This is a genomic window from Pantoea sp. SORGH_AS_0659 (genome assembly GCF_031453915.1).
GTDB lineage: Bacteria > Pseudomonadota > Gammaproteobacteria > Enterobacterales > Enterobacteriaceae > Pantoea > Pantoea leporis.
In genome coordinates this window covers 2,806,804-2,922,146 of record NZ_JAVJAK010000001.1, presented here as the reverse complement: position 1 = coordinate 2,922,146, position 115,343 = coordinate 2,806,804, and the positions used below count along the sequence as shown (strand labels likewise).

Genomic DNA, 115,343 nt, shown 5'->3' with positions numbered 1-115,343 from the left:
TGCTGCAAAACGTCATTGAAGGGCCGCACTATGTGCTGAAGCGCGACAAGAAAAGCTGCATCGCCCAGGCAGAGCAATTGCTGGATCGCGTTGGCTTACTCAATCGCAAAGATTTCTACCCGGCGCAGCTCTCGGGCGGCCAGCAGCAGCGCGTGGCGATTGCCCGCGCGCTGGCGATGGATCCGGAAGTGATGCTGTTTGATGAACCGACTTCGGCGCTCGATCCAGAACTGGTGGGCGAAGTGCTGAAAGTGATGCGCAGCCTGGCGGAAGAGGGGCGCACCATGCTGGTGGTGACGCACGAAATGGGCTTTGCGCGCAACGTCTCCAACCGCGTGGTGTTTATGCATCAGGGCACCATTGATTGTCAGGGCGCGCCGGAAGAGATGTTTGGCGCCCAGGGATCGCAGCGCTTTAAGCAGTTTATCTCCAGCCATCACGGCGCGGAGCAGCCAGCATGACCATTGTATGGGGCGACAGCCCATTAACCTGGCAAGAGCTGGTGCAGGTGGCGCGGCACAACGCGGAACTCAGTTTGAGCGTCAGCGCCTGGCAGCGCATTGCGCAGGGGCGCGCGATTGTCGATGAGATTGTCGCCAGCGGCCAGATCGCTTACGGCATCAATACCGGCCTCGGCGCGCTGTGCAACATCACGCTGCCGGAAGATCAGCTCAGCCAGCTGTCGCGCAATACGCTGCTAAGCCACGCCTGTGGCGTGGGGCCGCTACTGACGCGGGAGCAGGCGCGCGCCATTCTGTGCGCGGCGATTGCCAATTACAGCCACGGCAAATCGGGCGTGTCGGTAGCGCTGGTGCAGCATCTGCTGGCGCTGCTCAATCAGCAGATTACGCCGCAGGTGCCGTCGCAGGGTTCGGTCGGCTACCTCAGTCATATGGCGCATATCGGCCTGGCGCTGATTGGTGTCGGCGACGTGGAGTATCAAAACCAGATCATGCCCGCGGCGCAGGCGTTAACGCTGGCGGGATTACAGCCTTATCGTCCGGGGGCCAAAGAGGGTTTGAGCCTGGTCAACGGCACGCCGTGCATGACCGGCTTGTCCTGCCTGGCGCTGGATGATGCGGCGCGTTTGCTGGATTGGGCCGATGTCACCGGTGCGATGAGTTTTGAGGCGCTGCGTGGACAGCGGGTGGCCTTTGATGCCGAAGTGATCGCGCTGAAAGCCAGTCCGGGCATGCAGCTGAGCGGTCAGCGCTTACGCGCATTGCTGAGTGATAGCCCGCTGCTGACGACCAGCGTTGGCATTCGCACTCAGGATGCGCTCAGCCTGCGATCCATGCCGCATGTACATGGTGCCAGCCGCGATCAGTTCGATCACGCGGCGCGCCAGATTGAAACCGAACTCAATGCCTGCACCGATAATCCGCTGGTGCTCGGCACGGCGGATAACTGGCGCGTAGTGTCGCAGGCTAACCCGCACGGCGAATCGGTGGCGATGGCGGCGGATCTGCTGGCAATTGCCATGGCGGAAATCGGCAGCATCGCTGAGCGGCGGCTTGATCGTTTAGTCAATCCGCTGGTGAGCGGCTTACCGGCGTTTCTGGTTGCGCAGCCGGGCGTTAACTCCGGCATGATGATTGCGCAGTATGTGGCGGCGTCACTCTGTGCGGAGAATCGCCAGCTGGCGCAGCCGGCGGTGCTGGATAACTATGTGACCTCGGGTTTGCAGGAGGATCATCTCAGCCTCGGCACCGGCGCGGCGCTGAAGCTGCTGAAGCTGGTGGGCAACGTGTGGCAGATTCTGGCGATCGAGTATCTGCTGGCGGCGCAGGCGCTGGATTTCCACGGCGAAGAGCAGCTGGCGCAGGGAACGGCGCAGGCATTGCGACGCTTGCGCGCGGTGGTTGCCAACTGGCAGGAAGACCGGTGGCTGGCACCGGAGATCGCGCGGGCGGTAGAGGTGTTGAAGAGCGGTTTGTAACATGGTCGCCATTTACGGCGACCTGACCAAGGATCAGCGGCGAGCGTCCGGCCGTACCAAATCGAAACGCAGTTCTTCGCTGATGCCGTAATAGGCCGACGGGCCTCCGGCACGCAGGATCGGCTGCGCTTTGGCCGTTTGATAAATACCCTCTTCCAGCAGGGCTTCATCAATATGAATGGCGACCGCTTCGCCCAGCACCAGCCAGCTATCAATCGGCTGGCCCTGGGCATCCTGCAACTGAATCAACTGCGTCAACTTGCACTCAAAATTCACCGGGCTTTCCGCCACCATGCTGACATTGACGTGTGACGCTGCAAGCGGCGTTAATCCCGCCAGCGCAAACTCATCCTGTTCTGACGGCACCGATGCGGAGCTCTCATTCATCGCCTCGGCCAGCGGACGCGTGGCCAGATTCCAGACAAACTCTTTGGTCTCTGAGATATTTTGTACGCTGTCTTTCCAGCCGCTGCTGGCAAAACCAATAATCGGCGGATGATAGTTAAAGCAGTTAAAGAAGCTGTAGGGCGCTAAATTGCGTACGCCGCGGGCGCTTTGCGAGCTGACCCAACCGATTGGGCGAGGGCCGACGATGGCGTTCAACGGATCGTGCGGCAAACCGTGTCCAGCGCGGGGCTGATAAGAGTAACGCTGACGAGTCATAACCATCCTTATAAGAGAACCTGAGTGTGGTGCACTAATCTCATCTAATACGGTGAATTCGATTAAGCGCATTGTGCGATGCCGCTAGCCAGAGTATCTTACGCCCGCGCTATTTTCCGGAGAAACTATGAACAAGCCAGCCGCCACGTCACCTTTCCATCCGCGTAACCGCCACCAGGGCCGTTATGATTTTGCTGCTCTGACCGCAGCCCATCCGCCGCTGGCGGTGAAAGTGCGTCCCAACGGCTACGGCGAGTTGTCGGTGGATTTCGCCGATCCTGAAGCGGTGATGCTGCTGAATCAGGCGCTGCTGAAGCTGTTCTACAACCTCAACTGGCAGCTACCCGCAGGTTATCTGACGCCGCCGGTGCCGGGCCGTGCCGATTACGTGCATGCGCTGGCCGATCTGCTGGCGAGCGACAACGGTGGCGTGGTTCCACGCGATCTGGATGTAATGGATATCGGCTGCGGCGCGAACTGCATCTATCCGCTGATTGGCAACGCCGAATATGGCTGGCGCTTCACCGGCACCGATATCACCGCCGAAGCGATTACCGTGGCCGGGCAGATTGTGGCGAGTAATCCGGGCTTGCAGCGCGGCGTGCGTCTGCGTCGGCAAAAAGAGGCCTCGGCGATTTTCGCCGGCGTGGTGCATAAGAATGAACGCTATCATGCGGTGCTGTGCAATCCGCCTTTCCATTCATCTGCGGAAGAGGCGGCCAGCGTGGGTCAGCGCAAAACGCGCAACCTTGGCTTAGGCAAAAATGCGCCGCTCAATTTTGGTGGCCATCACAACGAATTGTGGTGTGACGGCGGCGAGCGCAAGTTCGTTGGTCAAATGATCGCTGAAAGCGTGACGCACTCAGACGCCATTATTTGGTTCACCTCGCTGGTCTCGCGCAAAGAGAATTTACCGGCGCTGCGCGACCAACTGCGCGATCTCGATGCTTATGAAGTGCGCATCATTGAAATGGCGCAAGGGCAGAAGCAGAGCCGCTTTATTGCCTGGACGTTCCAGCCGCCGGTGACGCGCGCCAAACGGCTGAAACGCTAACCTCATTGCGCCGGCGGCAACGCCGGTAAGCTGGCAGCGGAGGGAATATCGCTGCCGGTTTGCATCACTGCTACCGTTTGATGCGGCGCTTTAATGCCGGCCGCATCAAAATGCTTCTTCACCTTATCATCCAGCGCAAAACGTACCGTCCACTGCTTCAGCGGCTGGGTGGTGAATGACACGCGCACGGTAAAGGATTGGTTGGTTAATCCCACTAATCCGGCAAAACTCGGCTCGCCAATCACCATGCCGCGAATCTCCGGGTTCTCCAGCAGCTCTTTCACCGCGCCCTGCAGCGTTTGGTTAACGCGTTCGGTATCTTCACTGCGATCCACATCATAGTTCGCCACGAACGAGCCGATGCCACGCACAAAGTTGGCGAAGGTGGTGATCGATGACCACGGAATAATGTGATACGCGCCAGTATCCTGACGCACGCCCACCGAGCGAATCGACATGCGCTCTACGGTGCCGGTGATCGGGCCAATGGTGACTAAATCACCGGTGTTCATGCCGTTCTCAAACTGGATAAAAATGCCGGTGATGATGTCTTTCACCAGCGTTTGCGAACCGAATGATACCGCCAGACCGAGCGCACCGGCACCGGCTAGCAGCGGCGCAATATTCACGCCCACTTCCGACAGTAAAATCATAATGGTGATGGTGCTTATTACTACCGCCAGCGCGTTACGAAACAGCGTCAGCAGCGTGCGGGTGCGTGCGCTCGGCATGGGGCGGCCGTGCGAATCCGAGGCGAGGCGACTTTCGATCAGGCTTGCCAGCAGCGTCCAGCCGACTGCCGACAGCAGCACAATGATCACGATACGAATCAGCACATCCACCATTTTTTGGCCGGCGCCAAGCGTGAGCCAGTGCCAGAGATCAAACAGATTCCATGCGTTGAGTAGCAGCAACAGCGTGGCAAACACCGTGACCACGCGCGCCAGTTTCAGCAGCGCTTTCACCCAATCGTTCACGCGCTTTTGCAGCTCGGGATAGTTGCGGCGCATGTCGGGCGACAGCGTGACGGTTTTGCCAATCCAGCGCGTCAGCATGCCGGAAATCAGCGCGGCGATAACCACGATCGCCAGGCTGCGCACCGTGGCGGACATCATAAACTTCAGGCTGTCGCCGGGATTGAAGATCGAGAACAGGAACAGCGCGATAAAGTAGGCGCTGGCCAGCCAGTGCCACACCATGCCAAAGGCGCGGATGAACAGCGCAAAGAAGCTCAAGCTGCGATCGGCAAGACGCGACAGTTCATGATGGATGTTGCTTTTGTTGCGGAAAATCAGCCACAGCGCCCAGCCGGTCATGATCCCCATAATCAGCATGTTGACCAGCGCCGCCACCTGAATATTCACCTGATTGGAGACAATCGGCACCACCACCAGTAAACCGTAACCGATGATGCCGCTTAGCCAGCTCAGACGCGTGTTCCAGTAGCTGGCGCGCGCATCGGTTAAGTGGAAGAAGCGCAGCGTAGGGAAACGCGGGCAGAATATCAGCCGCAGCACCGCTTTAAAGAACTCAATCAGCGCGAAGGCGTTAAGGAAAAGGCCTTGCTGATAGGCGATGGTGCGGTTGTTGTTGTGATAGTTGTCGCTGATGATCTGACCGACAAACAGCGTCAGCGCTAGCAGCACAATATCGAGCACAAAGGCCATCAAGATAGTGGCGGGCAAGTGCAGCCACTTGGTGCGCTCAAGGTTTTGATCGCGTCCCCAGCGGCCCATGCGGCGCCACACCGGCCACATCAGGCGGCGTGTCAGCCAGTAAAATGCAAACACCGCGGCGGAGAGCGCAGCGAAGTATTTCAGCGCGTTGAAGAAGGTTTGCTGGTTAAAGGATTTGTGTGGCGCATTGGTGATGTTGTCATGCAGTTGCACAAACTGCGCGGCCACCGCGCCGCCATATTCACGCGTTACGCTGGTGACGCTCTCCAGTACCGTGAGATCGTCCTGATTGGCCTGCGGCGGCGCCAGCACCGGTTGATCGCTGGTGGATTGGCTGTTGGCAGCCTGACGTAACTGATCGATCAGTTCCTGGCGCGAGGCGTTGTTATCCAGAATATTCGCCAGCGCGGCATAGGCGGCTTTTTTCTCGTCTAAGCTGGGTTCGTCTTCGGCTTTATTATCCGCTGCCGGGGTTTGCGACTGCTGTGCTGCGACGGCCGCCTGCGGCAGATTAACGGCTTGCGCCGGGGGAATGAGAAACAGAGTGAAAAAACTGAAGAGTAACCACACGGCTGAACGCCATGGTGGGCTGGCAGACGACATCGCTTTTCTCCTTTAGCTTCGCGCAGCGGCACAAGAGAGAAGTATAGTCAGTGATGGAAGGTGAAGATTTTGAAAAGGAAAATTGAATCGTGGTACCTGCCGTAGTGGCGCGATAAATCGCGCCGCTACAAATGCTGCATGTAAAAAACCGCCGCCGAAAATGGGCGACGGTTTAATGGCAGAGCTTAGGATACGTGCTGCAGGAACTCGCGCAGACGGTCGCTCGGCGGGTTGGTGATCAGATCGTCCGGGTTACCATCTTCTGCGATGGTGCCTTTATCGATAAAGATCAGACGCGAAGCCACTTTTTGGGCGAAACCGACTTCGTGCGTCACGATGACCATCGTCATGCCTTCTTCCGCCAGATCCTGCATCACTTTCAGTACTTCGTGACGCAGCTCGGGATCCAGCGCTGAGGTTGGCTCATCAAACAGCATCATCTTCGGTTTCACCGCCAGCGCACGCGCAATCGCCACGCGCTGTTGCTGACCACCGGAAAGCTCAGACGGGAAGTGGTGTGCACGCTCGGCAAGGCCCACTTTACCCAGCAGCTCACGCGCCAGCTTATGCGCTTCCTCTTTCTTCGTACCACGCACGCGAATCGGACCAAAGGCGACGTTATCCAGCGCGCTCATCTGTGGGAACAGATGGAACTGCTGGAACACCATGCCCGCTTCCTGACGAATCAGTCGCTCATCCACTTTCGGATCATTGACCTTCATGCCATCGACAACCAGCTCGCCGGTGGTGATCTCTTCCAGCTTGTTGATGCAGCGCAGCAGCGTGGATTTACCGGAACCGGACGGTCCGATAATCACCACTACTTCGCCTTGATTAATCTTCAGGTTGATGTTGTGCAGAACCTGAGTCTGGCCGAAATTCTTCGAGACGTTTTTAAATTCAATCACAGAATTTTCATCCTTTTCTCAATACGGCGCAGCACAAAGCTCAACACCAACGTAATAACCAAATAGATAATGGCAACGGCGCTCCAGATCTCCAGCGCGCGGAAGTTACCGGCAATGATCTCCTGACCCTGACGCGTCAGTTCGGCCACGCCAATCACGATAAACAGCGACGTATCTTTGATGCTGACAATCCACTGATTACCCAGCGGTGGCAGCATACGGCGCAGGGCCAGCGGCATGATCACATAACGCAGGGTCTCGCGGCGCGACAGACCCAGTGCCAGACCCGCTTCACGGAAGCCTTTATTAATCGACAGTACCGCACCGCGCGTGATTTCCGCGATATAAGCGCCGGAGTTGATCATGATGGTGACCACCGCCGCGCTGAACGGATCGATACGCAGATCCGGGAAAGCCATCGGCAGGGCGAAGTAGATAAACATTACCTGAACCACGATTGGCGTACCGCGAATCAGTTCGATGAAGACTAAGGCGATGTTGTTGGTGATCCAGCCGCCGTAGGCGCGGGCAAAACCGGCAACTAAACCGATAATTAAACCGCCGACCAGGCCGAGGACCGAGATCAGCAGGGTCATTTTGGCGCCTTCGATTAAAATCGGCAGGGCAGGCCAAATGACGCTCCAGTCAAACTCCATGGTGTGACTCCAAAATCTGTTGCGTGGAAATGTAAAAAGCAGGGAGTGTCAGGCTCCCTGCTGGAAAAATCGGCGCAAGCCGCAATTATTTTGGTTCAGTACCGAACCATTTTTTATAGATGGTGTTGTAAGTGCCGTTGTCGCGCAGAGTTTTCAGGGCGCCGTTCACTTTTTCACGCAGGTCGTCGCTGCCTTTCGGGAACGCGATGCCATACTGCTGCGCTTCAATTGACTCGCCAACCGCTTTGAAGCGGCCTTTACCGGCGGTGTTGATGAAGTACAGGATGTTCGGCGTATCGTGCAGCACGGCGTCAGCACGGTTAGTGCCTAACTCCATGTACGCGTTGTCGATGTTAGGGAACTGGCGCAGGTCTTTAGACTTGATGTGCGCTTTAGCGTAATCCACCGAACCGGTGCCGCTCTTCACCGCCACCACTTTGCCGTTCAGATCGTCAATGCTTTTAACGTCTTTTTCATTCTCGCGCACCATCACCAGCAGGCCGCTTTTGTAGTAGCCGTCAGAGAACTCGATGGCTTTTTTACGTTCTTCGGTGATGGTGATACCCGCCAGCGCCAGGTCAATATTTTTGGTTTGCAGCGCAGGAATGATGCCGCTGAAATCCATTGGCTTGAAGGCGTAATCGAGTTTCAGTTCTTTCGCGATGGCATCCCACAGATCGATGTCAAAACCGACGTATTTATCGCCTTGTTTGAACTCAAAGGGAACAAATGCGGTGTCAGTTGCGACGATCAGTTTTTTGTCTGCTGCGGTGGAGGAAAGCGAGAAGGCCAGCGCCAGCGCGGCCACGGAGACTTTAATCAATGACTTCATCATTTTTTTCCTTATTACCCCTCAGGCCTGGTGGCCCGATGTACGGCCTATCATATGAAAAAATTATGCCAACTTTTCATTTTGCTCGAAATCAGTAGTTTTAAGCACTTGCTGACACGATTTTGCGCAGAGGAAAAGTTTTGCACCATATTGGTGCTTCATTTTGGTGCGTGGTGCTGTTGTGGTGCAGGCACAGTGTGCACCAAGGGCAGGGAGAGCGAAAGAAGGGATTAAGGAAATGTTAACAACGTCAAAAAAAGCACCACAATGTTACAGACGTAAAAAAAGGCGGGATAACCCGCCTTCGTTATAACACTGAAATTTATTCAATATTCGATTCGATAAACCACAGGAATTTATCCAGATCGCGCGATGCCGCAGTGAAGATATCAGCGGTATCTTCATCGCTGACTTCAGTGATAGCTTTACGCGTGTCGTTCGCCACAATCGCATAGCGATCGGCCAGCGCTTTCAGGTGATCCTGCACGCTATGAATGTTCAACGGATAGCTTTTCAGTGGTGTTTTATCGTTAACGATCTGAGTGGTACCCAGCGCCACGCCGCCTAACTGAACTACACGTTCAGCGATAGTGTCCTGGTGATCGGTAATGGCGGTACGAAAACCATCCAGCATCTCATGTACGCCAATAAAGTTGGCGCCACGCATGTTCCAGTGCGCCTGCTTGGTGATCAGCGACAGGTCAATAAACTCCACTACCAGACGGTTGAGCACCTCGATGGTCGCTTTTTTATCGCTGTCAGCGACGTCATTACGGGTGTAAATCAGATCAGACGATTTAGTTTTAACCAGTTTTGCGGTACTCATCATTAATGTCCTCTTATTGATGGTTGTCCTAATCAAGCACGGAAATAAGTATAGCAGCAGTTTTTTAACTTGCAGGGTTGATTAAATCAATGACAGGAATAGATAAACCTTAATATTGCTCAGGGATTGTGCATCTTGATGATTATTTCAGTTAAAACAGATGCTTGTGAGGCATGTTAATTATTTATTAAACGTGTTGCAAAATAATAACGGAAAAATCTTAATACCGCGTTAAAAATGATAATGAGAATGCTTCTATATTTAGCCTGCCGCGCAGCAGGCTGAATTATTGAATATTTATTGCGGATGCGTAATGTCGACTTCGCTTATTTTTGCGCTTTTTTGTTTCATGGTGAGCGTTGAACCGGCCGAGGCGATGATGATCGCCAGCAGCGCAATCCACTGCTTCAGCGTCAATAGCTCGCCCAGGAATAACATGCCTGATAACGCCGCCATCGCCGGTTCCAGACTCATTAAGGTACCAAAAATGCGTGCTGGCAGTCGTGTCAGCGCCATCATCTCTAAAGAATAGGGAATGGCGCTGGAGAGCAGGGCGATAAGCAGTGCCAGCGGCAATACTTCCCAATGCCAGATGCCCGGCGCGGCAAAGGTCAGGCCGAGCGGCACAAAAATCACCGAGGCAATCAGCGAACCCATCGCCACCGTCGCCGGACCATGCTCCGCGCCGGCACGCTGTCCTGCAAGGATATACACCGCCCAGCAGGCACCCGCACCTACCGCCAGCAACGCACCGAGTGGATCGATATGACTCATCCCTTCACCGATGGGCAACAGGAACCACAAACCCGCCACCGCCAGCAACACCCAAAGAAAATCAAGCGGACGACGCGCGCCGATCAACGCCAAAGTCAGCGGACCCAAAAACTCCAATCCGACGGCAACGCCCAGCGGCACGGTGCGAATCGCTAAATAGAAGAGATAGTTCATGCAGCCCAGCGCTAAACCGTACATCAGCAGCGGTTTGCGCTGCTCGCGCGTGAAGCGCAAACGCCAGGGTTTAAAGATAATGCAGAGAATCAGGGTGCCAAGACCAAGACGCAGCGCGGTAATGCCAGTGGCGCCAACGGTGGAAAACATCGATTTTGCCAGTGAAGCGCCGCCCTGTAGTGAGAGCATGGCAATCAGCAGCACAGCAACAGGGAACAACACTGGGGCCATATTTTTGGTCGTCAGAGGCGCAGACATCCTGTAATCCATTCCTTTTATTTATTAACAGCAGAGCAACAAGCGCTCAGTGTAATGGAATCTCAGGCAAATAAGGAGACGCGAATCGGGGAAATAAAACGCGCTGGCAGGTCAGAATTTGGCCATTTTTAGTGCCATTTCCGTAAAGAAACGTCAGGTTAGTTTAGGAATTTACTTAAAGGCATTTTTTGTGATCGTTATTTATGTTGCAGGAATATGATGCTTTTTATAAGTAAAATGAATGACATAGGAAACTTCATTAACTTTCTGTTACACCAAACAATCTGTTAGACAACAAAATGCGGGCAGAGTTTCTTGCTGTTTTTTGTTATATTTAGAGCGTTGTCAGGAGAGAAGTATATTCACATTTGAGGTGGTTATGAAAAAAATTGCATGTCTTTCAGCATTGGCTTGTGTACTTGCAGTTTCTGCAGGTTCTGCCATGGCACAAAGCACCGTTACCGGTGGTTACGCTCAGAGCGATTATCAAGGCGTTGCTAACAAAGCAAACGGCTTCAACCTGAAATATCGTTACGAAGACGGTACTAACCCACTGGGTTGGATCGGTTCTTTCACCTATACCGAAAAAGATCGTACTGATGCTGGCGCTTATAACAAAGCTCAGTACTACGGCATCACCGGTGGTCCTGCTTACCGTCTGAACGACTGGGCGAGCATCTACGGTGTTGTTGGTGTGGGTTACGGTAAATACCAGCAGAACGACAATTCAGTACGTTCTAAGTCTGATTCAAGCGACTACGGTTTCTCTTACGGTGCGGGCATGCAGTTCAACCCAATCGAAAACATCGCTGTTGACGTGGGTTACGAGCAGAGCCGTATCCGCAACGTTGACGTTGGCACCTGGATTGCTGGCGTAGGTTACAGCTTCTAAGTTCTTGCTTAGACCAGTTGCACAATAAACGGTCCTTCGGGACCGTTTTTTTATGGGCGCGATTAACGATTTACCTGCCGCCAGAAACACAAAGCCCGCTACATGAGCGGGCTTTATTGGAATTTGTATGCGTCGGGAACATTAGCCGCGCCAGATCAGTTTTGGGCACGGACGTTCAACCAGCTGTTTGCCGGTGAGCTTTTCAATCAGCATCAAGCGCAGCGCAAACGGCGAGCGGGTCAACAGGCACAGCAGCGATTTCAGCTCAAAAATCGGTTTGCTTTGTTCAGCCTGGAAACATTTGCCACAGTCGAGGCAGTTTTTCATGGTAGTCATGTTCACCTCCCGAGTGAATGACGACATTTCTTTGTAGCCTTTATAAGCTATTCGCTTACATTATCAACAAAGATAGCACTGGCTATACTCTTTAGCCAACACTATTTAGGAAAAATTTGTGCTTATTTGTGCCTGGTTTACAATGGGCGCAGCCAGCCCGCACCGCAGGTAAAGTGCGGCAGATAATAAAGAGGAAGTTAGATGAGTCGTCGTGCAAAAATCGCCACCAACATGCCCCAGGGCCCGCTAAAAGAGATAGAGGAGCATGTCGAAGGATTTCGTCAGGTGCGCGAGGCGCATCGTCGTGAGCTGATCGATGACTACGTTGAATTAATCTCTGATTTGATTCGTGAATTTGGCGAAGCGCGTCAGGTGGATATGGCTGCCCGTTTGGGCGTTTCCCAGCCGACCGTGGCGAAAATGTTAAAGCGTCTTGGCACCACCGGTTTGGTTGAGCAAGTGCCGTATCGCGGTGTATTCCTCACCGCCGAAGGCGAGAAGCTGGCTGAAGCGAGCCGCGTCCGCCATCATATTGTTGAAACTTTCCTGTTGGCGCTGGGCGTTAGCCCGGAAACCGCGCGCCGTGATTCAGAAGGCCTGGAGCATCACGTTAGTGATGAAACTTTGGCCGTGTTCCAGAAATTCTACGAGAATCGCTAACTACAAGGCCTTCCGCCATCATGCCCAATCTGCTTCGTTCTTTTATGCGCGATCGTATTTTGCATTTGTTGTTGCTGTTGGGTGTGATCATGTTGCCGCTGGCGAATTTCCGCTGGTCGCAACTGCCTTCCGCTGTGGACTGGCATACCATCATGACGCTCACCGGCTTACTGATGCTGACCAAAGGGCTGGAAAACAGCGGCTATTTTGATGTGCTCGGCGCACGTCTGATTCAGCGTTTCCAGCATGAACGCGCATTGGCGTTATTCATGGTGTGCGCCGCCGCGTTGCTCTCAACTTTTCTCACCAACGATGTTGCGCTGTTTATTCTGGTGCCGCTCACGCTGACGCTGCGTAAATTCTCGCGGCTGCCCATTTCGCGCCTGATCATTTTCGAAGCGTTGGCAGTGAACGCGGGTTCCTTACTGACGCCGGTTGGTAACCCGCAAAACATTCTGCTGTGGAGTCACGGCACGCTTAGCGTGCCCGGTTTCATTGCGCAGATGGCGCCGCTGGCGGCATTTTTACTGCTTTCGCTGATGGCGTTAACCTGGTGGAGTTTCCCGGCGCGCGCGATCCAAAAGCATGAGCAGAGTGAAACTCAGGCGTGGCGCAAACCGTTGTTCACGATTAGCGTGCTGCTGTATATCGTATTTATCGTCGCGCTCGAGCTGAAAATGACCGGCTGGGCGCTGCTGCTGGTGGCGGCCTGTTTCCTGATCATGGCGCGCAGCGTGTTGATCAGCATCGACTGGAGTTTGCTGCTGGTGTTCGTGGCGATGTTTATCGATGTCTTCCTGTTGATGCATTTGTCCTGGCTGCAGCCGCACTTTGCCGCTATTGGTCAGCTAGGCGAGGGCGGAATCTATTTGCTGGCGATTGGCTTGTCGCAATTCATTAGTAACGTTCCCGCCACCATTCTGCTTTTGCAGAAAGTGCCACCGTCGGAGGTGCTGGCGTGGGCGGTGAATATCGGCGGATTTGGCTTATTGCCGGGTTCGCTCGCCAACCTGATTGCCTTGCGGATGGCGCAGGACGCGCGCGTTTGGTGGCGTTTCCACTTGTTTTCTATCCCGATGCTGGCCTGGTCGATGTTAGGCGGATGGCTGCTGTTACACCTCATGCGTTAGCACCGTGCCAATGTCGGCTTATGTAAAGTTGCATTGGCATTTGTCAATTTCCCATCTAAGGTTATGTTGACCGTTTTTGCCCGGGAATCGGGACAACTGCCTACGATGAAAAATTATGGAAAACCAGAATCAACCGTCTGAACGCGATCAGCAGGATCCGCAAAAAACCGCCAATACCCATCAAGATAACAACGAACCAGAACGTAAACGTCCCGGAAAGAAGCCACTGATTTTTCTCGCCATTGTGGTGGTGATTATGATCGTGGTGGGATTATGGTTTTGGCTCACCACGCGCAATATCGAAAGCACGGATGATGCCTTTACCGAAGGCAATGCGGTGACCATCGCGCCGAAAGCGGCCGGATATGTGGTCAAGCTGCTGGTGCGCGATAACCAGCGCGTGAAGCAGGGCGATTTGCTGGTGGAGATCGATGCGCGCGACAGTGAAGCGCAGCGCGATCAGGCTAAAGCCCAGCTTGGTCTGGCCCAGGCGCAGCTGCATCAGGCGCAGGCGCAGTTAGCCTTGTCCCGCGTGCAGTATCCGGCACAGCGCGATCAAGCTCTCGCCGATCAGGCCAAAGCGCAGGCCAATTTGCTCAACGCCCAGGCCGATTATCGTCGCCAGCGCGGTGTTGATCCCCGTGCCACTTCACAGCGCAATATTGATACCGCCGCCGCGCAATTGCGTTCGGCTGAAGCGCAACTGCAAAGCGCTAAGGCGCAGGTTGAAGTGGCTTCTCAGGTGAAGCTGCAAATCCGCCAGCAGGAAACCAATGTGGAAGCGCGTGAGCAGCAGGTTGAGCAGGCGCAGGCGCAGCTCAACACCGCCGAATTGAATCTCTCTTATACCCAGGTTCGCGCACCTTACGATGGCTTTGTCACCAAGCGTAACGTGCAACTCGGCACACTGGTGCAGGCTGGCAGCGCGCTGTTCTCGCTGGTTTCGCCTGAAATCTGGATTAATGCCAATTTCAAAGAGTCACAGCTGGCGCGCATGAAGCCGGGTAATAAAGTGGAAATCAGTGTTGATGCCTGGCCGGATATGAAGCTGGAAGGGCATGTTGATAGCGTCCAGATGGGATCCGGTTCCCGCTTCTCCACCTTCCCGGCGGAAAACGCCACCGGCAACTACGTGAAAATCGTGCAGCGCGTGCCGGTGAAAATCGTTATCGATAAAGGATTGGATCCCAATCATCCGCTGCCGCTGGGCTTGTCGGTTGAGCCGAAGGTCACAGTGGAATGAGTGCGAGCGAAAGCTGGCGTCCGGCCAGCAATCCGTGGCTGGTCGCCATTACGGTGACGCTGGCGGTGTTTATGGAGATCCTCGACACCACCATCGTTAACGTCGCGCTGCCACACATTGCCGGTTCGCTCTCCTCCAGCTACGACGAATCGACCTGGGTTTTAACCTCTTATCTGGTGGCGAACGGCATCGTGTTGCCCATTTCGGCGTTCTTCAGCCGCCTGTTTGGCCGCAAGCAGTTCTTCCTGATTTGCATCGTGATGTTCACCATCTGCTCCTTCCTGTGCGGCATCGCGACGGAGCTGTGGCAGATCATTCTGTTCCGCATCCTGCAGGGCTTTTTTGGCGGCGGATTGCAGCCGGTACAGCAATCGGTGCTGCTCGATTACTTCAAAGCGGAAGATCGCGGCAAAGCCTTTGGTCTATCGTCGATTGCGATTATCGTCGCGCCGGTGATTGGTCCGACGCTCGGCGGCTGGATCACCGACAACTACAGCTGGCGCTGGGTGTTCTTCATTAATATTCCAGTCGGTATTTTGACGGTAATGGCAATTTACCAGCTGCTGGAAGATCCGCCGTGGGAGCGCAAGTGGGATAAAGGCCGCCTGAAGATCGACTACATTGGCATCAGCCTGATCACGCTGGGGCTTGGCTGTCTGCAGGTGTTCCTCGATCGTGGCGAAGATGAAGATTGGTTTGCCTCGCACTTCATTCGCCTGTTCGCCATGCTGGCGGTGATAGGCATTATCGGCGCCATTTATTGGCTGCTGTATGCCCGCAAACCGGTGGTCGATCTTAGCGTAATGAAGGATCGTAACTTCTGGGTGGCGGGCTTGCTGATGGCGGGCATGGCGATGATTTTGTACGGCAGTTCGGTGGTACTTCCCCAACTGGCGCAGCAGGATCTCGGTTACACCGCAACCTGGTCGGGGCTGGTGCTGTCGCCCGGCGCAATATTGATTGTGCTGACGATACCCATCGTGCTGAAGCTGATGCCGATTGTGCAAACGCGCTACATCATCGCGTTCGGCTTCACCTGCCTTGCCAGCGCCTTCTTCTATTCCACCCGGCTTACGCCCAACGTTGATTTCACCACGCTGGTGTTAATGCGCAGCGCGCAGTCGATTGGCCTTGGCTTCCTGTTTGTGCCGCTGACCACCATTGCGTTCATCACCGTGCCGCAGCGATTAAACGCCGATGCGTCGGCGCTGTTCACCATGTTCCGTAACGTCGCGGGTTCGATCGGAATTTCGCTGTCGACGGCGGGCATTACCGAACGCATGCAGACGCGATCGGCCACCATGGTGCACAACATGTCGCCGCTCAATGAGCCTTACAATCTCACGCTGCAGCATTGGGCTGATTCGATCCGTAATTTCACCACCGCAGTGGGCGATCCGCTGGTGCTGGCGAGCGGGCAGCTCTACCAGGAGATGATCGCGCAGGCCCGTATTCTGGCGTACATCGACGTATTTACGGGCCTGAGTATCGTGGCGTTGCTATTGATTCCATTTTGTTGGTTGCTTTCGCCGATCAAGAGCGAAGGCAGTGCAGGAGCACATTAAAATGAGTAAGTTTTCGCGCTCTACGCCGTCACTGACGTTGCTGGCGCTGTCACTGTTGCTGGCCGGATGTGCCGTAGGACCTGATTATCAGCCGCCGCAGGCGCACACGCCGGGCGGTTACCATGATTTGCCTTCACAGCAAGCGTCTAAGCCGCTGGCGGCAGCAACCAATCCGCTGTGGTGGAAAAGCTTTAACGATCCGCAGCTTGATAGCCTGATTGAGCGCGCTATTGCCGGCAACTTAACGCTGCAACAATCGGTGCTGCGTATTGCCGGGGCGCGTGAGCAGCTGGCGCAGGCGCGCGGTGGGTTATTCCCTTCGCTTAACGGCTCGGCAAAAGTGACCCGTCAGCAGCTCGGTTTAAAAGGCTTGCTGAAATCCAACGGCGTTTATGACCAGGTTGATAGCGATGTCGCCAGCCAGCTGAACGGTTTAGACCATTCTGTCACCCTTTATCAGGGCAGCTTTGACGCCAGCTGGGAGCTGGATCTGTGGGGCAAAGTACGCCGCCAGATGGAAGCTGCGGATGCGCAGCAGCAGGCGGCCATAGAACAACGCAACGATGCGCTGGTCTCGCTGGAAGCCGAAGTGGCGCGCGCCTATCTGCAATTGCGCGGTTCGCAGGCGGTGTTGGCGACCTTGCAGCAGCAAATTGAGGTCGCGCAGCAAACCTGGGAACTGACAAAAAGCCAGCAGCAAAACGGCTTAGCGCCGACCACGGATGTGGAAAATGCCCGCGCGCAATTAGCCTCGCTGAATGCGCAGCTGCCGCAATATCAGGCGCAGCAGTTGCAGGCAATGAACGGTTTGGCGGTGCTACTGGGTAAAACACCGGGCGCACTGGATAACGAACTGATGAACAAAAAACCGCTGCCTGATTTGCCGAAATTGGTGCCGGTGGGCATTCCGTCGACGCTGGCGCGGCGACGTCCGGATATTCGCCAGGCTGAAGCCACACTGCATGCGCAGACCGCGAATATTGGCGTATCCGTTGCCGAGCTGTTCCCCAGCTTGTCGCTCACCGGGCAACTGGGCGTGCGAAATACCGATGCCAGCTATCTGGATGACTGGAGCAGCCACTTCTTCAGCGTTGGTCCGTCGCTGTCGATTCCAATTTTTCAGGGCGGCCGTTTAGTGTCCAGCGTAAAATTGGCGCGCGCGCAGCAAGCCAGCGCGGCGCTTGATTATCGGCAAACGGTATTAACTGCGCTGCAGGATGTGGAGAACGCGTTGGTCAGTTATCGCGCCGATCAGCAGCAGGTTATAGCGCTGGATGAAACCACCGGCGCACTGCAACGTGCATTTGATTTGGCCAGCGACAGTTATCGTCAGGGTATTTCCACCTTCCTCGATGTATTAGATGCGCAGCGACAACTGGCGCAAGCTAAAGCGCAATCGACGCAGGCGCGGATGCAAAGTGCACTTGATTTAGTGGCGTTATATAAAGCGCTGGGCGGTGGCTGGGAACCTTATCAAAACGTCAATTTGCCGGACTATTCTGTGTTTGGTCCCGCAACGGAAGTGCATTAATTTCCCTTAGCAGCCGGTTAAACACCGGCTTTTTTTATCGGCACGATATGAAAAAATGAGATTCTTCTCTCATCCCGGGCAATATAATAATCCGTGATGAAAACAGGTTTTACGTTACACCATTAATCCTTGCTTACCATTATGCTCACTAATGCTGCAGCGCGTAATAGCCGCTAAATGATTGTTTATTACCTGGGAATATTGCTTTGAAATCGATTCCAGTTGCTACATATGGAACACATTACGCTTGTTAATTCAGGGTTAATTAAAGCGGTTATCCGCGTTTTAAACCCTAGCGTAAGAAATATGTAAGCAACTTCAGATTAATCCGGGCAATAAAATTAATTTATTTTTTTATTTGAATTAGGTAATCTTGCCACTACAGTTTATTTAACCCCCTTAAGCAAGGACATTGTGATGAGTGACGCATTTAAAGTTCTGAACAACATTCGCACATTACGTGCACAGGCTCGTGAACTGCCATTGAGCGATCTGGAAGAAATTCTGGAAAAATTAACGGTTGTCGTGACTGAACGTCGTGACGAAGTAAACGCTGAAGAAGCGCAGAACCGCGAAAAAGAAGAGAAGCTGTCTAAATATCGCGAAATGCTGCTGGCTGATGGTATTGACCCGAACGAATTACTGGGCGCTCTGGAAGTTGGTAAAAAACGCGCTAAGCGTGCACCACGCCCGGCAAAATATTCCTACACCGACGAAAACGGTGAAGTAAAATCGTGGACCGGTCAGGGCCGTACACCAGCAGCGATTAAAAAAGCGCTGGATTCAGGTAAAAGCCTCGACACTTTCCTGATCAAATAATCCGCACAATCCTTGTAAGTGGGAGCCGGGGGCAAATACCCCCGGCTTTTTTGTTGTTTTTATTTCTTTATGAGCAACAACACCTTTAGCCCAACGTAACGTCTGCCTCTGGCGCAGAGGTGGCGTCCGGGTGCCCGCTTCTGGCATAATGCCCGCTGTTTTTTCCTCCACTGCGTAACAAAGGTCAATGCCGTGTTAGTTTCCAGCAATATCACCATGCAGTTCGGCAGTAAGCCGCTGTTCGAAAATATCTCCGTTAAATTTGGCGGCGGTAATCGTTACGGTTTAATCGGTGCGAACGGCAGCGGTAAATCTACCTTTATGAAAATACTGGGCGGCGATTTGGCGCCAACGGGTGGAAATGTTTCCCTCGACCCAAATGAGCGTATCGGTAAGTTACGTCAGGACCAATTTGCCTTCGAGCAATATAGTGTGCTGGACACCGTGATCATGGGCCACAATGAATTGTGGGCAGTGAAGCAAGAGCGTGACCGTATATATGCATTGCCAGAAATGAGCGAAGAGGAAGGCTATAAAGTGGCCGACCTTGAAGTCGAATACGGCGAGATGGACGGTTACAGTTCAGAATCACGTGCCGGTGAATTATTACTGGGCGTTGGCATTCCTGTGGAGCAGCATTACGGTCCGATGAGCGAAATTGCGCCGGGCTGGAAATTGCGTGTCCTTTTAGCGCAGGCATTATTTGCCAATCCTGATATTTTGTTGCTCGATGAACCGACCAACAACCTGGATATCGATACCATTCGTTGGTTGGAGCAAGTGCTCAACGAACGTAACAGCACCATGATCATCATTTCGCATGACCGTCACTTCCTGAATATGGTGTGCACGCACATGGCGGATCTGGATTACGGCGAACTGCGCGTTTATCCGGGTAATTATGACGAATATATGACCGCGGCTACCCAGTCACGCGAACGTTTATTATCGGATAACGCCAAGAAGAAAGCGCAAATTGCCGATCTGCAATCGTTTGTTAGCCGTTTTAGCGCCAACGCCTCTAAATCGCGTCAGGCGACTTCGCGTGCTAAACAGATTGATAAAATTAAGCTGGAAGAAGTTAAAGCCTCCAGCCGTCAAAACCCGTTTATCCGTTTTGATCAGGATAAGAAGCTGTTCCGTAATGCGCTGGAAGTTGAAGCGCTGACCAAAGGTTTTGATAACGGTCCGCTGTTTAATAAACTCAACCTGATGTTAGAAGTCGGCGAGAAATTGGCGATTCTCGGTGCCAATGGTATCGGTAAAACTACGCTGTTGAAAACGCTGGTCGGTGAACATACGCCGGATAGCGGCACAGTGAAATGGTCTGAGAATGCGCGCATTGGTTATTACGGCCAGGATCACGCGGAAGACTTCGCTGACGATCTGACGGTATTCGACTGGATGAGCCAGTGGAAGCAGGAAGGCGATGACGAGCAGGCGGTGCGCAGTATTCTTGGTCGTCTGCTGTTTGGTCACGACGAGATCAACAAGCCCGCTAAGGTGCTGTCCGGTGGTGAGAAGGGTCGCATGCTGTTTGGCAAGCTGATGATGCAAAAGCCAAACATCCTGATCATGGATGAACCGACTAACCACCTGGATATGGAATCGATCGAGTCGCTCAACATGGCGCTGGAGATGTACGAAGGCACCCTGATTTTTGTCTCGCACGACCGTGAGTTTGTGAGCTCGCTGGCTACCCGCGTGATGGAGATGAAAGCCGATCGTATTATCGACTTCACGGGTAATTACGAAGATTACCTGCGCAGTCAGGGCATTGTTTAAGGTTTGTTAGGTTTCGGCGCCGATCAGGCGAAAATGCCGGGTCGCTGCGTAACGACGGTGTAAATACTTCCCCGTAACCTCGTCCGCCGCATCCCTGCGGCGGAGGCTTTACTCCGGACCCGGCATACACGCCTTTATGCACGTCAGCTGCCAGCGTTATACCTCGCGCAAGGTCGTCATTCATGGCGACCTTGTTCACCACATACTTCACAATGCGCATCCTGCGCCACCTTCATGCTGCGGAACTCCGCGCTCATCGCGTCGTACATCAATAAGCGTGCGCTAGCGGGGTGACCGAACGCCGTTAGCACTTTTAAGGTTTCCATCGCCTGCATAGCACCGACCACACCCACCAACGGCGCCATCACGCCAGCTTCCACGCAACTTAACACCTGATCGCCAAACAAGCGGCTGATGCAGCGATAACACGGCTCGCCGGGCTGCCAGGTAAACACGCTGAGCTGGCCTTCCATGCGAATCGCTGCGCCGGAAATCAGCGGCACCTTGTGCTGAAAACAGAGGCGGTTGATCTGCTCGCGGGTATCGACGTTATCGGTGCAATCCACCACCGCATCATGGCGCGCAATTAACGTGCTGAGCTGCGCGTCATCCAGCTGCGCATCAATCGGCTCCAACTGGCAATGCGGATTAATCTCTGCCAACTGCTGCTGCGCCGAGGCGACTTTCGCTACGCCAATTTTCGCATCACTGTGCAGGATCTGGCGCTGGAGATTACTGAGGCTAACGCTATCGAAATCGAGCAACGTGAGATGTCCCACACCCGCCGAGGCCAGATAGGGCGCCGCCGCACAGCCGAGTCCGCCGAGGCCGATCACCAACACCTGTGCCGCCTTTAGCTTTTCCTGGCCATCAAAATCAAAACCGCGCAGGACAATCTGACGGTTATAGCGCAGCATCTCTTTATCGCTCAACTCAACGCTCATTAGCCCTCCAGCAGGCTATTAAAGGCTTCGATCTCCACCCATTCGCCCGGTTCCACATCGCCGCGCTCGCGCTCCAGCACCACAAAGCAGTTGGCCAGCGCGAACGAGCTGAACACGTGCGAACCTTGCGCACCGGTGCTGCGCACTTCCAGCACGCCATCGTCACCGCGGCTGAGAATCGCACGTTGGAAGTCGAGACGACCCGGCGATTTCTTCAAACGCTGGGTGGCGCGCGCACGTTGGCGTAGCGGCATGATGCGCGTGGTTTGGCCGGTTAAGGTGGCCAGCAGCGGCTGAACTAATTGATAGAAGGTTACCGCCGCAGAAACCGGATTGCCCGGTAAACCGCAGAACCAGCTGTTGGCCAGGCGACCAAAAGCAAAGGGTTTGCCCGGTTTGATCGCCAGTTTCCAGAAGGTGATAGCGCCGAGCTCTTCCAGTATCGCACGGGTGAAATCGGCTTCGCCAACCGACACGCCGCCGGTGCTGATCACCACATCGGCCTGGCGATCGGCTTCGGTAAAGGCGGTACGCAGCGCCGCCTGATCGTCGGCAATCACGCCGAGATCGATCACTTCGCAGCCCAGCTTGTTAAGCATTAACGCCACGGTAAAGCGGTTGGTATCGTAAATCTGACCTTCCGCCAGCGGCTGGCCGACCGCCTGCAGTTCATCGCCGGTGGAGAAGATTGCCACGCGCAGTTTGCGCAGCACGCTGACTTCAGCAATCCCCAGCGACGCCAGCAGCGGCAGTTCGGCCGCACCAAGGCGCACTCCGGCGTCCAGCACCTGTTTGCCCGCCTGAATGTCTTCACCGATGCGACGAATATTTTGCGCAGCCTGCACCGGCGCGGTAATGACAATGCCGCCGTCGCGTTGCTCCGTTTGCTCCTGCATCACCACGGCATCACAACCGGCGGGAATTGGCGCGCCGGTCATGATGCGGATCACGCTGCCCGCGGGCCACGCACCGTTAAACGGCGCACCGGCGAAGGCTTTACCGGCCACCGGGAACACGCGATCGGGTGCGATGTCGGCCAGACGCAGCGCGTAACCATCCATCGCCGAGTTATCAAACGAGGGCACATCGAGCGGCGAGTTGATCGGCCTGGCGGTGATACGTCCGGCGGCCTCAAACAGCGAGACGTTGATCGAATCGCTAATCGGCGTCAGCTGTTGCAGCATCTTTTGCTGCGCGTCTTCGAGGGAGATTAATCCTGCGGTAAAAGGTTCCATGTCCATCTCTGCCTGGTTAATTTCAGATGCGGTCTATTATGGGTAATGCGTGGCCGTTAAGCGAGAGTGCACTTTACTCAATCAATGCACATTCCGTAGCGGCGCAATTTATTGCGCGATAAATCGCGCCGCTACGGAATGTGCGAATGGTAAAAATGGTTTTCCTGTTTTACAGGTGCGCATCCGCTAAGCACATCACAACCAAAAAAGTATAATCCACAATAAAAGGTTATGACCGCGCAGGCAGTTTCTGCTTTACAAGATGAGGGTGCCTTTCTATAGTCGAAAATTGCCAAAAAAAGATGAAAACCATTCTAAATCAGTGTTTTTGGTTCTGATTCCTTAACAGGGTACCGGTTATGGCTAAAGCAGTTATCGCAATTCACGGCGGTGCAGGCGCGATTACGCGTGCGGCAATGAGCGCCGAAAAAGAGCAGCACTATCGTCAGCAACTCACCGCAATCGTTACCGCAGGCCAGCAAATTCTTGCGGCGGGCGGCAGCGCGTTAGATGCCGTTACCGAAGCCGTACGCCTGCTGGAAGAGTGTCCGCTGTTTAACGCGGGCAAGGGCGCGGTGTTCACTCATCAGGGCACGCATGAACTCGATGCCAGCATTATGGATGGTCGCACGCTGGACGTCGGCGCGGTCGCGGGCGTCAGCCACATCCGCAATCCGATTCTGGCGGCGCGTAAGGTGCTGGAGAATAGCCCGCACGTACTGTTTATCGGTGCGGGCGCAGAAGCTTTCGCCGCTGAGCAAGGTTTAGCGCCGGTCGACGCCGATTTCTTCTCCACGCCGGAGCGCTGGGAGCAGCTGCAGCGCGCGCTGCACAGCCAGCAGATGGTGCTGGATCACGATGGCGAAGCAAACAGTCACAGCGACGATCCGCTGGACCCGGATCGCAAATTCGGCACCGTCGGTGCGGTCGCGCTCGATCTTCAGGGTAATCTGGCGGCCGCCACCTCAACCGGCGGCATGACCAACAAACAGGCCGGTCGCGTGGGCGATTCGCCTTTAGTCGGCGCAGGCTGCTACGCCAGCAACGACACCGTAGCGGTCTCCTGTACCGGTACCGGCGAAGTGTTTATCCGCACGCTCGCCGCTTACGACGTGGCGGCGCAGATGCATTACGCCGGACGCTCGCTGCAACAGGCCACCGCCAACGTCATTCATGACAAAGTGCAGGAGCTGGAAGGCAGCGGCGGGCTGATTGCCATTGACGCCGCAGGCAATGTGGCGCTGCCGTTTAACAGCGAAGGCATGTATCGCGGATTCGCCTATGTGAATGGCGATGTTGAGGTAGCGATTTACCGCGACAGCTAAGGAGCAGGCATGACGGACCAACAGCTGCAGTTTGCGCCGGAGCAGGTTCTGGCGGTGCGCGATCTTAACGTGCGCTTTGAGCATGAAGGGCGCATTACCGAAGCGGTACGCAACCTGTCGCTCGACCTGCATCGCGGTGAAACTCTGGCGCTGGTGGGCGAATCGGGCTCGGGCAAATCCGTCACCTCGCTGGCGCTGATGCGCTTGATTCAGCAGGCCGGCGGCGAAGTGAGCGGAGATATCCAGCTGCGGCGTCGCAATGGCGAGGTGCTGGATGTGATGCGCGCGTCGAACGGTCAGATGCGCAAAGTGCGCGGCGCCGATATGGCGATGATCTTTCAGGAGCCGATGACCTCGCTCAACCCGGTGTTTACCGTTGGCGAGCAGATTGCGGAATCCATCCGTCTGCATCAGGGAAAAAGTCACCAGCAGGCGCTGGCGGAAGCGCGGCGCATGCTCGATCTGGTGCGCATTCCCGAAGCGCAAAATGTGTTATCACGCTATCCGCATCAACTCTCGGGCGGCATGCGACAGCGCGTAATGATTGCCATGGCGCTGTCGTGCAAACCGGCGCTGCTGATTGCCGACGAACCTACCACCGCACTCGACGTCACTATTCAGGCGCAAATTCTGCAGTTGATCCGCGTGCTGCAAAAAGAGATGCAGATGGGGGTGATTTTCATCACCCATGATATGGGCGTAGTGGCGGAGATGGCCGATCGCGTGCAGGTGATGTATCGCGGCGATGTGGTAGAGCGCGCGTCGGTGCAGCAGCTGTTTGCCGACCCGCAGCAGCCCTATACCCGCGCGTTGCTGGCGGCGGTGCCCAAACTGGGGGCGATGCACGGCCAGCCGCTACCGGCTAAATTTCCCTTATTGCATAGCAACGGACGTGAAGAACTGGCCGCACCGCAGGACACGGTGCGTCACGATCGACCGCCGATTTTGCAGGTGCGCGATTTAGTCACGCGCTTTGATATTCGCGGCGGTTTACTCAATCGCGTTAAACGCCGCGTGCACGCGGTCGAGAAAGTCAGTTTCGATCTCCATGCCGGTGAAACGCTGGCGCTGGTGGGGGAATCCGGCTGCGGAAAATCCACTACCGGGCGTTCGCTGCTGCGGCTGGTAGCCAGCCAGGGCGGTACCATTACTTTTGACGGCCAACGCATCGATGCGCTGCAGGGCAATGCGCTGGCGTCGCTGCGTCGCGATATCCAGTTTATCTTCCAGGATCCTTACGCCTCGCTCGATCCGCGTTTGACCGTGGGTTTTTCGATCATGGAACCGCTGCTGGTGCACAAAACGCTGGATCGTCGTCAGGCAGAGAAGCGCGTTGCCTGGCTGCTGGAGCGTGTCGGCCTGCTGCCGGAACATGCGCAGCGTTATCCGCACGAATTTTCCGGCGGCCAGCGCCAGCGCATCTGCATTGCGCGCGCGCTGGCGCTCAATCCCAAAGTGGTGATCGCCGATGAATCGGTGTCGGCGCTGGATGTGTCGATTCAGGCGCAAATCATCAACCTGATGCTCGATTTACAGCGTGAATTTGGTATCGCTTTCTTATTTATCTCGCACGATATGGCGGTGGTGGAACGCATCAGCCATCGCGTGGCGGTGATGTATCTCGGACAAATTGTGGAAATGGGGCCGCGTCAGGCGGTATTTGAGCAGCCGCGCCATCCCTACACAAAAAAACTGATGGCCGCGGTGCCGGTGGCCGATCCGGCCCATCGGCATCGTGAGCGGGCGCTGATGGTGGATGAGATCCCCAGCCCGATTCGCCCGCTGGGCGATGAGCCAGAAGTGGCGCCTTTACTGGAAGTGGCACCGGGCCATTTTGTCGCCCGGCACGCAATTAGCGGCGCCTGAGCAGCAAACAACCGCACATCTTTGGATGTCGCGCATGACAGGGATTACAGGAGAACGATAACGATGCACCATATTATGCGAAAAGGGGTTATCACTGCCGGTTTGTTGAGTTCGGCGCTGGCGCTGCCCGCGTGGGCGGCGAAAGATGCGGTGATTGCGGTGGCCTCGACTTTTACCACGCTCGATCCGTATGACGCTAACGATACGCTGTCGCAGGCGGTGGCGAAGTCCTTCTATCAGGGCTTGTTCGGCTTCGATAAAGACATGAAGCTGACCAACGTGCTGGCGGAAAGTTATCAGGCGAGCAGCGACGGCCTGACCTACACCATTAAGCTGCGCGCCGGCGTGAAATTCCAGGATGGCACTGACTTTAATGCCGAAGCGGTGAAGGTGAACCTCGATCGCGCCAGCAATCCGGATAACCATCTCAAACGCTATAACCTGTTCAAATATATCGCCACCACCGAAGTGGTCGATCCGAGCACAGTGAAAATCACCCTGAAGCAGCCGTTCTCGGCCTTCATTAATAATCTCGCGCATCCGGCGGCGGTGATGATTTCCCCGACCGCGCTGAAGAAATATGGCAAAGAGATCGGCTTCCATCCGGTAGGAACCGGCCCGTTTGCCTTTGATACCTGGAACCAGACCGACTTCGTGAAAGTGAAAAAGTGGGACGGCTACTGGAAAAAAGGCTATCCGAAGCTGGATAGCATTACCTGGCGTCCGGTGGTGGATAACAACACCCGCGCGGCGATGCTGCAAACGGGCGAAGCGAGCTTTGCTTTCCCGGTGCCGTTCGAGCAGGCCAAACTGCTGGAAGGCAACAGCAAGCTCGATGTGGTCACCACGCCGTCAATCATGCAGCGCTACATCAGCCTCAACGTGACGCAAAAGCCGTTTGATAATCCGAAAGTGCGTGAAGCGCTGGAGTACGCCATCAACCGTCAGGCACTGGCAAAAGTCGCCTTTGCCGGTTACGCCACGCCAGCCACCGGCATCGTGCCGCCGAGCATCGACTTTGCGCAGAGCTATCCGGCAATCAAATATGATCCAGCCAAAGCGCGCGAACTGCTGAAAGAAGCGGGCTTCCCGAACGGTTTCGAAACCACGTTGTGGTCATCGCACAACCACAGTACCGCGCAGAAAGTGCTGCAATTCACCCAGCAGCAGCTGGCGCAGGTGGGCGTGAAGGTGAAAGTGACGGCGATGGATGCCGGTCAGCGTGCCGCTGAAGTAGAGAGCAAAGGGCAGAAAGAGAGCGGTGTACGCATGTTCTACACCGGCTGGTCCGCCTCGACCGGTGAAGCTGATTGGGCGCTGACGCCGCTGTTCGCCACCACTTCATGGCCGCCAGCCATCTTCAACACCGCCTTCTACAGCAATCCGCAGGTGGATAAAGATCTCGCCGATGCGCTGAAAACCACCGATCGCGACCAGAAAGCTAAGCTGTACAAAGACGCGCAGGATCGCATCTGGAACGATCATCCGTGGATCCCGCTGGTGGTGGAACAACTGCTGTCAGCCAACAATAAAAACCTCAGCGGTTTTTATGTCATGCCCGATACCTCATTCAATTTTGATGAGGCCGATCTGAAGTAACAGACGCGGCCAGCCTTAGCGGGCTGGCCGATGCTGCGCAGGACTTCGCATGCTCAACTATTTTCTCAAACGATTACTGGGACTGATTCCCACGCTGCTGATTGTGGCGGTGCTGGTGTTCCTCTTCGTCCATTTGCTGCCAGGCGATCCGGCGCGCCTGATTGCCGGCCCGGAAGCGGATGCCTCAGTGGTGGCGCTGGTGCGTCAGGATCTCGGCCTCGATCAGCCGCTGCTCAAGCAGTTCTGGCACTTTATGATCAATGCGGTGCAGGGCGATTTCGGCCATTCGCTGGTCTCGAAACGTCCGGTAATTGACGAAATTGCCGCGCGCTTTTTCCCGACGCTGTGGCTGACACTCAGCAGCATGGTGTGGGCGGTGATATTCGGTATGGCGATTGGCATCACCTCGGCGGTGTGGCGCAATCGCTGGCCGGATCGCATCGGCATGACGCTGGCGGTGTCAGGCATCTCGTTCCCGGCGTTTGCGCTCGGCATGCTGCTGATGCAGGTGTTTTCCGTCGAGCTCGGCTGGTTGCCGACCGTTGGCGCGGATAGCTGGAAACACTACATTTTGCCATCGATCACCTTGGGTGCTGCGGTGGCGGCGGTGATGGCACGCTTCACCCGCGCGTCGTTTGTGGAGGTGATGCAGGAAGATTACATGCGCACCGCGCGCGCCAAAGGGGTGCGCGAATCGCTGGTGGTGGTGAAACACGGCCTGCGCAACGCGATGATCCCGGTGGTCACCATGATGGGCCTGCAGTTTGGTTTCCTGCTCGGCGGCTCGATTGTGGTGGAAGTGGTGTTCAACTGGCCAGGCTTAGGCCGCTTGCTGGTGGATTCGGTCGAGATGCGCGATTACCCGGTGATTCAGGCCGAAGTGCTGCTGTTCTCGCTGGAGTTCATCCTGATTAACCTGATTGTCGATGTGCTGTACGCGGCAATCAACCCGGCAATTCGCTACAAGTAAGGAGTTGCAATTGAAGAACTGGCGACGAGCCGCGGCATTGAAAACCCTGCCGACTATCACGGAAAACCGGGTACGCACGCCGTGGCGCGAATTCTGGCGACGCTTTCGCCGTCAGCATGTGGCGCTGCTGGCCGGACTGTTTGTGCTGCTGCTGATCGTGGTGGCGTTTATCGCGCCGCTGATTGCGCCGTTTGATGCGGAAAACTATTTCGATTACGACCGGCTAAACGAAGGGCCGTCGCTGATGCACTGGTTTGGCGTTGACTCGTTGGGGCGCGATATCTTCAGCCGTGTGCTGGTGGGCACGCGTATCTCGCTGATCGCCGGTTTCTTCTCGGTGGCGATCGGCGCGCTGATCGGCACCGTTTTAGGTCTGCTGGCGGGCTATTACGAAGGCTGGTGGGATCGCATCACCATGCGTATCTGCGATGTGCTGTTCGCTTTCCCCGGCATTCTGCTGGCGATTGCGGTGGTGGCGATTATGGGCAGCGGCATGAGCAACGTGATTGTCGCGGTGGCGATCTTCAGCATTCCGGCGTTTGCCCGTTTGGTGCGCGGCAATACGCTGGTGCTGAAACATCAAACCTATATTGAGTCGGCACGCAGTATTGGCGCGTCGGACTGGACCATAATTATGCGTCACATCCTGCCCGGCACGGTGTCGTCGATTGTGGTCTATTTCACCATGCGTATCGGTACCTCGATTATCACGGCGGCGAGTTTGTCCTTTCTCGGCCTCGGCGCGCAGCCGCCCACGCCGGAGTGGGGCGCGATGCTCAATGAAGCGCGCGCCGATATGGTAATTGCGCCGCATGTCGCCATCTTCCCGAGCCTGGCGATTTTCCTCACCGTGTTGGCGTTTAACCTGCTGGGTGATGGTTTGCGTGATGCGCTGGATCCCAAATTGAAGACCTGATGGTGGGTCCGGTCGCCATTTATGGCGACCTCTTTAATAACCGCACTACTCCGGTCTTAGAACGTTTCCCAATTGTCATTACTGTGCGCGGCGGCAGGCTGCGCGCGGGTTGGTGTTATCACCGGTTTCACCACTTTCGCCACCGTTGCAGTCGCCTGGCGCGTGCCGGTTTTGAAGCGGGCCACCGCAGAAGAGAGGCTGCTGGCCTGCTGCTCCAGCGACGCTGAGGCGTTAGCCGATTCCTGCACCAGCGTGGCGTTCTGCTGCGTGACGCGATCCATCTCGTTCACCGCCTGACCAATCTGGTCGATGCCGCGGCTCTGCTCATCGGACGCTGAAGCAATCTCGCCCATGATATCGGTGACGCGGGTAACAGCGCTGACGATTTCCTGCATGGTTTCACCGGCGCTGCTCACCTGCTGCGAACCGGTGTTGACACGCTGCACGGAATTCTCAATCAGCAGTTTGATCTCTTTCGCCGCCTGAGCGCTGCGCTGTGCCAGATTGCGCACTTCACCCGCAACCACGGCAAAACCACGGCCCTGTTCACCGGCGCGCGCCGCTTCCACCGCCGCATTGAGCGCGAGGATATTGGTCTGGAAGGCGATGCCATCAATCACGCTGGTGATATCGGCGATTTTCTTCGAGCTGTCGGCGATATCGCGCATGGTTTTCACCACGCCATTCACCACATTGCCGCCTTTGTCGGCGGTTTCCGAGGCGGTTTTCGCCAGCTGCGTGGCCTGACGTGCGTTATCGGCGTTCTGTTTCACCGTGGCGGTCAGCTGTTCCATGCTGGCGGCGGTCTCTTCCAGCGATGCCGCTTGTTGCTCGGTGCGTGAAGAGAGATCGTTATTGCCGGTGGCAATCTCGCTGGCGCTGCCAAAAATCGCATCCGCGCTATCACGCACATTGTTAATGGTGCTGAGCAGCGACTGCTGCATATGGTTGAGGCTGGCGGCAATCGATGCCATTTCACTGCGGCCTTCCACCTGCAAACGGGCGGAGAGATCGCCGTCGGCGAAGCGCTCCATCTGCTGCTGTACCTGCTTCATCGGTGCCAGCAGGATGCGACGCACCAGAATCCACACCGCAGCCAGCAATAGCACCACAACTATCGCCATCACGGCGACCAACACCAGCATGTGCTGATAGTTATTATCATATTCCGCATTGCGCTCGGCCAGCAGCTGCACGTTTTGCTCGCGCCATTGCTTGTACGCGACTTCCAGATCGTCCTGCGCCTGCTGGGCGTCAAGGTTGCCATAGGCGGCGTAATCATTGGCTTTCAGGAACGCTGCCGACTGTTTCAGCAATTCTGCGAAGGCAGCAAATTTAGCGTCGACTACACTGGCTGAATCAGCGCTTTGTCCGGCAATGCGCGGCATGTTCTGGTAGAGGTCATAATGTTGCTTTGCTTCATCCAGTGATGCACCTGCGCTGATCAGCAGTTTGTTGATGGCGGCGACGGACGCTTCATCCGTTTGTTTTTTTAGGATACGAATGGCGACGCGGTTAATGATCACGCGCGTTTTCACCAGCGTTTGCCAACCGTCGGCCAGCTCACGCTGCTGATGTGACAGCTGATTACTGGTGGTGAAATTATGCTGTCCGGTAATCAGTGATGATAAAAACAGCGAGCCGGAAATCGCCTGCATCGCGGTGAAAACCACCAATATCATCATGATGGCTGTCACAATTTTCATTCGTTTAAACATAGGTGCGTCTCTGAGGAAGTAGGCTGATATCCAGGTTATCGGTATAAAAGCAAATCGCTTAAGTGCGAGCAGGAAATAATTACGTCACGGGACGATGAGAGGCGGGAAAAACAGATGAAAGCGTTTAACTACGAGCAGGATTTCAAGCACATCAATTTTCGCCAGCAGCCTGAGCTGTATCAGGTGGGGCGTGGCGAGCAGGGCGTGCTGATGGTCGAACCCTATAAAAGTGAGATTCTGCCGCACTGGCGTTTTCGCACCGTCGAGCTGGCAAAAGAATCTTCACAGCAGATTATGCAGCTATTTGAGGCATATCGCGCGCAGGACGATTTTGTCGGTATGGACATGGCGCGCAAATATATTCAGATGGGTTATACGCGTGCACGCCGCTACAGTAATCATCAGGGCGGGCGTAAATATGACGAGGCGGGCAACGAACTGCCGCGTACCACAGAAAAAGAGAAGGCCGCTGCGGCGGCCGTTTTCAAAGCGTGCTGGGATAAACTGCGCGCGGATACAGACTATCTGGCGCGCAAGCGTGCGCACCAGCAGAAGTATGGTTAAACGCGCGTGCCCCACAGATCGTATTCATCGGCGTGTTCCACTTTAACGCGGACCACGTCGCCGACTTTCACCTGACGATCGCCGTTCAGATAAACCGCGCCATCGATTTCCGGGGCGTCAGCCATGCTGCGTCCCACCGCACCTTCTTCGTCCACTTCATCAATCAGCACCAGCACTTCGCGGCCGATTTTCTCCTGCAGACGTTCGCTGGAGATCTTCTGCTGCAGCTGCATGAAGCGATCAAAACGATCCTGCTTCACGTCGTCCGGTACCTGATCCGGCAGCTGGTTAGCAGTTGCGCCATCTACCGGGCTGTACTGGAAGCAGCCAACGCGATCGAGGCGCGCTTCCCGCAGGAAGTAGAGCAGCATCTGGAAATCTTCTTCGGTTTCACCGGGGAAACCGACGATAAAGGTTGAACGCAGCGTCAGCTCCGGACAGATTTCACGCCAGCGCTTAATGCGCTCCAGCGTACGCTCTACCGCGCCGGGACGCTTCATCAGCTTGAGGATGCGCGGGCTGGCGTGCTGCAGCGGAATATCGAGGTACGGCAGAATCTTGCCTTCGGCCATCAGCGGGATCACATCATCCACATGCGGATAAGGATAAACGTAGTGCAGACGCACCCACACGCCGAGTTTGGCTAACTGCTCGCACAGGCTCACCATGCTGGTTTTCACCGGCGATCCGTTCCAGAAACCGGTGCGATGTTTAACATCCACGCCGTAAGCGGAGGTGTCTTGTGAGATTACCAGCAGCTCTTTCACGCCCGCTTCGACCAGACGTTTAGCTTCGTCGAGCACCGAACCGATTGGGCGGCTATCAAGATCGCCACGCATTGATGGAATGATGCAGAAGGTGCAGCGATGGTTGCAGCCTTCGGAAATTTTCAGGTAAGCGTAATGACGCGGCGTCAGTTTGACACCTTGCTCTGGCACTAAACTCAGGAACGGATTGTGTTCTGGTTTTGGCACATAAGTGTGCACGTGCGACAGCACCTGCTCGTAGCTGTGCGGGCCAGTGATCTCCAGCACCTTCGGATGCACTTCGCGGATCTGATCCACTTTGGCACCGAGGCAACCGGTGACGATCACTTTGCCGTTCTCGTTCAGCGCTTCACCAATCGCTTCCAGAGATTCCTGTACGGCGCTGTCAATAAATCCACAGGTGTTAACGATGACGATCTCCGCATCATCGTAGCGTGGCACCACGTCATAGCCTTCAGTACGCAGCTCCGTCAGGATGCGTTCAGAGTCGACAAGGTTTTTCGGACAGCCGAGGGAGACGAACCCCACGCGCGGTGGATTTTTGACATGGCTCATAAGGATAAAAATTCATCATAATTAGTGTGGATAGGGGGGCGATTGTACAGAGGTTGCCGGGGAAAATGTATAGGCTGTGTAAGAATCTCCTTATGGGGTAACTAATGCATGATGATTGTGCTTAACTCTGTTGGCGGTGCGGCTCACTCGCTGGCGCAATGGCCCTCTGTGGCGATCCGAGTTGTGTAAGCTGGCGCCTTTTGCTTAAATGTTGGGTCGGTGAAGGTAAGTTGTTATCTTCACTGAAAATTTCAAATCGCACTGATAGTGAATCCTCACTGCCAGGGCAGAAGTGGATAATGTGAGAGCAGACATATGCAAGAGATCGTCAAAGGTTTTCTGAATTTTCAACAGAATGTGTTCCCTGAAAGGAAGGATCTTTTCAAAAGTTTGGCATCCAACCAAAATCCCAAAGCCCTGTTTATCTCCTGCTCAGACAGCCGTCTGGTGCCAGAGCTGGTGACGCAGTCGGAGCCGGGTCAGCTGTTCGTGATCCGAAACGCCGGTAATATCGTGCCACCGTTTGGTCCAGAGCCGGGCGGCGTGTCCGCAACCATTGAGTACGCGGTTGTCGCTTTGGGCGTGACCGAAATTATTATTTGTGGTCACTCTAACTGCGGCGCCATGAACGCCATTGCTTCCAATGCCGATCTCGAAACCATGCCCGCGGTCGATCACTGGTTGCACTACGCCAACGCGGCGAAAGCGGTGGTGGAAGAGCGTAACTACGATTCCGTTGAGAAGCGTCTCAACGAAATGGTGAAAGAGAACGTGATTGCGCAGCTGAACAATATCAAAACACACCCTTCCGTAGCGGTAGCGCTGCGTAAAGGCAAAATTCGCCTGCATGGATGGGTTTATGATATTGAGAGTGGCGGAATCATTGCCCTGACCAAAGGCGGTGAATCCTTTATTTCGCTGTCGGAAAACCCGGAAACCTGCTTCGAGTAATTCCGCCTAACCACCTGCATTGCAGGTGGTTATCCTCGCAACAGTGCGCCAATCACACTCAACGATCTGCGTCCGGGCATCGACGAGATGGTACGCGATGCGCTGACCTTCCCCGCACAGTAAATTCTCGCCCGGCGGCGTGCCGGGCTTAATGTTTTGTAAATCCTGCACATCCTTTGTCACGCGCTGACTACGCTTTACGGCAGACTGCGATAAAGGAGAATGCCATGCGTTTACTGCCCGCCGCGCTGCTGTTTGGCGCTTTAAGCACGTCCTTACCGTTATTCGCTGCCGATGTGCAGGTTCAGGTGCTTCAGGACAAGCTCGACCATCCGTGGTCCGTGGCTTTTCTACCCGATAATCAAACGCTGTTAATCACTGAACGATCCGGCCAGCTGCGCAGCTGGCAGCCGGGTAAAGGCTTGTCGCCACCGATCGACGGGGTGCCGAAGGTGTGGGCGAATCGTCAGGGTGGCTTGCTGGATGTGGTGCTGGCACCGGACTTCGCCGAAAGCCGCCGCGTGTGGCTCAGCTACACCACCGCCGATGCCAACGGTCGGGCGGGTGGCGTGGTGGGTTATGGTCGCCTGAGCGATGACAACCGTCAGCTGAGTGACTTTAAAGTGGTGCTGGAGCAAACGCCGAAGCTGTCGGGCGGCGCCAATATCGGCACGCGACTGGCATTTGATCGCCAGGGCTTTCTCTATATCGCCTTCGGTGACAACTTCGCCAGCAGCAGCGCGCAACAGCTGGATAAGCTCTCCGGTAAAATCGTGCGTCTGACCAAAGACGGTGAAATCCCGCCGGACAATCCGTTTGTTGATCGTCAAGGCGCGCGCGCGGAAATCTGGTCCTACGGCATGCGCAATCCGCAAGGGCTGGCGCTCAATCCGTGGACGCAGCAAATGTGGGAAAGCGAACACGGCCCGCGCGGTGGTGATGAGGTCAACATCCCCGAGAAGGGCAAAAATTACGGCTGGCCGCTGGCGACGCATGGCATTGATTACAGCGGGCAGAAAGTGCCGGAAGCAAAGGGCAGTGAAGTGGAAGGCACTGAGCAACCGCTGCATTTCTGGAAAGTCTCGCCGGCCATCAGCGGCATGGCGTTCTACAACAGCGCGCGCTTCCCGCAGTGGAAAAATTCCCTGTTTATTGGTGCGCTGAAAGAGAAGAGTTTGATTCGCTTGCAGGTCAACGGCGAGAAAGTGGTGGAGGAGCAGAGATTGCTGGAAAATCGTGGTGAGCGTATTCGAGATGTGCGGCAAGGCCCGGATGGTTATCTGTACGTGCTAACCGATGAATCCAACGGCAAGCTGCTGAAAGTGGGGCTGCCAGACACAGCCAGCGCCCCACGCGGTTAAATTAGCGTGCCCAGTTACACACTTCCCATCCGCGCTGTTGTGCTTCCTGCAGCAGCAGCGGATTGGGATTGACCACCCACGCATGATCGGCATGTGCCAGCAGCGGTAAATCATTCATCGAATCGCTGTAAGCCCAGGTGCGTTCAAAGCGTTGATCTTGCTGTAACGCTTTCCAGTCACTGAGGCGTGTCACTTTACCTTCGCGATAGGTCATGGTGCCGTAGGTTTGTCCGCTGTAGCGTTCATCCACCACTTCCACGCCAATCGCTAGCGCGCCGTGTACACCAAGGCGTTCGGCGATGGGCACCGCAAGATGATCGCCGCTGGCGGTGATGATCATTACCGTGTCGCCGCGCTGCTGGTGCCACGCAATACGCTCGCGGGCGGCAGGGAACACGCGCGGCATGATGTCGCGATGGATAAAGCGGCGTACCCAGCCTTCAACGGTCATCGTAGCCATGCCGGCGAGTGGCGCCAGCGTGGTGTTCATATACTCTTCAATGGATAACGTACCGGTGTGATATTGCTCCATCAGGATTTTCTCCTGCTGGATGATCTCTTCGGGGGCAAAACCCTGTGAAACCAACCAGCGCAGCCAGAGGCTGGTGCTGTCTTCACAAATTAGGGTTTCGTCCAAATCGAAAATGGCTAAGTCCATCGCGGCTCTCCTCAGGCTGACTGAGTTCAGGTTAGCGGAAATTTGTGACTGGCTTAACCGTTCTGCGAAAAATCGGAATTACACGCAAAATTTTTCAATAGTCAGATGGGCAAAAGTGGCGGCGCTGCGCGGTTGGTGCCAGGGTTACTCTAATAAACTCTATAAAACTTTACGATTGAGCGGTTTTTTTCGCTGGCCTGAACCGTTAGCGTGGGGCAAGACATGTCTTGCCTGCAAGAAAACCGAGATTTAACAAGGACAATCTGGTCACGCTCATGAGAAAAAACACCTTCGCTTCTGTCTGGCGGCCGTTGGCTGCGTCTTCACTTCTTTTACTCTTTATCCCCGCAGCCACCCTGGCTGAACAGGCACCTGCGGCACCGCAAATTGACGCCAAAGCCTGGATTTTAATGGATTACAACAGCGGCAAAGTGTTGGCGGAATCCAATGCCGATCAACGCCTCGATCCCGCCAGTTTGACCAAAATGATGACCAGCTATGTGGTCGGCCAGGCGCTGAAATCGGGCAAGATTCACAACGATGACATGGTTACCATCGGCCAGGATGCGTGGGCAACCGGCAATCCCAAGCTGCGCGGCTCATCGCTGATGTTCCTTAAGCCCGGCGATCGCATTCCGGTCTCTGAGCTGAATAAAGGTGTGGTGATTCAATCTGGCAACGATGCCTGTATCGCGCTGGCTGATTATGTCGCGGGCAGCCAGGTTTCGTTTATCGGGTTGATGAACAACTACGTCAAAGCCTTTGGCCTGCAAAACACCCACTTTATGACGGTACACGGCCTGGACGCCGAAGGGCAGTACAGCACCGCGCGTGATATGGCGATTATCGGCCAACGCCTGATTAGCGATGTGCCGGAAGAGTATGCGATCAACAGTGAAAAAGAGTTCACCTTCAATAAGATTAAGCAGATGAACCGCAACCGTCTGCTGTGGAGCACCAATCTCAAGGTGGATGGCATTAAAACCGGTCACACCTCCGGCGCGGGTAACAATCTGGTGGCGTCGGCAACCGAAGGCGATATGCGGCTGATTTCCGTGGTGCTCGGTGCGGCGACCGATGCCACGCGTTTCCGCGAAAGTGAGAAGTTGCTGACGTGGGGCTTCCGCTTCTATGAAACCGTGACGCCGATTAAGGCCGATAAACCGTTTGCGCAGCAGCGCGTTTGGTTTGGCGATCGCAGTCAGGTCAATCTTGGCGTCGCAAAAGACGCCGCGATCACCGTGCCAAAAGGGCAGATGAAAAACCTCAAGGCCAGCTTTACCCTGAATTCACCGCAGCTGGAAGCGCCGCTGGAGAAGAATCAGGTGGTGGGCACTATCGATTTCCAGCTGGATGGCAAAACCATTGAGCAACGTCCGCTGGTGACGATGGAAGCGGTGCCGGAAGGTGGCTTTGTTGGTCGCATTTGGGATTTCATCATGATGAAATTCTACGGCTGGTTCGGGAAGTGGTTTAGTTGAGACAAAAACGGTGCGCTTGATGCGCACCGTTTTTTACAGGCTCGTCATTAATGGCGACCCCATCGCTTACTCACGAATCCACCCTTTCTTAATCGGCATGGCGAACAGCGCGCGATACACCTGATGCGTAAACGCCAGCATGCGTTCGCCATACAGCTGCCACGCCATGTGCGACGCCAGACAACCCAGCAAGCCAACCAGGAATCCGCCCAGCATATCCAGCGGCCAGTGCACGCCAAGATAGACGCGTGACCAGGCGATGGCGCTGCCTATCACCAGCAACACCACACCTGACCAAAGGCGATGCCAGAAGATAAATGCCAGCGCAAAGGTGAAAATGGTGGTGCCGTGATCGCTCGGATAGGAATCATCAGGTCGGTGTGACAGTAACTGATGGCCAAAACCAATAGCGAACGGACGCGGATGCGGCAGCAACTGGCCGACGCACCACGAAATGCTCAGCGCATACAGCAGCGCCATGCCGGTTTTTAGCACCAGCTCGCGTTGAGACTGCACCTGATCGCGCGGTCCCCACAGCCACAGCGCCACAATCAGCAGTGGTACGATGGCGATCACATCTTTGGCGATAAAAGTCGCCAGAGTGATCAGCCACTGCGGTGAATCCTCTGTAGCGTTAATCCATAAAAAGAGCGTGTGGTTCAATGCTTCCATCACCATTCCTTGTCCTCGTCTTGTTTACCCGAAAAACAGCAGAGCAAAATTGTCTGCAAAATAAAGCTGATAGCCTAGAAGCGTCCGAACCAGTAATAAATAGTCGCGCTCTTAATCTTATCGCGGGTTGTTGGAGTGTTTAACTTTGATGAAAGTTGCATGAAGATTTAAAAAATCGACATCAGAGTGGCAGGGTGGAATTTTTGTCTGAGAAGAACCTTAAGCGGCAGAATGGCAGCCATAAAAAAACCCGCAAGTCAGTGACCGGCGGGCTCCACAATTTGGGGATTTCAAAGAAAAGCAGTGGCACTTATTCAGACTGCGACCCCAGAAGAAAGTTCTGGACAGCGCAAAAATATTTTTATAAAGGCAAAAGCGGCCAGATTATCACGATCAGGGTACCGGCCAGCGTCAGCAAAACATTCGCGATCGCATACGTTCCTGCATAGCCCAAGGCTGGGATGCTGCTGCGCGCGGTATCGCTGATGATCTCCATCGCTGGCGCACAGGTGCGCGCGCCCATGATGGCACCAAACAGCAGCGCGCGGTTCATACGCAGCACGTAAGCGCCGAACAGATAGCAAATCACCACCGGCAGCAAACTCACCAGCAAGCCACTTAGCAGCATCAACGCGCCGGCGCTGCCGAATCCGTGCTGCAAGCCGCTGCCCGCGCTCAGACCAACCGCCCGCCATAAACACCATCAGGCCAAACTCTTTCACCATCGTTAGCGCACCCTGCGGGATGTAGCCAAATGTAGGATGGTTAGCGCGCATAAAGCCCAGCATGATGCCTGCGAACAACAATCCAGCGGCGTTACCGATGCCGAAGCTGAAATTGCTGAACTGGAAGGTGATCATCCCGACCATCAAGCCGACGATAAAGAAGGCGCAGAAGGCCAGCAGATCGGTGATTTGGCTGTGAATGGCGATAAAGCCAATGCGATCGGCCAGGCTTTTCACGCGACGCGCTTCGCCGCTTACCTGCAGCACATCGCCTTTGTTCAGCATAATGCTGTCATCGATCGGCATTTCGATTTGGCTGCGAATCACCCGGTTAAGGAAGCAGCCGTGATCGGTCAGTTTGAGATGACTCAGGCGCTTGTTCACCGCATTGTGATTTTTCACCACGATCTCTTCGGTGACGATGCGCATATCCAGCAAATCACGGTCGAACACCTCTTTGCCGTTACGGAAACTGGGATCAAGACGCGCGTGCGCATCGGGATAGCCCACCAGCGAGATATCGTCGCCCAGCTGCAGCATCGCGTCACCGTCCGGGCTGGCGAGAATACCGTTACGGCGCAAACGCTCGATGTAGCAGCCGGTCTGGCGATGAATGCCCAGCTCGCGCAGGTTTTTACCGCCGCTCCACTCCACCAGTTCCGGACCCACGCGATACGCGCGGATCACCGGTAGAAACACTTTGCGCTGGCTATCAGCGTCGAGGCCGCGCTCGCGCGCGATTTGCTGCGCGCAAGTCGGCAGATCCTGATGCTGCAGGCGCGGCAGATAGCGCGCGCCAAAAATCAGGCTGACTAAACCTACCAGATAGGTGAGGGCATATCCGAGGCTGAGGTTGTCCTGCATCAAGGTGAGCTGATGGCTGTCGCTGATGCTTTGCCGCAACGTATCGCCAGCACCCACCAGCACCGGCGTTGAGGTCATTGAACCGGCCAACATGCCCGCGGTTAAACCAATATCCCAGCCGAATACTTTGCCGAGCGTCAGGGCGATTAACAGCGCGCTGACCACCATGACAATCGCCAGAAAGAAGTAGTTTTTACCGTCGCGGAAAAATATCGAGAAAAAGTTAGGCCCGGCTTCCACGCCAACACAAAAAATAAACAACATAAAGCCAAGACTTAATGCGTCAGTATTAATGGCGAAATGCTGTTGACCTAAAATCAACGAAACCACCAGGACTCCAATGGAATTACCGAGTTGGACCGAACCGAGGCGTAATTTACCTAAGCAGAGTCCGAGGGCTAAAACGACAAATAATAACAGAACGTCATTTCCGCTTAACAATTCTGCGACGTTAATGTTCACGGTTTAACTTCTTCTTAACCTGTAACCAGTTGATGAGAGGGACTTTTTTCGCTATCTTGTGCCGAACGTTAAGGTTCTTGCAACAAAAGCGTTCAAGCCGAAATCTAAAGCGGCGTCATTCTAATCATAATTAACACCCTCAGCTATCGGCAGTTTTCATTCCTTTCGCCTCCAGCTGTTTCTTTTTATTTCCAGTCGTGCGCATCAGGGCAGTAAAAGTTTCATAATTGTTAACGTCAAAGTTGAGGATAATTATGTTGCAGCGCAATAATCGCTGGCCAGCATCCATTCTGGGCGTGATGCTTTATACGCTGGTGTTTATTTATGCACATCATTTCTGGGCCGCCGCCAGTGAACAAGCCGTTCGCGGACAGCCAGAATTACTGCTGTTTTTACTGCCGGGATGTTTGATGGCGCTACTGCAGCCGGAAAGTCCGCTTATCAGCACCTTGTGGGTCGCGCTAGGCGGTACGCTGCTGGGTATGATGTGGTTGATGCTGGCGGTGCCAATGACGCAAAGCGGCTTGTTGATTGTGGCCTGGAGTTTGAGTGCGCTGTTTTGGGCGGGCTGTGGTGCGCTGCTGGTGCGCTTGCTGCGGATTATGCTGGCGATGCGAGCCGAATAGCACCTGCAAAAACGGGCCCGCAGGCCCGTTCTCTTAGGCTTCGATACCCAGGTTTTCTTTGGTCCAGGCAGCGAATTCGGTGTAACCACCGATGTGCTGATCGTCGAGGAAAATCTGCGGCACGGTTGTCACCGGCTTGCCGGCACGGGCTTCCAGATCGGCTTTAGTAATGCCGGTGGCCTGAATATCCACGTACTGATAGTTAAAATCGTCGCGCTCGCTGGTCAGCTTAGCCGCCAACTCTTTCGCACGTACGCAGTAAGGGCAGCTAGAACGGCCAAAAATCACTGCAATCATTGCTTCTCTCCTTCCGCTGCTGTTTTGTGACTAGAATCACATCACAGCGTGAATAATGCGTCACATCATGCCCGCCCATCCTGCTTAAAGGAAGAAGAATATACCTGTTACTCTAATACTTACCGCCTATACATTGGGTAAAATGCGGCTAACGCTGAAAGAACAATCAAGGAACCATCGCATGCGTAATCTCGCCACATTACCCAAACCCGTGTTGCTACTCGAAGTGCTCGGCGTGCTTGCCGTGATTGGCGCCTTGTTGCTTACCAACGATTGGGTGAGCGCACCTGATTTCATCGCCAAAAAGCCGCTGGCGACGCTGCTGTTTTTTCTTGGTATCGCGCTGATGCTGCCTGCCGCATGGATGATGATGTGGCGCACGGCGAAGGCGATGGCCCCGCAATTGTTCAATCATTCCAACAAAAAGAAGTAACCACCGGAGAGAATTTATGACGCCGACTATCGATTTACTGTGCAGCCACCGTTCCATTCGCGCTTTTACCGAACAGGGCATTGACGAGGCGCAACGCAGCGCCATCATTGCAGCGGCACAAGCGGCTTCGACCTCCAGCTTTTTACAGTGCTCCTCAATTATTCGTATCACCGATCCCGCTAAGCGCGAGCAGCTGGTCCAGCTGACCGGCGGCCAGCCTTGGGTCAGCGCAGCGGCGGAGTTTTGGGTGTTCTGCGCGGATTTCAATCGTCATCAACAGATCTGCCCGGATGCGCAACTGGGGCGTGCTGAACAGCTGCTGCTCGGTTGCGTTGATACCGCGCTAATGGCGCAAAATGCCATGGTGGCGGCGGAATCGCTGGGCCTTGGCGGCGTATTTATTGGCGGGATTCGCAACAGCATCGCTGAAGTGACCGAGCTGCTTGAACTGCCGAAGTTTGTGCTGCCGCTGTTCGGCTTCTGCATCGGTCATCCGGCTGATACACCCGATGTTAAACCCCGCATGCCGCACGCGATGCTGGTACATGAAAACCGCTATCATGCAGTCGATAAAAATCTGTTGGCGCAATACGATGAGCAAATTACCGCCTATTATCAGCAGCGTGATAGCAACCAGCGTTCCGAAACCTGGAGTCAGCTGATTCAGCGTCTGATTATCAAAGAAACGCGTCCCTTCATACTGGATTACCTGCATCAGCAGGGCTGGGCGACGCGCTAAGCACAAGGAACTCTTTAATGAAAATGGCCATTCTCACTCGCGATGGATCGATCTATTCGTGTAAGCGTCTGCGCGACGCCGCGGAGGAGCGTGGCCATCAAGTGCAGATGATCGATCCGCTCTCCTGCTACATGAACATCAATTCCGATTCGCCCGCAGTGCACTACCGCGGCGAGGCGCTGGGGCATTTTGATGCGGTGATCCCGCGCATTGGCACCGCTACCACTTTTTATGGCACTGCGGTGCTGCGCCAGTTTGAGGTGCGCGGCAGCTACCCCCTCAATGAATCGGTGGCCATTACCCGCGCGCGCGACAAACTGCGTTCGCTGCAGCTGCTGGCGCGTGAGGGCATTGATATGCCGATCACCGGTTTTGCTTCTTCGCCGGATGATACTGATGATTTGATCGCGATGGTGGGCGGTGCGCCGCTGGTGGTGAAACTGGTGGAGGGCACACAGGGCATCGGTGTGGTGCTGGCGGAAACGCGGCAGGCAGCGGAGAGCGTGATTGACGCTTTTCGTGGCCTCAATGCCCATATTCTGGTGCAGGAGTTCATCAAGGAAGCGCAAGGACGCGATATTCGCTGCCTGGTGATTGGCAATGAAGTGGTGGCGGCGATTGAGCGCGAGGCGAAAGAGGGCGATTTTCGCTCCAATCTGCATCGCGGCGGCAAAGCGCGTGCGGTGGAGATCACTGAACAGGAGCGCAAAATCGCGGTGAAAGCCGCCTGCACGCTGGGGCTGGAAGTGGCCGGTGTGGATATCCTGCGCGCCCAACGTGGTCCGCTGGTTATGGAGGTAAACGCCTCACCGGGACTGGAAGGGATTGAGGGCGTTACCGGTTTAGATATCGCCACCATGATGATCACGTGGATTGAGCAGCACGCTTGCCCCGGCTATCGTCCTAAAACCGGCGGCTAACCGGCGCTTTTCAGCGGTTTTCGTGGCATCCAGATCGGTTTTTCCGTAAGCTAAGGCGCTTATTTCTTCACCCCACAGGATATTACGATGGATTCACTGGTCGTTCCGGACATTGACGTACTGCGTCGCTGGCTGGATCAACAAAATATCACCTGGTTCGAATGCGATGCCTGTCAGGCACTGCACCTGCCGCACATGCAGAATTTTGACGGGGTGTTTGATGCAAAAATTGACCTGGTGGATAACGTTATCCTCTTCTCCGCGCTGGCAGAAGTAAAACCTACGGCGCTGATTCCGCTGGTGGGCGATCTCTCGCAGATCAATGCCAGTTCGCTAACGATTAAAGCCTTTGTTGATATTCAGGACGACAATCTGCCGAAGCTGATTGTCTGCCAGTCGATCAGTACCAGCGCCGGATTAACCTTCGGGCAGTTCTCACACTTTATGAAGCAGAGTGAAGAGGGCGTTTCTATGGTAATCATGGAAGCCTTTGCTAACCACCTGCTGGTGGTTGAAGAAGAAGAGGAGCGACAGCCGAGCTCCAGCAGCCACGCGATGCTGCACTGAGTTCCCCGCCTCGCTAACTGCCGCTTTTTGCGGCAGTTTTCATTTTTGCCCCACCACTTTTTATTCTGCACTTTGCCCTTTATTGCCAGATATTAGTCGTGCTTTATGCCACTAGTGCCAAACCCCATAGCAGAAACATGCATAACTCATCGCAAAAAGGCGTTTTTTAAGCTGGGATCTGGTGAAGGTGGTGCGGGGGGGCTATTCTTGCGGGGCTGCTTGAGACGTGCAACCTCAGCGCAGGTATAGGTTTTTGCTATTAAACTCCCGCTGAATATTGATTCATTGTGTGCCTGTGATTTAACAGAAAACGCAACGTCCGGATCGCCGTGTATGCAGCGTTGTGATGACCCGCTCAGGAGGAAGTAAAACATGTTCAACCAACGTCAAAAATGGTTGTCAGGTGTGGTTGCTGGTGCATTGATGGCTGCGGCCGGCGGTGTGCAGGCCGAAGGCAGTACGGTACATGTGTATAACTGGTCCGATTATATCGCGGCGGATACCGTGCCGAACTTCGAAAAGCAGACCGGCGATAAAGTGGTGTATGACGTCTTTGATTCTAACGAAGTGTTGGAAGGCAAATTAATGGCGGGCAGTACCGGCTACGACGTGGTGGTGCCGTCGTCCAGCTTCCTCGCGCGTCAGCTGCAATCCGGCGTATTCCAGGAGCTGGATAAGAGCAAGCTGCCAAACTACAAAAACCTTGATCCCGAACTGATGAAGAAACTGGAGCAGCACGATCCGGGTAACAAATTTGCGATTCCTTATCTGTGGGGCACCACCGGCATCGGCTATAACGTCGATAAAGTGAAAGCCGCACTGGGCAAAGATGTGCCGCTGGATAGCTGGGATTTGGTGCTGAAACCGGAAAACCTGGAAAAACTGAAAGGCTGCGGGGTTTCCTTCCTTGATGCGCCGGAAGAGATTTTCGCTACTGTGCTGAACTACCTTGGCAAAGATCCCAACAGCTCTGACGCGAAAGATTACTCTGGCGCAGCCACTGATTTGCTGCTGAAACTGCGTCCGAACATCCGTTACTTCCACTCGTCGCAGTACATCAACGACCTGGCGAACGGCAACATCTGCGTGGCGATTGGCTGGTCAGGCGATATTCTGCAGGCGAAAGATCGTGCGGATAAAGCCAACAACGGCGTGCATGTCGGCTATATCGTGCCGAAGCAGGGCGCACTGGCATTCTTTGACATGTTCGCGATTCCAAAAGACGCGAAAAATGTGGAAGGCGCCTACCAATTCCTTAATTACATGATGGATCCCAAAGTCATCGCTGACGTTTCCAACAACATGAACTACGCCAACGGTAACAAAGCCTCGCTGCCGTTGATCAATGCGGACGTGCGCAACAATCCGGGCATTTTCCCAACGCCGGATGCCATGGCCAAACTGTTTGTGCTCAAGGTCCAGGATCCGAAACTGGATCGTGTGCGCACCCGTGCATGGACTAAAGTAAAAAGTGGTAAGTAATTCGTTCTGAACGATTATTGCCTGAAGACGACAGCAGAGGCGCAGTAATGGCCTCTGTTGTGCCATTTTTAGCGGCTGGCTGTGCCGCGCGATTTTAGCGCCGGAGAAATGTTAGTGAACGACGCGATTCCCCGCCCCCCAAATAAAACGGCTAAGGCGATGACGCCGCTGCTGGAAATTCGCAACCTGACTAAATCGTTTGACGGCCAGCACGCCGTGGATGATGTCAGTCTGACCATTTACAAAGGTGAGATTTTTGCGCTGCTGGGCGCATCCGGCTGTGGTAAATCGACCTTGCTGCGCATGCTGGCGGGATTCGAACCGCCCACCAGCGGCCAGATTGTGCTGGATGGCCAGGATCTCTCCCATGTTCCGCCGTATCAGCGCCCGATCAACATGATGTTCCAGTCCTACGCACTGTTCCCGCACATGACGGTGGAGCAGAACATCGCCTTTGGTCTGAAGCAGGACAAACTGCCGAAAGGCGAAATCAGCAGCCGCGTTGAAGAGATGCTGTCGCTGGTGCATATGCAGGAGTTCGCGAAGCGTAAGCCGCATCAGCTCTCTGGTGGTCAGCGTCAGCGGGTGGCGCTGGCGCGTAGCCTGGCGAAGCGGCCCAAACTGCTGCTGCTCGACGAGCCGATGGGCGCACTGGATAAAAAGCTGCGTGACCGCATGCAGCACGAGGTGGTCGATATTCTCGAGCGTGTCGGTGCCACCTGCGTGATGGTGACGCACGATCAGGAAGAAGCGATGACCATGGCGGGCCGCATCGCCATCATGAACCGCGGTAAATTCGTGCAGATTGGTGAGCCGGAAGAGATCTACGAGCATCCCACCAGCCGCTACAGCGCCGAGTTCATCGGTTCGGTGAACGTGTTCGAAGGCTTGCTGCGCGAACGCGGTGAAGACGCGCTGATCATTGATGCGCCGGGCCTGGTGCATCCGCTGAAAGTGCAGACCGATGTTTCTGTGGTCGATAACGTGCCGGTCCATGTGGCGCTGCGTCCGGAAAAAGTGATGCTGTGCGAAGAAGTGCCTGCCGATGGCTGTAACTTTGCCGTGGGTGAAGTGGTGCACATCGCCTATCTCGGCGACCTGTCGATTTATCACGTGCGTCTGCGCAGCGGCCAGATGATCAGCGCACAGTTGCAAAACGCCCATCGCTACCGCAAAGGCGCGCCAACGTGGGGCGATGAAGTGCGTCTCTGCTGGGACGCCGACAGCTGTGTGGTTCTGACGGTTTAAGGGGGCGATATGAGCCAGATTTCTCAACGCAGCGAGCCCGAAGTGGTGGGCACGCCGCTGCAGCGCTGGGCGACGCGCATCAAGATGCAGCACGGCCGCAAGCTGGTGATTGCCTTACCGTATCTGTGGCTGATCCTGCTGTTCCTGCTGCCGTTCCTGATCGTGCTGAAGATCAGCTTTGCCGATATTGCGCGCGCCATTCCGCCGTACACAGATTTGGTCACCTGGGCCGATGGTCAGCTCAATCTGGTACTGAATCTCGGTAATTACTTCACGCTGACTGACGATCCGCTGTATGCCGATGCGTACCTGACGTCGCTGAAAGTGGCGGGCATCTCTACCATTATCTGCCTGATGATCGGATATCCGCTGGCGTGGGCGGTGGCGCACAGCAAACCGTCAATGCGCACTATTTTGCTGCTGCTGGTGATCCTGCCATCGTGGACCTCGTTCCTGGTGCGCGTTTACGCGTGGATGGGCCTGCTCAACAACAACGGCATTCTCAACCGCTTCCTGATGTGGCTCGGCGTTATCGATCATCCGCTGGTGATCCTCTACACCAACACGGCGGTGTATATCGGGATCGTTTACTGCTATCTGCCGTTTATGGTGCTGCCAATTTATACCGCGCTGACGCGTATAGATTATTCGCTGGTGGAAGCCTCGCTGGATCTCGGTGCACGTCCGCTGAAGACCTTTTTCAGCGTGATTGTGCCGCTGACCAAAGGCGGGATTATTGCCGGCTCAATGCTGGTGTTTATTCCGGCGGTCGGCGAGTACGTGATCCCGGAACTGCTCGGCGGTCCGGACAGCATCATGATTGGGCGTATTTTGTGGCAGGAGTTCTTTAACAACCGTGACTGGCCGGTAGCGTCCGCGCTGGCGGTGATCATCCTGTTGATTCTGATATTGCCGATTATCTGGTTCCACAAGCATCAGAACCGTGAAGTGGGAGAGAAAGAATGAGCCAGTTACCGACTATTCGCTCTCCGTGGCGCACTGTGATTCTGCTGCTGTGCTTTATGTTCCTCTATGCGCCGATGCTGCTGCTGGTGGTTTATTCCTTCAATAGTTCGCCGCTGGTCACGGTATGGGAGAGCTTCTCGTTCCACTGGTACAACGTATTGTTCCAGGATCAGGCGATGCTGGATGCGGTGGGGCTCAGCCTGACCATCGCCGCGCTCTCAGCCACCATGGCGGTGGTGCTCGGCACCATGGCGGCGGTAGTGATTGTGCGCTTTGGCCGCTTCCGTGGACACAACGGCTTCGCCTTTATGCTGACGGCGCCGCTGGTGATGCCTGATGTGATCACCGGTTTGTCCCTGCTGCTGCTGTTTGTGGCGATGGGCAACACCCTTGGCTGGCCGAGCGATCGCGGCATGCTGACCATCTGGCTGGCGCACGTGACCTTCTGTACTGCTTACGTGGCGGTGGTGATCAATTCGCGTCTGCGCGAACTGGATCGCTCAATTGAAGAGGCGGCGATGGATCTCGGCGCAACGCCGGTGAAAGTGTTCTTTGTGATCACCGTACCGATGATCGCGCCCGCGATCGTTACCGGCTGGCTGCTGGCGTTTACCTTGTCGCTGGACGATTTAGTGATTGCCAGCTTCGTGACCGGCCCAGGCGCGACCACCTTGCCGATGGCGATTTTCGCTACCGTGCGTCGTGGCGTCAATCCGGAGATCAATGCTTTAGCCTCGCTGATTCTGTTTGTCGTCGGTTTAGTTGGTTTTATCGCCTGGCGCTTTATGGCGCACGAAGAAAAGCAGCGTTTACGCGATATTCAGAAAGCAAAACGTGGCTGAAAGCCGTAACATTTGTCACTATAAGAACGGGCTGATTTTATCGGCCCGTTTTATTATGGTTACGGAGCGACACCATGTCGGAAACCCTGAAACACGGTTCAATGATTAACGCTACACCGGTGCCCGTGATGGTGGCGGGCAGCGCTATCATCATTACGCGTTGCCTCAGCGTGTTGATGCTGGCCAACGAACTGGGTTACGACGAACTCGCCAACTTCGTGCATCGCAGCGCGCAAGCCTGGGATTCTACCCTGATTTTTATCGCCAGCCAGCTGATTTTCCTGTTTGAACTGCGCTGCGCCTTTATTCTGATGCGCGGCAACAATCGTGGGCGCTGGGGCTATGTCGCGACGCAAATCATTGTGCTGATCTACATGTTGATGGCATCGGTGGGCTGGATCTACCCGGAAATTTTTAGCATTCCCGGTGAGAGTAATGCGCAGATCATTCATCACACGCTGCTGCAAAAGCTCCCGGATGTGTTGGTATTAGGGCTGCTGTTTGTGCCGGCCAGCAGTCGCGCTTTTTTCCGGCGCCGGTGATACAATCGCCCCCCATTTTTTCTCCCGATTCTGACTACAGGCATTTGCATGCATTGCGCGCTTTATGATGCCGGTCGCTGTCGTTCGTGTCAGTGGCTGGAAAAACCCTATCCGCAACAGCTCAACGATAAGCAGTCGCTGCTTGAACAACTGCTGGCTGAAAAGCCGGTGGGCGAATGGCTGCCGCCGGTGCAATCCGCGCAGCAAGGGTTTCGCAATAAGGCCAAAATGGTAGTCAGCGGGAGCGTAGAGCGGCCGATTTTAGGCATGGTGGCGCGCGACGGTGAACCGGTCGATCTCTGCGCTTGCCCGCTCTATCCCGACAGCTTCAGTGCGGTGTTCGCGCAGCTCAAACCTTTTATCGCCCGCGCCGGTTTAACGCCCTACAACGTGGCGCGTAAACGCGGTGAGCTGAAATTTCTGCTGCTGACGGAGAGTACGCAGGGCGGCATGATGCTGCGTTTTGTGCTGCGTTCCACCAGCAAGCTGCAGCAGCTGCGCGACGCCTTGCCGTGGCTGCAACAGCAACTGCCGCAGCTGAAGGTGATTTCCGCCAATATTCAGCCGGTGCATGTGGCGATTCTTGAAGGCGACGAAGAGATTGCGCTGACGCCGGATCAGGCGCTAGCGGAGCGCTTTAATCAGGTTCCGCTCTATATTCGCCCGCAAAGCTTCTTTCAGACCAATCCACAGGTTGCAGCCAATCTCTATGCCACCGCGCGCGATTGGGTCGCGCAGTTGCCGGTGAGCAGCATGTGGGATCTGTTTTGTGGCGTCGGGGGATTTGGCCTGCACTGCGCAACGCCCGAAATGCAGCTGACCGGCATCGAAATCAATGCTGAAGCCATCGCCTGTGCGCAGCAGTCGGCGCAGCAGCTGGGATTAGAAAAAGTGAGTTTTGCCGCGCTGGATTCCACGCAGTTCGCCACTTCACGGGAAGCGGTGCCGCAGCTGGTATTAGTGAATCCGCCACGTCGCGGTATTGGCGCAGAGTTGTGTGCTTATCTCAGTGAGATGGCGCCGGATTACCTTCTCTATTCCAGCTGCAATCCCAGCAGCATGGCGCAGGATATCGCGCGTCTGGCCAATTATGACGTGAGCCGCGTACAGCTGTTCGACATGTTCCCGCATACCGCGCATTTTGAAGTGCTGTGCTTGCTGAGCAAGAAGGGTGGGACGGCGTAACGTTCACCTGCACGGAGGACGTGCAGAACCTGGCAGGCAGCACGCTCCGCCATCCCATAATGCTTATTCCGGGAACCACTTCTGATTGATTTGCTGCCAGGTGCCGTTGGCCTTCAATGCCACTAACGCGCTGTTCAGCTCGTTCAGCAGCGGCTCATTGCCTTTGCGTACCGCTATACCTAAACCGGTGCCGAAGAAGTCGGTATCGGTGATGTGCTCGCCTACCGCGCTAAGATCGTCATTGGCCTTGAGCCACTGATTCACCACCGCCGTATCACCAAACACGCCGTTCAGGCGACCGTTTTTCAGGTCGAGAATCGCGTTCTGATAGCTGTCATACGCCACCGCAATCACCTCCGGATGTTTCTCCAGCAGGTATTTCTGATGTGTGGTGCCGTTCTCAACGCCAACACGTTTGCCTTTCAGCTGGCTGAAGTCGGTGAACTGGCCTTTATGCGCAATCACAATCGCCGAGTTAGCGTAGTAAGGTTGGGTGAAATCGACCTGCTTGCTGCGATCGGCGGTGATATCCATGCCGGAAATCACTGCGTCATAGCGACGGAATTTCAGCGACGGAATCAGGCTATCGAAGGCGTTGTTGGTGAAGGTGCAATCCGCTTTCATCTGCTGACACAGTGCTTTTGCCAGATCGATATCGAAGCCCACGATTTGGTTGTCGTGATCAAGGGATTCGAACGGGGGATAAGTGGCGGAAGAGGCGAAGCGGATTTTTTCCGCCGCATAAGCATTCATTGCCAGAGTTGCCAGCGCAGCAGCAACGATCCATTTTTTCATTATGTAACTCCTGTAAACCATGCCAGAGACGGAACGGGTTACACGATGCCAGTTAATGAATTTATATGCAATATTTTTGCTTATTAATTTAAACGAACAGCGGGCGCTTTTTTAGTGCGCCCGCAGGGAATAAATCAGTTACGACGCTCAAATGCCAGCGCACGCTTCTCGACCAGACGCATCATCAGCGTCAGCAAGCCGTTAACCACCAGATAGATCAGGCCAGCGGCAGCGTATACCGAGATATCGTAAGTGCGGCCATACAGCAGTTGTCCGTGGCCCATTACTTCCATCAACGTAATGGTGTAGGCCAGCGAGGTACTTTTAAATACCAGCACCACTTCGTTGGAGTAGGACGACAAGGCGCGCTTGAAGGCGTACGGCAGCAGAATGCGCAGCGTATCTTTGCGGTTCATGCCGAGCGCCGCGCAGGATTGCCATTGACCGGACGGAATGGCGCGCACCGCACCGTAAAACAGCTGCGTGGTATAAGCCGCACTGTTGAGCGATAGCGCCAGCAGCGCACACAGCCACGGCTGCGACAGCAGATGCCACAACCAGGGAATGTTTTGGATGCTGGGGAACTGGCCGGGACCGTAATAGATCAGGAAGATCTGCACCAGCAGCGGCGTGCCGGTGAACAGCGTGATATAGCCTTTCACTAGCCAATTGAGCACCGGCACTTTGAGCGCCAGCACGATGGTGCAAAGTACAGAGAGCACCAATGCCGCAATCAGCGATGCCACGGTCAGCGTCAGGCTGGTGTGTAGCCCTTTCAGCAGCTCGGGTAAGTAATCCAGCATGCTTAAGCCCCTCGCTCGAAACGCGTGGTGCGCAATTCAATGCGGCGCAGAACGAACTGACTGAACAGCGTGATAATCAGATAGATCGCCGCCGCCACCAGATACCAGGTAAACGGCTCTTGCGTGCGCGTAGCGATACTTTTGGTTTGCAGCATCAGATCATTCACGCTGATCAGCGATACCAGCGCAGTATCCTTCAGCAGCACCAGCCATTGGTTACCCAAACCGGGCAGCGCGTGACGCCACATCTGCGGCATGATCAGGCGCAGGAAAATCGCCGACTTCTTCATCCCCAGCGCCTGGCCCGATTCCCATTGACCCACCGGCACCGCTTTCAGCGCGCCGCGCAGGGTTTGTGATGCATAGGCGGAATAGAGCATCGCCAGCGCAATCACACCACACAGGAAGGGACTGACGTCGAAGTTTTCAATTTGCACCTGCACCGGAATAGCGAACAGGCCGAGATTGATGTGGAAGCCATCGGAGAGCGTTAGCAGCAGCTGTGAGGCGCCGAAATAGATAAACAGCACCACCAGAATTTCCGGCAGGCCGCGAATCAGTGTGACCAGCGCGGTACCGAGCCACGCCAGTGGTTTCCAGCGCAGCGATTCCCAGCCAGCAAAAATCATCGCCAGCACAAGGCCGGCGATCAGTGCACAAACGGCAAGGCCGACGGTCATACCGGCGGCGCTTGCGAGTGGAATCATTTCATTCATCAGAAATTACTGCTGGAACCATTTGCTGTAGATGGTTTTGTAGGTGCCGTCAGCTTTGATCTTCTCCAGCGCCGCATTGAACTTGCCCTGCAGCTCGCTGTTGCCCTGACGCACAGCAATACCCAAACCGGTACCGAAGTAATCTTTGTCCGTCACTTTCTCACCCAGCGGCGCGAGGTTGGCGTTCTGCTTCAGCCACTCGTTCACTACCGCGGTGTCACCGAATACCGCATCGATACGACCATTTTTCAGATCCAGCACGGCGTTCTGGTAGCTGTCGTAAGGCACAACGGTGATGTCGCTGTGTTTGTCAGAGAGGTATTTCTGGTGCGTGGTGCCGTTCTGCACGCCTACACGTTTGCCTTTCAGCGCGGCCACGTCAACCATTTTGCCTTTCTGCGCGATGAAGATGGCAGAGTTGTCGTAGTACGGCTTGGAGAACAGCACTTGCTTCTCACGATCTGGCGTGATGTCCATGCCTGCCATCACCGCGTCAAAACGACGGAACTTCAGGCTGGGGATCAGGCTATCGAACGCCTGATTAGTGAAGGTGCAGGTCGCATCCATCTCTTTACACAGCGCGTTAGCCAGATCGACATCAAAGCCCTGAATTTTGTTATCAGAGTCGACGAATTCAAACGGAGGATAAGAAGCCTCGGTAGCAAAACGCAATGTCTGTGCCGCTGAAGCGCTCAGGCTCAGGCCAGCAAGGAGGGCAGCAATTACAACTTTTTTCATTAGAAGCATCCTGACTTAATGCGAAAGATAATTAGCAAACGCGTCGGTTTGCGGCTGTGTAAAGTGGCTGGCATCGCCTTGCTCAACAATGTGACCGTTTTCCATATACACCACGCGGCTGGCGGTTTTACGCGCCACTTCCACTTCGTGCGTCACGATCACTTGTGTGATGTTGGTTTGTGCCAGCTCACGAATAATGCTGACGATCTGGGCGGTGATTTCGGGATCGAGCGCAGCGGTCGGTTCATCAAACAGCAGCACCTGCGGCTCCATCATCAGCGCACGGGCAATCGCTACGCGCTGCTGCTGGCCGCCGGAAAGATGCAGCGGGAAGCGATCGGCGTAAGGCGTCAGGCGCAGACGGTCCAGCAGCTTTTCAGCACGCGCACGCGCGGCGTCCTTGCTGAGGCCGAGCACGCGGCACGGCGCTTCAATCAGGTTTTGCAGCACGCTAAGGTGCGGCCACAGATTGTATTGCTGGAATACCATGCCCACGTTCTGCCGCAGCTCGCGAATCGCGCTATCGGAAGGGGCTTTGGTGAAATCAAACTGGTTGCCGGCAATCTGCAGGCTGCCGGAGCGCGGTTGCTCCAGCAAGTTGAGGACGCGCAGGAGCGAACTTTTACCCGCGCCACTCGGGCCGAGCAACACCAGCGTTTCACCCTGCGGACAAGCCAAGTTGATATCGAACAGGGCCTGATGGGTACCGTAAAAACAGTTTATGGCGTTTAGTTGAATACTCATGCGCAAAAAATGAATAGTAATTAGTGTCGCGGATTTTAACGTCACCAGAATAGTTATGCAATTGTGGTGGGTTAATATTTATTAAAGAGCAGTGAAACCTCCAAAGCGTAGCACAAAATCGCGCAACTCAAGGTGGATGAGGGCTGGCGAGCCCTATTTTGTTCACAAAATATCAACAAAAAGCGCCGCAAGGATGCGGCGCGCTAAACAATGGTATTAACGGCGGGAAAAGTGAACGGTTACTTTTTCGCTTCCAGCAGCTGCGTCAGCGAACCGCCGCCAGCGTGGGGCACCTGGCCGACATAACGCACATCATCAACCACCCAGCAGGTGCCTTCGTGGATCATCAGCACTTCATCTTGCCAGGTTTTGCTGTCGCGGCTCAGCTCAACCCGCAGCGGAATATTGCGCGCGTCGCGGTTAGGAATGGTGGATGCGCTGGCCACGTCCGCTGAAGTTGGGCCTTGCGCCAGGCTGGAAAAGAGATCGCCGCGGGTCCACGCCGCTGGTTTCGGATTCTGGCTGCTGGCACTCAGCAGCTTTTGATACAGGCGATCGCTCAGGTAAGGGCGATATTTCGCCAGCGTGTTGCTGTCTGGCAAACCTTGCGTCGGCTGGCTGACGCGTAAATCGTAGAACTGTTGCGCCACGCCGTCCGGACCCCCTTCAACGCAGGCAGCGGTGCGCGGGCCATTATCCTTAATCACTGGCTCAACGGTGGTACAAGCACTTAGCAGCAACGCTGCGGGAATAAGCAGCGCAAAGGCATTGTTTCTCATCTCGATTTCCTTATTGTTCACTGGCAAAGCGCCATTTTTAGCATAGAGTATAGCCTTGCTTTTAAGCGCTACGAGCTGATTCAGAAAAGGAGAACACCATGAAATTTTCTACAACGCCCACGCTGGAAGGACACAGCATCAGTGAATATTGCGGCGTGGTCGCCGGTGAAGCGATTCTCGGCGCCAATATTTTCCGCGATTTCTTCGCCGGTATCCGCGATATCGTCGGTGGCCGCTCTGGCGCCTACGAAAAAGAGTTACGCAAAGCGCGCCAGATCGCCTTTAAAGAGCTGGAAGAGCAGGCGAAAGCGCTCGGCGCCAACGCGGTGGTGGGCATCGATATCGACTACGAAACTGTCGGCAAAGAGGGCAGCATGTTGATGGTGAGCGTCACCGGCACCGCCGTGATTATTCGCTAATGCGCGTGGTTGTCCTGCTGGCGATGGCGCTGTTACTCAGCGCTTGTCAGTCATCGATTGAAGCGCGCCACGGTTACTGGGTGGATACCGCGCATCCGGCGCAGGGCGCGCGGCCGCGTATTAAGGTGGTGGTGATTCATTACACCGCTGAGGATTTCTCCAATTCGCTGGCGACGCTGACCGATCGGGAAGTTAGCGCGCACTACCTGATTCCGCAGAATCCGCCGCATAAAAACGGCAAGGGCGTGGTGTGGCAATTGGTGCCGGAAAGCCAACTCGCGTGGCACGCAGGCCCGAGTTTCTGGCGCGGCGCAACGCGTATTAATGACACTTCGATTGGTATTGAAATCGTCAACAGTGGTTATCGTCGAACCTTAACGGGTTTGCAGTGGCAGCCCTTTACGCCGCAGCAGATCAGCGCGCTGATGGCGCTGGTCAAAGATATCACTCAGCGCTACGGCATCGCGGCGGAAAATGTGGTCGGGCACAGCGATATCGCGCCGCAGCGTAAGCAGGATCCCGGTCCGCTGTTTCCCTGGCAGCAGCTGGCAGAGCACGGTTTAGGCGCTTGGCCCGAGCAGGCAACGGTGCAGCGCTATCTTAACGGACGCGCGGCGGATGAAGGCGTGGATCAGGCAGAACTGCTGGATGCGCTGCAGCGCTATGGCTACGACGTGGCGGCGGCGACCACGCCGCAGATGCAGCGCAAGCTGATTGCGGCGTTTCAAATGCATTTCCGCCCGCGTGATTATCGCGGCATCGCCGATGCAGAAACCCTGGCGATCGCCCGCGCGTTATTAGCGAAGTACGGCGCGGCGCAGTGATACGCGGCATTGGTTGCCATAAATGGCGACCGTTTGTTTACTGCTGCAGGAATGCCTGCCAGTGCGCCACCAACCGTTGCAGATCCTGACGGCTGACATCCAGATGCGTGACAATACGCGTTACGGGCCCAACGCTGATTAGCACATCGCCCGACTGCATCCAGCTTTTCAGCGCGTCAACTTTCTCTGATGGCACCTTCACAAACAGCATGTTGGTGTGCTGATTGAGCACTTCAACACCGATGGCGCTGAGCTGCTCGCCTAACCATGCCGCATTATCATGATCCTCTTTGAGACGCGCGACATTGTGCTTCAACGCATACAGCCCCGCCGCGGCCAGAATGCCCGACTGGCGCATGCCGCCGCCGGTCATTTTGCGCCAGCGACGCGCTTGCTCAATGTAGGCTTCATCGCCACACAGCAGCGAACCAATCGGCGTGCCGAGGCCTTTTGACAGGCAGATGGTTAAGGTGTCGCAGTAACGCGCAATCGCTTCCAGCTCCACATTCTGTGCCACCACGGCGTTAAAAATACGTGCGCCATCAATGTGCAGCGCCAGCTTGTGCTCGCGGGTGAAGATCCACGCTTGCTCCAGATAGCTCAGCGGCAGCACTTTACCGTGATGGGTGTTTTCCAGGCTCAACAGACGGGTGCGGGCGAAGTGGAAATCGTCGGGTTTGATGGCGGCGGCCACTTCCGCCAGCGGCAGGGAACCATCTTCCGCATGCAGAATTGGCTGTGGCTGAATGCTGCCAAGCACCGCTGCGCCGCCGGCTTCATATTTGTAGTTGTGCGCCTGCTGACCCACGATATATTCATCGCCGCGCTGGCAGTGACACAGCAGCGCTACCAGATTAGCTTGCGTGCCGGTGGGGAAGAACAGAGCGGCGGCTTTGCCGCTCAAGCGTGCGGCTTCAACTTCCAGTGCGTATACGGTGGGGTCATCGCGGTAGACATCATCGCCGGTTTCGGCTGCCATCATGGCATCGAGCATGGCAGCACTTGGGCGGGTTACGGTATCACTGCGTAGATCGATCACGTCGCTCTCCTGAAATAAAAAAGCGGGCGAAGTGCCCGCGTTATCATCATGTCTGGCCTGAATTGTTTTACCTCAGCCAGTTGGTTTTCGCCAGCTCCACGATCTCATCACCGCGTCCATTCAGAATGGCACGCATCATGTAGAGGCTGAAACCTTTGGCCTGCTCGGCTTTAATCTGCGGCGGCATCGACAACTCTTCTTTGGCGGTAATCACGTCAAGCAACACCGGGCCATCGTGCGCAAAGGCTTCCTGCAGCGCGCCGTTAAGATCGGAGGCTTTCTCGACGCGAATGCCTTTGATGCCGCAGGCGGCGGCGATGGCGGCGAAATCAGGGTTTTCGAGGTCGGTGCCGTCGGTCAGATAGCCACCGGCTTTCATCTCCATCGCCACAAAGCCCAGCACGCTGTTATTGAAGATCACCAGTTTCACCGGCAGCTTGAGCTGCGCCACCGAAATGAAATCGCCCATCAACATGCTAAAACCGCCGTCGCCACACAGCGCCACCACCTGACGCTGCTTGTCCAGCGACTGCGCGCCCAACGCCTGCGGCATGGCGTTGGCCATCGAACCGTGATTGAACGAGCCGATCAAACGACGTTTGCCGTTCATCTTCAGATAGCGCGCTGCCCACACGGTTGGCGTGCCGACGTCGCAGGTAAAGATGGCGTCGTCATCGGCGTATTCGCTGATTTGCTGGGCCAGATATTGCGGGTGAATCGCCAGCTTATCGTTAGCGGTGGCCAGTTCGTCCAGCCCTTTGCGCGCATCGACATAATGCTCCAGCGCTTTGTCCAAATGCTGACGATCGGTTTTGCTGGTGAGCTGCGGCTGCAGCGCATGCAAGGTGGTTTTGATGTCACCCACCAGCGCCATATCCACATGGCTGTGTGAGCCAAGGCTGCCCGGATTGATGTCGATCTGAATGATTTTGGCATCGGCCGGATAGAAGGCGCGGTAGGGGAATTGCGTCCCCAGCAGCACTAAGGTATCGGCATTCATCATGGCGTGGAAACCAGAGGAGAAGCCAATCAATCCGGTCATGCCGACATCGTAAGGGTTATCATATTCGATGTGCTCTTTACCGCGCATCGCGTGCACAATCGGCGCTTTTAGCGTTTCTGCCAGCTTCACCACTTCGTCATGCGCGCCAGCGCAACCGCTGCCGCACAGCAGGGTGATATTTTTCGCTGCATTCAACGTTTCAGCTAAGGCGGCCACTTCGCGGGCGGTTGGCACCACGTGCGGCAACTGCGGCGGATACCATTCGCTGCGTGCGCTTTCCGGGGCCGGCTGCAATGCCACGTCGCCGGGGATCACAATCACTGATACGCCACGATTGAGAATCGCTTTACGCATCGCAATGCCTAGCACCTGCGGCAGCTGCTCCGGATTGGAAACCAGCTCGCAATAGTGGCTGCATTCGCGGAATAATCCTTGCGGGTGGGTTTCCTGAAAATAGCCGCTGCCAATTTCGCTGGAAGGAATGTGGGCGGCGATGGCCAAAACCGGAACGTGATTGCGGTGGCAATCAAACAAGCCGTTGATGAGATGCAGGTTGCCCGGTCCACAGGAACCGGCGCATACCGCCAATTCACCGCTGATTTGTGCTTCAGCGCCGGCCGCGAAGGCTGCCACTTCTTCATGGCGCGTCGGCATCCATTCGATGGTGCCCATGCGATTCAGGCTGTCGCTCAGCCCGTTGAGAGAGTCACCGGTGACGCCCCAAATGCGTTTCACGCCGGCGTTTTCCAAAGTTTTTGCCAGCATTGCCGCCACAGTTTGCTTCATCGTTATGCTCCTTTCTGGTGTTGAGCCATCCATGCCGATGGCGAAAACGTGTCAGTCAGAAAGCGTAGACGATGAAGCTGGCGTGCAGGCGTGAAAAAATGCGTTATGCCGAGAACAGGGCGATAAGGATTGGCGCCAGCAAACTCATAATAAAACCGTGCACAATCGCAGCGGGCACGATCTCCATGCCGCCGGTGCGTTGCAGGATTGGCAGCGTGAAATCCATCGAGGTTGCGCCGCTCAAGCCCAGCGTCATGCTGCGTTGACGGGTTATCAGCAGCGGGATCAGCATAATGGTGATCAGCTCACGCAGCAGGTCGTTGAAGAAGGCGGCGCTGCCTATCACCGGGCCGAACGATTCGCTCATCAGAATGCCGGAGAGCGAATACCAGCCGAAACCGCTGGCTAACGCCAGGCCGGTTTTGATCGGCAGATCCAGCAGCAGCGCGGCCATTACGCCGCCCACCAGCGCGCTGCACAGCGATACCAGCGCCACCAGCATGCCGCGGCGGTTGATGGTGATTTGACGCAGCGTCATGCCGCTGCTGCGCAGCTGAATACCGACCAGCAGTAGCATCAGCATCAAGGCGTATTCACTGATGGTCGAGGCGTTACGCAGCGGCGCCCATTGACTCAAACCGAGCAGAAAGCCCGCCAGCACCGAACCGCACAGCTTGAGCGACTCCAGCGCCATATGCAGACGCGACGGCAGCGCTTGTGGCTTGTGCTGATGACGCCAAGGCCAGCGTCGCTCCAGCAGCCACAGCGCCAGTAGCGAGCAGGCAAGAATGCTCAGCATGCTCACCAGCGCGATGTGGAAAATGGCCAGCAAATTGCTGCTCAGGTTATCGAGGAATGCCAGGCTGGTGCCCATAAAGAACAGAATGATGTAGACCAGCGCGCTCAGCGTGCGGGCAACCGCCTGTAAAAGCGTGGTGTGGCGCAGCGGCAGCAGATAGCCGAAAATCAGCGGCAAAAGGATGATAATCAATCCGTACATGTGAGGTTTCTATCCATGATTTGCGGGCTGCCACGCTAGCGAAAAACGGTTGAAGTGTAAACCTTTTCCCCTGGCGCTGACTTGACCAACGCAGCGTGGCGGACCATGCTCAGGCAAAGTAGCAGATGGAATGTATGATGATTCTGGAACATATCGATATTCACGGTTTTCGCGGTATTAATCGGCTGTCATTGCCGTTGACCAACACCAATGTATTGATTGGGGAAAATGCCTGGGGTAAATCGAGCCTGCTCGATGCATTGACGCTGTTGCTGGCGCCCGCCGCCGAGCCTTATCAGTTTACCGAACACGACTTTCACTTCCCGCCCGGCGACATTGATGCCCGCATGCGCCAGTTGCAGCTGGTATTTCGTTTTCGTGCCCAGAGCGATGATGAGAATGCGTTGTTTCAGCCTTTCTGGCAGCACGATGAGCATGGCCGCTATATCCGTTTCAGCACGCGTGCTAAACGTCAGGATCAGGGTGTAAAAACCAGCTGGCGTTTCATCGATCAGCATAACGATGTGTTGCCTACAGCAGGCACCGACGCAGCGTTGGCACATCTGCGCGCTTATTATCCGGTATTGCGTTTACGCGATGCGCGTTTTGGCCGTCGTAACCGCCATGCTGATAACGATGCGGAGCGGCGTGCGACGACGCTGACGGCATTGGCGCAGGAAGTGGAAAAGCTGACGCGCGATTTGGTGGTGCGCCCGCAAACGCTGAGTGACGATCTGCTGCGTCAGGGATTGCATACTATGCAGCAGCTGCTGGAACACTATTTTCTGGTGCAGCAGTCAGGCAGCAGCGCGCCGCGCGTGGCACCGGAAGTTCGCGATGGCAGCGAAGGCTGGCGATCGCTGGATAAACTTAATCACCTGATTGCCGGCACCGAATCACGCAGTCGTCAGGTGATTCTGCTGCGCATGTTCTCGCTGTTGATTCAGGCGCACGGCAACGAGCCGCTGCCGGCGGGTGCGCATCCGCTGCTGCTGGTGGAAGATCCGGAGACGCGGCTGCATCCCATTATGCTGTCGGTGGCGTGGAATTTACTGGAACTGATGCCGCTACAGAAAATCGCCACCACCAACTCGGGTGAACTGCTGTCGCAGGTGCCACTGGAAAATATGTGTCGGCTGGTGCGTGAACCCGCGCGGGTGGCGGCATGGCGCATTGGGCCAGAAGGTTTAAGCGCTGAAGAGAGTCGCCGTATCGGTTTCCACATCCGCGTGAATCGTCCTTCGGCGCTGTTTGCCCGCTGCTGGCTGCTGGTGGAAGGCGAGACCGAAGTGTGGATTATCAATGAACTGGCGCGGCAGCGTGGCTATCACTTCGCGGCGGAAGGAGTGAAAGTCATTGAGTTTGCGCAATCGGGCTTGAAACCGCTGCTGAAGTTCGCCCAACGCATGGGCATCGCCTGGCATGTGCTGACCGACGGCGACCAGGCGGGCAGCAAATATGCGGCGACTGCCCGCAGCCAGCTACCGTCGGCGTCACGGGAAAGCGATCATCTCACGCAGTTTCCGGCACCGGATATTGAACATTTTCTCTATAAGCAGGGTTTCAGCGATGTTTATTACCAGACGGCGCACCTGCCGTTAAACGCGCCGATGAACACGCGGCGTATTATTAGTAAAGCTATTCAGCACAGCTCGAAACCTGAGCTGGCGATTGCCGTCGCGATGGCTGCGGCTGAACGCGGGCCACAGGCGATTCCGCCGTTGCTGGATCAGCTGTTTGCGCGCGTGATGTGGTTGGCTCGCGGCCGGGCGGATTGAGGAAAGGGTGAGATGCGCCAAATAAAAATGCCAGCGTCTGCGGCTGGCATTTTTTTTCGGGAGTGGTCAGAATACGTGAAACAGCATGCGCGTTAAGCGACCGCGGCTTGCGTGGCTTCACAGGGCACGATCAGGCTGGCATGATTGCCTTTTGGTCCTTCATGGACATCAAACTGAACCTGCTGGCCAGCTTTCAGCGTTCTGTATCCCTCCATCTGAATCGTGGAGTAGTGTGCGAAGATATCGTCGCCGCCGCTAATCGGACAGATAAACCCGAAGCCTTTGGCGTTATTGAACCATTTTACTGTACCCGTCTCCATGCTTTTACTTCCCTCGCAAGACATTTTGATAAGTAGGTGAGGTCATCGAAGCTGTGAGTCGAGTTTGTTTAAAACTCAATCAGCTTGTGTTAGTAGAATGTAGAGAAACGGACCTTACCGTCAAGCAAACGGCCCTGGCGGACGGGGATAAATTCATCAAAATTTGAGGCAGTTAACGCTATTGCAAATTTTGTGATACAGGTCGCGCATGTGCTTTTAGGGCCAGTTTTTATCAACTGAAAACCGGCTTGACAGGCATGTTAAACTTTAGGAATGGGCGCAGAGATGTGCACAACCGTAACGCAGAATTTCGACGGAACATTATGGCAAACACAAACGACTGGCTTAATTTTGAACATCTAGCCGAAGATAAAGTACGCGAAGGGTTAAAGCCGCCTTCAATGTATAAAGTCATTCTGAATAATGACGATTATACACCTATGGAATTTGTTATTGACGTTCTGCAAAAGTTCTTTTCTTATGATATTGAACGTGCAACGCAGCTGATGTTGAAAGTTCACTACCATGGAAAAGCAATCTGTGGTGTATTCACTGCAGAAGTGGCGGAGACCAAAGTAGCCCAGGTGAACAATTACGCACGAGATAATGAACATCCGTTGCTGTGTACGCTAGAAAAAGCCTGAAGCCATCTCCATATAGGAGATAGGTTGTCAGAGCGATAATTGGGGGAGGTGCCAAATGCTCAATCAAGAACTGGAACTCAGTTTAAACATGGCTTTCGCCAGAGCGCGCGAGCACCGTCATGAGTTTATGACCGTCGAGCATCTGTTGCTGGCATTGCTCAGTAACCCGTCGGCCAGAGAGGCACTGGAAGCCTGTTCGGTGGATATCGTGGCTCTGCGTCAGGAACTCGAAGCCTTCATCGAACAAACCACGCCGGTGCTGCCTGCCAGTGAAGAGGAGCGCGATACCCAACCTACGCTCAGCTTCCAGCGTGTGCTGCAGCGCGCGGTATTCCACGTCCAGTCCTCCGGTCGCAGTGAAGTCGCAGGCGCGAACGTGCTGGTCGCGATTTTCAGCGAGCAGGAGTCGCAAGCGGCTTATCTGCTGCGCAAACACGAAGTGAGCCGTCTCGATGTGGTGAACTTCATCTCCCATGGTACGCGTAAAGACGAACCCGGCCAGCCGCAGAACAATGCGGAGAATCCGGTTAACGAAGAGCAAGCAGGCGGGGAGGATCGTATGGAAAACTTCACCACCAATCTTAATCAGCTTGCTCGTGTCGGCGGAATCGATCCGCTGATCGGCCGCGATAAAGAGCTGGAACGTACTGTTCAGGTGTTATGCCGTCGTCGTAAGAATAACCCGCTGCTGGTGGGGGAATCGGGCGTGGGTAAAACCGCGATTGCCGAAGGGCTTGCCTGGCGCATTGTGCAGGGCGACGTACCGGAAGTGATGAAAGAGTGCACCATCTATTCACTCGACATCGGTTCGCTGCTGGCGGGTACCAAATACCGTGGTGATTTTGAAAAACGCTTCAAAGCGCTGCTGAAACAGCTGGAGCAGGACAGTAACAGCATCCTGTTTATTGATGAAATTCATACCATTATCGGTGCCGGTGCGGCATCGGGTGGCCAGGTGGATGCGGCGAACCTGATTAAACCGTTGCTCTCCAGCGGCAAAATTCGCGTGATGGGTTCAACGACCTATCAGGAATTCAGCAACATTTTTGAGAAGGATCGTGCGCTGGCGCGTCGTTTCCAGAAGATCGATATCACCGAGCCTTCTGTGGAAGAGACCGTGCAAATTCTTAACGGCTTGAAACCGAAGTACGAAGCGCACCATGACGTGCGTTATACCGCCAAAGCGGTGCGTGCGGCAGTGGAGCTGGCGGTGAAGTACATCAACGATCGTCATCTGCCGGATAAAGCGATTGACGTGATTGACGAAGCCGGTGCGCGTGCGCGTCTGGTGCCCGTCAGCAAGCGTAAGAAAACCGTTAACGTTTCGGATATTGAAACGGTGGTGGCACGTATTGCGCGTATTCCTGAGCAGAGCGTGTCACAAACCGATCGTGATACGCTGAAAAATCTCGGCGATCGCCTGAAAATGTTGGTGTTTGGTCAGGATAATGCGATTGAAGCACTGACTGAAGCGATCAAAATGAGCCGTGCAGGTTTGGGCCAGGATCGTAAACCGGTCGGTTCCTTCCTTTTTGCGGGCCCAACCGGTGTCGGTAAAACAGAGGTTACCGTCCAGCTGGCAAAAGCGCTGGGTATCGAGCTGCTGCGTTTTGATATGTCCGAGTATATGGAACGTCACACCGTCAGCCGTTTGATTGGTGCGCCTCCGGGCTACGTTGGCTTCGATCAGGGTGGTTTGCTGACTGATGCGGTGATTAAACATCCACACGCTGTGGTACTGCTGGATGAGATCGAGAAAGCGCACCCGGATGTCTTCAATTTGCTGCTGCAGGTAATGGACAACGGTATGCTGACCGATAACAACGGCCGTAAAGCAGATTTCCGCAATGTGGTGCTGGTGATGACCACCAACGCCGGTGTGCGTGAGACTGAACGTAAGTCGATTGGCCTGATTCATCAGGACAACAGCACAGACGCAATGGAAGAGATCAAAAAGATCTTTACCCCAGAGTTCCGCAACCGTCTCGACAACATTATCTGGTTCCGTCACCTGTCTCAGGAAGTGATTCATCAGGTAGTGGATAAGTTTATCGTCGAGTTGCAGGCTCAGCTGGATGCGAAGGGCGTATCGCTGGAAGTGAGCGATGATGCGCGCGATTGGCTGGCTGATAAAGGCTACGATAAAGCGATGGGTGCGCGTCCGATGGCACGTGCCGTACAGGAAAATCTGAAGAAACCGTTGGCGAATGAACTGCTGTTTGGTTCGCTGGTTGATGGTGGATCGGTATCAGTAGCGCTGGATAAAGATAAAAACCAGCTTACTTACCACTTCCTGAGTGCGGAAAAACGTAAAACCGAAGGTACAGTACACTAAGCGTTTTGCAGATATGAAAAAGGCCGGATGCGAATCCGGCCTTTTTTTTGCGCTAAGTTTGTGCAATCAGCGCGAGATAGAAATATCTACTTAGCGACTACGGAAGACAATGCGGCCTTTGCTCAGGTCGTACGGGGTCAACTCGACAGTCACTTTGTCGCCCGTCAGGATGCGGATATAGTTTTTGCGCATTTTACCGGAGATATGAGCGGTAACCACGTGCCCGTTTTCAAGCTCTACGCGGAACATGGTGTTCGGTAACGTATCCAGTACGGTACCTTGCATTTCAATATTGTCTTCTTTGGCCATCGAATCCTCTGGGTGTACTACCAAACTGTTGAACCGGCAAGATAATGCCGAATTCCATGATTTATGTAAAGAACCGTTGATGATTTTGCCAACGCTTCGCCGTGCGTCGCGCCGTTGCGCGTGCAGTACGGATAAATTAGGGTGTTTTTTGACGTCTGCGGGGGATTAGCGGGCTAAGAATCTGTAGCAATCGGCATCAGTTGCACAATCAAAACAGCTTCGGGAAATGTGTGAGATTCCCAACCTGGCAATTCCGGCTCGCCACAGCGAAGCGCGGACGACATACCAAACTCGCTTATTGTATCACTTTTGTCGGGAATTGTGTGCAAAACATCGGTGACCGATGTCAAAAAAGGGTTTGTGTGTGCCAGCAACTCTCGGAAACCGGTTGCCACGCCAGCGTTTGCACGTACTGCAGATAATCAACGCGAGGAATTTCCACCGCACCGAGGGAAGCGGTATGCGGATTCAGCACCTGACAATCAATCAGCCGGCCCTGATGCGCCTGAAAATGTTGTGCGAATACCCAGAGCGCGGTTTTCGAGGCATTTTCCTGACGGCTGAACATCGATTCACCGCAAAAAATTTGCCCCAGCGCCAGGCCATACATCCCGCCGACCAGTTGCTGCTCGCACCAGACTTCAATCGAATGTGCATGGCCCAGTTCGTACAACCGCAACCACGCACGTTTCACTTCGAAAGTGATCCATGTCCCTTCCTGACGGCCGCTGGCGCAGCCTTCCAGCACCTGCGGAAACGCATGATTCATGGTGACGCGATACGGTGAGCGCTTATGGAAGCGCGCCATACTGCGGCTGAGATGGAAAGATTCTGGCAGCATGACCGCGCGGGGATCCGGCGACCACCAGAGAATCGGATCGCCAGGAGAAAACCACGGAAAAATGCCTCGCTGATAAGCATTCATCAGGCGGGCAGGGGAGAGATCGCCGCCCATCGCCAATAATCCATTGGGCTCGCGCAGCGCCATTTCCGGTGGTGGGAAATTTAATGAATCTCGTGAAAGCTGTATCAGTCTCATTGCATCAATCACACTCAGGGCTGTTGGCTAAGACTATAGCGTAAAGCGCTGATGGAAACGCCAGTAGCGGCCTGCTTTTGAGATTAATTCGGCGTGCGAACCGGATTCGATAATTTGTCCCTGATCCATAACGCAAATGCGGTCCATGGCGTCTAAACCACTTAAGCGATGCGTTACCATAATCAGCGTTTTGCCGCGGGTGACGTGTTGCAATAACGCCAGAATTTGCTGCTCGGTGCTGGCATCCAAACCTTCGGTAGGTTCATCCAGCAGCCACAAATCGCCATCATGCAGCAGGGCTCGTGCTATCGCCAGACGACGCAGTTCGCCGCCGGACAACGGTCGACCGCCGTCGCCCATCCACGCATTCAATCCTTCGCTGTGTTCGGCGAGATGGGCCAGACCCACCTTGTTCAACGTATCAACCAGTTGCTCATCGCTGGCATCGGGTTTTGCCAGCAGGAGATTGTCGCGCAGCGTTTGGCTGAACAGATGCACGCGCTGTGTTACCACGCTAATTCGGCTACGCAACGAAGCTTCATCCCAGGTGGTGAGATCGCTATCGTTGAGGCTAATTGAACCTTGCTGCGCTTCCCAACCGCGGGTAATCAGCGCCAGCAGACTGGATTTGCCGCAGCCGGTTGGACCGAGCAGCGCCAAATGCTCACCTGCATTTAACGATAGGGAAAAATGCTGCAACACCGGTTCGGGGCGCTGCGGATAGCTGAAGCGGATGTTTTCCATTTTCAGGCTGATACCTGATGGGCTAATGATTTTTGCGCTGGGAAAACGGATCGCGGCGGGCTGTTCAATGATTTCCTGTACCCGCTTAGCGGCGCTGGTCACCTGCGACAGCGGCAGAAACGCTCCGGCAACCGGGGCCAGCGCTTCAAACGCCGCCAGTCCGCAGAACACAAACAGCGCGATCAATGCGCCCGGCGAACTGTTTCCACCCACGCCATTCGCGGAAATCCATAGCAACAGCGTAACCGTCGCGCCGCTGATGACCAGCAACAGACTTTGCGCCAGCGCCTGCAGGCAATGTTGTCTGCGTTGCGCCTGTTGCCACTTCTGTTCATCGCTATCAAGTTGGTCGCGCCACTGTTGTGCTGCACCATAAATTTTCAGCTCAGACAGGCCAGTAATCCAGTGCGTCAACTGCATGCGCCAGTTGGCCTGATGCTGGGCGATTTGGTGTCCGGCTGAGGTGCCAAGCCGCCAAAACAGCGGCGGCATGAGCAACAGCGTCAAAAGCATCATACCGCCGAGCAGCAAAGCTAACGGTACATCCAGCAGCGCCAAACCGCAGGTGACCACCACAATTACCACCGCTGCACCGATTAACGGCGAGATCACACGCAGGTAAAGATGATCGAGTGTATCCACGTCGCTGACAAAACGGTTGAGCAATTCGCCATGACGAAAACGAGCCAGCTGTTCCGGCGATAGGGCGATGACTTTGCTGAAGGTGAATACGCGCAAATGTTGCAGCACGCGGAAGGTGGCATCGTGGCTCACGAGGCGCTCAAAATAACGTGCAGCCGTGCGCGTGATCGCCGCGCCTCGCACGCCGGCAGCGGGCAACATATAGTTGAACGTATAAAGTCCCGCTACGCCCGCCAGCGAAGAGGCGGCAAGGAACCAGCCGGATAAAGTCAGCAATCCGATACTGGCAAGCAAAGTGATAATGGCGAGAATGATGCCAAGTCCCAAACGCCATGGATGACGGCTAAACAGACGCAGGAAAGGCAACAAATTATTCATTATGCGATCTCCTTCTGACGATGCTGCGCCATTTCACGCAAAGGTCCATCTTGTTCAATCAGCTGCTGCCAGGGACCTTGTTGCACCAGTTGCCCGGCCTGCATCACCCACACTTCATCCCAGCTAGGGAGCTCGTTGAGTTGATGCGTGATCATCAGCGTGGTCTGCTGGGTGGCCGCCTGCTGCAGTGCGCGGATAACATGTTGCTCACTTTGGCTATCCAGCCCAGAACCGGGCTCATCAAGCAATAGCAGTTGTGCCGGTTTAAGCAGCGCACGCGCCACGGCAATACGCTGCGCCTGACCGACGGAAAGCCCCACGCCGCCATCGCCTAAAAGAGTATCTAATCCGTTTGGCAGACGATCTAAAAACTCGTCAACGCCCGCGCGCTGCAGAACCGACATGAGCGTCGCGTCATCAATGGGGCTATTAAGCAGCAGGTTTTCGCGTAGCGTTTGCGCGGGTAAATGCGGATTTTGGCCAACCCAGGCAATATATTGTTGCCAGCTATCGCGGTTGATATCACGCAGCTCCTGCCCATTAACCTGCAGTGAACCTTGATAAGGCAGGAAACCCAGCAAGACGTTCATCAGCGCGGTTTTGCCTGCACCGCTTTGTCCTACCAGCGCTACACGTTTACCAGTATCGAGAGTGAAATTGAGCGATTGAGAGAGCGCTTCACCGCCAGCAGTCATGACCACCAAATTCAGAGCCTGAATATGCAGCGGTGTAGTGAGAGAAAGCTCGCGAGAAGCATGCTCTTCGTGTGGATCGGGACTTTCGCGTAGAAACTGGTCCAGCGCATCAGCTCCGCCAATCGCTTGCGCTTTGGCGTGATAAAAGGTGCCTAAGTCGCGCAACGGCTGGAAAAATTCAGGCGCCAGAATAAGTGCCAGGAAACCAGCAAACAGCGTTACGCCGGTGCTGTAATGACCAAAATTCAGTTCGCCGAGATAAGAAAAACCGAAATAGACCGCGACGACAGCAATCGCCAGTGAGGCAAAAAATTCCAGCACGGCAGATGAGAGAAACGCCAGGCGTAATACTTCCATGGTACGTTGCCGAAAATCGGTGGTGCTGGCGGCAATTGCTTCTTGCTCTGCCGCAGCGCGATAGAACAGGCGCAGCGTTTCACGTCCACGCAGACGATCGTAAAAATCACCACTTAGCCGGGCGAGAGCAACAAAGTTGCGGCGATTGGCATCTGCAGCGCCCATGCCAACCATCGCCATAAATAGGGGAATCAGTGGCGCGGTGACCAGCAGAATCAATCCCGCCGCCCAGTTAATTGGAAAAATGGCGATCAATATGGCTAACGGAATAAAGAGTGCCAGCGACATCTGAGGCAGATACCGCGCGTAGTATTCCTGCATCTCTTCGATTTGTTCGAGCAGCAGCGTAGCCCAACTGCCTGCTGGCTTACCTTGAATCCAGGCGGGACCGAGCACATTGAGTCGATCCAGAACCTGCTGACGCAGCGCACGGCGAATGGCAACGCCGGCGCGATGTCCTGCCATTTCGCGGGCGTAATGCAATCCGGCGCGCAAAACAAAGCACAGCAGCAGCAACAGAAAATCGGTGAGCAGTGATGCGCGCGGTTGCTGTGCGACAAGCAGATTTTGCAGCAGCGAAGCCAGTAACCAGGCTTGGGCGATAATGACCAATGCGCCAGCAAAACCCAGCAGCGAAGCCGCACGTAAGTTGCGCGCACCGTGATGACGTTGCTGACGGAGCCAGCGGAGAAGTTCTTGTTGCCGTGATTTGTTCATGCGATGCCGTTTGGTAACTCAAAAGAGATGTGAATCCCGGATGAAAACCCAGCAATATCGGGCGCGTGAACTGTAGCACGCAGGTAACAAAAAAGGCGACCAAAACTGGCCGCCTTTTAGCGATTATGATCAGGTTATTAACAACTTACTTATCGTTTTTAACCAGTCCATCGAGGAAGCGTTCCGCATCCAACGCCGCCATACAGCCGGTACCGGCAGAGGTAATGGCCTGACGATAAATATGATCCATCACATCGCCGGCAGCGAACACGCCTGGGATGCTGGTTTGCGTGGCGTTGCCGTGCAAACCAGACTGCACTTTGATGTAGCCATTCTCCAAATCCAGCTGACCATTAAAAATTGCGGTATTTGGACTGTGGCCGATGGCGACAAACAAACCAGCGACGTCCAGTGATTCAGCCGCTTCACCTTTGGTAGACAGCAGTTTCAAGCCCGTCACGCCCATTTGATCGCCAACCACTTCATCCAGCGTGCGGTCGGTGTGCAGCACGATGTTGCCATTGCGCACTTTTTCCATCAGACGGTCAATAAGGATTTTCTCAGCGCGGAAACTGTCGCGACGGTGAATCAGATGCACTTCTGCAGCAATATTAGCCAGATAAAGCGCTTCTTCAACGGCAGTGTTACCGCCACCAATGACGGCAACTTTCTGATTGCGGTAGAAGAAGCCGTCGCAGGTCGCACAAGCAGAGACGCCTTTGCCTTTGAACGCTTCTTCTGATGGCAATCCGAGATAACGTGCCGATGCGCCAGTGGCGATGATCAACGCATCAGCAGTGTATTCACCGCTGTCGCCGACCAGACGGAACGGACGGTTCTGCAAATTGACGGTATGAATGTGGTCAAAAATGATCTCGGTGTTGAATTTTTCAGCATGCTCCTGCATGCGCTCCATCAACGCTGGGCCAGTCAGATCGTTTGCATCGCCTGGCCAGTTCTCCACTTCGGTGGTGGTGGTGAGCTGACCTCCTTTCTCCAGTCCGGTAATTAACACCGGATTCAGGTTAGCGCGCGCTGCATATACCGCAGCAGTATAACCGGCAGGGCCGGAGCCCAGAATGAGCAGCTTACTGTGTTTGGCCGTACTCATGCGTTCCTCAATTTTTTTCTGACAACATAGTTTTTGATTGTAGGGAAATTAACGCCGCAAAAAAAGGCTCCAGCAATTTTGTTAACAATCACTGCGAGCGGCGTAGACGATGAGTGCAAGTTTTGCACGCGCGTTGCGCCAAAAGGGGGCAATGCTCGGCAATTAGTGGTGCAGCAGCATAAAAATTCTCATTTAAAAACAGCAACCCAGAACTCTATCTGGCATCTTGTACTGAATTTGGATGTTTTACTTTGACAATCGCCTGCGCTTTTGCGAAAACATTGGGAGAAGCAGAGAATATTTAGCGATTCAAAACAGAATTTCATTTCTGTTTTGGGCTTTTTAGCCGAATAAACTCAGCCTGACATTGGTAGTGACGCATGATGTGGACAGACAACATGCGTCATACGGATGGACGCGTTACTGCACAGGCTTATGGTCTTCACTTCAGTAAGGCCCTGAACAATGAGCGTTTTCAGGGTGTGGCAGGTTAAGGGAAGGAATTAAGAGAGACAATAATAATGGTAGACAATAAGAAACGCCCCGGAAAAGATTTAGATCGTATCGACAGAAATATTCTGAATGAACTGCAGAAAGACGGTCGAATTTCTAATGTCGAGCTTTCCAAACGTGTTGGATTATCGCCAACTCCATGTCTTGAGCGCGTGCGCCGCCTCGAGCGTCAAGGCTTCATTCTGGGCTACACCGCGCAGCTCAACCCGCATTATCTTGATGCTTCACTGCTGGTTTTCGTTGAGATTACTCTGAATCGTGGTGCGCCAGATGTGTTTGAACAATTTAACGCCGCCGTGCAAAAACTTGAGGAAACTCAAGAATGTCACCTCGTTTCCGGTGATTTTGACTACCTGCTGAAAACCCGCGTACCGGATATGTCCGCTTATCGTAAATTGCTGGGTGAGACCTTGCTGCGTCTGCCGGGCGTAAACGACACCCGAACTTACGTGGTGATGGAAGAGGTCAAACAGAGCAATCGTCTGGTGATCAAAACCCGGTAGTGCAGGGCAGGTGCAAAGCTTGCAGGATTTCGGTACACTCCTGTGAATTCATACAGGACCAACGTCGGGCATGCCCGACGTTGTTGCCTTCTTAATTTACAGGCACCTGGAGAGTTCTCTTGAGCCAGGAATATACAGAAGATAAAGATGTTTCGTTACAACCGCTGAGCAGTGGACGTCGTCTGCTGGAAGCGTTGCTCATTCTTGTGGCCTTGTTCGCCATCTATTTGATAGTGTCGCTGGTTAGTTTTAACCCGTCAGATCCAAGCTGGTCACAAACCGCATGGCACGAACCTATCCATAATCTGGGTGGTAGCGTCGGCGCATGGCTGGCCGATACGCTATTGTTCATCTTTGGCGTGATGGCCTACGCCATTCCTCCCGTCATTATTGGTCTGTGTTGGATCACCTTCCGCCAACGCGATCGTCAGGATTACATCGACTACTTTGCCGTTGGTTTACGCCTGATTGGCGTTCTGGCCTTGGTGGTAACGACCTGTGGTCTGGCGGCGCTCAACGTAGATGACATCTGGTATTTTGCTTCCGGCGGCGTAATCGGCAGCCTGGTCAGCAATGCGATGGCGCCGTGGTTCAGTTCGGCTGGCGGCACCTTGACGCTGCTGTGCGTCTGGGCTGCCGGCATCACGCTTTACACCGGATGGTCATGGCTGACGATTGCCGAGAAGATCGGCGGCGTGGTGATGGGTGTTCTGACCTTTGCCAGCAACCGTTCACGACATGACGAACCCTGGCAGGAAGAAGAATACGACGACGAAGAGCTTGCTGATGAGGTGTCGCCTCCGATGCATGCTGCACAGTCCGTTAATGACGACGATGATGTCTTGTTAGCTAAACCGCGCAAGGTGAGCGAACCGGTTGCTGCGGAGTTGGGCGACGATCCGCTGCTGGCGAAGGCGAGTGCGGCAACTGCCGCTGCAATTGCGGTTACTACGCAAGCTGCACAGCAAACTCCAGCTGCACAGCAAACTCCAGCTGCTATGCAGCCTGCTCCAGCCGCATCTGCTGAACCCGACGCAATGCCACGCGTTGCCGAAGCCACGGCTCAGTCGATTCCGGCTCCTCAGCCTGTTGCTGCAGCACAACAACCAATCGCGCAGCCTTCTGCTCCGCTCTATCGTTTCGAGATGCCAGGTGAAGCAGCACCTTCACCGTTTTCGCCGGCTGATGACGATGAGGGCCCGAGCATGGGCAACTGGCAGGATGCCGCTTCATCTTCTGCACCTTTAAACAGTCTCGCCGCCGCTTCACTTGCCGCTGGAGCAGTCAAAGCAGCGACATCACCTGCTGCTTATTCACCTGCCTTCGATATTGTACCTGAGCGTGATTACAACCCGCAGGTGAAGCAGGGCATTGGTCCAGAGTTGCCGCGTCCAAACAAAGTTAAGTTGCCAACACGACGTGAGTTAGCTTCGTACGGCATTAAGTTGCCCTCGCAGCGCATGGCGGAAGAACAGGCTAAAGATGCTGAGCAGCAACAGCCGGAAGTCACTGCGTCTTACAGCGTTCCTCCACAGGAAGAGGATGTTGAGCTGCAAGAGGCGCAGTTGCGTGAAGCCTTCGCGTCGCAGCAGCAGAATCGTTACGGTGAAAGCTGGCAGGAAGCGTCTGAGCCTGATGATGAGGATGCATTGCAGCAGGCTCAACTTGCACGTCAGTTCGCTGATCAGCAGCAGCAACGCTATACCGAACCTGAAGTGAAGGAAGCACCGGTATTTAATCTGGATACATCGTCTGCCTTTGATTTTTCACCAATGAAAGATTTGGTCGACGATAGCCCGAGCGAGCCACTGTTCACTATTTCTGCATCGCCAGAGTCAGAAGAGCCCGCGCCGTGGCAACAACCCGCTGCGCCGGAGCCATCGCCATTGCCGTCGTTGAGTGCTGAATCCAGCCCATGGTCGTCGCCGGAACAGGAAGCTTATTCTGCGCCGCCTGCACCAGTGAAACCTGCTGCGCCTGTGCAGGACAGCTTGTTCCATCCGTTCCTGGTTCGCCATGAACAGCCGCTGGAAAAACCTTCTACGCCGCTGCCCACGCTGGATCTGCTCACGTCACCACCGGCAGAAGAAGAGCCGGTGGATATGTTTGCGCTGGAGCAAACCGCGCGGCTGGTTGAAGCACGCCTGGCTGATTATCGAGTAAAGGCGGAGGTTGTAGGTATTTCACCTGGTCCGGTCATTACCCGCTTCGAGCTCGATTTAGCGCCAGGCGTTAAAGCTTCCCGTATTTCTAACTTGTCGCGTGATCTGGCGCGTTCTCTGTCTGCGGTTGCCGTGCGCGTGGTGGAAGTGATTCCAGGCAAGCCTTACGTCGGGCTTGAACTGCCAAATAAACATCGTCAAACCGTTTATCTGCGCGAAGTACTGGATTGCCCTAAATTCCGTGAAAACCCGTCACCGCTTGCAGTGGTGTTGGGTAAAGACATTGCTGGCCAGCCGGTGGTGGCTGATTTGGCGAAAATGCCGCACTTGCTGGTTGCCGGTACCACCGGTTCCGGTAAATCTGTGGGCGTTAACACCATGATCATCAGCATGCTGTATAAAGCCACGCCGGAAGAAGTGCGCTTTATCATGATCGACCCGAAAATGCTCGAGCTGTCAGTCTACGAAGGCATCCCTCATTTGCTGACCGAAGTGGTTACCGACATGAAAGATGCGGCCAACGCGCTGCGCTGGAGTGTTGGTGAAATGGAGCGTCGCTATAAACTGATGTCTGCGCTGGGCGTGCGTAATCTTGCCGGCTATAACGAGAAGATTGAGCAGGCTGCCGCGATGGGTCGACCGATTCCGGATCCGTTCTGGAAACCGGGCGATAGCATGGACACCACACCGCCCGTGCTGGAAAAACTGCCTTATATCGTGGTGCTGGTCGATGAATTTGCCGATCTGATGATGGCGGTCGGTAAGAAAGTCGAAGAGTTGATTGCTCGTCTGGCACAGAAAGCGCGAGCGGCGGGTATTCACCTGGTGCTGGCGACACAGCGTCCGTCGGTTGATGTGATTACCGGCCTAATCAAAGCCAACATCCCGACGCGTATCGCCTTCACCGTTTCCAGCAAGATCGACTCACGTACCATCCTCGATCAGGGCGGTGCAGAATCGCTGCTGGGGATGGGTGACATGCTGTACATGCCGCCAAACTCCTCAATGCCTGTACGTGTGCACGGTGCATTCGTGCGCGATCAGGAAGTGCATGCGGTGGTTCAGGACTGGAAAGCACGCGGTCGCCCGCAATACATCGAAAGTATTACTGCTGGTGAAGAGAGCGAGAGTGCAGCTGGCGGAATGATGGGCGATGAAGAGCTGGATCCGCTGTTTGACCAGGCGGTCTCTTTCGTGGTGGAAAAACGTCGTGCCTCCATTTCTGGGGTTCAGCGCCAGTTCCGTATCGGTTATAACCGTGCCGCACGTATCATCGAGCAGATGGAAGCGCAGGGCATCGTTTCTGAACCGGGACATAACGGCAACCGCGAAGTGCTTTCGCCGCCGCCACACGAGATGTAATTTATCGCGTGCAGTTGTCTGCTTATGGGCCAGTTAACACTGGCCCATTGTTTATCTGTTGGTCGATCCCCATATCTTCGGGAGCTTTCGGCTTTTTCTCCTATCGAAGAGACGGGGCGGCAACTACGTTTAATGCTGTAAGTGTCGGGAAACAATAAATAAGGAATCGAATCAGATGAAATTACGCGTTATTGCCTGTGGCCTGTTGGCCAGTTTTGTTTCCGCATCAGTATTGGCGGATGCGTCCAGCGATCTGCAACAGCGTCTTAATAAAGTGAACAGCTTCCATGCCAGCTTCAGTCAGAAAGTGACCGATGGCAGCGGCGCCAACGTGCAGGATGGTGAAGGCGAGCTGTGGGTGAAGCGCCCAAGCTTGTTTAACTGGCACATGACCGCGCCAGATGAAAGCGTAATTATTTCTGATGGCAAAAATCTGTGGTTCTACAATCCCTTCGTTGAACAAGCCAGCGTTAGCCTGTTGCAAAATGCAGCCAGTAATACGCCGTTTATGCTGATTGCGCGTAACCAGCCAAGCGACTGGAAACAGTACAACATCAAGCAGCAGGGCGATAACTTTGAACTAACGCCAAAGAGCAGTGATGGCAACCTCAAGCAGTTCACCATCAATGTGACATCGTCTGGCACCATCAATAAGTTCAGCGCGATTGAGCAAGATGGTCAGCACAGCGATTATCAGCTGAAGAGCCAAAACAACGGCGCTATTAGCCCAGACAAATTCACCTTTACGCCGCCAAAAGGGGTAACGGTGGACGATCAACGTCAGTGAGGTCACGGTGAGTAACCTGTCTCTGGATTTCGCTCCATCGAATGAGTTTCAGCCGCTGGCCGCGCGTATGCGGCCGGCGACGCTGCAACACTACATTGGGCAACAGCATTTGCTGGCGCCCGGTAAACCGCTGCCGCGCGCCATTGAGGCCGGGCATCTGCATTCGATGATTTTGTGGGGACCGCCTGGGACAGGGAAAACGACATTAGCCGAGATTATCGCCCATTACGGTAAAGCTGATGTTGAGCGCATTTCTGCTGTCACTTCTGGCGTGAAAGAGATTCGTGAAGCGATCGAGCGTGCCCGACAAAATCGTCAGGTGGGTCGACGCACCATCCTGTTTGTCGACGAAGTCCATCGCTTTAACAAAAGTCAGCAGGATGCTTTCCTGCCGCATATTGAAGATGGCACCATTACGTTTATTGGTGCCACCACAGAAAATCCCTCGTTTGAACTCAACTCGGCGCTGCTATCCCGTGCCCGCGTATATTTACTCAAGTCTCTGACCACTGCAGATATTGAACAGGTTCTGTTGCAGGCGATGCAGGATGACGAACGCGGTTATGGCAAAAGCGATATTGTGCTGCCGGATAATACGCGCCGTATGATAGCGGAACTGGTGAACGGTGATGCACGTCGGGCATTGAATACGCTGGAAATGATGGCGGATATGGCTGAAAGCAATGCCGAAGGCCAGCGTGAATTAACGCCACAATTACTCAACGAAGTTTCCGGTGAAAGGGCGGCGCGTTTTGATAACAAAGGCGATCGTTTCTACGATCTGATCTCCGCTCTGCACAAGTCTGTTCGCGGTTCAGCACCCGATGCGGCACTTTACTGGTATGCAAGAATCATCACCGCCGGCGGCGATCCGCTGTATGTCGCCCGCCGTTTGCTGGCTATCGCCTCGGAAGATGTGGGTAACGCCGATCCGCGCGGCATGCAGGTTGCGCTAGCGGCCTGGGATTGCTTTACGCGCGTCGGTCCAGCCGAAGGCGAAAGGGCGATTGCGCAGGCGATTGTTTACCTTGCCAGTGCACCCAAAAGTAATGCCGTTTACACCGCTTTCAAAGCCGCGATGCGCGATGCGCGCGAATTTCCTGACTACGATGTGCCAGAACATTTACGCAACGCCCCAACCAAATTGATGAAAGAGATGGGGCTGGGCAAAGAGTATCGTTATGCGCACGACGAGACTAACGCCTATGCCGCTGGCGAAGTCTATTTCCCGCCTGAAATGGCGCAGACGCGCTACTATCAACCGACTAATCGCGGGCTCGAAGGGAAAATTGGCGAAAAACTCGCCTGGCTGGCTGAGCAGGATCAAAATAGCCCGATAAAACGCTACCGCTGATAAACACCTTACGGTAAGGTGAGCAAGGATTTCATTGCATTCCATAGGGATGCAAGTCCCGCCATTCGTTCAATCAACCTTTTATTACACAGGATTAGCATGCTCGATCCCAACCTGCTGCGTAACGAGCCAGACGCAGTCGCAGAAAAACTGGCACGCCGAGGATTTAAACTGGATGTGGAAACCTTACGTTCGCTTGAAGAGCGTCGTAAAGTCTTGCAGGTAGAAACTGAAAATCTGCAGGCTGAGCGTAATTCCCGATCCAAATCCATCGGTCAGGCCAAAGCACGTGGGGAAGACATCGAGCCGCTGCGTCAGGAAGTGAACGCGCTGGGCGAACGCCTGGATGCGGCTAAAGCAGAACTGGATGCCCTGCAGAACGAAATTCGTGACTTTGCCCTCGCATTGCCAAACCTCCCGGTTGACGAAGTCCCGTTGGGTAAAGATGACAGCGAGAATCAGGAAGTCAGCCGCTGGGGCCAGCCGCGCCAGTTCGATTTCCCGGTGAAAGATCATGTTGAGCTGGGTGAAGCCGCCAAAGGTCTGGACTTTGCCGCCGCGGTGAAATTGACGGGTTCACGTTTCATTGTGATGCAGGGCCAGATTGCGCGTCTGCACCGTGCGCTTAGCCAGTTTATGCTTGACCTGCACACGCAGCAGCACGGTTATCTTGAAACCTATGTTCCGTATCTGGTGAATCAGGAAACGTTGTATGGCACCGGACAGCTGCCGAAGTTTGGTGAAGATTTGTTCCATACCAAGCCGCTGGGCGAAGAAGCGGGTAGCAGCAACTATGCGCTGATCCCTACCGCTGAAGTGCCGCTGACCAATCTGGTGCGTGATGAGATCGTTGAAGAAGAATCTTTGCCGCTCAAACTTGCTGCGCACACGCCATGCTTCCGTTCTGAAGCCGGTTCGTACGGGCGCGATACGCGTGGTTTAATCCGTATGCACCAGTTCGATAAAGTGGAAATGGTGCAGATTGTGGCGCCTGAAACCTCCATGGATGCACTGGAAGAGTTGGTGGGCCATGCTGAGAAAGTGCTTCAGTTGCTCAATCTGCCATACCGTAAAGTGCTGCTTTGCACCGGCGATATGGGCTTTGGCTCTTCCAAGACCTACGACCTGGAAGTTTGGCTGCCAGCACAAAACACCTATCGTGAAATCTCCTCTTGCTCCAACATGGGTGATTTCCAGGCTCGTCGTATGCAGGCGCGCTGCCGTAGCAAAACCGACAAGAAACCGCGTTTGGTGCACACGCTGAACGGTTCTGGTCTGGCAGTGGGTCGTACTCTGGTGGCTGTGCTTGAAAACTATCAGCAGGCAGATGGCCGCATTGAAGTGCCAGAAGTACTACGTCCTTATATGGGCGGACTGGAATTCGTTGGCTAATCAACGCGCAATTATATAAGCCCGGCAATGCCGGGTTTTTTGTTTCTTAAGCGGCAAAATAATTATTTTTTAGTCGGAATTAATAAGAAATAAACGTTATCGACAATAAATGGCTCTTAAGCATTAAAAATCGTAAATTCAAATAGATAGATGCCAGACTTGTATTCCTCATCATGCTTCTAACCCTCTGAAGATAAAAAAAATAAATTGTTCCGCAGCAAATCGTGCGGCGACGAATTTTTGCACATTGACTTTAAGATAGCGGATGGCAAACTGCGCGCAATTATCGTCATCTCTTTTGGTTTTATTCCCTATGTCAACCTGGTCGCGCCCCGTCGTTTTGCTGCTTTGCGGCTTAATGCTTATGACGGTGTCTATCGCTGTGCTTAATACGCTGGTACCGCTCTGGCTTACCCATGATCAATTGCCAACCTGGCAAGTGGGAATGGCTAGCTCATCGTATTACACCGGTAACTTGCTGGGCACCTTGCTCGCGGGCTGGTTGATTACTCGTTATGGTTTTAATCGCTGTTTTTACCTCGCCAGCGTGCTTTTTGCCGTAGCGACCATGGGCATGGTGATACTGGATGGTTTCTATAGCTGGACATTACTGCGCTTTACCGCAGGTGTCGGTTGTGCACTGATTTGGGTGGTGGTTGAGAGTGCCTTGTTATGCAGCGGTACCGTGCGTAATCGCGGTCAGTTGCTGGCGGCTTATATGATCATCTATTACCTCGGCACTGTTGCAGGCCAGTTGCTGGTGAGCCGCGTGTCGACCGAGCTGCTCCACGTGATTCCATGGGTGACTGCACTGATTATCTGTGCGGTATTGCCGGTAGTGTTTGTGCATGTCAATACCAGCGCTGCGACAGAAGAAGCTTCAACGGGGCGCCTTTGGGTTATGTTGCGTCGTCGTAGTTCTCGTCTCGGCATCAATGGCTGCATTATTTCCGGTATCGTTCTCGGCTCACTTTATGGCTTGATGCCATTGTATCTGTCACATCAGGGCATGAGTGATGCAAACGTCGGTTACTGGATGGCGTTACTGGTCAGCTCCGGCATTGTAGGTCAGTGGCCGGTAGGACGTTTAGCTGATCGCTTTGGTCGCCTGATGGTGCTGCGTGTGCAAGTGTTTGTGGTTATCCTGGGTGCGATTGCTATGTTAGGTGATACTGCGATGGCGCCAGCGCTGTTTGTGCTTGGTCTTGCGGGTTTTACACTTTATCCGGTGGCGATGTCCTGGGCGTGCGAAACCGTCGCGCATCATGAGTTAGTGGCAATGAATCAGGCGTTACTGTTTAGCTATACCGTGGGCAGTTTGGTGGGGCCGGGAATGACGTCAATGCTGATGCAGAATTACTCTGACCGCCTGCTGTTTGTGATGATTGCTGCAGTTGCACTGGTTTATCTGGTGATGTTACTGCGCAAAGCCGATCATCAGGCTACTCCTGTCGCACATGCTTAACGCATTCCCATGAAATAGTAAAAAGGGGAGCCGGTGGTTCCCCTTTTGTTTGCGGTTAATACATCACTTCATGGCCGTAGCTGGCGAGGATATTCTTCACTCGCTCCATGGTTTCCTTGCTCGGCGGCTTAACACCATCCAGCTTGTACTCTTCGCCCATGGCGATCCATTTGTGTTTGCCTAACTCGTGGTAAGGCAGCAATTCGATCTTCTCTATGTTATCCATATCTTTGGTAAACTCACCCAAGCGATGAACGGAGTCATCATCATCGGAGTAGCCAGGCACCACTACAAAGCGGATCCAGGTGCGTTTGCCTCTCTTCTGCAGATAGCGCGCAAAGTCCAGCGTACGATGATTGGAAACGCCCACCAGAATCTGATGCACATCATCGTTAATCTGTTTTAAATCGAGCATTACCAAATCAGTGGCATCAAGCAATTCATCGATCACCGGATCGTAGCGACGAACAAAGCCGTTGGTGTCGAGACAGGTATGAATGCCTTCTGCCTGGCAAGCGCGGAACCAGTCACGCACGAACTCCGCTTGTAAGATCGCTTCGCCACCCGACGCCGTCACGCCACCGCCAGATGCATTCATGAAGTGACGATATGAGAGCGCATCCTTCATCAACTCTTCAACGGTAACTTCTTTACCGCCATGCGTGTCCCATGTATCGCGGTTATGGCAATACAAGCAGCGCATGAGGCAGCCCTGAAAAAAGGTAATGAAGCGGATGCCTGGGCCGTCAACGGTGCCGCAGGATTCAAAGGAGTGGATACGACCGATGGTTGACATTGCGATGAGTTCTCCAGGTGAGCCTGAATATCAGGCAGCACAATCTATGTTGTGCTCTAAAAGTGAAAGTCGATTTTGCCAGGTCGCCAGCACCAGCAAACTGGCAAAACGGACTTGTGGAGAAAAGGCTCCCGCAGGAGCCTTTCAATCTCAGTGAACTACGATTACAGCGACTGTGTGAACGTACGGGTAATTACATCTTTCTGCTGCTCTTTGGTGAGCGAGTTGAAGCGCACAGCATAACCGGATACGCGAATGGTCAGCTGCGGATACTTCTCAGGATGTTCCATCGCATCCAGCAACATCTCACGGTTCATCACGTTAACGTTCAGATGCTGACCGCCCTCAATATTGGCTTCATGGTGGAAATATCCATCCATCAGGCCAGCAAGATTGGTTTTACGCACGTTATCATCTTTACCCAGCGCATTTGGCACGATGGAGAAAGTATAAGAGATGCCGTCTTTCGCGTAAGCAAAGGGCAGTTTCGCGACGGAGGTCAGTGAAGCCACCGCACCTTTCTGATCACGGCCGTGCATTGGGTTAGCACCCGGACCGAATGGCGCACCCGCACGACGTCCGTCTGGCGTATTACCGGTTTTCTTACCGTAAACCACGTTAGAAGTGATGGTCAGCACTGACTGAGTTGGCACCGCGTTACGGTAGGTTTGCAGTTTCTGAATTTTCTTCATGAAACGTTCAACCAAATCGCACGCCATGTCATCAACGCGAGAGTCGTTATTACCAAATTGCGGATATTCGCCTTCAATTTCAAAGTCTACCGCTAAACCATCTTCATCACGGATGGTTTTCACTTTGGCGTATTTGATGGCAGAAAGTGAGTCAGCCGCAACAGACAGACCCGCGATACCACAGGCCATGGTGCGATAAACGTCACGATCGTGAAGCGCCATCAGTGAAGCTTCGTAGCTGTACTTATCGTGCATGTAGTGAATGATATTCAGGGAGGTGACGTACTGCTTAGCCAGCCAATCCATGAAGTGATCCAGGCGCTCCATCACGGTGTCGTAATCAAGAATCTCGTCAGTGATTGGTGCTTCTTTCGGACCCACCTGCATTTTCAGTTTTTCGTCAACGCCACCGTTGATTGCGTACAGCAGGGTTTTTGCCAGGTTGGCACGCGCACCGAAGAACTGCATCTGCTTACCGACAATCATTGGGCTAACGCAGCAGGCGATAGCATAGTCATCGTTGTCGAAGTCAGGACGCATCAGGTCATCATTCTCATACTGCAATGAGGATGTATCGATAGACACTTTTGCGGCGTATTTCTTAAAGTTAACCGGCAGTTTTTCTGACCACAGGATGGTCATATTTGGCTCCGGAGATGGCCCCATGGTGTAAAGCGTATTCAGGAAACGGAAGGTGCTTTTAGTCACCAGAGTACGGCCATCGACGCCCATACCCGCCAGTGATTCTGTTGCCCAGATTGGGTCACCAGAGAACAGCTCATCGTATTCAGGTGTACGCAGGAAGCGCACCATACGCAGTTTCATCACCAGATGGTCAATCAGTTCCTGTGCTTCTTCTTCAGTCAGTTTTCCGGCCTGAATATCGCGCTCGATATACACATCAAGGAAGGTGGATACGCGACCAAAGGACATTGCCGCACCGTTCTGAGATTTCACCGCCGCGAGATAGCCATAGTAAGTCCACTGAACGGCTTCTTGAGCATTGGTAGCGGGCAGCGAGATATCTGAACCATACTTCGCAGCCATCTCTTTGATCTGACCCAGTGCGCGGTGCTGTTCAGAGATCTCTTCACGCAGGCGAATGGTGGCTTCGAGGTCAACGCCATTCTCCATATCGCTCTGCAGAGAATTGAACTGCGCAACTTTGTCTTTCATCAGAAAATCGATGCCGTACAGCGCAACGCGGCGATAGTCACCGATGATACGACCGCGGCCATAGGCATCCGGTAAACCCGTCAACACGCCTGATTTACGGCAGCGCATGATGTCAGGGGTGTAAACATCGAACACGCCCTGGTTATGGGTTTTGCGGTAATCAGTGAAGACTTTTTTCAGCGCGGGATCAAGTTCGCGGCCATAAACCTTGCAAGAACCCTCAACCATTTTGATGCCGCCAAACGGGATGATGGCACGTTTCAAAGGTGCTTCAGTTTGCAGGCCAACGATTTTTTCCAGCGATTTGCTGATGTAGCCGGCATCGTGAGAGGTGATGGTTGAAGCCAGATCGGTGTCAAAATCTACCGGCGCGTGGGTGCGGTTCTCGATTTTGATGCCTTCAAGTACGCTGTCCCACAGCTTAGTTGTGGCCGGCGTCGCGCCAGCGAGGAAGGATTCGTCGCCTTCATACGGTGTGTAGTTTTTCTGGATAAAGTCACGGACGTTGACGCTGTTCTGCCATTCGCCGGCGCTAAATCCTTCCCAGGCTGACGCCATTTTTTCATTCAGTTCGGACATGATATACCTGCCTTATTTAGGGAGACTTTGACGTATGGCGCGCTGACTCAGCACGCCCGTACCAATTCATTAATGCACCGGCTCATCGCCACGCAGATAGATTACCCAGTAGGTCAAACCGACTAATAATCCGCCGCCAATAATGTTGCCGATGGTCACGGGAATCAGGTTGTTAACAATAAAGTTACTAACGCTTAGTGATGGGAACTGTGCTGCGCTTGCACCAGCCATTTGCCAGAATTCCGGGCTGGAAAAATCACGGATAACGATGGCCATCGGGATAAGGAACATGTTGGCAATACTATGTTCAAAACCGCAGGCAACAAACATCGCCACTGGTAGGATCATCGCAAACATTTTGTCCATCAGACTGCGGCCGGAATAACTCATCCACACCGCCAGGCAAACCATCAGGTTGGCGAGCGTACCGAGACTCACTGCTTCAATAAAGGTGTGATGCATTTTATGGTCAGCGGTTTGCAGGACATTCAAACCCCAGGCACCATTCGCCACCATGTGTTCACCGGCTAACCAGATCAGCGCGACAAAGAACAGCGCACCAAACAGGTTACCGATATAGACCGTCAACCAGTGTCGACCGAGTTGCAGCCAGGTGATACGGCCGCTGGCTTTTGCCACCACGATCAAAACAGTTGAGGTGAACAGGTCAGCACCGCACACCACGACTAACATTAAACCGAGCGAGAAACAGATACCGCCGATCAGTTTTGCTATGCCGTAGGGCATTGCTCCACTTCCGGTGGTCGCAGTGATATAGAAGACAAATGCGATTGAGATAAATACGCCAGCAGTGATGGCAAGGAAGAAGGTGGTTAAAGGACGTTTAGTAGCTTTATATATGCCGGCTTCTTCTGCAACTTTCGCCATTGCCGCCGGTAATAATGAATTAAAAGGGTTGTCAGCTTTCACACTAACGCTCTCCAAAAATTGCCTGTAAAGATATTAACAAAGGAGTATAGGTCAGAAATTGATGTGGATCATATTTGACCGGAAGGTCGCTGATAAGCGAAGCGTAAATGCGTCTGAGTGCTGCTTAAATTATTGAATTTATTGTAATAAATAATTTTTAATTTATGCAAAATAAGTTGAAGGTGGCTGCGGGCAAGACTAGATTTTGTTAAATATCATTAACGATTAAAGCTGAATTGTTATTTAATAATGCACTTAAATCTCTTTGTATGATCAATATAAAAAAATGGCACTGATTTTTTCAGTGCCATTGACCAGTACCCTAATTTCTATAAATGGAAATTTAAGCGTTAAGGCTATTTTTGTGACCAATAACGACGTTTAGCTGTCTGCAGCTTTTCATAGGCAGCGAGTAATGATTGATGCGCAGGGAAAGCTTTCAGATCCAGATCGACCGCTTGCAATCCATAGAAGGGCGCTTCGCCACTGATTGCCGCTGAAGCAGCCTCAACAGCAGCCTGGCCGTACATACGAATAAAGGCGCGATGATATTGTAGCGGATCGCGTTCCTCTTCCATTGCCAGCAGCAGCAAGGTTTGCAGACAGCGGTAGTAGTTTGCGCGCTCTTCACTAAAGATGGACTGATTAAACTCCATCGTCCATTCAGTCCAGATCAGAGCCTGATCCAGGTCGCCGCCGGCCAGCGCCAGCATGGCTTTCAGCTCGCCAATACGTAGCGTGTACCAGCCATTATCTTTGCCTGATGCCAGACCCAGCAGCTCGCGCACGCGAGTAAAGTCATCATGACCTTCCTCATCCAGTTGCACAATCAGCTCGAGATAGGTTTCGGGTTCCCATTGGCTGTCTGGCAGCGCCAGCAGGGTTTTGCGCAGTGGTGCGCCCATGCTGTTATTTGCCAGCAGCAGATCTTCTGCTGGATAAATATCAGACATGCCCGGCACGATAATGCGGCAAGCGTAAACACTCAGATGTTCATAGTCAGCGATATAGACTTCTTTATCTTCCGCACGGAAGATCGCCATTAGCGTATCAAACTCTTCGTGAGTGGTACCCGCAAAGCTCCAGTCGACGAAAGGATAATCGGCATCGTCTTTAAACATATCCCATGAAATCAGGCCGCTTGAATCGATGAAATGCGTTTCCAGGTTAGCGTGTTCCGCTACCTCTTCATCATCGAACGTCGGCGGTGTGAACACGTCGAGATCTTTCAGACCACGGCCCTGCAGCAGTTCAGTAACGGTTCGCTCAAGTGCGACGCCAAAGTCCGGATGTGCGCCAAACGAAGCGAAGCAGGTACCATTTGCTGGATTGAACAGCACAACGCAGATAACCGGGTATTTGCCGCCGAGTGACGCATCGTATGAGAAGATTGGGAAACCTTCTGCTTCCAGACGTTCAATTGCTTCAATTACGCCAGGATAACGCTGCATCACCTCTGCTGGAATTTCTGGCAGGCTGATGGATTCGGCGATGATGCGATTCTTAATATGACGCTCAAACACTTCAGAAAGACCCTGTACACGCGCTTCGTTCGCGGTGTTACCGGCAGACATACCATTCGAAACGTACAGATTACCGATGATGTTCATCGGGATATACACTGTTTGCTGGTCAGATTGACGGGTAAATGGCAGGCCACAAATTCCACGCTCGTCATTGCCGGATTGCAGATCAATCAGCTCAGAAGCACCCAGGCTCTCATCAGGATCATAGAACTTGCGCAGGCGCGCATCCAAAATGCCTTCTGGCAGGCTGTCGTCCTCAGTGAGCGGGAACCATTTTTCATTCGGATAGTGAACAAAATCACCATTAGCGATGGATTCACCCAACCAGAAATCGGCGAAGAAATAGTTAGTAGAGAGGCGCTCAAAATATTCGCCCAGCGCTGAAGCCAGAGCGGCTTTTTTGCTAGCACCTTTGCCATTTGTAAAGCACAGCGGGCAGTCGCGATCGCGAATGTGTACTGACCAGACGTGTGGCACCGGATTCAGCCAGGAAGCTTCTTCAATGTTGAAACCAAGGTCTTGCAGTTTCTGCTGAAAGCGAGCAATGGAATCTTCCAGTGCGGCGTCTTTTCCGGGGATAAACGTTTGCGTCATGGTGGCGCTCTCTTAAGTCAATGGGGTGGGCGTAAAGCGCGCAATAATACGGGTTTTATGCGTGCTTCGCTATTCAGTCAGCCAAATTTATCTCAGACTGGTTAAGGTTGTTACGCCATTACGCTTGCCGATTTTTCTTTCTGGAACAACCTCACAAAATTCCATGGCTTAATGCATTTATGACATAAGCTGCGGTGAAGCTGGCTCTGGAAATGTGATCGCTGCCGGATTAATGATTGCAGCCATCTGGAGGCAATGATAAAACCGGTTGGGTATTCATAACCGTTCGATATGACAGTGGTGAGGGGAAATGACTCAGGTTTATAATTTTAGCTCTGGCCCGGCTATGCTGCCGGTAGAAGTGCTCCGTCGCGCAGAACAAGAACTGACAAACTGGCACGGATTAGGCACCTCGGTGATGGAGATCAGTCACCGCAGTAAAGAGTTTATTGCTGTTGCAGAAGCGGCAGAACAAGATTTTCGCGATCTGCTGAAGATCCCAGCCAACTACAAAGTTTTATTCTGCCATGGCGGTGCGCGTGCGCAGTTCGCGGCCATTCCCGGCAACTTGCTGGGTGATGCAAAAACCGCGGATTATATTGACGGCGGTTACTGGGCTCACAGCGCAATTAAAGAAGCCGAGAAATTCTGCTCGCCAAATACCATTGATATTAAAACCACGCGTGATGGTAAGCGTGCTTTATTACCAATGCGTGAATGGCAGTTAAATGGTGATGCGGCTTATGTCCATTTCTGCCCGAACGAAACGATTGACGGCATTGCTATCGATGAAGAGCCGGATTTTGGCGATAAAGTCGTAGTTGCCGATCTCTCTTCTACTATTCTGTCTCGTCCAATCGATGTGAGTCGCTATGGCGTGATCTACGCTGGCGCGCAAAAAAATATCGGCCCGGCGGGCTTAACCTTAGTGGTTGTGCGCGAAGATCTGCTAGGCAAAGCACAACGTTATGTGCCTTCTATCCTTGATTACAAGGTGCTGGCCGAAAACGAATCGATGTTTAACACTCCGCCGACTTTCGCATGGTATCTCTCTGGCCTGGTATTCAAATGGCTGAAAGAGAAGGGCGGCGTGGCTGAGATGGACAAACTGAATCAGGCAAAAGCCGACTTATTGTATGGCGTGATTGATAACAGTGCGTTTTATCGCAACGATGTCGCAAGCGAAAACCGTTCACGTATGAACGTGCCATTCCAGTTAGCCGATTCCTCATTGGACAAAGTGTGTTCCTGGAAGAGTCTCTCAAGGCTGGGCTGCACGCGTTGAAAGGCCATCGCGTGGTTGGCGGTATGCGTGCATCGATCTACAATGCGATGCCGCTGGAAGGCGTTAAAACGCTGACTGAGTTCATGGTCGACTTCGAACGTCGCCACGGCTAATTGCTTTTTTCATGCCAGCTTGTCTGGTACCAGACCCCGTCACACGATGGGGTCTCGTATTTTCTGGAGATTTGGTTTCACATGCAGGACTCCCTGACTCTACAACCGATTAATCGCGTTGACGGCACGGTAAACTTACCGGGTTCAAAAAGCGTCTCGAACCGCGCACTCTTGCTGGCCGCGCTGGCAAAGGGCACCACCCGCCTGACTAACTTGCTTGATAGCGATGACGTTAAGCACATGCTGAATGCCCTCAAAGCGCTGGGTGTCAGCTATACGCTCTCAGACGATCGCACCGTATGCGAAGTGGTAGGTAACGCGGGCCCTTTACATGCTGAACAACCGCTTGAGCTGTTTCTCGGTAACGCAGGTACAGCGATGCGACCTTTGGCTGCCGCGCTCTGTTTGGGCGAGCAGTCAATCGTTCTGACTGGCGAGCCACGCATGAAAGAGCGTCCGATTGGTCATCTGGTTGATGCACTGCGTCAGGGCGGAGCAAAGATTGACTATCTCGAACAGACCGATTATCCGCCAGTGCGTCTTAATGGCGGTTTTGTTGGTGGGGAAGTCAGCGTCGATGGCAGTGTATCCAGCCAGTTCCTCACGGCATTGCTAATGACCGCGCCACTGGCGCAGCAAGACACCATCATCACCATTAAAGGCGATCTGGTTTCTAAGCCTTACATTGATATCACCTTGCACCTGATGCGCTGCTTTGGTGTGGATGTTGATAATCAGGACTATCAGCGTTTTGTGGTTAAAGGGCAGCAACAGTACCAGTCTCCAGGCGATTATTTGGTGGAAGGTGATGCGTCTTCTGCATCATATTTCCTCGCTGCCGCTGCCATTAAAGGGGGTACCGTACGTGTAACCGGTATTGGCCGCAACAGCGTGCAGGGCGATATCCGTTTTGCTGATGTGCTGGAAAAGATGGGCGCAGTGATTGAGTGGGGAGATGACTATATCTCTTGCACACGCGGATCGCTGACGGCAATCGATATGGATATGAACCATATTCCCGATGCGGCAATGACCATTGCAACCACAGCACTGTTCGCAGAAGGCACCACGCTGATGCGCAACATCTATAACTGGCGCGTAAAAGAGACCGACCGTCTTGCTGCGATGGCGACTGAGTTACGCAAAGTGGGGGCGGAAGTAGAAGAAGGACACGACTTTATTCGTGTTACACCCCCGACTCAGTTGCAACATGCGGATATCGGTACTTACAACGATCACCGTATGGCAATGTGCTTCGCACTGGTGGCTCTGTCGGATATGCCGGTAACCATCCTTGATCCAGGCTGCACTGCGAAAACCTTCCCGAGCTATTTCCAGCAGTTGGCGAAAATCAGTCATACTTCCTGATCGTCTAACCCGGTGCACAGCGCCGGGTTTCTTTGCTCTCTTCTGGCCTTATCAGGCGGAAATTCTTCTGAATCTGTCTATATTTCTAGCGCTGTCTACGCTAAAGGGTACTAACCCGACGCAGGCAGCGTATAATGCCGCGCAATCCAGGCGGCCTGGAAGGGCTGACAATAAGCACGCAGCAACAGGAGAGAACAATGACGGCAATCGCCCCGGTTATTACCATCGATGGGCCAAGTGGCGCGGGTAAAGGGACTTTATGTAAAGCGATGGCGGAGTCGTTGCAGTGGCACTTACTGGATTCTGGCGCTATTTATCGCGTTTTAGCATTGGCCGCACTTCACCATCAGGTGGATATTGAGTCCGAGGAAGCATTAGTACCGATGGCTGCGCATCTTGATGTGCGTTTTCTATCGGTTGACGGTGAAATGCAGGTGGTTCTTGAAGGTGAAGATGTCACCGGTGAAATCCGCACGCAAGAAGTCAGCAACACCGCATCGCGCGTTGCCGCTTTTCCGCGGGTGCGTGAGGCATTGCTTCGACGCCAACGCGCATTCCGCGAAGAGCCCGGTTTAATCGCCGATGGACGCGATATGGGAACCGTAGTTTTCCCTGATGCGCCAGTGAAAATATTCCTCGACGCTAGCTCGGAAGAGCGTGCGCATCGCCGTATGCTACAGTTGCAGGAGAAAGGCTTTAATGTTAACTTTGATCGCCTTTTATCCGAGATAAAGGAACGCGACGACCGCGATCGTAATCGTGCCATCGCCCCTTTAGTGCCTGCCACAGATGCTCTGGTACTGGATTCAACCAGTATGTCGATTGAGCAAGTGATTGAAAAGGCGCTTGATTATGCTAAGCGTAAGTTGGGCATTTAATCTTTCGGCAACCGAATTGCTGTAACCCTGTACCAAGGACCCGGTGCAGGGCATGTGAAACAACCCCATCCGACAATGAAGTCAGGTGGACGTTAAATTGAAGAATCCTAAGATTATCAATATGACTGAATCTTTTGCTCAACTCTTTGAAGAGTCCCTGAAAGAAATCGAAACCCGTCCGGGTTCCATCGTTCGTGGCGTTGTTGTCTCTATCGACAAAGACGTAGTTCTGGTTGATGCGGGTCTGAAATCTGAATCTGCAATTCCTGCAGAGCAGTTCAAGAACGCAGCCGGCGAACTGGAAATCCAGGTAGGCGACGAAGTTGACGTTGCGCTGGACGCAGTAGAAGACGGCTTCGGTGAAACCCTGCTGTCCCGTGAGAAAGCTAAACGTCACGAAGCTTGGATCACGCTGGAAAAAGCTTACGAAGACGCTGAAACTGTTACCGGTGTTATCAACGGCAAAGTTAAAGGTGGCTTCACAGTTGAGCTGAACGGTATTCGTGCGTTCCTGCCAGGTTCACTGGTAGACGTTCGTCCGGTTCGCGATACTCTGCACCTGGAAGGCAAAGAGCTTGAATTCAAAGTAATCAAGCTTGATCAGAAACGTAACAACGTCGTAGTTTCACGCCGTGCAGTTATCGAATCTGAGAACAGCGCTGAGCGCGATCAGCTGCTGGAAAACCTGCAGGAAGGCATGGAAGTTAAAGGTATCGTTAAGAACCTCACTGACTACGGTGCATTCGTGGATCTGGGCGGCGTTGACGGCCTGCTGCACATTACCGATATGGCTTGGAAACGCGTTAAGCATCCGAGCGAAATCGTCAACGTGGGCGACGAAATCACTGTTAAAGTGCTGAAGTTCGACCGCGAGCGTACCCGTGTATCTCTGGGCCTGAAACAGCTGGGCGAAGATCCTTGGGTTGCTATCGCTAAGCGCTATCCAGAAGGCACTCGCCTGACTGGTCGTGTAACCAACCTGACTGATTACGGCTGCTTCGTAGAAATCGAAGAAGGCGTTGAAGGTCTGGTACACGTTTCAGAAATGGACTGGACCAACAAAAACATCCATCCGTCTAAAGTTGTAAACGTAGGCGATGTGGTTGAAGTAATGGTTCTGGACATCGATGAAGAGCGTCGTCGTATCTCCCTGGGTCTGAAGCAGTGCAAATCTAACCCATGGCAGCTGTTCGCTGAGACCCACAACAAAGGCGATCGCGTTGAAGGTAAAATCAAGTCAATCACTGACTTCGGTATCTTCATCGGCCTGGACGGTGGCATCGACGGTCTGGTTCACCTGTCTGACATCTCCTGGAACGCGACTGGCGAAGAAGCCGTTCGTGAGTACAAAAAAGGCGACGAAATCGCTGCCGTTGTACTGCAGGTTGATGCAGAGCGCGAGCGCATCTCTCTGGGCGTGAAGCAGTTGGCTGAAGATCCATTCAACAACTACATCACCCTGAACAAGAAAGGCGCTATCGTGACTGGTAAAGTCACTGCAGTTGACGCGAAAGGTGCTACAGTAGAATTAGCTGACGGCGTAGAGGGTTACCTGCGCGCTTCTGAAGCTTCTCTGGACCGCATCGAAGACGCAACTCTGGTTCTGAGTGTTGGCGACGACGTTGAAGCTAAATTCACTGGCGTTGACCGTAAGAACCGCGTTGTGAGCCTGTCTGTTCGTGCAAAAGACCAGGCTGATGAGAAAGAAGCTATCAACACTGTTAACACCAAACAGGATGAAGGCAGCAACTTCTCTAGCGCGATGGCTGAAGCGTTCAAAGCGGCTAAAGGCGAGTAATCGACCTAAGGCACCGGATGATGAAAATCGTCCGGTTTCGGTAAAAGCTGTCATACCTTTCCAAATAAGGATTAACCGGAGGTTACATGACCAAGTCAGAACTAATTGAGAGACTTGCTGGCCAGCATACTCATATTCCGGCGAAAGTCGTTGAGGATGCGGTCAAAGAGATGCTTGAGCACATGGCCACTACGTTGGCCCAGGGCGAGCGCATTGAAATCCGGGGATTCGGCAGCTTTTCTTTGCATTACCGTGCACCGCGTACGGGTCGTAACCCGAAAACGGGCGACAAAGTGGATCTGGAAGGTAAATACGTTCCCCACTTTAAGCCGGGCAAAGAATTGCGTGACCGTGCGAACATCTACGGCTAAGCCGTTACCGAACGATAAAAACGACACTTTAGGGTGTCGTTTTTTTTTGTTTAGAGTATGCGGAATTGAGATCTGCTTTCCAAAATGAAGTCTCATCAATGTAATCTCTGCAAAAGTCTCGGAATCCTTCGCGACACACTCTCTTTTCAATGAAGTAAATCCCTGCTTTTCTCGGCACACTCTTCCGCCAATGAGGGAGAGTAATAATGCATATGAACTGGATTGTTCTTGCCAGATTGATGATTGCCTCGGCATTGCCGTTGGGCATATTGCCGCATATACCCGCTGCCAACGGAATAGTCATCATGGTTGTATTCGCTGTGGCGCTTGGGTTGATGCCAATCACGTTGCTACGGCTTGCAGGAATTGCTCTCTTAATGGTGGCATGGACATTGACTGAAGCCCGCCAGATGGTCAATGCCATTGGGGATCTGACTGCCGTCTCAATTGAAGCCACTGTACGTGTGACTGAAGTTCGTGAACAGAAGCAGCAATTAACCGTGCAAATCTTGCGTGTCGGTCAGCGTTATCAGTTTCCACCTCTCTTTGTCACGCTCAATAACGCTTCGATGGAGCAACCGTACTGTGCCGGTCAGCGCTGGCAGATGAAACTGCGACTGCGTGCCGTCCACGGCAGATTAAATGAAGGCGAGTTCGATCTGCAGCGCTTTGCCTTGTCTAATCACACGCCGCTGCAAGGGCGCATCATCAGTAAGCAGGTGGAATCGCTAACTTGCAACTGGCGGACGCGTTTAATTAATCATCATCTACCCGCATTCGATACGCTCAAACAACCGGCAATTATGCAGGCTTTAGCGTTTGGTATACGTACCAACATGACTGAAGAGCAGCGACAGTTGCTGCGGGAAACAGGTACTGCCCACTTGATGGCAATCTCGGGAATGCATATTGCATTAGCTGCCAGCGTTGGATGGTTGTTGGCACGTGCTATCCAGGTAATTTTGCCGGGTCATTTGATTGGTCATTTATTTCCGCTGCTGGTTAGTGTTATGACCGCAGCGACTTACACGTGGGTTTCTGGCAGTCATGCACCGGCCCAGCGCGCGATGATCGCGCTCATATTATGGATAGGGATGCGCAGCGCCGGTTGGCAGCTCAGTGGCTGGCAAGTCTGGACGTTATGTATCGGCGCTTTGCTGGCACTGGATCCATTAACTGTGCTGTCAGAGAGCTTTTGGTTGTCGGCACTGGCTGTCGCGATGCTGATTGCCTGGTATCAATGGTTTCCATTACCACATCGCTTTCGCGCAAAGCGTCGATGGCTGTTATTGCAATTGCTACATCTGCAGTTAGGAATGATGATCCTCATGGCCCCACTACAAATCTTCCTGTTTCAGGGAATAAGCCTGAGTGCGTTATTAGCGAATCTGATCGCGGTGCCGGTTGTGTCTTTTGTCACGGTGCCACTGATATTGCTGGCAATGCTATTGCCAGTGGCGCTGATTTCAACGGGATTATGGTCTCTGGCGGATCTTTCCATAAGCCAGGTCATGCTCCTGCTGCAGTGGTTACCCGCTGGCTGGTGGGCATGGAGCGATACGTTACCTGCTATCGTGCTGCTGTGGGTAGGATTAGTTCTCTGGCGCAGCAAGCTGATTTATCGCAGTGTGATGCCGTGTTTTAGCCTGATACTCGCAATCATCCTCTGGCGCAGCGCTGCACAGCGTGATGACTGGCAAATCGACATGATTGATGTGGGGCATGGCCTGGCGATTGCCATTACACAGGGCAATGAAGTGGTGTTATATGACGTTGGACCGGGTTGGAAACAGGATGATGCCGGTTCGCGCGTCATTCTGCCATGGTTGCAGTATCACGGCAGAAGCCTCCATTCTTTGATATTAAGCCACAAGCATCTTGATCACCGTGGTGGGCTACACTCATTGCTCAAAGTTAATCCAGCGGTAGCAATTCGTAGTGCCCTGGCGGAAGACGGACACCTGCCATGCTTCCGTGGTCAGCGGTGGCAGTGGGGAAAATTGCAATTTACCGCTTTGTGGCCGCCGGAGAATCAGACCCAGGGACAAAATAACGATTCCTGTGTGGTGCGAGTCGATGACGGGCTCTTCAGCGTGTTACTCACCGGGGATATTGAGTTAGAAGCCGAGAGAAAAATTGTCGCGCTGGAAAAAGAGGCTCTGAACGCGACAATTTTGCAGATTCCGCACCATGGTAGTCGGACTTCATCAGGCGCATTACTGTTACGTAATGTTGCTGGGAAAGCAGCAATTGCTTCGGTGGCGCGGTATAACGCCTGGCGTATGCCTGCGCCAGCCGTGGTGCAACGCTATCGTCAGCAAGGCTATATGTGGTACGACACGGCACAATCGGGTCAGATTCATGTGGGTATCAGACAAGGTCATTGGCAAATTAAGGGCTTAAGAGAGCAAATAATGCCTCGATGGTACCATCAGTGGTTTGGCGTCAAACGCGATTCCAGGTAGAATGAGCGGCTATTTCAAACAGCGTGAATAAATAATGCATCAAGATAAAGATCTCTCAACGTGGCAGACATTCCGTCGACTCTGGCCGATGATTGCGCCCCACAAGGCTGGCCTGTATGTGTCAGCGGTGGCGCTGATACTCAATGCGGCAGGCGATACCCTGATGCTCTCTCTGTTGAAACCTTTACTGGATGATGGCTTCGGTAAAGCAGACAGATCCGTAATGCTGTGGATGCCGCTGGTGGTAATTGGCCTGATGCTGGTACGTGGCGTGACCAGCTATATCTCCAGTTACTGCATCTCATGGGTGTCCGGCAACGTGGTCATGAACATGCGTCGCCGCCTGTTCGGCCATATGATGGGCATGCCGGTAACCTTCTTTGATCAGCAATCAACGGGGACGCTGCTGTCACGCATCACCTACGATTCTGAACAGGTGGCCTCTTCCTCTTCCAGTGCACTGGTTACGGTGGTGCGTGAAGGGGCCTCAATCATTGGCCTGTTCATCATGATGTTCTATTACAGCTGGCAGCTGTCTTTGATTCTCATTGTGCTGGCACCGATCGTCTCCTTTGCTATTCGTACTGTTTCCAAACGTTTCCGCAGCATCAGTAAGAACATGCAGAACACCATGGGACAGGTCACCACCAGCGCCGAACAGATGCTAAAAGGGCATAAAGAAGTGCTGATCTTTGGTGGCCAGGAAGTGGAGGCCAAGCGTTTTTCTCAGGTCAGTAACAGGATGCGCCAACAAGGCATGAAACTGGTGTCAGCATCTTCAATCTCTGATCCGGTAATCCAGTTGATTGCCTCGCTGGCACTGGCATTTGTACTTTATGCCGCCAGTTTCCCAAGCGTGATGGAAACGCTGACAGCCGGTACCATCACCGTGGTCTTCTCATCCATGATCGCCCTGATGCGTCCGCTCAAGTCACTGACCAACGTGAATGCACAGTTCCAGCGCGGTATGGCGGCTTGTCAGACGCTGTTCTCGATTCTTGACAGTGAGCAGGAAGTGGATAACGGTAAGCGTGAAATGGATCGTGCTAAGGGTGATGTGGAATTCCGCAACGTGACCTTTACCTATCCAGGCCGTGAAATTCCTGCGCTGCGTGATATCAACCTGTCGCTGCCTGCCGGTAAAACCGTTGCACTGGTCGGCCGTTCTGGCTCTGGTAAATCCACTATGGCCAGCTTGCTGACGCGCTTCTACGACATTGATAGCGGTGAAATTCTGCTGGATGGCCACGATCTGCGCGAATACACCCTGCGTTCACTGCGTAATCAAGTGGCATTGGTTTCCCAGAACGTTCATCTCTTCAACGACACCGTCGCCAACAACATTTCTTATGCCCGTAATGGTCAATACACGCGCGAGCAAATCGAGCAGGCTGCGACCATGGCGCATGCAATGGACTTCATCCAGAAGATGGATAATGGCCTTGATACCGTGATAGGTGAGAATGGCGTGCTGCTTTCCGGTGGTCAGCGTCAGCGTATTGCGATTGCGCGTGCGTTACTGCGTGACTGCCCGATTTTGATTCTCGATGAAGCCACATCAGCGCTCGATACCGAATCTGAGCGGGCGATTCAGGCCGCACTTGATGAGCTGCAGAAAAATCGCACCTCACTGGTGATTGCGCACCGTCTGTCGACCATTGAGAAAGCCGATGAGATCGTCGTAGTTGAAGATGGTCGCATTGTCGAACGCGGTACTCACAGCGTGCTGCTTGAACAGAAGGGCGCCTATGCGCAGCTTCACAAACTGCAGTTCGGTCAATGATCGAACGCATCTGGAGCGGGCGTTCGCCGTTATGGCTGCTGCTATGGCCACTGAGTCTGCTTTATGGGGCGATTACCCTATTGATTCGCCTCAGCTTCCAGCGCGGTTGGCGAAAAAGTTGGCGCGCGCCTTGCCCTGTGATTGTGGTGGGGAACCTCACCGCAGGTGGGAATGGTAAAACGCCCGTAGTGATTTGGTTGGTGCAGGCGCTGCAACAACGCGGAGTACGTGCTGGCGTGGTGTCGCGGGGTTACGGCGGAAAAGCTGAACGTTATCCGCTGCTGGTTACCGCTGAAACGCCCACGGCGCAGGCCGGCGATGAACCTGTGCTGATCGCTCAACGCACACAGGTGCCGGTCGCCGTTGCGCCACGGCGGCGTCTGGCGGTAGAAGGCTTGCTCGCTGCGCACGATCTGGATGTGATTATCACCGATGATGGCCTGCAGCATTACGCGCTGCAGCGCGATCGCGAAATTGTGGTGGTGGATGGGATGCGTCGTTTTGGTAATGGCTGGTGGTTACCGGCTGGGCCGATGCGTGAACGCGCCTCACGACTTAGCACCGTAGATGCGGTGATTGTTAACGGCGGCGATGCGCAGGCGGGCGAAATTGCGATGTCATTGCAGCCCGGTCTGGCGGTCAACCTGATCAACGGTGCAAGCGTGGCGTTAGCGCAATTGCCGGAAATTGTCGCGATGGCCGGCATTGGTCATCCGCCGCGCTTCTTCAACACGCTTAAGCAGCAAGGCATCAAGCCAGTGGCTGAAATTGCCTTCGCCGATCACCATGCTTACAGCGAAGACGAATTGCGGCGTCTGACTCAGGCAGATCAGTGCTTGCTGATGACGGAAAAAGATGCGGTAAAATGCCGTAGTTTTGCTCGCCCAAACTGGTGGTATTTGCCGGTTGATGCGCATCTGCAAGGCGCGGCGGTGACAACCTTGTTAGACGATATCACCCATCTCTGCACTACCGCGCGCGACGCCCGTTCGCGCTAACCACCGAAAAGGGAATGGAGTTATGAACCTCGTCGCTTCCCTCTCGTTGCAAACTGCTCGTCATCTGCATCTGGCTGCTCAGGGACTGTTACGTCCTTTAGGCCGACGTGCGCGCTTTGCCGATATACACGCGACTGTGCGTCAGATGTCTTTGCTGCAAATTGATACCATCAATGTGGTGGCACGCAGTCCTTATCTGGTGCTGTTTAGCCGCCTTGGCGCGTATCAGACCAACTGGCTGGAAGAGGCGCTGGCCTCGGGCGCATTATTTGAATATTGGGCTCATGAAGCCTGTTTTATTCCTTCTGAAGATTACCCGTTGCTGCGCCACCGCATGCTGGAACCGCAGCGACTGGGCTGGAAGTACAACCAGCGATGGGTTGAGGAACATCAACAGGAAATCACTGACCTTCTGCAACACATCTCCGCCAACGGCCCAGTGCGAGCAGCCGATTTCAGTAATGATAAACAGACCAAACCGGGCTGGTGGGCGTGGAAGCCGCATAAGCGTCATCTGGAGAATTTGTTCAGCGCGGGTCAGTTGATGGTGGTGGAGCGGCGCAACTTCCAGCGGGTTTACGATCTGCACAGCCGCGTGATGCCGGACTGGATTGATGAACAGCATGCGTTAAGTGAAGACGAAGCGGTGTTACAGATGCTGAGTCACAGCGCATGCAGTCTCGGCATTTTCCGTGGCAGTTGGTTAGCCGATTATTACCGGCTCAAACGCGCACCGCTCAAGTCATGGCTTGAGGATGCGGCTGCGCGCGGAGAAATTGTGCGTGTTGAGGTCGAGCAACTGGGCGAAATGTGGTTACACCACGCATTATTGCCGCTGCTGGAAAAGCCACTCTCTGCCACACATACCGCGCTGTTGTCACCCTTTGATCCAGTGGTTTGGGATCGTCGTCGCGCGCTGGAGCTGTTTAATTTTGATTACCGCATTGAGTGCTATACGCCTGCGGAAAAGCGCAAATATGGTTATTTTGTCCTGCCGGTCCTGCATCGCGGATTATTGAAAGCGCGCATTGATGCCAAAATGGAGCGTCAGGCGCAGCAATTAGTGGTTCGTGCATTCTGGCTGGAAGAGGGCACACGCATCAGTAACGCTTTCCTTAATGACGTCCAAAAAGCCATTAATCGCTTCGCCGCGTGGCAAGGCGCCAACCAAGTGATTATCGAAAATGCGCCGGCAGAACTGCTGGCTGCCTGGTCAACTCGCTGGTCGATTGGTGAATAAAGCTGCCATTTGTCCGGCTTGAGTGCATCATTCACGCGCACGCTATTATGCTATGCTACCCGTCTGAATCGGTCCTGAATGGAGAAGATTATGGATCACCGTTTACTCGAAATCGTTGCTTGCCCGGTATGCAACGGAAAACTCTATTTCAACAAAGAGCAGCAAGAGCTGATCTGTAAACCGGATGGCCTGGCTTACCCGGTACGTGACGGTATTCCAGTGCTGCTGGAAGTGGAAGCGCGTACGCTGTCTGTTGAAGAGATTCATCCATGAGTTTTGTTGCCATTATTCCTGCGCGTTACGCTTCAACGCGTCTGCCCGGCAAACCGCTGGTGGATATTCAGGGTAAACCGATGGTGCTGCACGTTATGGAACGCGCCCGTGAATCGGGTGCCGATCGCGTGATTGTCGCCACCGATCATCCGGATGTGGCAGCGGCGGTAACGGCGGCCGGCGGCGAAGTGTGCATGACGCGGGTCGATCATCAGTCCGGCACTGAGCGTTTGGCCGAAGTGATCGAAAAGTATCAGTTTGCCGACGACACGATCATCGTTAACGTGCAGGGCGACGAGCCGATGATCCCGGCGGAGATTGTACGTCAGGTAGCAGGTAATCTGGCGCAATCTGAAGCCGGGATGGCAACGCTGGCGGTGCCGATCACCGATGCAGAAGAAGCCTTTAACCCGAACGCGGTGAAAGTGGTGATGGACGCCAAAGGTTATGCGCTCTACTTCTCACGCGCCACCATTCCCTGGGATCGCGAGCGTTATGCGCGTTCGCGCGAGCAGATTGGCGACACGCTGCTCCGCCACATTGGCATCTACGCCTATCGCGCCGGTTTCATCCGTCGCTACATCGCGTGGGAACCTTGCCCGCTGGAGCTCATTGAGTTGCTCGAACAGCTGCGCGTGCTGTGGTACGGTGAAAAGATTCACGTCGCGGTGGCAAAAACTATCCCAAGTGTTGGGGTGGATACGCCGGAAGACCTTGAGCGGGTTCGTCTCGCTATGCAGGGTTAATCTCCGACCGGCCAGCGGCTCTCGCTGGCCTGAAAGTTTGATCTGGCGCTAAGCTTTGCGCCGCCATCACCTCCAGCATATTCCAGCCCTTTGACGTCGGAGGATATTGCATGGAACAGCTCCGTTCAGAACTCGCGTTGGTGCTTGGTGAAAGCATCAGTCGTCTCGAAACCATTAGCGAGCAGGCGCACACGCGGCTGTATGCGCTTTACGATAACGCCGGTAAACCGATGCCGCTGGTGGCGAAATATTTTCGTCATCAGGGACGCGCTGCGCTGGAAGCTAAAAAACTGACCATGCTCGGTCATGATGGCTTGATCGCCGTGCCTGCCGTGTTTGGTCTGGTGCTTAGCCAGCAAAAGCCGGTACATGAAATGTTGCTGATGGCACGCTTTAACGGTGTTTCTGCGGAAGCTCCGGCCCGCAGCGCAGCACGCTGGGAACAGCTGTGCGAACAGATCGTCGAAGGCGTGCTGGCGTGGCATCGTATCGACAGCCATGGCTTAGTCGGCAGCGTGGACAGCGTGCAGGAAAATAACTGGCCCGCATGGTATCGCCAGCGAGTGGATGTGTTGTGGTCAACGCTGGGTTATTTGTCACCGCCGTTTTTTACACTGGAAGATCGTCAGATTCTGTTTCGCAGCCGTCAGCTATTACCGCGTCTGTTCAACGGATTTGACGATCCCTGCGTATTGATGCACGGCAACCTGCGCTTAGCCAGTATGTTAAAAGATGCGCACAGCGATCAGCTTATTGCCATGATGCAGCCAGGCAACATTCTCTGGGCACCGCGCGAATACGATCTGATGCGCCTGGCGGATAGCGGCGCAGAAGCGTCACTGCTGCAGCACTATCTGCAGCGGGCGCCCGTGGCGGAAGGTTTTCTCTGGCGGCGCTGGTTGTATCAGCTGTGGGATTGCGTCGACACGTTGGTCAGCAGCGGACAGTTTGACCGTCCGCGCTTCGATCACGCCCGCGCGCAATTACTCCCCTGGCTGGGTTGAGGTGAGATAGTCACCGCGCAGCTTCTGCCAGGTTTGTCCCAGCGTTTCATAGATCGCACGCTCACTGTGTGCTAGCCACAGCGGTGACGGAATAACGCGTTCCCACCAGTTTAGCGGCGAGGTCACCGCCAACTGATTTGCCGGTGCGGCCAGCGGATTCATGCCGGCACTTTGAAAGAAATGCATGGCACGCGGCAGATGGTTGGCGGAAGTCACCAGTAAGAACGGGTGTTCACCAATCGTCTGTTTCACCGCGCGAGCTTCGCCAATCGTATCTCTTGGTTGATCCAACTGAATAATCGCTGCTGATGGCACGCCCAGACTTTCCGCCACTTCGGCCGCCACGCTGGCGCTGCTGCGTGGGTTTTCGCCGGCTGCTGCGCCCGTAAAGATCATTTTGGCCTGCGGATAGCGCCGCCACTGACGCACGCCTTCGGCCACGCGCGGCAGACTGTTATTAATCAAGTTGGAACTCGGTGCCCAATTCGGATTGAAGGTATAGCCGCCGCCGAGCACCACGATATAATCGACCGGCTCGTTACCGTTCCAGGTGGGATAATGATTTTCCAGCGGTGACAGCAGGCGATCGGCAACCGGCTGCAGGCTCAAAATCAGTAGCAGCAGCCAGCTGCAAGAGATGAGGATTTTGCCGCTTTTTTGCCAGCGGCTGAACCAGAGCAGCAAAAGTCCTGCCGCCATCAGTAATAACAGCAGCGGCAAGGGAAGCAACATCCCGCCAATGACTTTTTTAAATGCGAAAAACATCGAATATGGCCTCTTTTGTCCAAAAAAACAGCTGCCAGACGGTTACTGCGGCATGAAAGGTTCATTCTTGTTGAGCCTGTGACAAAATAGCACAAGTTGAATGCAGCAAAGCGGAGCCATCATCATGCAGGATCGTAACTTTGACGATCTGGCGGACAAATTCTCACAGAACATTTATGGCACGCGCAAAGGGCAAGTGCGCCAGGCGATTGTCTGGGACGAACTGGAAGCTCTGTTACCGACATTGCCTGCCGGATCCTTGAAGGTGCTGGATGCCGGCGGCGGCGTGGGACAAGTCTCAAGCGGGCTGGCGGCGCGCGGTCATCAGGTTGTGCTGTGCGATCTCTCTGCTGAGATGCTGAAGCTGGCGGAAGCCCATGCGCTTGCCGCGGGTGTGAGCCACAACATGCAATTCAAACAAATTAGCGCCCAGCAGGTGGGCGAACATTTGGATACGCAGGTTGATCTGGTATTGTTTCACGCGGTGTTGGAATGGGTCGCGCATCCGGAAGAGGTGCTGCAAGCGTTGTGGCACACGCTCAAGCCCGGCGGCGTGCTGTCGTTGATGTTTTACAACGCGCACGGCTTAACCTTCCGCACCCTGACGCTTGGCAACTTCGGCTATATGCGCGCCAATATGAGCAAACGTAAAAAGCGCACGCTGTCGCCCGATTTCCCGCGCGATCCGGATGATGTGACGCGTTGGCTGACAAACTGCGGATTTGAAATTGAACGGCGTGCGGGCATTCGCGTCTTCTGTGATTACATGAAGCCGCAACCCGGCGCAGGGAAGAGCGTTGAGGAAATCATTGAGATGGAACGGCGTTTCTGTCGCCAGGAGCCCTTTTTAAGCTTAGGGCGCTATATCCACGTGACCGCGCGCAAACCCAGCCAGAAGGATCAACTATGAGCGAATTTTCCCAGACGGTCCCCGAATTGGTGGCATGGGCGCGCAAGAACGATTTTTCGCTTGCGCTGCCGGTAGAACGTCTGGCCTTTTTGCTGGCCATCGCCACCTTAAACGGTGAGCGCATGGACGGTGAGATGAGTGAAGGCGAGCTGATTGACGCGTTTCGTCACGTTAGCAAAGCATTCGAACAAACCCACGAAACTGTGCATGTCCGTGCCAATAACGCCATCAATGACATGGTGCGTCAGCGCTTGCTGAACCGCTTTACCAGCGAGCTGACGGAAGGGCACGCCATCTATCGCCTGACGCCACTCGCCATCGGCATTACCGACTATTACATCCGCCAGCGCGAGTTCTCCACGCTGCGCCTGTCGATGCAGCTGTCGATTGTGGCGCAGGAGTTGAAACGCGCCGCGGATGCCGCCGAAGAGGACGGTGATGAATTCCACTGGCATCGTAACGTGTTTGCGCCGCTGAAATATTCGGTGGCGGAAATCTTCGATAGCATCGACATGACGCAGCGTCTGATGGATGAGCAGCAGCAAGCGGTGAAAACCGATATTGCCGATCTGCTTAACAAAGACTGGCGCGCGGCGATCTCCAGCTGTGAAATGTTGCTGTCGGAAACGTCCGGTACGCTGCGTGAACTGCAGGATACGCTGGAGGCGGCCGGCGATAAGCTGCAGGCCAACCTGCTGCGCATCCAGGATGCGACGCTGAGCAGCCCGGATCTGGGCTTTGTCGATAAGCTGGTGTTTGACCTACAAAACAAGCTCGATCGCATCATCAGCTGGGGCCAGCAGGCTATCGATCTGTGGATCGGCTACGACCGCCATGTACACAAGTTTATTCGTACCGCCATCGACATGGATAAGAACCGCGTGTTTGCTCAGCGTTTACGCCTGTCGGTGCAAAACTATTTCGATCAGCCGTGGGCGCTGACCTACGCCAATGCCGATCGTCTCTACGATATGCGCGATGAAGAGATGACGCTGCGTAATGACGAGGTGATGGGCGAGCTGCCGCCGGAAATGGAATACGAAGAGTTTAATGAGATTCGCGAGCAGCTGGCCGCGATGATCGAAGAGGCGCTGCAGATTTATAAGCAGGAGCAGAAGCCGCTCCATCTGGCCACGGTGATGCGCGACTATCTGTCGCAGTATCCGCGCGCGCGCCACTTTGATCTGGCGCGTATCGTCATCGATCAAGCGGTGCGACTCGGCGTGGCCGAAGCTGATTTAGCCGGTCTGCCTGCGCAATGGCAGGCCATTAATGATTACGGAGCCAAGGTGCAGGCACATGTCATCGACAAATATTGAACAAGTGATGCCAGTCAAACTGGCATTGGCTCTGGCAAACCCGATTTTCCCGGCGCTCGATAGCCAGTTACGCGCGGGTCGCCACATTGGCATTGAAGAGCTGGATAATCACGCCTTCCTGATGGATTACCAGGAATATCTCGAAGAGTTTTACGCGCGCTACAACGTTGAGCTGATCCGCGCGCCGGAAGGCTTCTTCTATCTGCGTCCGCGTTCAACCACTTTGATTCCACGCTCGGTGTTGTCCGAGCTGGATATGATGGTGGGCAAAATTCTTTGCTATCTCTATCTCAGCCCGGAACGTCTGGCGAATGAGGGGATTTTTACCCAGCAAGAGCTGTACGACGAACTGCTGTCGCTGGCCGATGAGAGCAAACTGCTCAAGCTGGTCAATCAGCGTTCCACCGGTTCCGATCTTGACCGCGCCAAGCTGCAGGAAAAAATGCGCGCGTCGCTGAGTCGCCTGCGCCGTCTCGGCATGGTGTGGTTTATGGGCAACGACAGCAGCAAATTCCGCATCACCGAATCAGTGTTCCGCTTTGGCGCCGACGTGCGCAGCGGTGACGATGCGCGTGAAGCGCAGCTGCGCCTGATACGTGACGGTGAAGCGATGACGCTGGAAAGTGCGCCGGCTGCGACTGAGAACGATGAAGCAGATAACGATATTGACGCTGAAAGCGACGCGAGTGATAACGCGGAGGATGAACAAGCATGATTGAACGCGGTAAATTTCGTTCGCTAACGCTGATCAACTGGAACGGCTTCTTTGCCCGTACTTTTGATCTTGATGAACTGGTCACCACGCTTTCGGGCGGTAACGGTGCGGGTAAATCCACCACCATGGCCGCCTTCGTGACGGCGATGATCCCTGACTTAACCTTGCTGCACTTCCGTAACACCACCGAAGCCGGTGCAACTTCCGGTTCGCGTGATAAAGGTTTGCACGGCAAGCTACGCGCCGGCGTCTGTTATTCGGTGCTGGATGTGGTCAACTCACGCCATCAACGCGTGATTGTTGGCGTACGTCTGCAGCAGGTAGCGGGACGCGATAAAAAGGTCGATATCAAACCATTCAGTATTCACGGCTTGCCGAGCGATTCACAGGCGACCGATATGCTGACCGAAATCCTTAATAACCGCCAGGCGCGCGTGTTGCCGCTGACGGAAGTAAAGGAGCGCGTGGAAGCACAGGAAGGCGTGCAATTCAAACAGTACAACTCGGTCACCGATTACCATGCGGTGCTGTTCGAGCTCGGTGTGGTGCCGCGTCGTCTGCGTAACGCCAGCGATCGCAGTAAGTTCTATCGCCTGATTGAAGCTTCGCTGTACGGCGGTATCTCCAGCGCTATCACCCGTTCACTGCGCGATTACCTGCTGCCAGAAAACGGCGGTGTGCGTAAAGCCTTCCAGGATATGGAAGCCGCGCTGCGGGAAAACCGCATGACGCTGGAAGCGATTCGCGTCACCCAATCCGATCGCGACCTGTTTAAGCATCTGATCTCGGAAGCTACCAACTACGTTTCCGCCGACTACATGCGCCACGCCAACGAGCGTCGTATTCACCTCGACGGCGCGCTGCAGCTGCGTAATGAGCTGTTTACCAGCCGCAACCAGCTGATTTCCGAGCAGTATCGCCACATTGAAATGGCGCGCGAGTTGGCCGAGCACAGCGGTGCTGAGAGCGATCTGGAAAGCGATTATCAGGGCGCTAGCGACCATCTGAATCTGGTGCAAACCGCCATGCGCCAGCAGGAAAAAATCGAGCGTTATGATGCCGATCTGGAAGAGCTGACCTATCGCCTCGAAGAGCAGAACGAAGTGGTTGCCGAAGCGCGCGAAATGCAGGAAGAGAATGAAGCACGTGCCGAAGCAGCTGAGGTGGAAGTCGATGAGCTGAAAAGCCAACTCGCCGATTTCCAGCAGGCGCTCGACGTGCAACAGACGCGGGCAATCCAGTATCAGCAAGCCTTGCAGGCGTTGGAAAAGGCGCGTACGCAGTGTCAGCTGCCTGATTTAACTATCGATAACGCGGCCGAATGGCAGGAAACCTTCCAGGCGCGTGAAGAAGAAGCCACCGAGCGCCTGCTGCGTCTGGAACAGAAACTGAGCGTCGCCGAAGCGGCACACAGCCAGTTTGAGCAAGCGTTAGCGTTAGTTACCAGCATCGCCGGTGACGTCAGTCGTCAGGATGCGTGGCAAGTGGGGCGCGAATTACTGCGCGACGCTGGCAATCAGCGCCACCAGGCCGAACAGCTTTCCTCGCTGCGTCTGCGCCTCAATGAATTAGAAACCCGTCTGCGTGAGCAGCATGATGCTGAGCGTTTGCTGGCGGATTTCTGCAAACGTCAGGGCCAGCAATACGATGCGGATGCGCTGGAAGGCTTGCAGCGTGAACTCGAAGCGCAGATTGAGCAACTGAATAGCAGCGTTGCCGATGCCGGTGAACGCCGCATGTTGATGCGTCAGGAGCTGGAGCAGCTGCGTGAACGCATCACTGCGCTGACCGCGCGTGCGCCACACTGGCTGGCGGCGCAGGAAATCCTGACGCAGCTGAGCGAGCAAACCGGTCAGGAGCTGACCAGCAGCCAGCAAATCACCGAATTTATGCAGCAACTGCTGGAGCGCGAGCGTGAAACCACGGTTGAGCGCGACGAGCTGGCCGCGCGTAAGCGCGAAGTTGAACAGCAGATTGAACGTCTGAGCCAACCGGGCGGTGCGGAAGATGCGCGCCTGACGCAGCTGGCGGAACGTTTTGGCGGCGTGCTGCTGTCGGAAATTTATGATGACGTTACGCTGGATGACGCACCGTACTTCTCGGCGCTATACGGTCCATCGCGCCACGCCATCGTAGTGCCAGATCTGTCGCTGGTGCGCGACCTGCTCGACGGTTTAGACGAGTGCCCGGAAGATCTCTATCTGATTGAAGGCGATCCGCAAGCCTTTGACGACAGCGTATTTAGCGTCGAAGAGCTGGAAAAAGCGGTGGTGGTGAAAGTGGCTGAGCGTCAGTGGCGCTACTCCCGCTTCCCGAAAGTGCCGCTGTTTGGTCGCGCGGCGCGTGAAAACCAGCTTGAGTTGCTGAACAACGAACGTGAACAGCTGGCTGAACGTTATGCCACGCTGTCGTTTGATGTACAGAAAACTCAGCGTCTGCATCAATCCTTCAGCCGCTTCATCGGTAGCCATTTAGCGGTGGCGTTTGATGAAGATCCGGAAGCGCAGATTCGTCAGCTTAACAGCCGTCGTGGCGAGCTGGAGCGGGCGCTGGCGCAGCACGAGAATGACAATCAGCAGCAGCGCGCGCAGTTTGAGCAGGCAAAAGAGGGCGTCAGCCAGCTGAACCGCCTGTTGCCGCGCGTAAATCTGCTGCTCGACGACACGCTTGGCGATCGCTGTGAAGAGATCCGCGAGCGCGTCGAAGAAGCACAGGAAGCCGCGCGCTTCCTGCATCAGCACGGCAGCAAACTCAGCAAGCTGGAGCCGCTGATTGCGGTACTGCAAAGCGATCCGCAGCAGCACGAACAGCTGCAGCGCGACTATCAGCAGGCACAGCAGCAGCAGCGTGATGCGCGTCAGCAAGCCTTTGCGCTGACCGAAGTGGTGCAGCGCCGCGCGCACTTCAGCTATGAAAGTTCGGCTGGTATGTTGGGTGGCAACAGCGATCTCAACGAGCAGTTGCGTCAGCGTCTGGAGCAGGCGGAAGGCGAGCGCAGCCGCGCACGCGAACGTCTGCGTGGACATCAGGCCCAGCTGACGCAGTATTCGCAGGTGCTGGCATCGCTAAAAAGTTCTTACGATGCCAAACGCGACATGCTGAAAGAGTTGCAGCAAGAGATGCAGGATATCGGCGTGCATGCCGATGCCAGTGCAGAAGAGCGCGCGCGCATTCGTCGTGATGAGCTGTATAGCGCGCTGAGCCACAATCGCGCGCGTCGCAACCAGCTGGAAAAACAGATCACCTTCTGTGAAGCCGAAATGGACAGCCTGCAGAAGAAACTGCGCAAGCTGGAGCGCGATTATCATCAGATTCGTGAGCAGGTGGTCAGCGCGAAAGCGGGCTGGTGCACGGTATTGCGTCTGGTGAAAGAGAATGGCGTTGAGCGTCGTCTGCATCGTCGCGAGCTGGCCTATCTCAGCGGCGATGAGCTGCGTTCCATGTCGGATAAGGCGCTGGGTGCGCTGCGTCTGGCGGTGGCGGATAACGAACATCTGCGCGATGTGCTGCGTATGTCTGAAGATCCGAAACGTCCGGAGCGTAAGATTCAGTTCTTTATTGCGGTGTATCAGCATCTGCGCGAACGTATTCGCCAGGACATCATTCGTACCGACGATCCGGTTGAAGCCATCGAGCAGATGGAGATTGAGCTGAATCGTCTGACCGAAGAGCTGACGGCGCGTGAACAGACGCTGGCAATCAGCTCACGCAGTGCGGCGAACATCATTCGTAAAACCATCCAGCGCGAGCAAAACCGTATTCGCCAGCTGAACCAGGGGTTGCAGGCGGTAAGCTTTGGTCAGGTGCGCAGCGTGCGCCTCAACGTGAACGTGCGTGAAGCGCACTCAACGCTGCTGGATACGCTGTCGGAAGAGCATGAACAGCATCAGGATCTGTTTACCAGCAACCGCTTAACCTTCTCGGAAGCGCTGGCGAAACTTTATCAGCGCCTGAATCCGCAGATCGATATGGGCCAGCGCACGCCGCAAACCATCGGCGAAGAGCTGCTCGACTACCGCAACTATCTTGAGATGGAAGTGGAAGTGAACCGTGGTACTGACGGCTGGCTGCGTGCAGAAAGTGGCGCGCTCTCTACCGGTGAAGCGATCGGTACCGGGATGTCGATTCTGGTGATGGTGGTACAGAGCTGGGAAGAGGAATCACGTCGTCTGCGCGGCAAAGATATTTCGCCGTGTCGTCTGCTGTTCCTTGATGAAGCGGCGCGTCTCGATGCGCGTTCGATCGCCACACTGTTTGAGCTGTGCGAACGTCTGGAGATGCAGCTGATCATCGCGGCGCCAGAGAACATCAGCCCAGAAAAAGGCACCACCTACAAACTGGTGCGTAAAATGTTCAATAACACCGAACATGTGCATGTGGTTGGGCTGCGCGGCTTCTCGGCAGATCCTGCACCGAGCAAGGATCAAAGTCCTAAGGTCGGTCTTGAATATGAGAATTCATAGCGCTTAATCTGGTTAAAAAACAGCACTACGTTTAATCTGTATGCGGCATCTGCACTGAGAGGCAGATGCCGTTTTTTATTCGTATACTCAACATTATGAGTATGGCTGTACATGGCGATCACAGGGCGCTATGTCATTGGTGAGAAGGGGGCAGGGATGTTGCTAAACAATAAGAGCAAAATGAGTCGTGCTGCAGTAGCACTCGGTTTGTCACTGGTACTATCGCCGCTGGCTGTGAGCCATGCGGCCATCACCTCCACGCTACCCAATTCAACGCACCACAGTTCGATGTCGGTTGCTGCCAGCCAGCAGCAGATTCAGCAGGCGTTCAGCGCCACTGAACAACCTTTCTATTTGCCCGGTTTAGCCGGTATTTATGCGTCGCGCGATATGGCTCCGCTATGGCAAGACCCGCAAGCGGTGCAGGCTTTCCAGCAGCAATTGGCGGAAGTGGCGCTCTCTGGCGTGCAGCCGCAATTCACCCGCTGGGTTGAGCGTCTGACCAATCCGAACATCAAAGGCCTGGCGCGCGACATCGTGCTCAGTGATGCGATGCTTGGTTATCTGCAGTTTGTTGCCAATGTGCCGACACAGGGCGAAACCTGGCTCTACAGCAATGTTCCTTACAAGCTGACCATGCCATCTCTGGCGGCCATCAATCAATGGCAAAATGCGGTGAACGGCGGCGGCAGCCGGACTTTTGTGGTCTCGTTGCAACCGCAGCATCCGCAATATGCGCCGATGCATAATGCGCTGAAAACGCTACTCACCGACGATCGCCCATGGCCACAGCTGCGTGATACCGTTACGCTACGCCCAGGGCAGATCAGTAATGATGTGCCTGCGCTGCGTGAGATTCTGCAACGCACCGGCATGTTGACCGCCAGCCATAGTACTACGCCAACGCCGGCGGAAGACGCGGTGCCAACTGCGCCGGTTCCGTTGAGCCAAAGCAATCAGCCGGTGGCGGTGAGCCCGTCTGCAGCAAACTTTGATGATATTGATGCGGCTCCGGCTCTCGCGGCGACGCCTGAAGTGGCCAATAATGTGGCTGCCAATCCGACGGCAACCGGACCCAACGTCTATGACGCTGCGCTGGTGGAGGGCGTTAAACGCTTCCAGCACTGGCAGGGATTGGCCGATGACGGCGCAATTGGTCCGCGTACCCGTGAATGGCTGAATGTGCCGCCGCAGATGCGTGCTTCGCTGCTGGCGCTCAACATCCAGCGCCTGCGTCTGCTACCGGATGATATGCATAACGGCATCATGGTGAACATTCCCAACTATTCGCTGACCTACTACAACAACGGCGCCACCATTTTGTCATCACGCGTGATTGTGGGTCGTCCTGACCGCAAAACGCCGCTGATGCGTAGCGCGCTGAATAATGTGGTGCTCAATCCACCGTGGAACGTGCCAACCACGCTGGTGCGCCAGGATATTGTGCCGAAGGTGAAACAGGATCCGACTTATCTGTATAAGCACGGTTATACGCTGTTGTCGGGCTGGAGTGCGGATGCGGAAGTGATCGATCCTTCGATGATTGACTGGCGTATGGTGTCGGCCGCGAGCTTCCCGTATCGCATTCGACAGGCGCCGGGCGCAACCAACTCACTGGGTCGCTACAAATTCAACATGCCGAGTTCGGATGCGATTTATCTGCACGATACGCCGAACCATAACCTGTTCCAGCGCGATATTCGTGCGCTCAGTTCGGGCTGTGTGCGCGTGAATAAAGCCTCAGAACTGGCCGATCTGCTGTTGCAGGATGTGGGCTGGAACGACGGCCGTATCTCAGACACCTTGAAAGAGGGAAATACCCGTTACGTGCCGATTCGCCATCGTATTCCTGTGAACCTTTACTATTTAACCGCATGGGTCGCAGATGACGGCCAGCCGCAATATCGTACAGATATTTACAATTATGATAATCCCGCCCGTTCCGGTAGTCAGGTACTGCATAAAGCCGGTCAGTTGTTACTCTAGTAATTGATTTGGCTGTTTTCTCTTCACATGAATTTAACCAAGACCAGTCTCGAAAATTTGATTTTGAGCTGGTTTTGGTCTTCTGCAACATATTCTGGGTTGACTGACTCTTAGGCGGACGTTAATGTTCGGCCTTGTGTACTTTTCGCACATATTTTATCCGCTTTAGATTAGGTAACCTCGCTTCATGGCTAATATTGATTCTCAACGTCGTCGATTACTCTTGATTGGAGGCGCAGCAGCAGGATTATCACTGCTTCCTGGCTCCGCTCTGGCTTCGCTTTCCACCGCCCGCCCACGAGTATTGACGCTTAGTAACCTTCACACCGGTGAAACCCTTAAAACAGAGTTTTTTAACGGTAAGCGTTATGACAAGGATGAGTTAGCCCGCTTAAATCACTTCTTCCGTGATTACCGCGCCAATCAGGTGAAGACCATCGATCCCCATCTTTTTGACCAGCTTTACCGCCTGCAAACATTGCTGGATACGCGCAAGCCGGTGCAGTTGATCTCGGGTTACCGCACCTTAGCCACCAACACCATGCTGCGTGAATCGGGCCCGGGCGTGGCGAAAAAAAGCTATCACACAAAAGGACAAGCGATGGATTTCCACATTGAGGGAATTTCGTTGAGCAATGTTCGCAAAGCGGCGTTATCTATGCGCGCCGGTGGTGTAGGATATTACCCGCGCAGCAACTTCGTACACATAGATACCGGGCCCGCAAGGCACTGGTCCTGATACCGGCAGCGCTGCGTGTGTCGGTCATGGAGCGCTATGAACTACCAAATTATTCCGGTTACGGCTTTTTCCCAAAACTGTTCAGTTATATGGGATGACGAAACCCAACAAGCCGCACTGGTCGATCCCGGCGGCGATGCGGAAACCATCAAAGCCGTGCTGGCAGAACGTGGTTTATCGCCATCTCAGATCCTGCTCACGCATGGACATCTTGATCATGTTGGTGCCGCTGCCGAGCTAGCGGCACATTATCAGGTGCCCATTGTCGGTCCGCATCCGCTCGATGCTTTCTGGTTAGATAATCTGCCCACACAAAGCCGCATGTTCGGTTTGCCCGAGTGCGCGCCGCTCACGCCCGATCGCTGGCTGGAAGAGGGTGAAACTGTGCAGGTTGGCAATGTCACGCTGGAAGTGCTGCTTTGTCCGGGCCATACGCCGGGACATATTGTGTTCTTCGATCGCGTTGGGCGTCTTCTGATTTCGGGAGATGTGATTTTCAACGGTGGCGTTGGACGCACCGATTTCCCGCAGGGCAGCCACAGCGACCTGATCGATGCGATTGAAACCAAGCTGTTGCCGCTAGGCGATGATGTGACTTTCGTGCCGGGTCACGGGCCTATCTCAACGCTAGGCCGCGAACGCATCAGCAATCCGTTCCTGCAAGAATAAAAAAATGGGCCCTTTTGGCCCATTTGTCGTTATTTACCGCCTGATTTATAAAACTGCGACAATCGCCTCACACAGCGCCGACATATTATCTGGCGTCATGCCTGCCACGTTAACGCGACCCGAGTTCACCGCATACACGCCAAACTCCTCACGCAGGCGCACTACCTGATCTTTGGTCAGGCCGCTGAATGAGAACATGCCGTTCTGCTTGATGATGAAGCTAAAGTCTTGATTAGCGCCTTTCTCCGCCAGTGTGTTCACAAACAGCTGACGCATGCGCTGGATGCGCTGACGCATATCGGCCAGCTCCTGAATCCAGATGGTGCGCAGCGCGTCATTGCTGAGGATGGTGGCGACGACCGCCGCGCCGTGTGACGGCGGGTTAGAGTAGTTGGCGCGAATGGTGTATTTCACCTGGCTAAACGCAGTTTTCGCCACGTCGCTGCTCGCTGCAACCAGCGTTAATGCACCTACACGCTCATTATACAAACCGAAGTTCTTCGAGTAAGAGCTGGCAACAATCAGTTCCTGATGTGAAGCGGCAAAAATACGCAGCCCTTGCGCATCTTCATCCAGACCGCGAGCAAAGCCCTGATAGGCGAAATCAAACAGCGGCAACCATCCTTTCTCTAGCGACAGTTGCGCCAGCTGTTGCCATTGCTCTGCAGACGGATCAACGCCAGTTGGGTTGTGGCAGCAGCCGTGGAACAGCACTACATCGCCTGCTTTGGCTTCCTGCAGCGATGCCACCATGGCGTCGAAATCCAGGCTGTGGCTTGCGGCATCGTAATAATCGTAATCACACACTTCAAGGCCAGCAGCGTTGAAGACATTGTTATGGTTCGGCCAGCTTGGGTTGCTCACCCAAACGCGCTTGACGCTGGTCTGGTTTGCCAGAAAATCTGCCGCTACGCGCAGGGCGCCGGTGCCGCCTGGCGTTTGTGCGGTACATGCGCGACCCGCAGAAATCAGCGCGCTCTCTTTGCCGAACAGCAACTCCTGCGTGCATCGTGCGAAATCCGCCAGACCATCAATGCTCAGGTAGTTCTTGGTGGTTTCATTTTCCAGCAAATACTGCTCAGCTTTTTTAACACTGGTGAGGACCGGCGTTTTACCGGTTTCATCTTTATAAACACCAATGCCAAGATTGATTTTATTCGGCCGGTCATCGGCACGAAAAAGGTCAGCCAGTCCCAGAATAGGATCGGCGGGTGCGGCAGAGATCGATTCAAACATGAGTCAGTTCCGTTTGGGTGAACTTTAGCGAAATGAGCTATCAGGTTAACGTCAGTCGGCACGCTTGCCAACCGCTGATATAAAAAAGAAATATGTCGGTGAGATAAAGTAGAAAAGCTAATTGCGAAGCCGATCACTGAAATGCAAAACGGAGCCCAAGGGCTCCGTTTTTAGGTATTACGCAATGCTAATCGGTTGATTAGAACTGGTAAACCAGGCCAACGCCAACTACGTCGTCGGTGCTCACGCCCTGAGCGCGGGTGTAATCGTTGTCATCCAGCAGGTTGATTTTGTAGTCAACATAGGTAGACATGTTTTTGTTGAAGTAGTAGTAGGTACCCACTTCGATGTATTTAACCAGGTCAGCATCGCCACCCGCGAAGGTTGCACCGTTAGCGGTGTTACCATTCAGCTGCTTGCCTTTAGACTGCAGGTAAGCGATGGATGGACGCAGACCGAAGTCGAACTGGTACTGTGCAACCACTTCGAAGTTCTGAGTTTTGTTAGCAACCTGACGAGCGGTGCTACCGTAAGCAGTGGTGTTACGTGATTCACCGTAGAATGCTGCCAGGTATACGTTGTTCGCGTCATATTTCAGACCGAAACCGTATGCGTCAGCGTTTGTCGCCGTTACCATCTGCAATCTGAGCGTTAGTACGGTCAGAAGAGAAGTAAGAACCTACTGCGCTAACACCCATACCGGTGTCATACGCTACAGAAGTACCCCAGCCGTCACCGTTCTGAGCCAGTGGATCACGAGAACCTTCGTTTTTGCCCTGGTACTGCGCTGCGAAGCTCAGACCTTGGACCAGACCGAAGAAGTTGCTGTTACGGTAAGTCGCCAGACCGCTTGAACGACCAATCATGAAGTTGTCGTTGTCTTGATACAGAGTATCGTCACCGAATACTGGCAATTGGTCAGTGTAGGACATTGCGTCATAAATAACGCCGTAGTTACGACCGTAGTCGAATGAACCTGCATCACCAAATTTCAGACCTGCAAAGCCCAGACGGGTTTTGTTGCCATCCTGAGCGTCGCCGCCTTCGGTGTTGTTAGCCTGAATGTTGTATTCCCACTGGCCGTAACCGGTCAGTTGGTCAGTGATCTGAGTTTCACCTTTGAAACCGAAGCGAACATAAGTTTTGTCGCCATCATCGCTAGCGTTATCAGAGAAAGAGTGACGTGCATCGACTTTACCGTACAGGTCCAGCTTGTTGCCGTCTTTATTATAGATTTCTGCTGCGTTTGCTGCGCCGGCAGCTAACAGAGCAGGGATAACCACTGCAAGAATGTTGCGCTTCATCATTTTTTATTACCCTCATTGGAGTTATTTGGACATCTGCCACTGCTGCCAAGAAATCTTTACAGAACCTTGAAAGAAGTTTGATGTCTCCTGTGTCTGCACGCATCTTTCCATCACAGGGTTGCTAATTCTAGCCCGAAGATGATTCAAATCTCGCAATTAAGTATCAAAAGGAAAAATTGTATGACAATTTGTAAAAATTCGGGAACTTTGTGAGAGAACTCTAAATTTACAAAAATAAAAAAAGGCCGGCTAGGCCGACCTCTTTATATATATGAATTACTTATAATTAATCGCTAAATTTAGAAATTCGCGTTGCGAGGAGTACGTGGGAAGGGGATAACATCCCTTACATTTTGTACGCCGGTGACATAGGCGATTAATCGTTCGAAACCTAATCCAAAGCCGGCATGTGGCACGGTGCCGTAACGGCGCAGGTCACGATACCACCAATAATCTTCTTTATTGAGTCCCATTTCTGCCAGACGTGCATCCAGCACATCCAGACGCTCTTCACGCTGTGAACCCCCGATGATTTCGCCGATGCCCGGCGCGAGAACATCCA

At 54.3% G+C, this 115,343-nt stretch carries 97 protein-coding genes and 3 pseudogenes (2 of these 100 only partly in view); 61 read left to right on the top strand and 39 right to left on the bottom strand.

Annotated elements, in window-relative coordinates:
- A protein-coding gene (locus Q3H59_RS13795; RefSeq protein ID WP_101761021.1) for an ABC transporter ATP-binding protein crosses the window boundary here: on the top strand, window positions 1–461 show its 3' portion. 334 nt of this gene lie to the left of the window's left edge; 461 of the gene's 795 nt are visible here — the last part of the coding sequence; the start codon falls outside the window, past its left edge; it ends in the stop codon at window positions 459–461.
- Window positions 458–1,939, top strand: coding sequence for a histidine ammonia-lyase (gene hutH, locus Q3H59_RS13790; protein ID WP_277974688.1), 1,482 nt, complete (start codon window positions 458–460; stop codon window positions 1,937–1,939). The genes Q3H59_RS13795 and hutH overlap by 4 nt, the downstream gene beginning before the upstream one ends.
- 33 nt (window positions 1,940–1,972) lie before the next feature.
- Here hutH and Q3H59_RS13785 read toward each other — a convergent pair whose 3' ends face one another.
- Complete coding sequence (locus tag Q3H59_RS13785) at window positions 1,973–2,602, bottom strand: flavin reductase family protein (RefSeq protein ID WP_110865807.1); 630 nt, start codon at window positions 2,600–2,602, stop codon at window positions 1,973–1,975.
- A 127-nt stretch (window positions 2,603–2,729) separates the two neighbouring features.
- Here Q3H59_RS13785 and rlmF point away from each other — a divergent pair, with 127 nt between their 5' ends.
- On the top strand, window positions 2,730–3,656 hold the full coding sequence (rlmF, locus tag Q3H59_RS13780; protein ID WP_309835374.1) for a 23S rRNA (adenine(1618)-N(6))-methyltransferase RlmF: 927 nt from the start codon (window positions 2,730–2,732) through the stop codon (window positions 3,654–3,656).
- A 2-nt stretch (window positions 3,657–3,658) separates the two neighbouring features.
- Here rlmF and ybiO read toward each other — a convergent pair whose 3' ends face one another.
- From ybiO to rhtA, 6 genes are all read right to left on the bottom strand, one after another.
- On the bottom strand, window positions 3,659–5,935 hold the full coding sequence (gene ybiO / locus Q3H59_RS13775) for a mechanosensitive channel protein (RefSeq protein WP_309835373.1): 2,277 nt from the start codon (window positions 5,933–5,935) through the stop codon (window positions 3,659–3,661).
- A gap of 185 nt (window positions 5,936–6,120) precedes the next feature.
- Window positions 6,121–6,843, bottom strand: coding sequence for a glutamine ABC transporter ATP-binding protein GlnQ (gene glnQ, locus Q3H59_RS13770; protein WP_110865810.1), 723 nt, complete (start codon window positions 6,841–6,843; stop codon window positions 6,121–6,123).
- Window positions 6,840–7,499, bottom strand: a complete 660-nt coding sequence (glnP, locus tag Q3H59_RS13765; RefSeq protein ID WP_007887744.1) for a glutamine ABC transporter permease GlnP — start codon at window positions 7,497–7,499, stop codon at window positions 6,840–6,842. Before glnP ends, glnQ begins: the two co-directional genes overlap by 4 nt.
- A gap of 85 nt (window positions 7,500–7,584) precedes the next feature.
- Window positions 7,585–8,331: a glutamine ABC transporter substrate-binding protein GlnH gene (gene glnH / locus Q3H59_RS13760; protein WP_036647919.1), complete on the bottom strand. Its 747-nt coding sequence runs from the start codon at window positions 8,329–8,331 to the stop codon at window positions 7,585–7,587.
- 322 nt (window positions 8,332–8,653) lie between these two features.
- On the bottom strand, window positions 8,654–9,157 hold the full coding sequence (gene dps, locus Q3H59_RS13755; RefSeq protein ID WP_036620516.1) for a DNA starvation/stationary phase protection protein Dps: 504 nt from the start codon (window positions 9,155–9,157) through the stop codon (window positions 8,654–8,656).
- Window positions 9,158–9,454: 297 nt separating this feature from the next.
- Window positions 9,455–10,363, bottom strand: coding sequence for a threonine/homoserine exporter RhtA (rhtA, locus tag Q3H59_RS13750; protein ID WP_192413931.1), 909 nt, complete (start codon window positions 10,361–10,363; stop codon window positions 9,455–9,457).
- A gap of 379 nt (window positions 10,364–10,742) precedes the next feature.
- On the opposite strand from rhtA, the gene ompX reads away from it, so the two are divergent.
- Window positions 10,743–11,255, top strand: a complete 513-nt coding sequence (gene ompX, locus Q3H59_RS13745) for an outer membrane protein OmpX (RefSeq protein WP_101761014.1) — start codon at window positions 10,743–10,745, stop codon at window positions 11,253–11,255.
- Window positions 11,256–11,396: 141 nt separating this feature from the next.
- Here ompX and Q3H59_RS13740 read toward each other — a convergent pair whose 3' ends face one another.
- Window positions 11,397–11,591, bottom strand: coding sequence for a hypothetical protein (locus Q3H59_RS13740; RefSeq protein ID WP_192413929.1), 195 nt, complete (start codon window positions 11,589–11,591; stop codon window positions 11,397–11,399).
- Between the two features lie 201 nt (window positions 11,592–11,792).
- Here Q3H59_RS13740 and mntR point away from each other — a divergent pair, with 201 nt between their 5' ends.
- The 7 genes from mntR to Q3H59_RS13705 all read left to right on the top strand — a co-directional run bounded on the left by mntR (window position 11,793) and on the right by Q3H59_RS13705 (window position 20,324).
- Window positions 11,793–12,251 carry a manganese-binding transcriptional regulator MntR gene (gene mntR, locus Q3H59_RS13735; protein ID WP_101761012.1) on the top strand — a complete coding sequence of 153 codons (459 nt, stop codon included), beginning with the start codon at window positions 11,793–11,795 and terminating at the stop codon, window positions 12,249–12,251.
- A 20-nt stretch (window positions 12,252–12,271) separates the two neighbouring features.
- Window positions 12,272–13,381, top strand: coding sequence for an SLC13 family permease (locus Q3H59_RS13730; RefSeq protein ID WP_137385455.1), 1,110 nt, complete (start codon window positions 12,272–12,274; stop codon window positions 13,379–13,381).
- Between the two features lie 115 nt (window positions 13,382–13,496).
- A complete protein-coding gene (locus Q3H59_RS13725; RefSeq protein ID WP_176970930.1) occupies window positions 13,497–14,624 on the top strand; it encodes an HlyD family secretion protein in 1,128 nt (375 codons plus the stop codon).
- Entirely contained in the window at window positions 14,621–16,189 is a 1,569-nt protein-coding gene (locus Q3H59_RS13720; protein ID WP_110865813.1) for a DHA2 family efflux MFS transporter permease subunit, read from the top strand. Before Q3H59_RS13725 ends, Q3H59_RS13720 begins: the two co-directional genes overlap by 4 nt.
- A 1-nt stretch (window position 16,190) precedes the next feature.
- A complete protein-coding gene (locus Q3H59_RS13715; protein WP_101761008.1) occupies window positions 16,191–17,720 on the top strand; it encodes an efflux transporter outer membrane subunit in 1,530 nt (509 codons plus the stop codon).
- A gap of 417 nt (window positions 17,721–18,137) precedes the next feature.
- The gene (locus Q3H59_RS13710) at window positions 18,138–18,539 is read left to right on the top strand and encodes an H-NS family nucleoid-associated regulatory protein (protein WP_101761007.1); all 402 of its coding nucleotides are present in this window, start codon (window positions 18,138–18,140) and stop codon (window positions 18,537–18,539) included.
- A 192-nt stretch (window positions 18,540–18,731) separates the two neighbouring features.
- Window positions 18,732–20,324, top strand: a complete 1,593-nt coding sequence (locus Q3H59_RS13705; protein ID WP_064741202.1) for an ABC-F family ATPase — start codon at window positions 18,732–18,734, stop codon at window positions 20,322–20,324.
- A 176-nt stretch (window positions 20,325–20,500) separates the two neighbouring features.
- Here Q3H59_RS13705 and moeB read toward each other — a convergent pair whose 3' ends face one another.
- Window positions 20,501–21,268 (bottom strand): molybdopterin-synthase adenylyltransferase MoeB, encoded by a 768-nt coding sequence (moeB, locus tag Q3H59_RS13700; protein ID WP_309835362.1) that lies wholly within the window; start codon window positions 21,266–21,268, stop codon window positions 20,501–20,503.
- Entirely contained in the window at window positions 21,268–22,503 is a 1,236-nt protein-coding gene (gene moeA / locus Q3H59_RS13695) for a molybdopterin molybdotransferase MoeA (RefSeq protein WP_276308730.1), read from the bottom strand. Before moeA ends, moeB begins: the two co-directional genes overlap by 1 nt.
- A gap of 359 nt (window positions 22,504–22,862) precedes the next feature.
- Between moeA and Q3H59_RS13690 the strand changes: the two genes are divergently transcribed.
- The 5 genes from Q3H59_RS13690 to gsiD all read left to right on the top strand — a co-directional run bounded on the left by Q3H59_RS13690 (window position 22,863) and on the right by gsiD (window position 29,179).
- Window positions 22,863–23,828 (top strand): isoaspartyl peptidase/L-asparaginase family protein, encoded by a 966-nt coding sequence (locus tag Q3H59_RS13690; protein ID WP_101761004.1) that lies wholly within the window; start codon window positions 22,863–22,865, stop codon window positions 23,826–23,828.
- A gap of 9 nt (window positions 23,829–23,837) precedes the next feature.
- Window positions 23,838–25,694, top strand: coding sequence for a glutathione ABC transporter ATP-binding protein GsiA (gsiA, locus tag Q3H59_RS13685; RefSeq protein WP_217547131.1), 1,857 nt, complete (start codon window positions 23,838–23,840; stop codon window positions 25,692–25,694).
- 63 nt (window positions 25,695–25,757) lie between these two features.
- On the top strand, window positions 25,758–27,293 hold the full coding sequence (gene gsiB, locus Q3H59_RS13680) for a glutathione ABC transporter substrate-binding protein GsiB (protein ID WP_192413917.1): 1,536 nt from the start codon (window positions 25,758–25,760) through the stop codon (window positions 27,291–27,293).
- Between the two features lie 49 nt (window positions 27,294–27,342).
- Window positions 27,343–28,263 (top strand): glutathione ABC transporter permease GsiC, encoded by a 921-nt coding sequence (gene gsiC, locus Q3H59_RS13675; RefSeq protein WP_217547126.1) that lies wholly within the window; start codon window positions 27,343–27,345, stop codon window positions 28,261–28,263.
- A gap of 10 nt (window positions 28,264–28,273) precedes the next feature.
- The gene (gene gsiD / locus Q3H59_RS13670) at window positions 28,274–29,179 is read left to right on the top strand and encodes a glutathione ABC transporter permease GsiD (protein WP_101761001.1); all 906 of its coding nucleotides are present in this window, start codon (window positions 28,274–28,276) and stop codon (window positions 29,177–29,179) included.
- A gap of 56 nt (window positions 29,180–29,235) precedes the next feature.
- Here gsiD and Q3H59_RS13665 read toward each other — a convergent pair whose 3' ends face one another.
- Entirely contained in the window at window positions 29,236–30,897 is a 1,662-nt protein-coding gene (locus Q3H59_RS13665) for a methyl-accepting chemotaxis protein (RefSeq protein WP_309835357.1), read from the bottom strand.
- Between the two features lie 114 nt (window positions 30,898–31,011).
- Between Q3H59_RS13665 and Q3H59_RS13660 the strand changes: the two genes are divergently transcribed.
- Window positions 31,012–31,461, top strand: coding sequence for a DUF4385 domain-containing protein (locus Q3H59_RS13660; RefSeq protein ID WP_101760999.1), 450 nt, complete (start codon window positions 31,012–31,014; stop codon window positions 31,459–31,461).
- Here Q3H59_RS13660 and rimO read toward each other — a convergent pair.
- The gene (gene rimO, locus Q3H59_RS13655) at window positions 31,458–32,783 is read right to left on the bottom strand and encodes a 30S ribosomal protein S12 methylthiotransferase RimO (protein WP_309835354.1); all 1,326 of its coding nucleotides are present in this window, start codon (window positions 32,781–32,783) and stop codon (window positions 31,458–31,460) included. The two genes, Q3H59_RS13660 and rimO, sit on opposite strands and share 4 nt — an antisense overlap.
- Before the next feature lie 315 nt (window positions 32,784–33,098).
- Here rimO and Q3H59_RS13650 point away from each other — a divergent pair, with 315 nt between their 5' ends.
- Together Q3H59_RS13650 and Q3H59_RS13645 are read left to right on the top strand one after the other, a co-directional pair.
- Window positions 33,099–33,734: a carbonic anhydrase gene (locus Q3H59_RS13650; RefSeq protein WP_101760997.1), complete on the top strand. Its 636-nt coding sequence runs from the start codon at window positions 33,099–33,101 to the stop codon at window positions 33,732–33,734.
- A gap of 227 nt (window positions 33,735–33,961) precedes the next feature.
- Window positions 33,962–35,095 (top strand): PQQ-dependent sugar dehydrogenase, encoded by a 1,134-nt coding sequence (locus Q3H59_RS13645; RefSeq protein WP_309835351.1) that lies wholly within the window; start codon window positions 33,962–33,964, stop codon window positions 35,093–35,095.
- Between the two features lies 1 nt (window position 35,096).
- On the opposite strand, the gene Q3H59_RS13640 is transcribed toward Q3H59_RS13645, so the two are convergent.
- A complete protein-coding gene (locus Q3H59_RS13640) occupies window positions 35,097–35,753 on the bottom strand; it encodes an HAD family phosphatase (protein ID WP_101760994.1) in 657 nt (218 codons plus the stop codon).
- A 275-nt stretch (window positions 35,754–36,028) separates the two neighbouring features.
- Between Q3H59_RS13640 and Q3H59_RS13635 the strand changes: the two genes are divergently transcribed.
- Complete coding sequence (locus Q3H59_RS13635; RefSeq protein ID WP_309835348.1) at window positions 36,029–37,234, top strand: serine hydrolase; 1,206 nt, start codon at window positions 36,029–36,031, stop codon at window positions 37,232–37,234.
- 66 nt (window positions 37,235–37,300) lie between these two features.
- On the opposite strand, the gene ybjG is transcribed toward Q3H59_RS13635, so the two are convergent.
- Window positions 37,301–37,906: an undecaprenyl-diphosphate phosphatase gene (gene ybjG, locus Q3H59_RS13630; protein WP_101760992.1), complete on the bottom strand. Its 606-nt coding sequence runs from the start codon at window positions 37,904–37,906 to the stop codon at window positions 37,301–37,303.
- Between the two features lie 361 nt (window positions 37,907–38,267).
- A pseudogene (locus tag Q3H59_RS13625) lies at window positions 38,268–39,957 on the bottom strand (aspartate:alanine antiporter).
- Window positions 39,958–40,211: 254 nt separating this feature from the next.
- Here Q3H59_RS13625 and ybjM point away from each other — a divergent pair.
- Complete coding sequence (gene ybjM, locus Q3H59_RS13620) at window positions 40,212–40,583, top strand: inner membrane protein YbjM (protein WP_280172631.1); 372 nt, start codon at window positions 40,212–40,214, stop codon at window positions 40,581–40,583.
- A gap of 33 nt (window positions 40,584–40,616) precedes the next feature.
- Here the strand turns inward: ybjM and Q3H59_RS13615 are convergent, their stop codons facing one another.
- On the bottom strand, window positions 40,617–40,880 hold the full coding sequence (locus tag Q3H59_RS13615; RefSeq protein WP_007887673.1) for a GrxA family glutaredoxin: 264 nt from the start codon (window positions 40,878–40,880) through the stop codon (window positions 40,617–40,619).
- A 181-nt stretch (window positions 40,881–41,061) separates the two neighbouring features.
- Between Q3H59_RS13615 and Q3H59_RS13610 the strand changes: the two genes are divergently transcribed.
- The 10 genes from Q3H59_RS13610 (at window position 41,062) to rlmC (ending at window position 49,804) form a co-directional block, all read left to right on the top strand.
- Complete coding sequence (locus tag Q3H59_RS13610; protein ID WP_101760989.1) at window positions 41,062–41,313, top strand: DUF1418 family protein; 252 nt, start codon at window positions 41,062–41,064, stop codon at window positions 41,311–41,313.
- Between the two features lie 16 nt (window positions 41,314–41,329).
- Entirely contained in the window at window positions 41,330–42,052 is a 723-nt protein-coding gene (nfsA, locus tag Q3H59_RS13605) for an oxygen-insensitive NADPH nitroreductase (RefSeq protein WP_101760988.1), read from the top strand.
- Window positions 42,053–42,069: 17 nt separating this feature from the next.
- Window positions 42,070–42,972: a 30S ribosomal protein S6--L-glutamate ligase gene (rimK, locus tag Q3H59_RS13600; RefSeq protein ID WP_101760987.1), complete on the top strand. Its 903-nt coding sequence runs from the start codon at window positions 42,070–42,072 to the stop codon at window positions 42,970–42,972.
- 87 nt (window positions 42,973–43,059) lie between these two features.
- Complete coding sequence (locus tag Q3H59_RS13595; RefSeq protein WP_008102469.1) at window positions 43,060–43,539, top strand: YbjN domain-containing protein; 480 nt, start codon at window positions 43,060–43,062, stop codon at window positions 43,537–43,539.
- A 372-nt stretch (window positions 43,540–43,911) separates the two neighbouring features.
- Entirely contained in the window at window positions 43,912–45,021 is a 1,110-nt protein-coding gene (gene potF, locus Q3H59_RS13590; protein ID WP_192413898.1) for a spermidine/putrescine ABC transporter substrate-binding protein PotF, read from the top strand.
- Window positions 45,022–45,135: 114 nt separating this feature from the next.
- Window positions 45,136–46,269 (top strand): putrescine ABC transporter ATP-binding subunit PotG, encoded by a 1,134-nt coding sequence (gene potG / locus Q3H59_RS13585; protein WP_158238594.1) that lies wholly within the window; start codon window positions 45,136–45,138, stop codon window positions 46,267–46,269.
- 9 nt (window positions 46,270–46,278) lie between these two features.
- Complete coding sequence (gene potH, locus Q3H59_RS13580; RefSeq protein ID WP_176970900.1) at window positions 46,279–47,235, top strand: putrescine ABC transporter permease PotH; 957 nt, start codon at window positions 46,279–46,281, stop codon at window positions 47,233–47,235.
- Entirely contained in the window at window positions 47,232–48,077 is an 846-nt protein-coding gene (potI, locus tag Q3H59_RS13575; protein ID WP_101760983.1) for a putrescine ABC transporter permease PotI, read from the top strand. Before potH ends, potI begins: the two co-directional genes overlap by 4 nt.
- Before the next feature lie 74 nt (window positions 48,078–48,151).
- Complete coding sequence (locus tag Q3H59_RS13570) at window positions 48,152–48,619, top strand: YbjO family protein (protein WP_101760982.1); 468 nt, start codon at window positions 48,152–48,154, stop codon at window positions 48,617–48,619.
- A gap of 48 nt (window positions 48,620–48,667) precedes the next feature.
- On the top strand, window positions 48,668–49,804 hold the full coding sequence (rlmC, locus tag Q3H59_RS13565) for a 23S rRNA (uracil(747)-C(5))-methyltransferase RlmC (RefSeq protein ID WP_309835340.1): 1,137 nt from the start codon (window positions 48,668–48,670) through the stop codon (window positions 49,802–49,804).
- Window positions 49,805–49,867: 63 nt separating this feature from the next.
- On the opposite strand, the gene artJ (Q3H59_RS13560) is transcribed toward rlmC, so the two are convergent.
- The 6 genes from artJ (Q3H59_RS13560) to Q3H59_RS13535 form a co-directional block, all read right to left on the bottom strand.
- Entirely contained in the window at window positions 49,868–50,599 is a 732-nt protein-coding gene (artJ, locus tag Q3H59_RS13560; protein WP_097094391.1) for an arginine ABC transporter substrate-binding protein, read from the bottom strand.
- Window positions 50,600–50,733: 134 nt separating this feature from the next.
- Window positions 50,734–51,402, bottom strand: a complete 669-nt coding sequence (gene artM, locus Q3H59_RS13555) for an arginine ABC transporter permease ArtM (protein ID WP_008102451.1) — start codon at window positions 51,400–51,402, stop codon at window positions 50,734–50,736.
- Between the two features lie 2 nt (window positions 51,403–51,404).
- Window positions 51,405–52,118 (bottom strand): arginine ABC transporter permease ArtQ, encoded by a 714-nt coding sequence (artQ, locus tag Q3H59_RS13550; protein ID WP_110865829.1) that lies wholly within the window; start codon window positions 52,116–52,118, stop codon window positions 51,405–51,407.
- A 6-nt stretch (window positions 52,119–52,124) separates the two neighbouring features.
- Complete coding sequence (gene artJ, locus Q3H59_RS13545; RefSeq protein WP_309835335.1) at window positions 52,125–52,856, bottom strand: arginine ABC transporter substrate-binding protein; 732 nt, start codon at window positions 52,854–52,856, stop codon at window positions 52,125–52,127.
- A 15-nt stretch (window positions 52,857–52,871) separates the two neighbouring features.
- Window positions 52,872–53,600, bottom strand: a complete 729-nt coding sequence (gene artP, locus Q3H59_RS13540) for an arginine ABC transporter ATP-binding protein ArtP (protein WP_101760978.1) — start codon at window positions 53,598–53,600, stop codon at window positions 52,872–52,874.
- A 239-nt stretch (window positions 53,601–53,839) separates the two neighbouring features.
- A complete protein-coding gene (locus tag Q3H59_RS13535; protein WP_309835332.1) occupies window positions 53,840–54,379 on the bottom strand; it encodes a lipoprotein in 540 nt (179 codons plus the stop codon).
- A 98-nt stretch (window positions 54,380–54,477) separates the two neighbouring features.
- On the opposite strand from Q3H59_RS13535, the gene Q3H59_RS13530 reads away from it, so the two are divergent.
- The gene (locus tag Q3H59_RS13530; RefSeq protein WP_007887640.1) at window positions 54,478–54,798 is read left to right on the top strand and encodes a heavy metal-binding domain-containing protein; all 321 of its coding nucleotides are present in this window, start codon (window positions 54,478–54,480) and stop codon (window positions 54,796–54,798) included.
- Complete coding sequence (locus tag Q3H59_RS13525) at window positions 54,798–55,622, top strand: N-acetylmuramoyl-L-alanine amidase (protein ID WP_309835331.1); 825 nt, start codon at window positions 54,798–54,800, stop codon at window positions 55,620–55,622. Before Q3H59_RS13530 ends, Q3H59_RS13525 begins: the two co-directional genes overlap by 1 nt.
- 37 nt (window positions 55,623–55,659) lie before the next feature.
- Here the strand turns inward: Q3H59_RS13525 and ltaE are convergent, their stop codons facing one another.
- The 3 genes from ltaE to Q3H59_RS13510 all read right to left on the bottom strand — a co-directional run bounded on the left by ltaE (window position 55,660) and on the right by Q3H59_RS13510 (window position 59,450).
- Window positions 55,660–56,661, bottom strand: coding sequence for a low-specificity L-threonine aldolase (gene ltaE, locus Q3H59_RS13520; protein WP_309835329.1), 1,002 nt, complete (start codon window positions 56,659–56,661; stop codon window positions 55,660–55,662).
- Between the two features lie 67 nt (window positions 56,662–56,728).
- Window positions 56,729–58,450: a ubiquinone-dependent pyruvate dehydrogenase gene (poxB, locus tag Q3H59_RS13515; RefSeq protein WP_309835327.1), complete on the bottom strand. Its 1,722-nt coding sequence runs from the start codon at window positions 58,448–58,450 to the stop codon at window positions 56,729–56,731.
- Between the two features lie 103 nt (window positions 58,451–58,553).
- On the bottom strand, window positions 58,554–59,450 hold the full coding sequence (locus Q3H59_RS13510) for a lysine exporter LysO family protein (RefSeq protein WP_217547094.1): 897 nt from the start codon (window positions 59,448–59,450) through the stop codon (window positions 58,554–58,556).
- Window positions 59,451–59,587: 137 nt separating this feature from the next.
- Here Q3H59_RS13510 and Q3H59_RS13505 point away from each other — a divergent pair, with 137 nt between their 5' ends.
- On the top strand, window positions 59,588–61,228 hold the full coding sequence (locus tag Q3H59_RS13505; RefSeq protein ID WP_309836707.1) for an ATP-dependent endonuclease: 1,641 nt from the start codon (window positions 59,588–59,590) through the stop codon (window positions 61,226–61,228).
- Window positions 61,229–61,320: 92 nt separating this feature from the next.
- Here Q3H59_RS13505 and cspD read toward each other — a convergent pair whose 3' ends face one another.
- On the bottom strand, window positions 61,321–61,548 hold the full coding sequence (gene cspD / locus Q3H59_RS13500) for a cold shock-like protein CspD (RefSeq protein ID WP_007887624.1): 228 nt from the start codon (window positions 61,546–61,548) through the stop codon (window positions 61,321–61,323).
- A 323-nt stretch (window positions 61,549–61,871) separates the two neighbouring features.
- Here cspD and clpS point away from each other — a divergent pair, with 323 nt between their 5' ends.
- Window positions 61,872–62,192 carry an ATP-dependent Clp protease adapter ClpS gene (gene clpS, locus Q3H59_RS13495; RefSeq protein ID WP_007887621.1) on the top strand — a complete coding sequence of 107 codons (321 nt, stop codon included), beginning with the start codon at window positions 61,872–61,874 and terminating at the stop codon, window positions 62,190–62,192.
- 55 nt (window positions 62,193–62,247) lie between these two features.
- On the top strand, window positions 62,248–64,527 hold the full coding sequence (clpA, locus tag Q3H59_RS13490) for an ATP-dependent Clp protease ATP-binding subunit ClpA (RefSeq protein ID WP_064740732.1): 2,280 nt from the start codon (window positions 62,248–62,250) through the stop codon (window positions 64,525–64,527).
- 90 nt (window positions 64,528–64,617) lie between these two features.
- Here the strand turns inward: clpA and infA are convergent, their stop codons facing one another.
- The 5 genes from infA to trxB form a co-directional block, all read right to left on the bottom strand.
- Complete coding sequence (gene infA / locus Q3H59_RS13485) at window positions 64,618–64,836, bottom strand: translation initiation factor IF-1 (protein WP_002211347.1); 219 nt, start codon at window positions 64,834–64,836, stop codon at window positions 64,618–64,620.
- 346 nt (window positions 64,837–65,182) lie between these two features.
- Window positions 65,183–65,875, bottom strand: a complete 693-nt coding sequence (gene aat / locus Q3H59_RS13480; RefSeq protein ID WP_222181727.1) for a leucyl/phenylalanyl-tRNA--protein transferase — start codon at window positions 65,873–65,875, stop codon at window positions 65,183–65,185.
- Window positions 65,876–65,908: 33 nt separating this feature from the next.
- Entirely contained in the window at window positions 65,909–67,639 is a 1,731-nt protein-coding gene (locus Q3H59_RS13475) for a heme ABC transporter ATP-binding protein/permease CydC (protein WP_309835322.1), read from the bottom strand.
- The gene (locus Q3H59_RS13470) at window positions 67,639–69,408 is read right to left on the bottom strand and encodes a heme ABC transporter permease/ATP-binding protein CydD (protein ID WP_217547090.1); all 1,770 of its coding nucleotides are present in this window, start codon (window positions 69,406–69,408) and stop codon (window positions 67,639–67,641) included. The genes Q3H59_RS13475 and Q3H59_RS13470 overlap by 1 nt, the downstream gene beginning before the upstream one ends.
- A gap of 145 nt (window positions 69,409–69,553) precedes the next feature.
- Window positions 69,554–70,519 carry a thioredoxin-disulfide reductase gene (gene trxB / locus Q3H59_RS13465; RefSeq protein ID WP_309835319.1) on the bottom strand — a complete coding sequence of 322 codons (966 nt, stop codon included), beginning with the start codon at window positions 70,517–70,519 and terminating at the stop codon, window positions 69,554–69,556.
- A gap of 521 nt (window positions 70,520–71,040) precedes the next feature.
- On the opposite strand from trxB, the gene lrp reads away from it, so the two are divergent.
- The 6 genes from lrp to Q3H59_RS13435 all read left to right on the top strand — a co-directional run bounded on the left by lrp (window position 71,041) and on the right by Q3H59_RS13435 (window position 80,057).
- Entirely contained in the window at window positions 71,041–71,535 is a 495-nt protein-coding gene (gene lrp, locus Q3H59_RS13460) for a leucine-responsive transcriptional regulator Lrp (protein ID WP_006118610.1), read from the top strand.
- Window positions 71,536–71,654: 119 nt separating this feature from the next.
- The gene (locus tag Q3H59_RS13455) at window positions 71,655–75,059 is read left to right on the top strand and encodes a DNA translocase FtsK 4TM domain-containing protein (RefSeq protein WP_309835317.1); all 3,405 of its coding nucleotides are present in this window, start codon (window positions 71,655–71,657) and stop codon (window positions 75,057–75,059) included.
- A 175-nt stretch (window positions 75,060–75,234) separates the two neighbouring features.
- Complete coding sequence (lolA, locus tag Q3H59_RS13450; protein ID WP_008102417.1) at window positions 75,235–75,846, top strand: outer membrane lipoprotein chaperone LolA; 612 nt, start codon at window positions 75,235–75,237, stop codon at window positions 75,844–75,846.
- Window positions 75,847–75,853: 7 nt separating this feature from the next.
- Entirely contained in the window at window positions 75,854–77,200 is a 1,347-nt protein-coding gene (locus Q3H59_RS13445) for a replication-associated recombination protein A (protein ID WP_110865839.1), read from the top strand.
- 99 nt (window positions 77,201–77,299) lie between these two features.
- Window positions 77,300–78,592 carry a serine--tRNA ligase gene (gene serS, locus Q3H59_RS13440; RefSeq protein WP_280172638.1) on the top strand — a complete coding sequence of 431 codons (1,293 nt, stop codon included), beginning with the start codon at window positions 77,300–77,302 and terminating at the stop codon, window positions 78,590–78,592.
- Between the two features lie 313 nt (window positions 78,593–78,905).
- Window positions 78,906–80,057, top strand: a complete 1,152-nt coding sequence (locus Q3H59_RS13435; protein WP_101760964.1) for an MFS transporter — start codon at window positions 78,906–78,908, stop codon at window positions 80,055–80,057.
- Between the two features lie 55 nt (window positions 80,058–80,112).
- Here Q3H59_RS13435 and pflA read toward each other — a convergent pair whose 3' ends face one another.
- The 4 genes from pflA to ycaO all read right to left on the bottom strand — a co-directional run bounded on the left by pflA (window position 80,113) and on the right by ycaO (window position 86,350).
- Complete coding sequence (gene pflA / locus Q3H59_RS13430) at window positions 80,113–80,853, bottom strand: pyruvate formate lyase 1-activating protein (protein WP_101760963.1); 741 nt, start codon at window positions 80,851–80,853, stop codon at window positions 80,113–80,115.
- 164 nt (window positions 80,854–81,017) lie between these two features.
- Window positions 81,018–83,300, bottom strand: a complete 2,283-nt coding sequence (pflB, locus tag Q3H59_RS13425; protein ID WP_192413872.1) for a formate C-acetyltransferase — start codon at window positions 83,298–83,300, stop codon at window positions 81,018–81,020.
- Between the two features lie 69 nt (window positions 83,301–83,369).
- Complete coding sequence (focA, locus tag Q3H59_RS13420) at window positions 83,370–84,230, bottom strand: formate transporter FocA (protein WP_280172639.1); 861 nt, start codon at window positions 84,228–84,230, stop codon at window positions 83,370–83,372.
- A gap of 356 nt (window positions 84,231–84,586) precedes the next feature.
- Window positions 84,587–86,350, bottom strand: coding sequence for a 30S ribosomal protein S12 methylthiotransferase accessory factor YcaO (ycaO, locus tag Q3H59_RS13415; RefSeq protein ID WP_280172640.1), 1,764 nt, complete (start codon window positions 86,348–86,350; stop codon window positions 84,587–84,589).
- A gap of 310 nt (window positions 86,351–86,660) precedes the next feature.
- Between ycaO and serC the strand changes: the two are divergent.
- The 12 genes and pseudogenes from serC (at window position 86,661) to Q3H59_RS13355 (ending at window position 100,672) form a co-directional block, all read left to right on the top strand.
- A pseudogene (gene serC, locus Q3H59_RS13410) lies at window positions 86,661–87,748 on the top strand (3-phosphoserine/phosphohydroxythreonine transaminase).
- An 81-nt stretch (window positions 87,749–87,829) separates the two neighbouring features.
- Window positions 87,830–89,116 carry a 3-phosphoshikimate 1-carboxyvinyltransferase gene (aroA, locus tag Q3H59_RS13405; protein ID WP_280172642.1) on the top strand — a complete coding sequence of 429 codons (1,287 nt, stop codon included), beginning with the start codon at window positions 87,830–87,832 and terminating at the stop codon, window positions 89,114–89,116.
- 197 nt (window positions 89,117–89,313) lie between these two features.
- The gene (gene cmk / locus Q3H59_RS13400; RefSeq protein ID WP_101760957.1) at window positions 89,314–89,994 is read left to right on the top strand and encodes a (d)CMP kinase; all 681 of its coding nucleotides are present in this window, start codon (window positions 89,314–89,316) and stop codon (window positions 89,992–89,994) included.
- A gap of 121 nt (window positions 89,995–90,115) precedes the next feature.
- Window positions 90,116–91,792 carry a 30S ribosomal protein S1 gene (rpsA, locus tag Q3H59_RS13395; RefSeq protein ID WP_052025984.1) on the top strand — a complete coding sequence of 559 codons (1,677 nt, stop codon included), beginning with the start codon at window positions 90,116–90,118 and terminating at the stop codon, window positions 91,790–91,792.
- Window positions 91,793–91,878: 86 nt separating this feature from the next.
- Entirely contained in the window at window positions 91,879–92,163 is a 285-nt protein-coding gene (gene ihfB, locus Q3H59_RS13390) for an integration host factor subunit beta (RefSeq protein ID WP_003849360.1), read from the top strand.
- A 206-nt stretch (window positions 92,164–92,369) separates the two neighbouring features.
- Window positions 92,370–94,628 carry a DNA internalization-related competence protein ComEC/Rec2 gene (locus Q3H59_RS13385; protein ID WP_309835310.1) on the top strand — a complete coding sequence of 753 codons (2,259 nt, stop codon included), beginning with the start codon at window positions 92,370–92,372 and terminating at the stop codon, window positions 94,626–94,628.
- Window positions 94,629–94,662: 34 nt separating this feature from the next.
- Window positions 94,663–96,411 carry a lipid A ABC transporter ATP-binding protein/permease MsbA gene (gene msbA, locus Q3H59_RS13380; protein ID WP_101760956.1) on the top strand — a complete coding sequence of 583 codons (1,749 nt, stop codon included), beginning with the start codon at window positions 94,663–94,665 and terminating at the stop codon, window positions 96,409–96,411.
- On the top strand, window positions 96,408–97,409 hold the full coding sequence (gene lpxK, locus Q3H59_RS13375) for a tetraacyldisaccharide 4'-kinase (protein WP_110865845.1): 1,002 nt from the start codon (window positions 96,408–96,410) through the stop codon (window positions 97,407–97,409). Before msbA ends, lpxK begins: the two co-directional genes overlap by 4 nt.
- A 22-nt stretch (window positions 97,410–97,431) precedes the next feature.
- Window positions 97,432–98,649, top strand: a complete 1,218-nt coding sequence (locus Q3H59_RS13370; RefSeq protein ID WP_271459977.1) for a winged helix-turn-helix domain-containing protein — start codon at window positions 97,432–97,434, stop codon at window positions 98,647–98,649.
- Between the two features lie 90 nt (window positions 98,650–98,739).
- On the top strand, window positions 98,740–98,922 hold the full coding sequence (locus Q3H59_RS13365) for a Trm112 family protein (RefSeq protein ID WP_007887424.1): 183 nt from the start codon (window positions 98,740–98,742) through the stop codon (window positions 98,920–98,922).
- Entirely contained in the window at window positions 98,919–99,668 is a 750-nt protein-coding gene (gene kdsB, locus Q3H59_RS13360; protein ID WP_192413858.1) for a 3-deoxy-manno-octulosonate cytidylyltransferase, read from the top strand. The genes Q3H59_RS13365 and kdsB overlap by 4 nt, the downstream gene beginning before the upstream one ends.
- Before the next feature lie 110 nt (window positions 99,669–99,778).
- Window positions 99,779–100,672 carry a YcbJ family phosphotransferase gene (locus Q3H59_RS13355; protein ID WP_101760952.1) on the top strand — a complete coding sequence of 298 codons (894 nt, stop codon included), beginning with the start codon at window positions 99,779–99,781 and terminating at the stop codon, window positions 100,670–100,672.
- Here the strand turns inward: Q3H59_RS13355 and elyC are convergent.
- Window positions 100,652–101,437 (bottom strand): envelope biogenesis factor ElyC, encoded by a 786-nt coding sequence (elyC, locus tag Q3H59_RS13350; protein WP_192413856.1) that lies wholly within the window; start codon window positions 101,435–101,437, stop codon window positions 100,652–100,654. The genes Q3H59_RS13355 and elyC overlap by 21 nt on opposite strands.
- 124 nt (window positions 101,438–101,561) lie before the next feature.
- Here elyC and cmoM point away from each other — a divergent pair, with 124 nt between their 5' ends.
- The 7 genes from cmoM (at window position 101,562) to Q3H59_RS13315 (ending at window position 112,238) form a co-directional block, all read left to right on the top strand.
- A complete protein-coding gene (cmoM, locus tag Q3H59_RS13345) occupies window positions 101,562–102,347 on the top strand; it encodes a tRNA uridine 5-oxyacetic acid(34) methyltransferase CmoM (protein WP_101760950.1) in 786 nt (261 codons plus the stop codon).
- Window positions 102,344–103,666, top strand: coding sequence for a chromosome partition protein MukF (mukF, locus tag Q3H59_RS13340; protein ID WP_192413854.1), 1,323 nt, complete (start codon window positions 102,344–102,346; stop codon window positions 103,664–103,666). The genes cmoM and mukF overlap by 4 nt, the downstream gene beginning before the upstream one ends.
- The gene (mukE, locus tag Q3H59_RS13335; protein WP_101760949.1) at window positions 103,647–104,381 is read left to right on the top strand and encodes a chromosome partition protein MukE; all 735 of its coding nucleotides are present in this window, start codon (window positions 103,647–103,649) and stop codon (window positions 104,379–104,381) included. Before mukF ends, mukE begins: the two co-directional genes overlap by 20 nt.
- Window positions 104,378–108,844: a chromosome partition protein MukB gene (mukB, locus tag Q3H59_RS13330; protein WP_309835301.1), complete on the top strand. Its 4,467-nt coding sequence runs from the start codon at window positions 104,378–104,380 to the stop codon at window positions 108,842–108,844. The genes mukE and mukB overlap by 4 nt, the downstream gene beginning before the upstream one ends.
- Window positions 108,845–109,000: 156 nt before the next feature.
- Window positions 109,001–110,830 (top strand): L,D-transpeptidase, encoded by a 1,830-nt coding sequence (ldtD, locus tag Q3H59_RS13325; protein WP_277974707.1) that lies wholly within the window; start codon window positions 109,001–109,003, stop codon window positions 110,828–110,830.
- Between the two features lie 187 nt (window positions 110,831–111,017).
- Window positions 111,018–111,569, top strand: coding sequence for a YcbK family protein (locus tag Q3H59_RS13320; RefSeq protein WP_101760946.1), 552 nt, complete (start codon window positions 111,018–111,020; stop codon window positions 111,567–111,569).
- A gap of 36 nt (window positions 111,570–111,605) precedes the next feature.
- The gene (locus tag Q3H59_RS13315) at window positions 111,606–112,238 is read left to right on the top strand and encodes an MBL fold metallo-hydrolase (protein ID WP_192413850.1); all 633 of its coding nucleotides are present in this window, start codon (window positions 111,606–111,608) and stop codon (window positions 112,236–112,238) included.
- Between the two features lie 45 nt (window positions 112,239–112,283).
- On the opposite strand, the gene Q3H59_RS13310 is transcribed toward Q3H59_RS13315, so the two are convergent.
- From Q3H59_RS13310 to asnS, 3 genes and pseudogenes are all read right to left on the bottom strand, one after another.
- Window positions 112,284–113,474, bottom strand: coding sequence for an amino acid aminotransferase (locus Q3H59_RS13310; protein WP_192413848.1), 1,191 nt, complete (start codon window positions 113,472–113,474; stop codon window positions 112,284–112,286).
- Window positions 113,475–113,673: 199 nt separating this feature from the next.
- Window positions 113,674–114,781, bottom strand: a pseudogene (gene ompC / locus Q3H59_RS13305) (porin OmpC).
- Between the two features lie 299 nt (window positions 114,782–115,080).
- Window positions 115,081–115,343, bottom strand: partial view of an asparagine--tRNA ligase gene (asnS, locus tag Q3H59_RS13300; RefSeq protein WP_309835295.1) — the end only. It continues 1,138 nt past the right edge of the window; only the last 263 of its 1,401 coding nucleotides appear in the window; its start codon lies beyond the right edge, outside the window; it ends in the stop codon at window positions 115,081–115,083.

Coding starts and splice junctions, on each gene's coding strand:
- potF (WP_192413898.1), top strand. CDS start 43,912: ATGTTCAACCAACGTCAAAAATGGTTGTCAGGTGTGGTTGCTGGTGCA.
- mukB (WP_309835301.1), top strand. CDS start 104,378: ATGATTGAACGCGGTAAATTTCGTTCGCTAACGCTGATCAACTGGAAC.
- lrp (WP_006118610.1), top strand. CDS start 71,041: ATGGTAGACAATAAGAAACGCCCCGGAAAAGATTTAGATCGTATCGAC.
- Q3H59_RS13525 (WP_309835331.1), top strand. CDS start 54,798: ATGCGCGTGGTTGTCCTGCTGGCGATGGCGCTGTTACTCAGCGCTTGT.
- dps (WP_036620516.1), bottom strand. CDS start 9,157: ATGAGTACCGCAAAACTGGTTAAAACTAAATCGTCTGATCTGATTTAC.
- pflA (WP_101760963.1), bottom strand. CDS start 80,853: ATGTCAACCATCGGTCGTATCCACTCCTTTGAATCCTGCGGCACCGTT.
- Q3H59_RS13370 (WP_271459977.1), top strand. CDS start 97,432: ATGAACCTCGTCGCTTCCCTCTCGTTGCAAACTGCTCGTCATCTGCAT.
- Q3H59_RS13660 (WP_101760999.1), top strand. CDS start 31,012: ATGAAAGCGTTTAACTACGAGCAGGATTTCAAGCACATCAATTTTCGC.
- artJ (WP_097094391.1), bottom strand. CDS start 50,599: ATGAAAAAATGGATCGTTGCTGCTGCGCTGGCAACTCTGGCAATGAAT.
- Q3H59_RS13510 (WP_217547094.1), bottom strand. CDS start 59,450: ATGTACGGATTGATTATCATCCTTTTGCCGCTGATTTTCGGCTATCTG.
- Q3H59_RS13570 (WP_101760982.1), top strand. CDS start 48,152: ATGTCGGAAACCCTGAAACACGGTTCAATGATTAACGCTACACCGGTG.
- artJ (WP_309835335.1), bottom strand. CDS start 52,856: ATGAAAAAAGTTGTAATTGCTGCCCTCCTTGCTGGCCTGAGCCTGAGC.
- ybiO (WP_309835373.1), bottom strand. CDS start 5,935: ATGTCGTCTGCCAGCCCACCATGGCGTTCAGCCGTGTGGTTACTCTTC.
- mukF (WP_192413854.1), top strand. CDS start 102,344: ATGAGCGAATTTTCCCAGACGGTCCCCGAATTGGTGGCATGGGCGCGC.
- gsiC (WP_217547126.1), top strand. CDS start 27,343: ATGCTCAACTATTTTCTCAAACGATTACTGGGACTGATTCCCACGCTG.
- Q3H59_RS13470 (WP_217547090.1), bottom strand. CDS start 69,408: ATGAACAAATCACGGCAACAAGAACTTCTCCGCTGGCTCCGTCAGCAA.
- kdsB (WP_192413858.1), top strand. CDS start 98,919: ATGAGTTTTGTTGCCATTATTCCTGCGCGTTACGCTTCAACGCGTCTG.
- Q3H59_RS13715 (WP_101761008.1), top strand. CDS start 16,191: ATGAGTAAGTTTTCGCGCTCTACGCCGTCACTGACGTTGCTGGCGCTG.
- Q3H59_RS13530 (WP_007887640.1), top strand. CDS start 54,478: ATGAAATTTTCTACAACGCCCACGCTGGAAGGACACAGCATCAGTGAA.
- pflB (WP_192413872.1), bottom strand. CDS start 83,300: ATGTCCGAACTGAATGAAAAAATGGCGTCAGCCTGGGAAGGATTTAGC.
- Q3H59_RS13740 (WP_192413929.1), bottom strand. CDS start 11,591: ATGACTACCATGAAAAACTGCCTCGACTGTGGCAAATGTTTCCAGGCT.
- Q3H59_RS13615 (WP_007887673.1), bottom strand. CDS start 40,880: ATGATTGCAGTGATTTTTGGCCGTTCTAGCTGCCCTTACTGCGTACGT.
- artP (WP_101760978.1), bottom strand. CDS start 53,600: ATGAGTATTCAACTAAACGCCATAAACTGTTTTTACGGTACCCATCAG.
- trxB (WP_309835319.1), bottom strand. CDS start 70,519: ATGAGTACGGCCAAACACAGTAAGCTGCTCATTCTGGGCTCCGGCCCT.
- Q3H59_RS13710 (WP_101761007.1), top strand. CDS start 18,138: ATGAGTGACGCATTTAAAGTTCTGAACAACATTCGCACATTACGTGCA.
- lpxK (WP_110865845.1), top strand. CDS start 96,408: ATGATCGAACGCATCTGGAGCGGGCGTTCGCCGTTATGGCTGCTGCTA.
- Q3H59_RS13475 (WP_309835322.1), bottom strand. CDS start 67,639: ATGAATAATTTGTTGCCTTTCCTGCGTCTGTTTAGCCGTCATCCATGG.
- mukE (WP_101760949.1), top strand. CDS start 103,647: ATGTCATCGACAAATATTGAACAAGTGATGCCAGTCAAACTGGCATTG.
- ompX (WP_101761014.1), top strand. CDS start 10,743: ATGAAAAAAATTGCATGTCTTTCAGCATTGGCTTGTGTACTTGCAGTT.
- ihfB (WP_003849360.1), top strand. CDS start 91,879: ATGACCAAGTCAGAACTAATTGAGAGACTTGCTGGCCAGCATACTCAT.
- potH (WP_176970900.1), top strand. CDS start 46,279: ATGAGCCAGATTTCTCAACGCAGCGAGCCCGAAGTGGTGGGCACGCCG.
- Q3H59_RS13365 (WP_007887424.1), top strand. CDS start 98,740: ATGGATCACCGTTTACTCGAAATCGTTGCTTGCCCGGTATGCAACGGA.
- rpsA (WP_052025984.1), top strand. CDS start 90,116: ATGACTGAATCTTTTGCTCAACTCTTTGAAGAGTCCCTGAAAGAAATC.
- glnH (WP_036647919.1), bottom strand. CDS start 8,331: ATGAAGTCATTGATTAAAGTCTCCGTGGCCGCGCTGGCGCTGGCCTTC.
- artM (WP_008102451.1), bottom strand. CDS start 51,402: ATGCTGGATTACTTACCCGAGCTGCTGAAAGGGCTACACACCAGCCTG.
- ycaO (WP_280172640.1), bottom strand. CDS start 86,350: ATGACGCAAACGTTTATCCCCGGAAAAGACGCCGCACTGGAAGATTCC.
- Q3H59_RS13785 (WP_110865807.1), bottom strand. CDS start 2,602: ATGACTCGTCAGCGTTACTCTTATCAGCCCCGCGCTGGACACGGTTTG.
- gsiA (WP_217547131.1), top strand. CDS start 23,838: ATGACGGACCAACAGCTGCAGTTTGCGCCGGAGCAGGTTCTGGCGGTG.
- potI (WP_101760983.1), top strand. CDS start 47,232: ATGAGCCAGTTACCGACTATTCGCTCTCCGTGGCGCACTGTGATTCTG.
- Q3H59_RS13355 (WP_101760952.1), top strand. CDS start 99,779: ATGGAACAGCTCCGTTCAGAACTCGCGTTGGTGCTTGGTGAAAGCATC.
- serS (WP_280172638.1), top strand. CDS start 77,300: ATGCTCGATCCCAACCTGCTGCGTAACGAGCCAGACGCAGTCGCAGAA.
- ybjG (WP_101760992.1), bottom strand. CDS start 37,906: ATGGAAGCATTGAACCACACGCTCTTTTTATGGATTAACGCTACAGAG.
- poxB (WP_309835327.1), bottom strand. CDS start 58,450: ATGAAGCAAACTGTGGCGGCAATGCTGGCAAAAACTTTGGAAAACGCC.
- rlmF (WP_309835374.1), top strand. CDS start 2,730: ATGAACAAGCCAGCCGCCACGTCACCTTTCCATCCGCGTAACCGCCAC.
- msbA (WP_101760956.1), top strand. CDS start 94,663: ATGCATCAAGATAAAGATCTCTCAACGTGGCAGACATTCCGTCGACTC.
- glnP (WP_007887744.1), bottom strand. CDS start 7,499: ATGGAGTTTGACTGGAGCGTCATTTGGCCTGCCCTGCCGATTTTAATC.
- Q3H59_RS13645 (WP_309835351.1), top strand. CDS start 33,962: ATGCGTTTACTGCCCGCCGCGCTGCTGTTTGGCGCTTTAAGCACGTCC.
- mntR (WP_101761012.1), top strand. CDS start 11,793: ATGAGTCGTCGTGCAAAAATCGCCACCAACATGCCCCAGGGCCCGCTA.
- ybjM (WP_280172631.1), top strand. CDS start 40,212: ATGTTGCAGCGCAATAATCGCTGGCCAGCATCCATTCTGGGCGTGATG.
- Q3H59_RS13665 (WP_309835357.1), bottom strand. CDS start 30,897: ATGTTTAAACGAATGAAAATTGTGACAGCCATCATGATGATATTGGTG.
- cmk (WP_101760957.1), top strand. CDS start 89,314: ATGACGGCAATCGCCCCGGTTATTACCATCGATGGGCCAAGTGGCGCG.
- hutH (WP_277974688.1), top strand. CDS start 458: ATGACCATTGTATGGGGCGACAGCCCATTAACCTGGCAAGAGCTGGTG.
- artQ (WP_110865829.1), bottom strand. CDS start 52,118: ATGAATGAAATGATTCCACTCGCAAGCGCCGCCGGTATGACCGTCGGC.
- cspD (WP_007887624.1), bottom strand. CDS start 61,548: ATGGAGACGGGTACAGTAAAATGGTTCAATAACGCCAAAGGCTTCGGG.
- Q3H59_RS13535 (WP_309835332.1), bottom strand. CDS start 54,379: ATGAGAAACAATGCCTTTGCGCTGCTTATTCCCGCAGCGTTGCTGCTA.
- Q3H59_RS13725 (WP_176970930.1), top strand. CDS start 13,497: ATGGAAAACCAGAATCAACCGTCTGAACGCGATCAGCAGGATCCGCAA.
- gsiB (WP_192413917.1), top strand. CDS start 25,758: ATGCACCATATTATGCGAAAAGGGGTTATCACTGCCGGTTTGTTGAGT.
- clpS (WP_007887621.1), top strand. CDS start 61,872: ATGGCAAACACAAACGACTGGCTTAATTTTGAACATCTAGCCGAAGAT.
- Q3H59_RS13640 (WP_101760994.1), bottom strand. CDS start 35,753: ATGGACTTAGCCATTTTCGATTTGGACGAAACCCTAATTTGTGAAGAC.
- rimK (WP_101760987.1), top strand. CDS start 42,070: ATGAAAATGGCCATTCTCACTCGCGATGGATCGATCTATTCGTGTAAG.
- cmoM (WP_101760950.1), top strand. CDS start 101,562: ATGCAGGATCGTAACTTTGACGATCTGGCGGACAAATTCTCACAGAAC.
- infA (WP_002211347.1), bottom strand. CDS start 64,836: ATGGCCAAAGAAGACAATATTGAAATGCAAGGTACCGTACTGGATACG.
- Q3H59_RS13610 (WP_101760989.1), top strand. CDS start 41,062: ATGCGTAATCTCGCCACATTACCCAAACCCGTGTTGCTACTCGAAGTG.
- moeA (WP_276308730.1), bottom strand. CDS start 22,503: ATGGAACCTTTTACCGCAGGATTAATCTCCCTCGAAGACGCGCAGCAA.
- Q3H59_RS13650 (WP_101760997.1), top strand. CDS start 33,099: ATGCAAGAGATCGTCAAAGGTTTTCTGAATTTTCAACAGAATGTGTTC.
- Q3H59_RS13310 (WP_192413848.1), bottom strand. CDS start 113,474: ATGTTTGAATCGATCTCTGCCGCACCCGCCGATCCTATTCTGGGACTG.
- ldtD (WP_277974707.1), top strand. CDS start 109,001: ATGTTGCTAAACAATAAGAGCAAAATGAGTCGTGCTGCAGTAGCACTC.
- Q3H59_RS13690 (WP_101761004.1), top strand. CDS start 22,863: ATGGCTAAAGCAGTTATCGCAATTCACGGCGGTGCAGGCGCGATTACG.
- Q3H59_RS13315 (WP_192413850.1), top strand. CDS start 111,606: ATGAACTACCAAATTATTCCGGTTACGGCTTTTTCCCAAAACTGTTCA.
- Q3H59_RS13435 (WP_101760964.1), top strand. CDS start 78,906: ATGTCAACCTGGTCGCGCCCCGTCGTTTTGCTGCTTTGCGGCTTAATG.
- aat (WP_222181727.1), bottom strand. CDS start 65,875: ATGAGACTGATACAGCTTTCACGAGATTCATTAAATTTCCCACCACCG.
- clpA (WP_064740732.1), top strand. CDS start 62,248: ATGCTCAATCAAGAACTGGAACTCAGTTTAAACATGGCTTTCGCCAGA.
- lolA (WP_008102417.1), top strand. CDS start 75,235: ATGAAATTACGCGTTATTGCCTGTGGCCTGTTGGCCAGTTTTGTTTCC.
- Q3H59_RS13320 (WP_101760946.1), top strand. CDS start 111,018: ATGGCTAATATTGATTCTCAACGTCGTCGATTACTCTTGATTGGAGGC.
- moeB (WP_309835362.1), bottom strand. CDS start 21,268: ATGAGCGTTGAGTTGAGCGATAAAGAGATGCTGCGCTATAACCGTCAG.
- rhtA (WP_192413931.1), bottom strand. CDS start 10,363: ATGTCTGCGCCTCTGACGACCAAAAATATGGCCCCAGTGTTGTTCCCT.
- nfsA (WP_101760988.1), top strand. CDS start 41,330: ATGACGCCGACTATCGATTTACTGTGCAGCCACCGTTCCATTCGCGCT.
- Q3H59_RS13730 (WP_137385455.1), top strand. CDS start 12,272: ATGCCCAATCTGCTTCGTTCTTTTATGCGCGATCGTATTTTGCATTTG.
- rlmC (WP_309835340.1), top strand. CDS start 48,668: ATGCATTGCGCGCTTTATGATGCCGGTCGCTGTCGTTCGTGTCAGTGG.
- Q3H59_RS13595 (WP_008102469.1), top strand. CDS start 43,060: ATGGATTCACTGGTCGTTCCGGACATTGACGTACTGCGTCGCTGGCTG.
- Q3H59_RS13720 (WP_110865813.1), top strand. CDS start 14,621: ATGAGTGCGAGCGAAAGCTGGCGTCCGGCCAGCAATCCGTGGCTGGTC.
- elyC (WP_192413856.1), bottom strand. CDS start 101,437: ATGTTTTTCGCATTTAAAAAAGTCATTGGCGGGATGTTGCTTCCCTTG.
- Q3H59_RS13635 (WP_309835348.1), top strand. CDS start 36,029: ATGAGAAAAAACACCTTCGCTTCTGTCTGGCGGCCGTTGGCTGCGTCT.
- Q3H59_RS13385 (WP_309835310.1), top strand. CDS start 92,370: ATGCATATGAACTGGATTGTTCTTGCCAGATTGATGATTGCCTCGGCA.
- rimO (WP_309835354.1), bottom strand. CDS start 32,783: ATGAGCCATGTCAAAAATCCACCGCGCGTGGGGTTCGTCTCCCTCGGC.
- Q3H59_RS13505 (WP_309836707.1), top strand. CDS start 59,588: ATGATTCTGGAACATATCGATATTCACGGTTTTCGCGGTATTAATCGG.
- aroA (WP_280172642.1), top strand. CDS start 87,830: ATGCAGGACTCCCTGACTCTACAACCGATTAATCGCGTTGACGGCACG.